Below are 106,725 nucleotides of genomic sequence, written 5' to 3'. Positions count from 1 at the left end.
CGTACCGCCGAGCACGGCGTGGAAGGTGCTCATCGGCGTCCAGTCACGGAAGAGCCATACCGACAGCGGACCGCCGATCGCACCGATCAGCACCGCCACCACCGCGGGCTTCGCGATCCGCAGATGCAACGCGCGCGCTCCCTGAGGCGGGGCCGTGCGCTTCTGATACGCCCGCCGCAAGCCGAGGCCGATGCGCAGTGCAGCGACGCATCCGCCCAGCGCGATCACCATCCAGGCCGGATGGAGGTAGGCGCCCCAACGCGCCGCGATCTCGCTGGCAGCCGGGTCCGTCACTCCACCCGATGGATGGCGCTCTCGGGCAACCGTCCGAGCAGCGAGTCGAGCGCGCGCTGCACGTAGCCGGCGTCGCGGGACTCGAGGGTGAGCATGACGCGGAAGCTCTCTTCCTGGATGCGCGGATAGGAGCCGAGATGGAGTTCGGGAAACTCCTTCAACAGATCGTGGAGATCCTCGGCGATCTCGCTCTCCATCTGGCGCACGTACACGCGCTTCAACACGAAGGGGACACCGCGGAAACGACTGCGCGCCGACTCGAACTTCTTGCGGAGAAGCTCGGGAATCCCCGGGAAGATGTAGACGTTGTCGACGACCACCAGCGGGAACCACAAGTCGCCCGAGTCGAGCAGGTTCGCGCCGGCCGGGATCTGCGCCATCTTGAGCTGACTGGCGTTCGGCTTCTCGCCCATCGCGCGTTCGATGCGTGCCGCGATCGAATCGCTGTGCTCCACCTTGCGACCGAAGGCCGCGGCCACTCCCTCGATGGTGAGATCGTCGTGGGTCGGGCCGATGCCGCCCGAGGTGAACACGAAGTCGTACGCGTCGGAGAGCTCCTTCACGTACTTCGCGATCACGTCGATCTCGTCGGGGATCGTGATGATGCGTTCGACGTCGACGCCCAGCGCCCGCAACTCGCGGCACAGATACGGTGAGTTGGTATCGACGACCTTCCCGGAGAGGATCTCGTTGCCGATGACGAGGATTCCGGCGGTGGGCATGGGCCGGAGTATACGGGTTCCGACGGGCCCGGTGGCAGCGAAGGCCGCGCGCGTTTTGCACGCCCCCCACCCTCGCCCTACGCTGCGGCGATGGATTTCGAGGTTTCCTTCCCGAAGCTGGGCCGCGCGATCCGGGTGCCGTCGGGCACACGGCTCTCCGAAGCGGTGCGCGAAGCGGGCCTGCCCCTCGCCCGTGCCTGCGGACAGGAAGGCCTCTGCGGTCGCTGCGGTGTCGAGATCCTGGCGGGCGGTGAATCGCTGCCGCAGGCCGATGCGGCCGAAGAGCGCACGCGGGAACGCAACCGCATCGACCCGAACCTACGGCTCGCCTGTCGTCTGCGCGTCGCGGGCGATCTGCGGATCTCGGCGCCCTATTGGTAGGCACCAGACGACGGGTTGTCGCCCGACGGGCCGAACTCGGCCCGGCGGCAGGGCCCGACCGCGAAGCGAGGACGCTCGGGTGAAGGCGATCCTGCTGGTCGATCACGGCAGCCGACGAGAAGAGGCGAACCGCGCGCTCGAGCGGGTCGCCGAGGCGGTCCGCGACGCGCGCCCGGGCGTGATCGTCGAGGCGGCGCACATGGAGATCGCCCAGCCTGACGTCCTCGCCGGCGTGGCCCGCTGCGTGGAAGCCGGCGCCTCCGAGGTGGTCGTGTTCCCCTATTTCCTCGGACCGGGTCGCCACACCCAGCGCGACATGCCCGAGCTGGCCGACGCCGCGCGCCGGGCGCACCCGAACGTGGCGATCCGCCTGGCCGAACCCTTCGGTTTCGACCCCCGTCTGGTCTCGCTACTGCTCGATCGAGTGGACGCCACCGACGAATGAGCCGCGACGCCGCGTCGCGCACGGGCACCGTCGGGATGTCCGTGTTCTGGTTCTTCGCGCTGGGCAGCCTGGGACTCTTCTTTCCGTTCTTCAGCCTCTACCTGCGCGAGAACCTCGCCCTCTCGGGTTGGCAGGTGGGCATGGTGCTCGCGGCCCCGCCGCTGGTCGCGATCGCGGCCCAACCCTTCTTCGGCATGCTGGCCGACCGCTCGGGGAACCGCGTGGGCATGCTGGCCCTGCTCGCGATCGGGACGGGGTTGGGTCACACCGCCCTGGCCTTCGGCGAGGGCTTCGCGGGTGTTCTGCTGCTGACGACCCTGCTCGCGTTCTTCTCGACGCCGCTGATTCCTACCGCGATGTCGGTGACCTTCGCGCTCACCCAGGATCTCCACAAGCACGCCTTCGGTCTGTGTCGCACGGCGGGGACCATCGGCTTCGGCCTGCTCGTCGTCGGTTTCCCCTATCTCTTGGATGCCATCGAAGCGAGCCGTGGGCTCGCGCCCGTCGCGGACGGTCCATCGGAGCCCGCGCTGCGCGTCATGTTTCCGGCGGCTGCGATCGCCGTCGTCATCGCGGGCCTCGTGGCGCTGACGCTGCCCCGCAAGGAGGCGCTCGCGGTGCGCGCCGAGAAGCACGAGTGGCGCTCCCTGCTGCGCCACTGGCCTTTCTTGCGCGTGCTGGCGTTCGGCTTTCTCGCCTATCTCTTCATGCAGGGACCCATGGGGATCTTCCCGCTCTTCGTGCGCGCCCACGGCGGCAGCCTCGACACGGTCAGCACGCTGTGGGTGTGGATGCTCGTGCTCGAGGTGCCGCTGATCCTCTACTCGGGCGTGACCCTCGAACGGCTCGGCGCGCGCGGCGTGTTGGCCGTGGGCGTCGGCGCGGCAGCGGTGCGCTGGCTCGTGTGCGGCTTCGCACCCGAGTCGTGGTGGGTGACGCCGGTGCAGGCGCTGCACGGTGTGACGGTCGCGGGGATCGTGATCGGCGCGCCGCTCTACGTGGAAGCCGTCGTCCCCGATGCGCTGCGCTCGACCGGTCAGAACCTGCTGGCGCTGGTCGGCGTCAGCGTCGGTGGCCTGCTCTCGAATCTCGGCGCCGGCGCGCTGCTCGATTGGGCGGGCACCGACCTTCCCTACCAGATCAGCGGCGTCGGGCTGCTCTTGCTGTTGGCGCTGTTGCCCTGGCTGCTACCGCCGCCCAGTCGGATTGCGCCGGAGGGTATCGAGCCGGGTTGAACCGGAGGAGGTCGAGCCAGAGTCGGGGCTGGGCGGCGCGAGGCCCTAGCCCTCACTCCGCCACAGCTCGTAGAGGTAGACGACGGTCGCCACCAACGCGTGGTCGATCTTTCCCGCGCGGATCTGGGCCCGCAGCTCCTCCCAGGGCAGGAGTTCTACGTGAGTCTCTTCGGTGCTTTCGTTGCGCACCTCGGCGACGCGGCGCGCATCCTTCGCCAGGAATCCGTGGAGCCGGTTGTCGAAGAGCGCCGGGTTCGGGTTGATGTGACCCAACGGAATCAGTGCGTCGGGCTGGTAGCCGGTCTCCTCGAGGAGCTCCCGGGCAGCCGCCTCGGCGGGCGCCTCACCCGGGTCGACCATGCCGCCGGGCGTCTCGAGGGTGATCGTGCCCGAGCCGTGACGATACTGGCGCACCAGCACGACTTCGCCCTCGGGCGTCATGGGCAGGACATTCACCCAGTCGGTGCTCTGGATGCCGAAGAAGTGGTGATCGTCACCGGTGCGCGGCGAGCGCGTGTCCATCCGCGTCACCGAGAAGACGCGACACTCCTGGATCGTTTCGACACGGTGCACTCGCCACGGCTTGGGTCCGCTCATGGCGGCGAAGCCTAGCGCGCCGCCCAGCTCGGGAGCGTCGCCAGCTTCCCGATCCCGCGCAGTCGCAGCTGCGAGACGAGCACGATGCAGGCGATGCACATGCCGAAGATCGCGAAGGTTCCCCGAACACCGAGCCCCACGGTCACCGCCGCGATGCCGAGGGTGACGAGGGCCAGTCCGATCGCCTCCCCGCTCTCGAGCATCCCGAACAGAAACCCGCGCTCGGCGTTGGTGGCGACCCGTTGCACGAGCGACATCCCGACCACCCAGGCGTAGCCGTTCGCGACGCCGCAGAGGAAGAGCAAGAACAGAGTGGTCCATACGTCGTAGCTGGCGCCGATGCCGAAGAACGCGGCGGCCGAAACCAGCGTCGCCACGCCGTGACGCCGCACCAGGTCCGAACGCGTACCGACCGTGCGCGCGAGCAAGGCACCCGCCACGCCGCCGCAGCCCAGCATCGCCACGAGGTAGCCCGCCACCTGCCCGGTCACGCCGAGCATCTCGGCGCCGATGGCCGGTGCCAGCAGCTCGACCGCGCCGAACAAAAGGGTGGGCAGCGCGAGACAGGTCACGAGGAGCCAGCGGTCGGGTGTGAGTGCGAGGGGCGAAGGGGCGGGCGTGATGCCAGCGTCCGAGTGATCGGGCACGTGCGCTGCGCGGGTCGTCCAGGCGGCGACGGCCAGCAGGACCGACGCCACGTAGAGCACGGCCGCCGGCCCGGCCGCGCCGAGTACGAGCGCGGCGAGGAGGGGCCCCGCGAGATCGCCGACCCCTTCGAAGAGGACGATCATCGCGTTGGCCCTCGATAGCTGCGGAGCCGGTCCCGACACGACCGGCAGCAGCGTGGACACGATCGGGCGCGTCGCCGAGAGGGAAGCGCACAGGAGCGCGGCCCCGGCATAGGGCCAGAGCCCGTCTCCAAAGCCCGCCAACACGGCGCCGACGCCTGCGGCCAGCCCGGCCTGGAGGCCCAGCGCTCGGCGCAGGACGGGCCCGGACCGACTCGCGAGCGCCCCGAACGCGGGCGCGAGCACGGCGCTGGGCGCCAGCAGCAGGATCGCGAGCGCGCTGGCTTCGGCCACCCCGCCGCGCTCGTACGCGTACACGAGCAGCGCAATCCAGATCGCACCTTCTGCGATCGAGAAGGCCGCGAACGCTCCCGTCAGGCGCGCGCGGTCCTGCGACCGCTGGGCGGGGACGCTCCGGAACGGGTCTCGCGCGCGCGACTCCATGGGCCAAAGGATCGGCGTTCGATCCGGGGACCCCGATGAAGCGCTTCACACCCGCGCAGTTTTCGAACCGCTGGGAGCGCTAGCGGCGCACCACCGGCGGCCGCAGCCGCAGCGCCTCGGCGATCTGCACCGCGTTGGTGGCCGCGCCCTTGCGCAGGTTGTCCGACACCTGCCAGAGCCAGAGGCGATCGCTCTCGAGGTCCTTGCGCACACGACCCACCAGCACCTCGTCGCGGCCCACGACGTCGGCGGGCGTCGGGAAGACGCGCGCGTCCGGGTCGTCGACCACCTCGACACCCGGGAACTCGGCGAGCGCGGCCCGCGCGGCTTCCGGCGCCAGCACGTGCTCGGTCTCCACGAGCACGGACGCGGCGTGGCCCACCGGCACCGGCACGCGCACGCAGGTCATGGTCACCGAGAGATCGGGCTCGGACAGGATCTTGCGGGTCTCGAAGAGGAGCTTCACCTCCTCGGTGGAGAAGGCGTCGTCGCGGAAGTTCTCGCAGAGCGGCACGACGTTGTTCGCGATCGGGGCCGCGAAGATGCTCGCCTCGGGCGTACCGCCGCCCGCCAGGGCGGCCTGCTGGGCCTCGAGCTCGTCGATGCCGTCGCGACCCGCACCCGACACGGCCTGCAGGGTGGTCACGACGACTTCCTTCAGGCCGGCAGCGCGACGCAGGGGTTCGAGGGCCATCACGAAGCCGATCGTGGTGCAGTTGGGGCACGAGACGATGCCCTGGTGCCCGTCGAGGGCATCGGCGTTGATCTCGGGCACCACCAGGGGAACCGTCGGATCCATCCGCCAGGTGCTCGACTTGTCGATGGCGATGGCCCCCCGCTTCGCCGCTTCGGGCGCGAGGGTCTTCGAGAGGCCGCCAGTGGCGGCGAAGAAGACCAGGTCCGCGCCTTCGAAGGCTTCGGGCTTCGCCTCGGCCACCTCCACCTGCTCGCCGCGGAAGGCCACCTTCGAGCCGGCCGAGCGACCGCTGGCCAGCGGGCGCAGCTCGCCGATCGGGAAGTCGCGCTTGGCGAGGATGTCGAGGAGCACTTCGCCGACGGCACCCGTGGCGCCGACGACGGCCACGGTGAGGTCTCGGTTGCGCAGGTCGGGGAAGGGAACGGACATGGTGGACTCCTGGGGTGGTTCTCGGCAGGTCGAGGGCCGGGCCGAAGCCCGATCCCGTGGGATGGTGGTGATCTGGAGGTTCGAAGGGTTGGGGTGATGGGGGGTCGGGTTTCTCGACCTCCCCTGAACGCTCGTACGCCCTGCCCCCCAAAAACCGAACGCCCCTCCGGGCGGGGCCGGAAGGGCGTTCGTGAGAACTCGTGGCTTCCGGCCAGGGCTAGACGGGGGTCTCCGTCGTCGTCTGCGGCTTCGTCGCAGTCTTCGTGGTGATCGTCGGAGCGGTGGCGCGGAAACGCATCGCGCGCAGTGTCGATCGACGGCGCGGCACTGTCAAGTGGCGCCCGGATCGCGCGCCCGGGCCGCGACGAAGCGCGAGCGATCGACTAGCATCCGCCGCGCGTGGTCGCCTTCGGCCCACGGCCCCGACCCCGCCGTCCTCCACCACCCCCCGCTTCGAGGTGCGCCATCGCCGCGCCGGTCGGACAGAGCCCCTCCGCACGCTCCGGGGGGCATCTGTACATGGTGCTCGTGGCGGTGGGCGTGGGCCTCACCGGCGCGCTCGGCGCCGTCGTCTTCCGTTTCCTGATCCGCTTCGTACAGGCCCTCTTCTTCGAGGGCAGCGACGGCATCACCGCCCTGTTCGAAGAGGGCGTCCTCGCAGAAGCCCAGGACCCGCTGGAAGTCGCGCGTCGGCTGCCCTGGTACTGGAGCGTCGCGCTACCCGCGATCGGCGGCTTGATCGTCGGGCCGCTGATCTACTTCTTCGCGCGAGAGGCGAAGGGCCACGGCGTGCCCGAGGTGATGGCCGCGGTGGCGCTGCGCGGCGGGATCATGCGGCCGCGGGTCGTCGGAGTGAAGGCGCTCGCATCGGCGATCTCGATCGGTTCCGGCGGCTCGGTGGGACGCGAAGGTCCGATCGTGCAGATCGGCTCGGCGCTGGGCTCTTCGATTGGGCAGCTCTTGAAGCTGCCGCCCGCTCAGCTGCGCACGATCGTCGGCTGCGGCGCGGCCGCCGGCGTGTCGGCCACCTTCAACGCGCCCATCGCGGGCGCGCTCTTCGCCGCCGAAGTGGTGGTCGGCAACTTCGCGGTTGCCCAGCTCTCGCCGATCGTGATCTCGTCGGTGGTCGCGACGGTCGTCTCGCGCTTCTTCCTGGGGAACCACCCCGCGTTCCCGGTGCCTTCCTACGAGCTCGTGAGTCCCTTCGAGCTGGTCCCCTACATGGGCGCCGGCTTCGTTGCGGGCTTCGTAGCGCTGGGCTTCATGTTCACGCTCTACCGCACCGAGGACGTCTTCGAGAAGGTGCCCGTCCCCGAGTGGGCACGCGCGATGGTCGGCGGCGCGCTGGTCGGGACGATCGGCATCTTCTTCCCGAACATCTTCGGCGTCGGCTACAGCACGATCGGTGCCGCGCTCACGAGCGAACTGCCGGCGCTGCTGCTCGGCACGCTCATCGTCATCAAGATCCTGGCCACCTCGATCACGATCGGGTCGGGCGGCTCGGGCGGTGTGTTCGCGCCCTCTCTCTTCCTGGGTGCGATGACCGGCGGCTTCCTGGGCACCTTCGTGCATCAGTGGTTCCCGGACGCCACCGCATCGTCGGGGGCCTATGCGCTCGTGACGATGGGCGCCGTGGTGGCCGCGACCACCCACGCGCCGATCACGGCGATCATCATGATCTTCGAGCTCACCCAGACCATCACGATCATTCCGCCGCTGATGGCGGCGTGCGTGGTGAGCACCCTGGTGACCACCTACCTGCACCGCGACTCGATCTACACCATGAAGCTCCGGCGGCGCGGGATCGATCTCTTCGAAGAGGAGCCAAGCAATGTCTTGCGCAGTCTCTTCGTCCATCAGGTGATGGACCGCAGCCCCGAGGTGATTCGGGCAGACGCGGGCTTCGAAGAGGTGATCGATCGCGTGCTCGGCAGCGAGCACACCGACTTCTTCGTGGTCGACCGCATGGAGCGCCTGGTGGGCACCTTCCACCTGCGCGACTTCACGCGCATGCTCACCGAGCAGGAGGCGCTGCGTCCGATCGTCGTCGCGGGAGACCTCGCCGACCCGAGCCCGCCGACGGTGACGGACGCCGACGACCTCCACCTGGTGATGCAGGTCTTCAGCGGCACTCACGCCGAAGAGGTAGCCGTGGTGGGCGTGCACGAGAGCGCGACGGTGATCGGCAGCGTGCACAAGCGCGACGTGATGCAGGCCTACAACGAAGAGGTGCTACGGCGCGACCTCGCCGGCAGCGTGTCGGACCAGATGCTCGTGGCGAGCAAGGGGCAGCAGGTGGCGCTCGGCGGCGGCTACGTCGTCCAGGAGATCCTGGCGCCGCCGCGCTTCTTCGGGCGTTCGATCCGCGACGCCGACATCGCGGCCACGACCGGCGTGCACATCGTGCTCCAGCGCAAGCGCAACACCGACGATGGCCGACCGCCGATCCGCGTCCCGGTGGCCGATGACATCATTCACGAGGGCGACCGCCTGGTCGTCTCGGGCACCAAGAACGCCGTCGAGTCCCTCGACCTGTTCTAGCGTCGCCGCGCGAGCTTCGAGCGTGGCGACGCCGGGCAGCGCCCAGCTGGGGCGGCTTCCCTCCGCGAAATGGCTCGCCGCGAGCCTCCGGGCGTTCCCACCCCTCTCCCCGATCGACGTTCCGTGTCGTCGGTGGCCCCCTCGTCTCGGGCTGCGCTGAGTTTCGCTTCGGGAACCGCCCCAGCCGCGCGCCCGCCGCCAACGCGCCCGCGGCGGAGCCGCGGAACCGCACGGCACGAGCGGCGGACGTGTCCCCGCGCGGAAGTCACGCGCAGCCCGAGGCGAAGTCGTGGACGACGCGATGGAGCGTCGGGCCGGGGAGCGAGGAATGGCGCCGAGCGCGCAGCGAGCCATGACGCGCGGGGACACGTCCGCCGCGAAGCCACGAAACGAACCGAACACCCTCCGAAGACGGCAGTCGCTCTTGTGTGGGGGGTTTGGGGGTTGGGAGAGGCGCCGTGCCTCGTGCATACTCGGAAGTGAGGCGGGGAACCGGAGACGAGGGTGGACACCGACGACGCGGACGCGATCCGCTTCTACTTTAGTTTTCGCAGCCCCTACGCCTGGCTCGCCGCCGAACGCATCGAGGAAGAACTCGGCGACCTCGGCGTCGCGCTCGACTGCATCCCAGTCTTCCCGACGCCGGAGCAGTTCCCGAACGACCCGTCGCTCCTGCCGCAGAAGGTCGCCTACCTCGCGCAGGACGTACGCCGCATCGCGCGCAAGGAAGGGCTGACCGTCACCTTCCCCTCGCAGGGCGACTGTGACTGGTTGCCCAGCCACGCAGCTGCCCTCGGCGCCCTGCGTGCCGGGAAGGGGCTGGAGCTGGTTCGGCAGCTGTTCCGACAGCGCTTCCAACAGGGCCTCGACCTCGGCGAGGACAAGGTGCTCGCCGACGCGTCGCGCCGGGCGCGCTGCGACCCGGAAGCCACGCTGGCGTGGGCGCACGACCCGGACCTGCGCCGGGAGGTGGGCGATGGCTGGGCGCGGGGCGTCGAGCGCGACGGCATCTTCGGGGTGCCTTCCTTCGTCGTCGGCCGCAAGCTCTATTGGGGCCAGGACCGCATGGCGTTCGTCCGCCAGGCGGCGCGGCGCAAAGGCCCGTAGCCCGGTCGGTCCGCCCCTGGCCCGCAACCGCCCGGTCCGCGTTGCGCATCGCTTGCGTCCGGGCGAGGCGTCGCGGGCGGCTTCCGCGAAGACGCGGCCGGGTGGTAGTCTGGTCGATCCTTGCGGAGGCTCTCATGCGGATTCGGGAATCGAGGCTGCGGGCGCTGGCGTGGCTCGCCTGTGCGGCGCTCTGGGCGCTACCGGCGACGACGCACGCGCAGATCGCGGGGTGTGTCCCTGACCTGAGCGGGGCCGTCTACGTTCAGGTCAACACGAACATGGGCCTGATGACGCTCGAGCTGTATCCGAACACCGCGCCCAACACCGTCCAGAACTTCTTGAACTACATGAACGACGGCGACTACGACAACGTCGTCTTCCACCGCAGCGTGCCCGGGTTCGTGATCCAGACCGGTGGCTTCCGCGACGTCGGCCCCATCTACGCTGGCATTCCTACCGACCCGCCGATCGCCAACGAACCCTGCCTCTCGAACACGCGCGGCACGATCGCCATGGCGCGGCTGGGCGGACAGCCCGACAGCGCCACGAGCCAGTGGTTCGTGAACCTGGTCGACAACCTGTTCCTCGACTCGACCGACGGCGTGGGCTTCACCGCCTTCGGGCGCGTGATCGATGCGAGCCTGCCCGTAGCCGATGCGATCGCGGCCCTGCCGATCTTCGACGCGATCCTGACGCTGCAGCTGCCAGTGAACCAGGTCTTCAGCGACTTCCCGTTGATGAGCCTGCCCGTGGATCCGCCGGGCGGCTACGGCTGCGTGCGCGAGACACCGCTCTTCGGCCTCACGAACGACACGTTCACCGCCTTCATCGAGGACACGACGCGGTCCCTGCCCGGCTCCTTCGTGCCCATCCTCCTGGACCCGATCTGCACGGGAGCCGGTGCGACGGGGCCGCCAACTGTCCCGTGCGACCCTGCAAACGGTCGGTTGGTCGCTCAGCTCGGAATCGTCGGCCCCCCGCCGATCAACATGTCGTGCGATGCCGTCGCCGAAGCCGAAGACTCCTGGGCGGCGCGGCGCGCGGGCACCCAGACTCAGATGCAGGACGACGACGTCGAGATCATCTCGCTGCCCGAGCCTGGCCGCGCGTGGCTGCTGCTCGCGGGCGGCGTGCTCGTGTTCGCGATGGCGCGGCGGCGGCGCTAGCCGGACCGAGCGACCACCGCCGAGCGAGGGGCGCTAGGGCAGCTTCGTATCCAGCCGGATCACGACGCCCGTTGCACCGGTGTCGACCGGGCCGTCTACGCCACTGCCCATCAGGTCGCCGGGCTCCCGGCTGGTGGCGTTGCCGTCCGCGTCGAGGCGCGCGGTCAAGGTGATCGGCCCGACGAAGGGCATCTGCTGGATCATCTTGTCTTCCGGCCCGAGCTGGAACGAGACCGGGAAGCTCGGGCGCGGGATGCGCTTCACCGCGAGCGGCGGGCCTCCCCCACCGCGGCGCGCAATGATGAAGAGGATGGCACGCGGGTTCGCGTCATCCGCGACCTCCGGAGCGAGCACGACGCTGCCTTCGATGGGCGGGCCATCGGAGCCGCGCGAGGCGCCGGCATCTGCCACGGCTTCGGGGAGTGCGGGGGACGGCCCCCCCTCGCTCGGCGCCGGCGGCAGGCCGGGCGCCTGCTGCTGGGCCCGATCGGCACCTTCGGGGAAGATCTTGGAGAGGTCGGGCTCGACCGTCGGCTCGTCGGGATCGAAGGGCTCGAGGTTGCGGTCGCAGGCGAGGGCCAGGACGGCGATGGCGCACGCGGCGGCCCAGCGCATCGCGCCTCGACGCCTGGCGGCCTCTCCCGGTCTCACCCTCAGCACGTCGGCAACGTAGCGAACGCGCGGAGAAGATCCGTTTGTTGCACCCGAGCCCCGATGTTAGGGTGAGGACTCGACGGAGCCTGGGGGTGGCGAACAGCCGACGCGAAACGGCTGCGCCTGAGAGCACACCCTTCGAACCTGACCTCGTTCACACGAGCGTAGGGAACGGCTTCCCGGACGCGGCCACGCGCCCTCGGACTCCGCAGCACGCCGCCGACGTACGCAGCTGGGCACCTCCGTGCACAGCGCCAGGAGTCCGCCATGAGCGATCCGACCCAGTCTTCGCGCTACACGCTCCCCAAGCTCGGGGGAAACCCCTCGAGCGAAGCGCAGGGGACCACGCCGGGGAGCTTCGCCAACCCCGCGGAAGTGGGCGGCACACTCGCGTTCAGCTCGCCGGACACCCCGGGCATGCCGCCGCCGTCGCAGCGCACCGCGTGGGATTTCATGCCGCCCGACTGGACGCAGGATTCGGACGGTCGCTGGCACGCGCCGGAAGGCTTCGTGCCGATCACCCAGCTCGAGCACGCGCGGCTCGGCACGATCACGGCCGAGATGGAACGCGTCGCCGAGCGCGAGCCTCACCTCAGCGCCGAGCAGGTGCGCGACGAAGTCGCCGCCGGCCGCATGGTGATCCCCGCCAACAAGGTGCATCTCGCCCACGAGCTCGACCCGATGGCGATCGGGCGTGCGAGCCAGACGAAGATCAACGCAAACATGGGCGCGTCGCCGATCTCGAGCGGCACCGCCGACGAGGTGGAAAAGCTGCGCTGGGCCGAGCGCTGGGGCGCCGACACGGTGATGGACCTCTCCACCGGCGGCGACCTCGACGCCACGCGCGAGGCGATCGTCAAGCACAGCACCGTTCCGATCGGCACGGTCCCGATCTATTCCATGATCCTCGGCAAGAAGATCGAGGACCTCGACGCCGAGACCGTGCTCGCCACCCTCGAGCACCAGGCTCGCCAGGGCGTCGACTACTTCACGATCCACGCAGGCGTGCTCCGCGAGCACCTGCCCTTCGTGAAGGAACGCCTGATCGGCATCGTCAGCCGCGGCGGCTCGCTGCTGGCGAAGTGGATGCTCCACCACGGCCAGCAGAACCTGATGTACTCGATCTGGGACGACATCTGCGAAGTCGTGCGGCGCTGGGACGTGACCTTCTCGATCGGCGACGGCCTGCGCCCGGGCGGCCTGGCCGACGCCACCGACCGCGCCCAACTCGCCGAGCTCGAGACGCTGGGCGAGCTCACCGAGCGCGCCTGGCGCCACGGCTGCCAGGTAATGATCGAGGGCCCGGGCCACGTGCCCTTCGATCAGATCGAGTTCAACATGAAGCTGCAGCGCCGGCTGTGCCACGGCGCGCCGTTCTACGTGTTGGGGCCCCTCGTCACCGACATCTTCCCGGGCTACGACCACATCACGAGCTGCATCGGCGCGACGTCGGCGGCCTACCACGGTGCGTCGATGCTCTGCTACGTGACGCCGAAGGAGCACCTCGGACTCCCGAAGAAGGACGACGTGAAGCAGGGCTCGATCGCCTACAAGATCGCGGCCCACGCGGCGGACGTGGCGCTCGGCATCCCGGGCACCCGCGACCGCGACGACGAGCTCACCAAGGCCCGGGCCGCACTCAACTGGGAGAAGCACTTCGAACTCTCCTTCGACCCGGACACGGCACGCGCTTACCACGACGAAGACCTCGACGTGGACACCGACTTCTGCGCGATGTGCGGCCACGACTGGTGCTCGGTGCGGATCAGCAAGGAGATCACCGAGTTCGTGTCGGGGAAGGACGAGAGCTACGCCTGGGAGCTGCCGAAGGTGTCGAGCGCGCTCTCGGACGAGCAGCGCGAGATCCTCGAGAAGCGCGGCGTGCTCTCGCCCGAAGAGCTCCACCGCCTGGCCGGAAAGACCCGGCGCGCGATGGGTGCGGGCCGCGGCGAGCAGGCCGCCTGCCACAGCGAGCAAAGCTCCACCGCGGACGCGCGCTCACTCCAGGGTGAGAAGCTCGACCCGCTGACGCTGGAGCCGCTGGCACCGGAAGCCTGAGTGGCGGTGGGCCGGCCCCGCGTGGCGCGCTGGGGCGATCGATCTCGAAGCCCCAATGCAGTTCGCCCCGGACCCACTCTCGTGGGCCGGGGCGAAGCGTCCGAACCTCACCCCCCCCTGGTTTGGCTCGAACACTTCACTCTTCGTCGCGGGGTTGCCGGGCCTTGAGGTTTTTTTGCGGGTTCTATGCACTTTCGCGGAGCGGCAGAAAGTGCTGAAAGAATCGAGCATTCTCGAGCACTTACGTGGCCTCGGCCTGCCCCTGGGCCCCTCCGCGCGGCTCTCGTCGGCGGGCGACGGCAACATCAACTGGGTGCGCCGGGTCGAGGACGGCGGGCGCTCCTGGGTGGTGAAGCAGGCCGGCCCCACCCTGGCGAAGTTCCCCGAGTACGAGGCCGACCCGGGCCGACTGCTCCACGAGGCGCGCTACTTCGAAGCCGCCGCCGCGCGCGACCCGGATGGGGTCTGTCCCCAGGTGATCCAGCTGGATGCGGCGAACCACCTGCTGGTGCTCGAAGACCTGGGCGACGCGCTGCGCTTCGATGTCGCGCTCGCCGAAGGGCACGACCTACGACCGGCGGTCGAGCGCATCGCGACCTTCCTCGGTCGGGTGCACGCGGGCAGCTTCGAACACGCGGAGCTCGCCGCGTTTCCGGATGGGGAGGCCGGCGAAGGGGTGCTCGGACTGCACCTGGCCCACATCTTCACCCTGCCCTTCGAGCCCAACGACTTCCCGCTCTCGGACGCGCTGAGCGAAGCTGCCCAGGCGTTGCAGGCGGATGCCGCCTTCGGCGCGCGGCTCGCCGAGGTGTTCGCGGCGTGCCGACGACGCGGACCGGTGCTGGTGCACGGCGATGTGCAGCCGACGAACGTCCTGATTCCTGAATCCGGTGCGCGCCTGCTCGACCCCGAGATGGCACACGCCGGTGCGGCCGCCTTCGATCTCGGCCTCTTCTTCGCGCACCTCGCAATCGACGGCATCGCGCGCAACGACCTCGCCGGTGCCGCTGCCATCATCGACGCGGGCTGGCAGGCGTACCGCGCCGCCGGTGGCGACGCGGTGGGCTGTCGCTTCGCCGACGTGGCGGCCGTCGCCGGCGTCGAAACCCTGCGCCGCACCCTCGGCGCCGCGCGGGTGCCCGCGGTGGAAGCCGACCCGGTCGGGCTCGCGTGCGTGCGGGCGGGACGCGCCTGGGTGATGTCGCCGCCCGACGCGCCGAGCGGCCTGGTCGCACTGGCGCGCTAGCCGAGGCGCTCGTCGCGAACGCCCTCATTGCTGTGAGACCCCGCGTCCCCCAGACTCGCGGCGTGAGCGACGTCCAATCCCTCGCCGGTTCTTCCCGCCCCCCTGGCGCCGTCGCCGCCCGCACCGGGCTCTGGCTCGCACTCTCCGCGTGGGTGGGGTCGTGGTTGTGCTTCGCCCTGGTGGTGGCGCCGCTGGCGTTCCGGGTGCTGCCCTCCGCGGAAGTGGCGGGCAGCCTGGTGAGCCCCTCATTGGCCCTGCTCCACGTGTCGGGGGCGGTGGCCGCGGTGATCGTGGCGGCCCTCGGCGCCGGCCTCGGCCGGGGCAAGGTGGCGATCGGCCTGCCCCTCGTGTTGGCGGCCCTCACGCTGGCGAGCGAGTACGGGGTGACCCCCCAGCTGGCCGACCTGCGCAACGCGGCCTTCGGGCCCGACGGCAACGTCGAGGCGGCCGCGGCCTACCGCCGCCTGCACGGGATCTCGATGTCCCTCTTCTCGGTGGTGCTGCTCGGGGCGCTCTTCCTGGTGGGCTGGCATGCCCGGTTGGACACGCCGAAAGACAGCGGGCCAGACACGCCGAACCACGCCGGGTCGGGCCCCCCCCAGGAAGCCAGATAGGGCCCCCGGCGGGCGCTTCGGCAGCGTCATCGGCTCGGATCGAGAACGCCCCAAAGCCCCGAAACCTCGTAGGAATCAGCGAAATTCCTTGGCCCCTCCCTGTGCCCTGGTGTATCCTTTGCCGACACCGATCGAAAAAGCCTTTTAATTTCAATGCCTTAGCGCTTTGACGATCGCCACGAGCCACGCTTCGCAGGGCTCGTTCCGGGCCATCTGGGGTTCTGAGAACCGGAACGCCTCGGGCACCACTACCCGGGGGAACGCGCGAAGCGGCAGGCATCCGCCGAGGGCGATCGAACCGAAGCGCGGGGGACGACGTCGGATTCCCCCAGGGCGCGCCCACCATCCATTCACATCTTCGAGGGTTTCGAGTCTCTGCTTGGCACATTCGGGCTGCTTTCCTCGAGCTACGGCCGGACCCACGTCCGCGCCGTGTCGCGCGAGGTGCCAGCGGCATCGAAGCGCAGCAGTGAACCCGCGGCCCGCTAGTTCGCTCGGATCCACCCCGAGGACGAGGTACTCCACTCCATGGCAGTGACGATCAAGCTCGCAGTCGAGTTCGCGGTGTCCGGCACCGCGCTCGAAGACGCGATGGCCGAATACGATGAGCTGAGCGTGGAGGGCCTCATTCGCGAGATCCTCGACAAGGCGGTGGCGTGCGACGAAGTGACGGCGAAGGTCGAAGAGGGCCCGAACACCCTCGAGGAATACGACCAGCTCACGTCCTAGGGAGACCCGAGCCCGAGCCCGTTACGACCCAGCCCGATCCCCGCGTCACGCGAAGAGCGTGAGCTGACGCGGGCCTTGGGGCTTGGCCTCGCCCGTCTTGTCACCGCGCTGGGGCGGCTTCGGTGAAGCCCCCACTTTCGGGCGCCGCTTCGGCGTGGCGGGTTTCGCGGGAGGCTGCGGCTCCGCGACCGCGCGCGGCCCGCGACGCGAAGGGGCCGGCGCTTCGGCGCGACCGCGCGGACCGGGCTTGTAAATGCCCTGGTCGCGCGCGAAGTCGAGCAGCTCGAAGTAGAAGGCCTTGAAGCGCGGGCCGTGATTGAAATGACGCAGGTGCGCGAGCTCGTGGCAGAGTGTGTTCACGAGGCTCGAGTACTTGAGCGGGTTGCCGGTCTTCGCATGACGCAGCCGGATCTTGATCGTGCCGTCCGAGTAGCAGATGCCGTAGTGACCGTTGACGCCCGCACGCTCGGCCGTGATCGACGCGTAGCGGAGCCCGAAGCGCCCGGCGATGACGGACGCATCGGCATTCAGGCGGTCGATCAGCTGACGGGCCGTGACGCGGTCCATGCGTGCCCGGGAGTCTTCCTTGGCACCGCGAACGCGTCAACGCAGCTGGCGGAGTGCGTCAGCAGACTCCGTGCAGGCCCCGCAGGAGCCGCCGTACCGGCGGCAACGTCCGCCGAGCGGGGCAGGCGCGAGCTGTTAAGGTGGCAGTCGTGTCTGATGCCGATGCCACCGAAGCGCTGCCGATCTTCCCGCTCTCCAACGTCGTTCTGTTTCCGCGGGTGAAGACGCCGCTCCACCTGTTCGAGCCGCGCTATCGGCAGCTGGCGCGTGACGTCATCGAGGGGAATCGACGCTTCGCGATGATGGTGGTACGCCCCGAACACGTCGACGACATGCCGGGCAACCCGCCGATCTTCCCGGTCGGCTGCGTCGGGACCGTCACCGAACACCAGCGCCTGCCCGACGGCCGCTACAACCTCGTGCTCGAGGGAGACCATCGTGTCCGTGTGGTGGGGGAGACACCCCCCGACGATCAGCGCTTGTACCGTCTGGCCGACGTACGCCGACTCGAAGACCCCTACCCCGACGACGCACGCGAGCGCGTCTCGCACCTGCGCGAGGCGATCCTGCTCGACATCCAGTTCGTCGTGGCGCAGAGCCAGCCCGGGCGTTCCTTCGACGCGAGTCAGTTTCAGGGCGTCGACGACGAGACGTTCGTGAACGTGTTCGCGAACGCGTTTGCGTTTCCCGCCGAGGAGAAACAGGGCCTGCTCGAGGCCGACAGCATCCCCGACCGCTTCGCGCGGTTGGCGAGTGCGCTCTCGATGCAGCGTTTCGAAGTCGAACGCGGGTCCAAAGGCGGGCGATCGACGTTGCATTGAGCGCCGTGCACGCGCTTGCATGCAAGCGGACGAAGGCGCTCGAACACGCGTCTGAAAAATCGACCTTTCGAAAGGAAATCGCCTGAAAAGCGCGATTTCGAAAGATCGAGAGACGCCCGAAACCCTACTAGGGGGCGTCTTCACAACTCGCGATGTTTTCTCGAAGTGCGCTTTATGTGCGCGAAAAGATGGGCGCTTCGCGAAACCGAAATGCAGTTCACCGTCGGAGTGAGCCCGCGTTTGAACGTTGCGTTCGTGTGTCGTGCGAATGCCATCGAAGTGACGGTTGGTCGTTGCTTTGAAGCGCACTTAGTGGTCTACTCCGCACCCCGCCGTCTCATGTTGATGGGGATTCGGCGGAAAATCAGTTCTTCCTCCAGTAGATCGAGCCATTGCAGACCTCCCCCCCGAGGCTCTGGACCGGTGTGGTGCGCCGGCTCGGAGCGGACATGGATCCGTCCCTGCTCACGTGGATCGAGCCCTTGTTGGCTCGCTTCGACGACGATTGCCTGACGCTGGGCTGCCCGACGGGCTTTCACCGCGATCGTGTGCGCGATCGCTTCCTCGAAGCGATCGAAGCCGCCGCCGCCGAGGAAGCCGGCCGCAAGATCGTGGTGAATCTCCTGGTATCGACCCCAGTCCCGGAAGAACCGCCGGAATTCCGGGTGCAGGATGTGCCCGTGCCGCCCCCGGCACTGGGGCCGCGGAGCCCCAGGGCGGGGGAAATGCGCGACGACACCGCCGTGCACGACGAGGCCTCCCACGACGAAGACCCGCGCACCGAGAGCCTCGACGCGCCGACGCAGCGTCGCACCCACAAGGTGCCGCCGGAGCGTGAGCGACAGGGCGCGCGCGCCCGGATGAGCGGAGCGCCCGGCGAGCTGGGCGATGCCTCGGGAAACCACGCCACCTCACCGAGCGCGGGAGAGGCGGCCCCGGCACCAGCAGGGGGAACGAAGCGGTCGCACACACAGCCGGAGCGACCGCCGGCGCCTTCCCGGCCCCCGACCACTGCGCCTGCGCGCCCCGCACCTTCGAACGCAGGGCGCGGCCCGCGCGAAACCCGACGCCGCGCCGAACAGCGAGTGCTGCCCTACCGCTTCGACAACTTCATCGTCGGTGGCTGCAACGCGCTCGCGCGCGAGGCCTGCCTGGCGGTTGCCCAGGGAACCCAGAGCGGCCTGAACCCGCTGGTGCTCGCGGCGCCGTCGGGGCTGGGGAAGACCCACCTCGCCCGCGCGATGTTCGCCGAGGCCCGCCGGCAGGGAGAGACCCGGGCGATCTATGCGTCGGCCGAGGCCTTCACCACCGAGTTCACGACGTCCCTGCGGGCGAAGCGCGTCGAGCAGTTCAAGCGCCGCTACCGGATGGGCTGCAAGCTGCTGGTGCTCGAGGACATGCAGTTCCTCGATGCCCGCAAGAAGGCCACCCAGCTCGAGATCTTCCACACCGTCAGCCACCTGCTCGACGTGGGCGCCCAGGTGGTACTCACCGCCGACCGCCAGCCCTGCGACATCGAGGGCCTCGACCCGCGCCTGCGCTCGACGCTCACCCAGGGCGTGGTGGCCGAGCTCCACGCGCCCGACGCCCAGGTGCGCCGCGACATCCTGCGCGCGAAGGCCGCAGACGGTGGCGTGCGGCTGCCCGAGGAGTGCCGCGAGCTGATCGTCGAGAGCGTGCGCGGTAACGTGCGCGACCTCGAGGGCGTGCTGATTCAGCTGGTGGCGACGGCGTCGCTCTTGAAGCGGCCGATCGACACCGAACTGACGCTGGTGGCGCTGCGCAAGCTGGCCCTCGCTCCCGACACCCCCGCCCGGCTCGAGCCCGGCGACGTGATCGACGCCGTGGCAGCCTACTTCCAGAAGCGCCCCGACGAGCTGGCCGGGCGGTCAGGCCGCCACGAGTTCCTGATCCCGCGCCAGCTCGCCATGTACCTCTGCCGCAAGTACACCGACGCCACGCTCACCGAGATCGCGAAGATCTTCGGCCGCGACCACTCCTCGGCCTCGAACGCCGTCCGCAAGGTGGAGCGCCAGATGCTCGAGCGCGCGCCCATGCGGTACAAGGTCGAAGCGCTCTCGCGACGCCTGGACGCACTGGTGAAGGGGCGAGGGTAGGGCGCGGCCGATCGGCGCTCCCAGCCCCGGCCGTCCTTGCTTGTGGCATGATGGGGCGGCAGCGAAGCCAGCAACGGGAAGGGCACACCGGCTTCGCTGCGAGGTGACCTATGCCCTCTCGCTGGCTCCCTTCCCTTCTAGTTGCAGCCCTCGCGATCGCCGCGGGAACGCCCGCGGCTGGTGCACCGTTTTCCGTAGGCAACGTTCTGGTGTCGAGTCAGACACCTGGATCGTCCTCGCGAACCATCACGGAGTACCGACCGGACGGGACGCTCGTTCAGTCTTTCGTTCCCCCGGCCCCTCCCGAGTCCTCGGACTTGTTCTCCCCGAGACACTTCGTCGCCCAGGGTGACGGCCTCCTGCATGTCTACAATGGTGTCTTCGACCCCTACTTGTCGACCTACGACTCAGCGACGGGGGCCTGGTCCCACGAAACCGCGGATGATTGGTCCACCGTCAACGTCGGGAACTACGGGGGCTTGGCGCGGAACGGTGACACCGTCTTCGTAACCGACGTCGCCACGGCCCGGAATCCCGGTTCTGGAGTGATCGCGTTCGACCTCGGCACGGGCTCGACAACGACCCTCGCCCCGGGTGTCGCGGCCGGTGACTTGACTCTCGGTTCGGATGGGCTCCTTTGGGTGCTGCGTTCGGGGGGTACGGATATCGAAACCGCAGTGGCGTTCGATCCGATCACCTTCGAGAGTCGTGGATCCGTCTCGCTCGGTGCCGCCGGAACCGACTCGAGATCGATCGCGGTCGATGCGAACGGCGACTTCTTCATCGCTTCCTGGAGTGGCGACCTCGTTCACCTTTCTGCGACGGGCGCGTTCATCAAGAGCCTAGACCTCGGAAACAGCCTCTACGACGTAGCCCTGGCTTCCGACGGAAGCATCGTGGTCGGAAGTCGAACGGATGGTTCCTGGATCACCGACCGAGACTTTTCGACGCCGCTGCGTCTCGAAGGGGATCGCTGGAACTCCTTCGTTGCGTTCGTCGTCCCCGAGCCGAGCACGGGACTGCTCGTACTCCTCGGTACCGCCCTCGTAGCGGGCCGCCGCCGACGCGTTCGGTCGAACGCCTGATCCGTTCGGCCGCCGAGAGATGACGATAGAAGGGCAGATCGCGGAACGTGACTTCGTGCGGGCGGCCTTCGTGCACATTCGCCCGAGTCCCTTCTTCGCGGTGATCGGTGCCCTGCTCGGCTTGCTTGGTCTTGTTCTCGCTTGCTTGGCGTTGTTCGAGAGCGATCTCCAACGCGTGTCGCTGGGCGTCTTCATCCTGGCGTGCCTGCTGTACCTCGGATTCTATTTCGCCGTCTGGTACCCCTACGCGGCACGGAGGACCTTCCGTCAGTACAAGGCCCTCTCGCTTCCGTTCACGGCGGAGGTCACCTCCGATGGCTTCCGAGTCGAGACCGAACTCGGACAAGGGCTTCTCCCTTGGGACCACATCCGAAGGTGGCGAGAGAGCAAGGCGCTCTTCTTGCTCTATCCGACGGACGGCCTCTACCACGTCGTTCCCAAGTCCCTGCTGTTGGGTGGTCTCGATGACGAATTCAGGGGGCTGCTGAAACAGAAGATCGGATCGCCGACCTAGTGCAGCGTTGCGCTGCCGGCTTCCACCCAGCAACGAGGTCCAGAGCCCTGGTAGGTGGTCGCTGCGAATCATGGCGGGGCCATACCCCGGCGTCGGCTGAGTACGGCTGAACTCCCGATCCGTTGGACCGCACCCTGAACCAATGTGCAGCGGCAGTGTCCAATGCAACACTGCCCGCCGGCATTCTGCCGGGGGAACAAGGAGGCACCCGAGTGCGTGCTGCCCAGCCCCGCTCCTACATTCGTCATGTCGCACTGGCTCTCGTCGCTTTCGGCGCGGTTCTAGGACTGGCCAGCGCGCCATTCGTCCTATCCGCAAGCCTGGTGGACGTAGTCGGTGCCGGTCTCGGCGCGATCACTGGCGCCGTCCTACTGGGTACCGGCATCGTGACGTTGACCATCGTCTCGGTGTCACACGGGGCGAGTCGAGACGCTGCGCGGCGGTAGCGCTGGCCCCTTGGTGTTCAGAACGGCGGCCGGGGACCCGCGCGGTCTAAAGGCGGCTTCTGGCATACTGGGCAGGTGCGCTCGGCCCAAGGCGGCAAGTCGCCCCGGCAGCTGAACGCCTGATCCGTTAGGCAGCGACTTGCGTGTATTGCGACGATTCGTCGTAGCGATCCTTCTCGCGTCGGCAACGGCGATCGCCGCGTGCGAGGTCATGCTCTACGGACCCTATCGACGCGAGAAGGAAGAACTCCGAGCTGAGATCGAAGCTATCTCCGGTATAGAAGTGGTGGACTTCTGGGATTCCAACGAAGAAGACGATCTCTCAGTCGAAGTCTACGTTGAATTGTCTGCTGGGGGACACCGCATCGAGTTTATGGATCTCTACCCGGAATCCCTATCATGCGAGGCGCCGCTCGAACTCTGGGTGTTCGACGGCCGGTTCCCGCGTTGCACCGATACGGGGAGACTCTACTACCCCGAATATTTTCTCTCGATCGACCTATGTGCAAGTGTGGGACCTTTTGATTTCTCGCTGGGCGATCTCTCAAACCTCCCAGCTATTGCACCTCGACTCGCTAGGACCCTCGACGCGTGGCCGGCTGACCGTGACAACGCTGCAGTGATCCACCGCAATGGGCAAGAGTGGCGTTGCATTCTCGAAGATCCGATTGTGCGATCAGGAGCCTGAGGTAGCCGTTCGCGGCCAGGGGCCAGAGGCCGGCGGCCTAACAAGGCGTTGCAGCTGACCGGGGAGCAACGCGGTCCGAATTCGCCTCTGGCATACTGGGCCAATGCGCTCAGCCCAAGGCGGCAAGTCGCCCCGGCAGCTGAACGCCTGATCCGTTAGGCCGCAGGCGTGCGAACATGATTCTGCTCGTCCTCCTACTTGTCGCACTCGGTTGCGCCGAGCCAACCCAGGATCTGGTTCCAGGTCACTATGAGATTGGAACGGTCCTTCGGGGTGAGGAGAGGTATCTGGCCTCCGGTGAACTCGTCCTGCTGCCACATGCCTTCTCGAGAACCCGTACCGCTCGGCAGATTCACGGGCGATACGACTACGACAAAGACCTACCGGAATCCTTCAACGCGTGCTTGCTCTTCGAGTTCAAAGGGAGGATCGCCCTTTGGTTCATGGAATGGGCTCCGAACGCAACCCTTCCGAGCGATATGTACTTCGCGAATGGCCTCGTGCTAACGATCGACCATCCTTTCGGAGTTCACTGGCGAGGCTCCATCGCTTCCCTTGAGCGCGAAGAACCCGTCATGGACGTTTCCGGCCGATGGGTTGGTGAAGCAGGCTGGGCCAACTGCGAAGCACTCCTTGCCCGGTACAACGCCGCCCGAAGCCCCAACGCGCCAGCGGCCCAGCAAGGCGTTGCAGCTGGCACCCAGCAGCGAGGTCCAAATCCCGGATAGACTCTGGCCTCAAACCACGGCGAATCAGCAACCCCGGCGGTCGCTGGGTGCAGCTGAACGCCTGATCCGTTAGGCAGCAAGATGCGATTGACCCCGGGAGCTATCGCCCTGTCCCTTGCACTGTCCGCCTCAGCTGGAGGCTGGATCAGCGACCCGGTTCTCTTGGTCGCGCCAGAACCGGGACCCGGCTGGCAGCATTCGTACCCGGAGTTTTCGGACCAGTCGTGCACGATCGCTGAGGAATGCGCCAGCCTGGCAAACGGCGAGTCGGTGTTCAGCGTCGTTTTCCGCATCTCCGATGCGGGAAGCGTGCACGACCCCACCGTGGAAGAGTCCTGTGGGCGCGTCGAGGACCCCGCTCCCTTGTTTCGGGCTGTTCGTAGGTGGCGGTTCAACCCAGCAACCCAGGACGGCGCGCCAATTGAGACTCCGGCTGCGTGCGTGGTTCTCCGACACGTCGATGCTGGTCCTCAGCACGACTCTGGCAACGAGGTTCACGCTCCCGACCCAACAACGCGTTCCAGCTGATCCTCAGCAACGAGGTCGAGTTCCTGGGTAGACTGTGGCCTCAACCATGGCACCTCAGCCCGCCCGGCGTCGGCTGGGTGCAGCTGAACGCCTGATCCGTCAGGTGGCCAATCGTGAGTATTCCTCGAGATGTAGATGGCGCGTTCATGGCGGGAACGCGCACCGAGCGCGTCCACATCGTGCTCAATGACTCGGTTCGAGTCACAACCGGTGCCCACAAGGGCCGCGCTGGATCTGTCGTTTCCTTGTTCTCGCTCGACCCAGTCACCTTTCTGGTTGAGCCGGGGACGGCGCCGTGGGGCGATTTCCAAGTCGCCCAAGCTGATCTTGAGATTGTTGAGTAGCGATGCCTGCCGCCCTCACCGCCTAACAAGGCGTTGCAGCTGACCGGGTAGCAACGCGGTTCAAACCTGGCTCTGGCATACTCGGGAGGTGCGCTCAGCCCACGGCCGCAAGTCGCCCCGGAAGCTGAGCGGCTGATCCGGCGGACTGCGAGATTGACCTTCCACGCAGTGTTGTGCGTTGCCGTCCTCACGGGAGCGTGTGTTCACGGGCTACCTACCGCAACTTCTCCCGACGAATTGCAGGAGAACACGGCCGGACACATCGCGTGTCAGCGCGAACGGATCCTTCGAGTGCCCGGCCGGGAACACCTGCTTTCTCAAGTCGACCGCCCATCCGAGGCTCCGGCCGAGCTTCGCAAGCCGATCCTCGACCTCGCCGATTCTTGGGCCCACGAATCCGGCTTCTTACCTTGTCGCGAGTACCAGATGGCCGCCGCGCTCCTGCACGACTCACCGGGTTACACCTATGTGAGCATCGGCCCAGAATCCTGCGAGGCCCTCGACTTGGGTTGGGTCCCACCGTCGGCCTTCCTGGTGGTATCGCACGAGCCTCTTGAGATCGTCGAGGCACAGATTGGTCACTCGGGCTGCGCCTATCGCCGCAATCTACCCGAGGCAAACTAGCTCGCAGCCCAACAAGGCGTTGCAGCTGGCCGGGGAGCCGCGCGCCCCATTTCCGGCTTCTGGCATACTCGAGTGGTGCGCTCAGCCCACCGCGGCAAGTCGCCCCGGCCGCTGTACGCCTGATCGTTGGGCTGCGAGAGTCTGTGACTGATCCGAGGAAGCGTCGGCGAGAGGCTACCGCGGTCACGGCGGGCGCCGTCGGTGTCACCACGGCCTTCGACTATGTCTTCCCCGGGTTCCGGGTGTGGCCCATAGCGGTTCCCGTCGCGGTCGCACTCCTCGCTTGGGCGATCCGCAAGCCAACCGCACTAGGATCATCTCGTTCCTCTTCGTGCTTTCTTGGATCCTTGTGCTTCCCGCAATCCCGTGGCACGACTACAAGGGCTTCTATATCCAGTGGGCTCGAATCGAGCCAAGCACTTCTCTTGTTGCCGTGCGCGAGCAGATGGCGTCCTATCACCTGCAATACGACAGGTCGCGCGACGGCTCCGTCAGTCCAGAAGCACTCGCCTTCACCTTCCATCCTTCGCTGAGTCGATCGGCAGACTGGTGCCGGGTTTACGGCGACCATGTGGTGACGCGAGTGGAGTTTCTAGCCGACTGAACGCGCTCGCAGCCCAACAAGGCGTTGCAGCTGACCGGAAAACAACGCGCCCCGAATCTGGCTCTGGCATACTCGGCCGATGCGCTCAGCCTGGGGCGGCAAGTCGCCCCAGCAGCTGAACGCCTGATCCGCTGGGCAGCATGAAGCGCATCGTTCACGACGCGTCTACACGGTAGACGGCACTCGCCATGTCCACACGATCCGATCGCAAGAGGCGGAAGGCTGCCACCAACCTCGCGAAGCGGCAGCGTCTCAGAGGCAGGCAGACGGCAGGCCAACCTCGGCCGCCGCTGTCGAAACGACTCGAACGAGCACAGCTGGCCGCGACGCTAGTGGGACTCGGTGCCGCCGCGACGTTCTTCAGGTGTTCAATAGCGGGGCCACCCCCGTGGAGTCGGCCCACCGAAGTAGCAGCTGGCACGATCACAGAGAGTAGATACACCGCTCCCAGGACCTCATACCGAAGCAGCTTGCCAGGATCGTACGAGCTCAGGTTGAGCGGCCTCGACGACCCGCTGGTTCTCTACGACTGCTCCTTCCGGTGCTTTCAACGCTTGGAAGAGCAACTCCGCGTCGGCGAGCGAGCGGAAGTGACCTTCTCCAGCGATCTTCTCAGCGCGAACATCTGGCGTATCCAGAATGATCAAGGCGAAGTACTCGGAATCGCCGAGGTAGAGTCTAGAATGCGAAGACGCTTCAAGTGGGTGGCCGCGGCTTTCGGTTTCACGGTCGCGTCCGCGATCGGCTACTAGGCAATCGAGAAGGTGCGATGGCGGGGGCACGATCCGCGTAGCTGGCGAGCCTAGGCTAGGGACACCAGCCATCTCACAAGCAACGAGCTCGAGGCGATCCAGCGAGTGACGCCTCAGCGCATGCACCGGCAGCCTAACTCGCTGCTGCAGCTGCCGCCTATAACGCCAGCCAACCGTCGGCACTCGGGCCTATGCTGTTGGTGAACAGGCAGCTCCGCTCCATCGCATACCCGGCCGCAGCCGAGCAGCCAGGCGGTCAGCCCACCCCGGCAGCCAAACGCCTGATACGCCAGGCCTCAGCTCAAGCCAATCGCCCCATCCTCCGATTTCAGGAGACAATGGCGGACCTGCAGCTGGTGCTCGGCGTGTTTGCAGCGCTGCTTGGAGCCTGCGCGTTTACGGGCGAGCTGCGGGTCTGGTGGCGCCTCCGGTTTCGCTCTCCCCGCTATCTGTTGGTGGCGGTGGGCGCCACGGCTCTGGTAGGCGCCGCGCTAGCGACCCTCGAATCATTCGACGAGGCTCGCCCTGGCGCAATCGCGGTGTTCCTCTTTGGACTTCCCGTCCTGGCAGTCTCCGGGTTCCTACTCTACGGGGGCCCGTCGGAGTACGTACGGCTTACCCCTCTTCTCCAGTATCCGAACGGCATCCGAGCCGGCTCGTCGCTTCGCCTCAGATCTGCGTTGCCGCTGCATGACCACGATGGACGGCCCACCGGCCAAGTCCTAGCAGCGGGCGAAATCTGGCAGACGCTCCCTGGCTCGATTCTCGAGCCTGATGTGGTGTGGCTCAAGCAACCCGACGGAGAGCTGCACACCTGGGATTCCGTTTCGTTGCTCGACTACTTCGAGCTCACTGACGCTGCCGCGGCCTAGCAAGGCTTTCCAGCTGACCGGGGAACCGCGCGGCCCGTTTTCAGCTTCTGGCATACTTGGGCCAGTGCGCTCAGCCCCCGGTTGGCAGGTCGCCCCGGCAGCTGAACGCCTGATCCGTTGGGCGGTGAACAGTGGTTGCACCCCGTACCGCATTCCTCGGTGTCGTGACTGCGGTTCTTGGCTTTTCATGCGCCCCGCATGGCGACCGCGGTTTCCAAAGGGTTGAAGACCCAGAGTCTGGTTTCCGCATCAATCTTCCGAGTGGCTGGAAACGCGTTCCCGTCGACAACATCGGCCTCTACCAGGTGCCAGAGCGTCCCCAGTACAACTTCTTGATTTCACGCGAGGAGATCGAGCAAGAACCCGATGCGCCTGCTGTTGGACAAACGGCGCAGCTGATCTTGCGCTCTCTTCGCGGTGCACGTGCGCAACGCACCGTTGCCAGTAGTCCCACTCGCGGCGTCTGGTACTACGAGACCGCCTTGACCGAGCGGGGCCGGTCGAAGGACGACCGGCACTGGATGCTCCTGGAGAGTCGCGGCCGCACCTTGCACTACGGAGTCTTCACACTGTCAGTACTCGCGGAGGAGGCGGATGCAACAGAGACTGCCGCGCTCGTCGCGATTCTCGAGCCAGAGATCGCAGCGGCCGATTTCTAGTCGCCGTAGCTCGCCGCCCAACGAGGCCTTGGACCTGACAAGCAGCAATGAGGCCCGCCTCCCGGGGAGACTGTGGCATCAACCAAGGCGTTTCGGCCCGACAAGTCGGGGTACAGCTGAACGCCTGATCCGTTGGGCAGCAGCTTGAACCACCTCGGTACAGTCGCGCTCCTTGCGTGTTTCGCAAGCTGCGCTCCAACATCGAGCCAGGCGCCTGTGATTTTGATCAGCGCAGGATCCTCCATAGGACCCGAATGCAGTCCAGTCGGAGAGCTCTCGCACACGATCACGCCGCCGCAGGATATCTCTGAAGGCGACCCCAGAATCGAGCGATTGCGATTGGAGCTCATCGATTCGCTGATGCGGCAGGCGAGGGAGGTCGGCGCTGACACCGTGAAGATGTCCGAGATGCAGGTCTTCACCACCCACTGCTGCACAACGCATTTCGCCACTGCCTACCGGTGCAAGTGATTCAATCAACGTCCAACGGCAACCAGACCGGCTCCGTCGCCAGGTGAGATCCCCCTTCCGCCCTGGCGAAGCGGTGACGCCGATCAGATCCGACTCTGGCATACTGGGCCATGCGCTCGGCACACGACGGCAGTGCCCTGGCAGCTGAGCGCCTGATCCGTTCGGCCGTGGAGCGGCGATGCATCGCGACGAGTTGATCGCTCACCTTCTGGGTGAAGCGCATCCGGAGCATGCCAGGCCCGGCGACGCCGAGTTCTGGCCGATCGCGGAGTCCAATCTCATCCGGCTCGGGTGGCCGGATGAAAGGATCGACGCCGTTCGAGCCCTACGAGGCGGTCGAACCCGATCGGTTGTCCTGAGGGTCGTCGTTCCCGCGCTCTCTCTCGCGCTCCTAGCGGTCTACAGCGAGAACCTCATCCCGATCGAGGTGGCCAGCGCGTCAGTTCGTGCCGTTTGTGGCCTGCTCTTCGGCTTGATGCTTGCCGTGCCCAGGGAACAGGAACGCTGGAGGGCAGCCATTGCACTGAAGGATTCCGCGGCCCAGAAGAGCGTCGCAGCCAACACGGCGTAGCCAGGACCCTTGGTGGGTAGACTGCGGCCTCAACCAAGGGCGACTCAGGCCACCCTGCAGCGGCTGGATGCAGGTGAATGCGTGACCCGTTGGACAGCCAGAGGTACAGCGGTGCTCCGCGAACTTCTCGCGCTTGCGCTCGTGTCATGTTGCGTCAGCTGCTCGGAAGCGGTTCCGCTCGATCGAGGCCTGACTCCGCAGAACCCGATCCGGTTGGGGCAGGAGTCGTCCTATGACTACCTCAGACGATTGGTCGGGCCCTGTGGCAACCCGATCGATTGGGAGCCTGTCGAGTCCCACCGTCTTCGTGGGTCCCAGGTGCTCGAGGAATTCAGGATCTCCGGGCCCGATTTCGATGAGGTGTTCTCGCTCTTCCTGATGAACGAGCTCGGGCGCGAACCCAGGCCCCCGCCCCCTTTGCAGCTCCTACCCGTTCGACAGGGAAGCTTCCCGTTGGCCGAGGTACCCGTTTCGGAGTCGTGCGAATGCTCGTATCGAGTCCCTGAGGGTCGTTCGATCTCTTCATTCGGCGAATGCCGTCTTCAGCACTATGTCGATCGGTGCCAGCCCGGTGACAGCTGCCTTCTCCGCTGCTGGGCGAATGGGTGGGGCAAAGACGTGAGCGGCGGGTGCTGGCACGTCTGTTTCTCGAACGAGGTACTCGAGTATCCCAAGACCCCAGAAGGCGCTGAGCGTTGCTCCGACGCTGCGGAGTCCCTCTAGCTGCCTGGTGCCCAACCGGGCTTTGCAGCTGACCGGGAGCAACGCGGTCCGAACCCGGCTCTGACATACTGAGCCACGGCTCTCAGCCCATTTCGGCAGATTGCCCGGGAAGCCGAACGTCTGATCGATTGGGCTGCGTGAATCAAGGAGAATGCGGGGTGGTATCCCTAGCGCGAGTCCTGCTCTTGGCTGCCATCGCCGCCGGCGCTGCGAGCTGCTCTTGGATTCATCTCGATCCGGTCACGGATGAAGTGTTCACCGTGACGCCCGTGTCCGACCCCGAGCGCACGGTGACGTTCCTGGAGCCCATGGTTTGGTCCAATGCGCCCAAACATCGGTCGACCAAAGGAGTCCGCCTGCTCGACGGCACCTATGTCCTCGAAGCCGAAGATCACGAGTTCCTCTACTTCAGGTCCCCGGCGGTGGTCGAGATGCGCGATCTCGAAGAGGGCGTACCGGTCGATGGGCGCGACCTGGTGGGTGGTCTGGCGCTCTCGAAGAACCGCTTCGCCCTGGTTTCGGCTGTCGCGTATGTGTCCATCAACGAGCATCGAAAGAAGCATGTGATGAAGATGGGCCGAGGATTCACTCGACTCGAAGGACGGATCTGGGAGAAGAGCTTCTAGACGCCTGCTCATCCCAGCAAGGCGTCTCAGCTGCCAGCCAGCAGCGATGTCCGGATCCTGGTTAGACTGTGCCATGAGAACTTGCCCGGCATGCGGAAGGGATGGTGTGGGCGTCGCGCAACGCCTTGCCCTTCCCCTCTCCGGTCGACTGCGCTGCTCCGAGTGTTCGTGCCGGCTCCGCCATTTCAAGCGCGGGATCTACTCCGAGCTGATCAGCTGGGCCTCGCATCTGTTGCTTTGGGGCGGCGTCATCGCTGGCATTCTGCTCGCCAATCCGTATGTGTTCGCTCTTGGCGCCGTGCTCGGCATTGCCGCCGAGGTGCTGGTCCCGCTCGAGCTCGACCCCCGTGATGCGCCTAGCGTCAGACGAGCCGAACGATTCAAGGCGTGAGCCACGCAGCCTGACAAGGCGTCGAGTTGACCGGGTAGCAACGCGGTCGAGATCTGGCTCTGGCATACTGGGTCAGGGCGCTCAACCTACGGCGGCAAGTCGCCCCGGCAGCTGAGCACCTGATCCGTTGGGCCTCAGGGCCCACCTCACACCAGACGTTCCAACGGGAACGAGATGCGCGGCGTCAGGCCGCGAGGAGATGTTCGGACGCAGCACATTCTATTTTCGACCGTATCAGAGACCGATCTTCTACCAGAGCCTCGCCTTTCACATCACGGAAGCGATCCGCTCGACAATCCACGCCGAAGATCTAGATAACGCTTCGAGACTCGAGGCAATCCGGGCGCTCAACGAGATCCAGGCCAGAATCACCATGCGTCTCCACGGATACAACGTCGGGGGCAACTCGTGGTCGGATCGTCGAACGGAGCGGGAGGTCGAGTATTGGGCAGAGGGCATGCCTCACGTGCAAGCCTTGATGAGGCGGGCGGCGAACCGCGCCTTCAAGGACACCGTATGGGCCTTCGATCCGAGGGCATGACGCCAGCAGCCTAGCTGGGCGTTTCAGCTGACCGGGGAGCCACTCGCTTCAACTTGGGCTCTGGCATACTGGGCCAGTTCACTCAGGCAACGAGAGGTCCAGATCCTGTGGAGACGTGGCACCCAAACGCGGCGCCTCAGCCAACCCAGCGTTGACTGGGTTTCCGTTGGTCCACTAGGCCACCGAAGCTCGCTCCATGCCATCCGTCCCCGCTTCGAACTGCCACGATCTCGACGCGCTCCGTCTTGCAATCGCGTCCGGTGCCCAGGCGAGATTCGTCTTCTTCTGGAGCCACCGGGCTCCGAGCAGCGGGGGCATCTCAGCCGCTTGCCTCAGCCAATGGTACGAAGCGCCGTTTCGTCTCGGAGGCCAGACCTACCCCACCGCCGAGCACTTCATGATGGCGGAGAAGGCGCGCCTGTTCTCCGATCATCAGGCAGAGCGAAGAGTGATGGAGGCGCGCGAACCAGGTGCGGCCAGAGCGGTCGGTCGCGAGGTGCGGGGTTTCGTGGAAGAGGTCTGGGTTCAGCACCGTTTCGACATCGCGGTCCTCGGAAACCGAGCGAAGTTCGAGCAGGGCAAGTCGTTAGCGAGCTTTCTGAGAGGCACCACCAAGCGAGTGCTCGCCGAGGCGAGCCCGGTCGATCGAATCTGGGGCATTGGTCTCGAGGCAGGTGACCCGCGCGCGGTCGATCCCAACGCATGGCAGGGGCTCAACTTGCTCGGCTTCGCTCTCATGAAGGTCCGAGACGAAATGTCCGCTGCCTAGCGAGGCGTTCAAGCACGGCCGCCGGCAAGCCGATCGATCGGCCATGGGGAATCGCAGCCCAGCGACCCAGCCGGCCGAGAAGCGCTTCTATTGGAGCCTGCCCGCCCTGGCGGGCTTGTCCGTGGTCTCCGGCCTCATCGCGGCGGTCGCATTCTGGCTTGGTCTCGACCAAGAACAAGCCGCAAAGTACCGCCTCGAGGCGATGCTGTTTCCCTTCCTCGTAGCTGTGCCGCTCTTCCTGATACTCAGTCTCGGGCGGCACCTGAAGCCCGTGATCGTCACGGAAACGGGTCTCCGTTGGAGCACCGACGGTCCCTGGCACGAAGTCGGTTGGCAGGCCATCCGGTCCGCGACTCGCTTCAACCTCCTGGGTTTGCGGTACGCCCGGCTCAGTTCCTCGGACCACCGGAGTACTCTGTTCCTGCCCCTCTTCCTTTCAGGCTCCTCTGAATTCTCGTTGCACGTTGCGCAAGTCGCGGGTCACGACCACTGCCTCTCTCGACTTCTCGCTGGGCAGACGGCCCGGCGGAGCGTTGATCCTCAGCCAGCCGATACTCGAACCCACGTGCCGAAGGCGCACCGAACAACAAGTAGAAGCGAGGGAGACCGACCGGAGATGCCAGGGGCGTATCAGTTGCTCGCTCTGCCGGTCTTCTTCGGGGGACTCACCGCGATGACTGAGTCGCTCGTTGACGCGCTCGATAACACGCTGGGAGGCTTGCGCCTGTTCTGGGTCGGTGCTGCCCTGGGCATCACCTCGCTCGTCCTCCTGAACCTCGCCCTCTCTTCGTCCAGTTCTGTGCACGGTGCGCGGTGGCGCGTTCCCGTGCCAGCCGCCTTCCTGTTCCTCGTCGGAAGCGCTCTGGCCGGAGCCGCCCTGCTGTCTTCCATCAACACCAACGGGCCCCAGGGCCCGATCGTCACGCACCAGGTTCCTGCCATCAGCAAGCAAGCCTTCGGCGCCGGAAACACGACGTACTACGTCTTCGTGGACTGGCATGGTCGCAGTGAGCGACTGAAGGTGCAGATGCTCGACTTTCGATGCATACGCGAGGGATCGACGCTCGAGCTCGATCTATCCCCGGGCGCGCTGGGTTTCCCGTATCCGCCCGCACTCATCGACGGCCGCCGTTTCACAACGAGTTGCTGAGCGGCCGACCACGTCTCGCTGGCCCTCGGGTCCAACAAGGCGTTGAAGCCAACCAGTGGGCCGCGCAGTCCAAGGTCGGCCTCTGGCATACTAGCGCCGTGGCTTCAGCAAACGGCGGCGAGGTTGCTCGGCAGCTGAGTCCCGGATCCGTTGGGCGGCAGGTCGGTGATCAAGAAGTTCAAGAGCTTCAAGAAGGGATTCGCGTTCGCCGGGCTTGCGCTGATCGCGTTGATTCTTGGCGCTGGGCTGTCGCGGATCGAGGGGGCATGGCGCCCAGGGTCGCCCAAGTCCGAATACAGCGCGCTCGAGCGAAAGGTACTGGCCGAGGTTCGGCGGTGCCCTGGGGTGACCGACGCGCGATTCGAACCAGCGTCCGGCACACCTACGCCTGAACTCTGGGTGCGTGTTGTAGGACCGGGCAGTGCCAGCATCCTACGCTTCCCGAAGAACCCGACGCACGAGGAAACCCTCGTGAGCCTCGCAGCGATCGGGTGTACCCCGCGATAGCGCCTGCCGCCTAGCAAGACGTTCCAGATGACCGAGAACGATTCGGTCAGGCTCCCGCTCTGGCATACTCAACCGTGCGCTCAGCCCACGGCGGCAAAGGTGCCCCGGCAGCTGAACGCCTGTTCCGCCGAGCCGCTGATGAACCGAATCGACGCCACCAGGTTCCTATTGTCAGGAAGCATCGGCTTGGCGATGGCAGCCGGTGCGATTTCGGCATTCGCAAGCGTCACTCGGCTCGACGCGGTGCCGGCCGTTTCATTCGACGAGTTCTGGTGCCGCAAAGCGCCGCCGAGCATGGAACGCACGGGCGTATCGCTGTTCGACCACGAAGCTCGAGCGCTGAGGTGCTGCACGCCGAGGGGTGAGATTGAGTCTTCTCGATGGCACGAGCCCGATGACGCACTCTTGGATGCGACGCAGCACGCACGAGCGCGTGGCGCCAACGCAGCGGTCCTCAACCACCGCTTCTCATGCGGGCGGGACACCTCTGCGACATTCATCAGCGTTGTCGGGAAAGCCTACTCGTGTCCGTAGCCCTCGATCTGTGACCCAACAAGGAGTCGCAGCGAACCCCCAGCAGCGAGGTCTCAATTCTGGGCACACGCTGGCCTCGAACTGCGGTGGCTCTCGGATCACAATCGCGGTCTGCCCGCGGTGAGAGTACCTAGGCGGTGGAGCGCTTCACCGTGACAGGCGTGGGCTGCGTCCTGACCCCACGCGAGTACTACCGGAAGACGATTCATTTCGCGGGTCTTGCAGCGGTCGCTGCACCGCCCCTTCTCGCGTTCTTGGCGATCCTGGCAAACGCGGCGGCCGGCTCCAACTTCCCGTGGATCTCCGCGAGACTCATCATCGGGGGAGTCGCCGGCTCGATTTTCTTCGGCCTACCAGCGTGGGGTTGTGCGCTGCTCTTCCTCGCTGTTTCCCGCAAGTGGTCAGGCCGAGCCCATTTCTGGGCGCTCCTCTTGTCGCCTGCACTCGTCAGTGCGGCGCTCTGCCTCAGCCTGATGGGACTCATGTCGAGCCCGCCCAACGAGTTCCCGGCTGCCTCCGAGCTTCCCTACGTACTCGGGCGGTTCAGCCTGATTGTGCTCATTCCTGGCTACCTGTTCGTCGGTGCAGCCTTCGCGTTGTTCTGGTTCCTACGCACCCGTGGGATGATCCCCGAGGAGGGTGCCGAGACCTGAGTTGCTCCGCACTCAGCGCGGTAGAGCGTTGTAGCTGGCCGGGGTCGACGCGGACCGAACCCGACTCTGACATACTGGAGCATTGCGCTCAGGCCGTGGCGTCAATCCGCGCCAGTAGCTGAATGCCTGATGTGCTGGGCCGAAACGCGGAGGCGGGAGGTGTACGTGCGCTTTGCCGTACAGGGAATCGACGCGTACTCGAGTCGAAAGCAGGGACTGCTTGTTGCTTCCAGCCTTCTTCTCGACGAGGGGCGCCTCGAGAAGCACGAGGCCGAGCTCGTCCAACACCTCGTCGACTGGTTCAACGAGCACCTTCGCGTCCCATCCGTCCTCAAGAGCTGGGACACGATTCGAGCGCTGTCCTGGTTCAAGGCCAGTGCCGCGAAGCCCATCGGCCAGATGTGGGAACTCACTCATGTTCTCCGTGCGCATGGCGAGCACGTAGAGTTCTTCAATACCGACGACCCAGGAAACATCATCTACGAGGACAAGTGGCAGGTCGTCGCTACGCCCCGCAAGGGCCAACGGCGCCCCTGGTAGCTGTTGCCGCTCAACGATTCGATCCGAGAACCAATTCATGAGATTCGCAGCTTTCGCGGCGTTCTTTCTCGCCTCCGTAGCAGGAGCAACATCGGTCGCTCCGATCGTTCGACCTCTGACCCCTGAACTCGCGAGGGAACTCGGGATTTCGGTCGCTATCTCAACGCACTCGATGATCTGCGTTGGTTCCCAGAACGTCTCCGTGGCGTTTCCGCCTGAGATCCGCGATAGCAAGGTGAGTTCGGTCATTCTGTCGATGCCCACACCCGAGGGCTCCTCGTTCGAGGCTAGCCTTCTATTCGGCCAGGACTACGAACTCGGAGCGGGAACCGAGTTTCACGGCACCTCGTTCTGTGCCAGCTCGGAGCTGCAAACCAGATTGGAACTGCGCCTTCTCTACGGAGTCGGCGGCCAGATCACGGACATCTATGTCGTATCCCCTCTCGGGCCCACACCGTGATTCGTCTCCAGCGCTGCCCGGCTCGCAGCCCAGCGGGGCACTACAGCTGACCGGGAACAGCGCGATTGCGGTCTCGCTCGGGCATACTCGGAGGGTGCGCTCGATCCACGGCGGCAAGGCGCCGCGGCAACTGAAGACGTAGGCAGGGAACGGTGCTCAAGAGACTCCTCGCCTCATGCCTGATCTCCCTTCTGCTCGTGTTGTGTGTCTCCGTGCTTCTGGCGCGCCTTGCGAATTGGGCCCGCCGTCCCGCCCTCTTCTGCGAGCTCGATGGGCCTGTTCGAATCGAGGCGTTCTTCCGAGAGTCGGTTCGGTCAGCCGGTAGCCGGCCGGACCTCTCAAGAGGCTGGCTTCTAGAGGCTCCGGATCGGGCGCAGAGATGACTCCGTTCGCTGCCGGACGACGCGTGGCAGCTCGCCGGGTGCCTAGCCGGTTGAGCGGGCATCGCTGCATGCGCCCACTCACCCTGTTCCTGCTGCTGTCGGTTCTCCGGCAGTTGAACGCCTAGTTCACCGGGCAGCATGACGCGTTGGTGCATCTTCGCACTCCTGATATCTGCGACTGGCTGCGCAACTCCGTGCCTCCAAAGAGATCTCCCTGTGGTCAACCCAAGCGATGGAGTTGTGGTCGTTTCCGACGACTACGGATTCGTCGCAAACAGGGTGTGCTCGCGCGAACACTGCTGGAGCGAGACCTATCTTGTCCGCCTCAACGCTCTTGTTCACCCGCCAGAGATCTTCGGACAGGTGGAGGTTCCGGAATTGGGCTCTGGTGTTCTCGTGCACTCTGCTTGCTGGGTTCCACCAGATCCGGGCGGGTTCTTCCGGGCCCGGGTCTCTTCCCGGATCGATCCGGGTAGGACCTACGTTGCCAGGTTGACACCCCGAAACCCCGGATCGTACGCGTATTCACGCGAGGATTAGGACGCGCCCTAGAGCACCCTCCGCTACCCAAGAATGCGTCGCATGTAGTCAGGAAAAGCCACTGCTCAAAGCTGGCTCTGTCATACTGGGCCGGCGCGCTCAGCCCTTGGCGGCAAGGTGCCCCAGGAGCTGGACGCCTGATTCGTTAGGCCGCAGCAGGAGGGCCCCTCATGACCGAAGAGAGTGCATCCGAATCCGAGAGCCTGGAATCACCGGCGCTCGACCCGTCTCAGCTCCTCTACCTGCAACAGAAGCTCGAGTCGGAACAGAACCTGGTACTCGGTGCCGTCGGAGGCTTGGCCGCTTCCCTCCTCGGGGCAGCCGCATGGGCTGGCATCACGGTTGCGACTGGATACCAGATTGGTTTCATGGCAATCGGGATCGGGTTCCTGGTTGGTTTCGCGGTTCGAACCCTTGGAAAAGGCGTGACGAGTGTGTTCGGCGTCGTCGGTGCTGCTTTCTCCCTGCTCGGTTGTGCCCTTGGGAACCTACTCGCGGTCACAGCGCTCGTCGCTCAGAATGACGGCGTCGCGTTCTTGGATGCGGTCTCTCAGCTGAATCCGAGCCTGATTCAGGATCTGATGGTGGCCTTCTTCAACCCGATGGACGCTCTCTTCTACGGCATCGCGCTCTACTACGGCTACAAGCTCGCTTTTCGGCAGCTCTCTGAGGGGGAGCTGGAGCAGATGTTGTCGGGTGGCGCGGCGACCTAACTTGGCGATGCGGCTGGCCGGGGAACGATGCGGTCCGAAGGTGATCCCTGGCATCCTGGAACAGCGCGTTCAGTCCACCGCGGCAAGGTGCCCGGCAGCTGAGTGCGTGACCCGTTAGGCGTTGGTGTCTCGTGAAATTTTCAGTTCTCGACGTAGAGATCAACGGTCAGAAGCGAACGGTCGCGGGAGGGCCCGACCTATCCGTCCTGAATGCGATCGTTTCGTTCCCGAGCTGGGATTCGGCTGGCGACGACCCGCGCGTCGAGCTGAGCGTCGGGGGCCTGTGTCAAGAGGAAGAAGCAGACAGCGATCCAGTCCACAAGGACTGGATATCCCAGATCACGCTCCCATACGGATCGTGGGTGACCATTCGGTTTCGCCCCGCGGACCGGGCCGACCCGCCGATCAAGGCGACACCCACGAGCGCAACGATCCGCGCGCAACTCGATCAAGCCCACCGCGGTCCCCACGATTCGCGCTCGCGTTCGGATGCTGGAATCGTGGCCTCACTCAAGGACATCGACGGCACCGTCAGGCTCGTTCTCGATGACGTAACCAACATGTCAGGTGAGTTCGGCGGCCCCTGGGCTCCCAGCATCTTTCTCTCCCAGATGGATCTCGACGCGGAGCTGGTCCGTGCCAACGCGCTTCCAGAGAACACCCTTGCCCGAATCGGAGAACTGGTCTTGGCGCGACTGATCGCGCAAACCCAGGAAGCTCGTGAGTGAGTCGCAGGTAGCACTCGGCTCACGGTTGCAAGGGGCCCCAACAGCTGAACTCCTTGTCGGTTGGGCGGCGGTTTGAGTCGACGCTTCGCAGCCGCACTGGTTCTTCTCGCGAGCTGCCATGGTGTTGGACCAGATGGCTACTCAGGCCCTCTTCGGTCAGGCGTCCCGCACGGATTCGGGAGAATGGAACACGAGTCCGAAGTGTACGAAGGCGAGTTCTGCGGAGGCGTCGCCCATGGCCTGGGCGAGGTCCTGTTCAAGAACGGAACACGGGTCACTGCCCAGTTCTGCGATGGACACCCACACGGTCCAGGAACGATTCGATACCAGGATGGCGCCGAGTTCTCGGGCGAACTTGGGTTCCATGGGCATGGTACGGGCATCGTCTACGGCGATGGCGAGATCCGGTACCCGGACGGGAGGGTTTACGAAGGCGAGCTGAGCGAGTTCGGGCCGGACGGTTGCGGAACGCTTGTTCACCCCTCGGGAGAATCTCGATCTGGGTTTTGGGCAGGTGGAGTCCCGTCTGGATCTGCGCGAACGTCGAATTGGTCGCGAACTAGTCACTATTGGGGGCCGGATTGGCGAGAGTCGGAGTGTACCTGCAAGCACCAGGAACCAATCCATCGTCTCCGAACACGGCGCTGCAGCTGAACGCGTGATCCGGTGGGCCGCATGCAGAGATCAACTTGTCCGGCGATTTTTCTGACCTACGCGGTCTTGGCGTGCGCGCCGAGTCTCGACGGGTATTACGTACTCTGCGTCGCGCCCGGATTCACCTGGTCTGACCTCGCGATCCGCGGCTCACGAGCCCATCTCCGCTATTCCGGAGATATCGGGCCCATGATTTGGGACGCCCAGGGCACTTTCGAAGTTGTCGATGACGAGATCCACTACGTCTTCGACCACGGCTACGCACAGGTGGGTGACGACCGGAAAGATCTCTCTTCAGACGACCCGATCCGGATCTCGCAGAAGCTCGTGGTCGGACGCGGCGCACCGGTTCTCGGCGACCTCCTCGAGGCTGATCATTCTGGATCCCGGGTGGATCTCGCTTCCCCAGGTGTTCCGTGGAGGCGCGTTCCTGGCATTGGGGCCATCCCCCAAGAACCGCCGGAGTGTCGCTAGGCGGGCCGCCTAACAGGGAAGTTCGTCCGGCAAGGAAGCGGCACGGTCCGTACCTCAGTCTGGCACACTAGGCGTTGCGCTCAGCCCACGGCGGCAAGGTGCCCCGGCAGCTGAACGCATGATGCGCTTGGCGGAGAGAGCGGAGACATGGGGTTTCGAGTCCTTTCGGCCGTCCTAGCTCTCGCGCTCGCGATTTCGGCGGCTTCGGCGGATGCGAGCGCGAGCCTCCGAGAGATTGCTGAGGTGTTCGGTGCGTCGGGATCTGGCGCCCAAGAGGTGGTGCAAGCCTTCTTGCCAGGCGAACTCTCGGGTGGACCGCCGTGCTCTCCGCCCGACGCTGATCTGGTCGGAGGCATCAAGCGCCCCACCGACCGGACGTTCGTCTTTCGAGTGGCAACCGCTCCGCTAGGAGCCATGCGAGCCTGCGAGGCCCAGCTATCTCGCTCGGGGTGGGAGCGCCCTGAGCGCGCCAGCGGTCTCCAAGACAAGCACGAGCCGACAACAGTCTGTAAGGGCTCGGACTCGATCACGTACGGGCTCCGGATCGTGAACGAGAGCTCGTACCTCACGGTTTCCACTTCGGCGTCTCATTGGTACTGCAGTCCAGAGAGGGCCTCCTTGTGGCCCTCGAGTGTCGGCCTTCCGATCGCGGTTCCCACGCTGATGCCTCCGCCAGAAGCCGTGTCTCAGGTCAACTCGAGTAGTCACAGCGATGATTCCTATCAGCAGTCGCAGGACGTCTTCGGCGGCGGCTCTCCCGTGCAGCTCGCGGCGCACTACCGGCCCAAGCTCGAGGCGCAGGGATGGAAGTTCGTCGAGCAGTCTCTTCTCGAGCACATCGCGAGCCTGGTTCTGTCGAAGCCGGATCGATCTGGCCGCGCCTGGAATCTGCATCTCGTAGCGATCCAGGTCGGTAGTGGGGTCAAGCTACTGCTGGAGCTCCATCTTCAAGAGTCGCAGTAGTGGACCCGCCACCTAACGGGCGCACCGCAGCCGAACGCTAGTGTCGGAGGTAGTGTGAATGGGTACCCGTACGTCTACGGCGGGTGTGCTGATGCTTGCGCTGAGTGCGGTCGCCGCTACGTCGGTCAGTTGCTCGATCGCGAATCGGTCAGAGCGGATCTTCGTCGATGCGGAGCATTCGCAGATCGCCTCGCCTGATGAGTCTCCGCCTGCGTACGAGATCGATCCCACGCCCGCGCTCATCCTCGATAGCTCGAGGTTGGAGCCGAACACGTGGTTCCCGGACGTAGAGGCCAACTCGATCCACGTAGTCCAGGGATCGTCCTCTTGGCGCTGCGACTGGGTGGCGGGTGCAACCGAGCACACGCTCGGCCCGGAGACGCTCTCACCGATTCGGAATGAAGGCGAGTTCGAGGGTTTCAGCTCTGGAGGGACGTTTGTAGTCCTGGTCGGCCGTGACAACTACCCGCCACCCGACGGCGGGCTGAAGGTCCAGCCCGTGTGGGCGTCCATCATCCAGGTTCGCTGAAGGGGGCACCCTCCCGCTGAGTCAGGCAGGGCCTGGCCGTCCAACGCCTGACAGTATGCGGCTTCTCGAAACTCAATCGCCGGCGTCGAATCGGTAGACGTGTTCGGTTCCTCGAGCCGGGTGCTCCCAGGTTCCCACTTTCGAGAAGCCGAGACTCTTCGCCAGTCCTACCGATGCCTCGTTCTTGGGGCTCATCGATAGGGCAAAGGTCGTGGTCTCGGCCGTGAGGGTCGCCCAGGCCATCAGAGCCTGGCTCGCCTCCCGAGCGAACCCCTGTCGGCGCCACTCAGGATACACCGAGTATCCGAACTCCACTCCGCCCGGCGCGAAGTCTCGCAGCCATTCACCTCCGGGCGGGCCGTGGAAACCAATCACGCCGATCACTCGTTGAGCGGAACTCAGCACCATCACCCGGGTCAGCCAAGGCTCCCACGTAGGGTCGGCCTCCACTTGCTCGAGTCGAATGCGAAGCAGCTCGGGGTCATCGGGCCAATCGCCTGGAAGACTCGCGCCCAGGAGATTCTCTGCTCGTGGCCGATCCCCCGAGAGTGAGGCCCGCAGACATTCGGGGCTCAGCGTGCGTAGCCGGAGACGCCGGGTGGAGATCTCAGCCATCGTCCTCCAGATCGTAGCGGGCGCCCTCTGGCATACTCGGTCGGTGCGCTCAGCCCATGGTGGCAAGGTGCCCCGGGAGCTGAACGCCTCACCGGTAGGCGGCGCAGTCATCGCATGAGCGTTCGAGCCGCACTCGATTTCTGGAACAGCCATCAGGTCGAACTGCGTCCAAGGGCGTCTTCGGCGCAGCTTGCCACACTCGAGCGCCTTCTTGGCTGCCCACTCTCCTCGGATGTTCGGGAGTTCTACGCGGCGGCCAACGGGATGGCCGCGGACACCTGCGACCAACACATGATGCGCTTTTGGTCGATCGGAGAAATCATCGACGAGTTCGGGCAGGATGACCCCGGCATCGCGAATGGCGTTCCGTTCTGCGACGGGATGGCCTGGGCGTGGGTGTTCCGGTTCCAGCGGCATCCGGGCGGCGTCGCTGTCTACAGCGACTTTCACGAGCTGTCGTGGTTTAGCCTCACGGACTTCCTGTCGGAAGTCTCCTGCTGTGCCTCTTCGGAAGCGGCACTCGAGCCGACCCACAGGTTGCGCGCGTTGATCGGGGGCCTCGTCTGGCGTCTCACGGGGCGTTGCAGCTAACAGGTAGAAGCGCTCTCCCAGATCGGCTCTGTCATACTGGGGCGACGCGTTCAGCCCGCCCCGGCAAGTCGCCCCGGAAGCTGAGCGCCTGGTCCTTCGGGTGACGAGAAGATGGTTTTCAGGTCAGCCATTCTCCTCGGGTCTCTCGCGCTGGCCTGCGGTTCCCCTGATCACTCGTCCGACGACGTTCTCTACAGCAAGTCTGTCTCCGAAGCCGAACCGGGTTCGGTACCCCCGGAAACGTGTGAACGCCGCGGCGTTGTCAGCGTCGATGCACGAGAACTCGGCTATCTCGACATCTCCACAGGCACCGCCCTCGAGGTGTTCTACCGCTCCTACTCCGACCAGGCGGAGGCGCTGGGGGCGAATTTCCTCATCGCGCAGGGAGACAAGCCCTCCAGCGCGGCTGCCTTGGCGGGCGAAGCCTACGTGGCAGACGCGTTCTGGTGTCCAGAGTAGTGCTCGGAGCTCGCACGTTGGCACGCTGCTGCGCGGGTCGATGCTACGCAGACCCAGCATGCCATTCCGATCGCAGCAACCCGTAGACGACTTCGTCTACACGCGTACCGTCACGGCTCAGGCGATGCTTGCGCAATCGCCCCTCGTTGCGCATCCCTAGCTTCTCCATTCCGCGAACGGACGCCGCGTTGCGGACATCCGCTCGGGCGAAGACCTTCTCGAGTCCGAGATGATCGAACCCGTACCGGATCGTGGCTTCGCATGCCTCGACTGCCAGGCCCTTGCGCCAGTTGGCCGGCCTGACCAGGCAGGCCAGCTCCCCGACCGGGTTGGGATTCTCGTATCCCAGATGAACCGACCCGACGAGGTCTCCAGTGAGTTCGATCGCGAAGGCGCATTCACGCGTCCAATCGATTCGCATCCCCGCCTCAACGAGCCTCTCCGCATCGGGAAAGTCCGGCGCGAGATATCGGAGCCATTCGGGATCCGAAACATACGCAGCCACTGTCTCGACATCGCGGGGCTGAAACGGCCTGAGCACGAGTCGGGACGTCCGAAGGGTAGGCCCGTGGGACGGGGGCGGGACCATCTGGTAACCGTACCATCGACGCGGTCGCATTGGAGCGCCTCAATAGAGGCTTGCAGCGGAGTCATGGGCGACTCCGCTCCGAATCCGCCTCTGGCATACTGGCGCGACGCGCAGCTCACGGCGGCAGGGTGCACCAGGAGCTGAACGCTCGATCCACAGGGCCTGCGACTTGATCTGCACGAACCTCGACTGCCCTGAACGCGTGCGCTTCGGAACGATTCCCGAATACCAGCCAGGAATCCGCACCTGCCCTCAGTGCGGCGACAATCTCGTCGAGGACGAATCCGCCAAGGATGAACCCGCCTACAACCCGGACGATGGCGCCGCGAACCGACTTCGAGGCCGTAAGGGTTTCGCGAAGCGGTGGTTTCGACGAGCTCCCTTTCTGGACGTCGATACCGCGGGGTGGATCATCGACACGTACTCGTGGTTCCTCACGCACTTCGGCGAAGAGCAAAGCTCGGCCGAGATGGTGCTCATCGAGCCCAGCGAGGAGTTCTTCCCCTTCTCTCTTTCCCGCGATCATGACGACGTCCGTGCGGTCTTCGAGGCGGTTCGAAGCTACGCGGGGATGGACACTTGGCCCTGCTCACTCGAGCCGCAAGGGCAACCGTTGCAGGGAAGAATCACACCGGGCATCGTTGCCGTTTCCGAGAGCCCAGATCCGCTCGGCACATTCTCCGTGCCCGGCAAGTGGGAGGACGGAGCGAAGATCACGTACTCACCGGCGTTGGCCTCGAATCCCGTCCAGCTCGTTGCCACGTTCGCTCACGAACTCGCTCACTACCTTCTCTTGACGGCAGAAGATCCGCCGCCGGGTGGTGAAGCACTCGAGGAGCCGGCCACCGACCTGGGTTCCGTGTTCCTGGGCTTCGGCATCTTCGCATGCAATGCAGCGTTTTCCTTCCGTCAGTACACCGATGGTGATTGGATCGGATGGGAGCACGGTGGAATGGGGTACCTCGGAGAAGAGGAACTCTCATTCGCATTGGCGCTCTTCATCCTGACGCATGACATCGATCCCGGACCGGCAACCAAGCACCTCGACGCGAATCCCCGCGGATTCCTCTCCTATGCGCTGCGGCAGCTCGGACACGCAGAGGACGAGATCGTCCGGCTGAGGAGCCTCGTCGGAGGCTCTTGTGGGTCCCAACAGGCCGCCCCAGCCTGACCAGAAACCGCATTGGTCGAATCTGGCTCTGGCATACTTGGCCAACGCGTTCAGCCCGCGGCGGCAAGGTGCCTCTGCGGCTGAACGCCTCATCCGTCAGGCGGCATGCAGGAACCGGCCGAAGCCACCGTTGATTCCGTTGCCTGGTTCGTCGCGGACACCATCGGTGTCCCTCGCCAAGACATTGGGCCCGGGAGCTCGCTCTCCGATGAACTCGGCGTCGACGGAGATGACGCCATCGAACTCCTCGAGAAGTTCGAGACGCGCTTCACCTGCGACATGGAGACGTTCCCGTTTCATCGGTCCTTCTCCGAAGAAGGTCTACCACCTTCCGCCTTCTGGAACCTGCTTCGTTCGCTCCTTGGCTTGGGCCCGATTCCACCGGGCTGGCCTGATCAGGACCTCACCATCAGACAACTTGCTCGTTGTGTAGAGATCGGTCACTGGGAGCATTCGCCGCATTCCGATTGGCGAGGCTCTACAGCCGAGAGCATGGTCCGGTAGTTGACGACACCCATGTCCTGGTTGCGATCCGAGAACGCGAATGAGCTCGTCCAGACTCTTTCGCTTGGTGGTGCCATCGCCAGTAGCGTCGGGATCGCGCTCAGCGTTTTCGGCCTGTATCGATGCCCTCTTGCCGGGCCCGATGGTGCCCTGATGCCCCTCTGCTCGTACACCATCGGTGGTCTCGCCTTCAGCTTGGCCATCCTCGTCGTCTCGGCGGCGGCGACCCGGGTCGGAGAGAGTCAAGCCCGCCCCGTGGCCGCCTTCTTCCTTGGGCTCGTGGCAAGTCTCTACTGGCTCGGCGCCCTCGAGGTCTATGTCTGGGTGCGGTCCTGGTTGGCCACCTAGCGAGCCGATGCAGCCGACTCGGAGCCACTCGAACGTCATTGTGATGGCACGCGCTCTCGCGACAGCCCTGCTCTTGCAGCTCGCATGCTCAGCAGCGATGCCTGCCTACGATGGCCCACCTCGGAGCGATGCCGAAGTTGGGGTGATTCGAATCATCGGCAAGGGACAGTTCCTCGAGATCGATGGGATCAAACGCGATGGCCGGGCGTTCAAGGTGCTGCCCGGCCGGCGTTCTCTTCGGTTCAAGTTCTGGTTCGACGATTTCATCGGCGATCGGCCGAATCGACGAACTCTTCGGTGCGTCACTGATATTCGGGTCGCAGCGGGTCAGGAGTACGAGATCGTTCGAGGCGCGCTCGGCAAGGAGACGTACGAGAAGGCCGGTCCCTATACCCTGTCATCCCGGGAGTTCGAGATCTGGGTAGCCAACGCGAGATCCGGAGCGCGGATCGACGAATCCGTCGTCTTCTGCGACTGGTCCTAGGAAGCGGGCTCGCCACACGACGGCGCGTTGCAGCTGGCTGGGTGCTCCGTCCAAATCCGACTCTGGCATACTCAGGCAGGCGCGTTCAGCCCACGGTGCAGGTTGCCCGGGTGGCTGAGCGCCCGATCCGCTAGGCGGACTCATGGACTCGCCCGCCGCTCTCCTCGGGTTCGTGTTCTGCCTCTGGGGCTTGGTAGAGATCCGTGACTCCTTCCGAGTTCGCGGCTGGACTCCAGTCAAGGCGCAGGTCGTTCACTGGCATCAAGCGAGCCCGTTCGGCTCGCAAGTCTCACGGCCCACTCGTCACGAAACACTCGTGGTTCGGCCGGATGGTTCGGAAACGGTCATCGTCTCCGATCCAGCGAATGACCCCGAGATCTCCTACTTCGCCGAGATGGTCTACTTCGTTGAAGGCACCGCGTTCGCGGCGGATCTCACGTTCCCGGAGCCGGTTGGCGACTCCTACGAGATCCTCGTCAACCCCGAGAACCCGTCCCAGTACGATCTGCCTCCGGACCTCGTGCCACCGATCGTACATCTGGCATTCGGCCTCGCAGCGTTCGCCATCTAGCATTCCTCTCGGCTGGCGCGGCGTAAGCACGCGCCGCCTAACAGAATGTTCCCGCGTACCAGGAGCGGCACGGTCCAACTCCGGCTCTGGCATACTTGGGTGGTGCGCTCAGCCCTCGGGGGCAGGTCGCCCTCGCCGCTGAGCGCCTCATCCGTTGGGCGGCGGCATGACACTCAGGGTTCGAACGATAGTTCCCTTGCTCGGCTTGCTCCTCGGCACCCCGGCCATCGCGGAATGCCAGAGCTTGCTTGTCTCAACCTACGATCACAACGCGCGTGGCGAGCGAGTGTTGGCGGACGAGAACTGTCTACCTTGGGGCCCGACGCTCCCGTACGTCGACGTCCCCAACCTCAACCTTCCGCCACAAACCCCGGATCCGGCCCCGCTTCGTTCACGGTTTCAGTTTCATCCGGAGTATCTTCCCGCCTTGGACGCGATGCCCGGGCTGCCTTTCCCCTACCGTTGGTGGCAGGAGCAGTAGGCAGACTCCTACGCAGCAACGCGATACTGGATCAGCGCGCTCAGCCCACGGCGGCAGATCGCCCGGCAGCTGAGCGACTGATCCATAGGCAGCAGCCTTGCCCGCCACTTCACCTTCCGACGCACCGCAAGTGCCCTCTTGGGCGTGGCTCTTGCCAGGCGCCTACACGCTCCACATCGCCGACGAGTTCTTCGTCGGAGTCGGCTTCTACCGCTGGGTGGGCGAGTTCGTTCCGCTCGGCGCCGCATCGTTCCTTGGCGTCAACATCATGATCGTCTCACTCATAGTGATCGCAGTTGCCCTGGGTACCCGCGTTCACTCTTGTCGGTTCCTCCTCGTTGCGGTCCTAACGCAGTTCACCATCCACGGGCTGCTGGTTCACCCTCCATTCTCGATATGGCGCGGCGAGTGGAGCCCCGGGCTCGTCTCGGGGCTGGGTCTGCTCCTACCGCTCGCCGCGCTCGGCGGTGCGTGGGCAATCCGAAACCTGCCTGGGAGTCGCTTGGCCGGGGGCGTCGCGGCGGGTGTCTTGCTCTTCGCCAGCCAAGATCTCTGGCGGGTGCTGTTCAATTGGGTGTTCGCGCCTTCGGCCTGACACCGTTCGCAGCGGACCGGCGAGCGAGGCGACCGAATCTGGCTCTGGCATACTCGGGAGGTGCGCTCAGCCCACGGCGGCAAGGTGCTCCGGCGGCTGGGCGTCTGATCCTGCAGGCCGCACCCCTATGCCGTACGACCACACCCGGCTCCGGTTTCGAGAGGTCCTGCAGAAGCGCAGGAAGGTCCCGGCCTGCAACCCCGACGAGGACCAGCTCGAGGCGATCGCGGAACACGGCAACTGGAAGCTGTCCTTCCGCGACGTCTTCTCCCTCGATTTCCTCCCGATCTGGGCGGCATGGTTCGGGATCGCGCTCGGCGCGTTCGCTGGGGCCGCGGGTCTCCTCTGGTTCCTCGAAGAAGGTCTCGCCAGCGCGCCGGACTACATGGCGTTCGTCTGCTGCGTGGTCTTTGGCGCAGCCTTCCTCGGCTACTTCGGCCGGTGGTTGGGCGAGCAGTTCGTGGCGCGCAGAGACCGCGCTACCGAGTGAGGCGTTTCAACCGAACTCCTGACCTGTTTGGTGTCCACCGAGCGTGACGATCCACGAGGACCTCTTCGACGCCGTGGGCCATTCCGACGTCGGCCGCGTCCGCGAGCTCCTCGCTGCTGGAGCCGATCCCAACTGGCTAAGCCCGATATTCGGTCGGCGCCCGCTTCACCAGGTCGCCGAGCACGACCGACCCGAGATGGTTTCGCTCCTCCTCGAGCATGGTGCCGACATCGACGCCGAAGCCGATGACGGTCTCACGCCGATCGCGCACGCCGTGGACTCCGCGATCGACGGCGCCCACCAGACTGAGGAGCCGATCGATCTAGCGGTGGTACGCGCGTTCCTCGATGCCGGCGCAGACCCCGTCCGTGGAGGCTCGAGCTCGGCCCTCCAGATCGCGCGCGACTACCGGCACGAGGCGGTCGAGGCGCTTCACCCTGAGAAGGGTGTGCGAGCCGTTCGGCGAGCTGCCGCAGTCCAGCAGTGGGCTCTGGCATACTGGACCGACGAGCTCAACCAATGCGAACCCGTCGCGGCAGCCGAACACCTGATCCGTTGGGCTGCATGCAACCGGAGATGCAGAATGCTGTCGGACAAGCACCGCCACTTCCTTCTCGTCGAGCAAGGCGTTGTCCCCACCGTCTTCAATCTGGTGATCAACGGAGTCATCGCCTGGGCTCTGTTCCGAACCGCCAAGTCCGTGCCGCTCTGGGGCGAGTCGAGCATCGGCATCGACCTCATGGCGACGGCCTTCCTCTTGCCGTTTCTCACCTGCGTCATCGTCAGCAAACTTGTCGCTCGACAGGTCCATTCGGGAAAGCTGCCTCCGCTTCCGGCTGCGCACCTCCCGCTGTCCAAGTGGTTCCGCCGTCCGACTTCCGTTCGCGGCTTGTTCCTGGGCGTCGCGAGTATGGTCTTCGCAGCGGCTCCCATCATCTGGGCCCTCGATCTGGGCATGGCACAGCCCTTCTCGGTTCCATCCTTCATCGCGTTCAAAGCGATCTGGGCAGCCTTGCTCGCGCTCGCAGTGACGCCGTTCGTTGGCTGGTGGGCACTGGCGCATGCTTCACGGGAGAACCCGGCCTAGCCGAGTGTCACAGCGGACGGGAGAACCGCGCCGTCGAAGCCGGCCTCGACGGCGAGCCATCCGGTGAATAGGACCCGCCCCGTTCAACGAGGCGAGCAGCCGACCGCTTGATTCGTTCGGCCAGAGAAATGGAGATGATTGGTTGAAGCGCGTTGCCGCGATTCGCGACCTTTCGGATGATCACCATACGGGTCTCGTCCTCGCGCGTCGGTGTCGAACGACCGCTCAGTCTGCGAGCGCAGAACTCATCGAGCAGATGTGGAGCCAGGTCACGGAGACCCTGCAAGGACACCTAGAACCCCACTTCTCGATCGAGGAGCAACACCTCTTGCCAGCCCTGGTCTCGATTGGCGAGCCCGAACTGGCGGCGCGGATCGAGCGAGAACACCAGGAGATCCGTGAACTAGCCGGCTCCAGCGAGCGAAGCAGCGCTGCCCTTTCGAGGTTCGGAGACCTCGTCCGCTCTCATATTCGCTTCGAGGAGCGAGAGGTGTTCGAGCGCGTGCAGCATCGGCTTTCCGAAGACCAGCTGCGAGAGATCGCCGCCGCGTGCGAGAGCATTCCGCGTTCTTCGCTGGGCCCCGAGCCCGGCACGCCCGCGACGAGATCCGGTGTTCCAGCGAGCCGGTAGCAACGAGTCCGAACCCGTCTCTGGCATACTGGCGGCGCGCTCAGCCGATGGTGGCAAGTCGCCCCAGCCGCTGAACGCTGATCCACTAGGCGGCAGGGAGTCGGGACCGCTCGATGGACCTCGTTCTCGCGTTCCTCGGCATCGTGTTACTGATCCTCGTCGCCTTCCTGCTGGCGGCGATCATCGCCGGGGTGGGAATGGCCGAGCTCATGGGGCTCGCCGCGGAGAAGCTCTTCGACCTGCTCGTCCCCAGGCGCAAGACGGGGCTCGGCCCCGAAGGCCTCATTGGAGAGCGCGGGACGGTCATCGAGATGCCGGGCCCCAGCTCCACGGACGGTGAGGCCCGAGGAAGCGTCCGCTTGGGCGGAGAGATCTGGAAAGCGCGTTGCAGCTCCGACGCACAGATGACGCCTGGCGACCCCGTGCGGGTCGTCGCGGTAGAGGGCTTGCTCCTCGTGGTTGAGCGCGCTCCGTAGGGATTCACGGCTGTTGCGCAGCGGGGTATTGCAGGTGACGGGATGCAACACCCTCCCACTCCGGCTGTCATACTCGGGTGGCGCTCGGCCCACGGCGGCACGGTGCCCCGGAAGCTGAGTGCCTGACCTGTCGGGCAGTGGCATCGCTTGTCAACCGAAGACGTCAACACCGCGATCGACCGCCTGCTGGCGCCGAGCCCCTGGGTCACACGAGACCATCGTGCGACCGTCGAGGCCGAGTTCTCCAGCGCGACCATCGAGCGGGTGAACGATCTGATGGCTTTCGCCTGCTCACCCTCGGAGATCTGGACGCGTGCGAGTTCGCTGACGGAGGCCGCCGCGCAGGTCGAGCCTCTGATCCGCGACGCCCATCCCGACCTGACCGATCGGTCCGTCGAACTCCTCCTCGACTACGCGTGCTTCTCCTGGAAGTAGACGGCTGACCATGGAGTAGCGCGGTCCGAATCTGCCTCTGGCATACTGCGCCGCCCAGCCTACGGTGCCACCAGCTGAACACCGGGCCCACGAGGCCGTTACCGGAGCCCGAACGATCTCGCTCTTCGAACTCAACACCGTCATCGTCTCGATCCTGATCGCCTTTGCGCTTTCCGAGATCCTCTCGTCCTGGGGCCGCCTCGTCGAATCTCGCAATCGCGTTCGGAGGCCCTCGCTGTACCTGGGTGCGACGGGCTGGCTCTTCTTCAGCCTGATCATCCACTGGTTCAACGTCTCTGCGTACCGAGACCTCGAGTTCGAGCGCAACTACGAGAGCCTCCTCTTCTTCTTGCCATCGATCTTCGCGGCCGCTACCGCGTTCATTCTCACACCCACCCTGTCCAGCGAAGGCGAGATCGATCTCGAGAAGCACTACTTCTCGGTGTCTCCCTGGGCGTTCAGGACGGCAGCGACCTACACCGCGCTTGGAGGCTTGTCCCACCTCCTCGTGCGCGAGCAGCAGACGACGCCGTCTCTCGTCTCCCTGGCGCTGACTTCGGTGCTGATTCTGCTGAGCTTCTCCGAGCGCACCAGGCTCCACCAGGTGGCTCTCTCCTTCCTGGGCGTCATGCTGCTCGTCAACGTGGTGTTCGGCAGCCGATAGCCGCACGCGGCCAGGCTCTGCAGCCGGGCTTGACCTCTGCCCCCTGGGCCGCTCAAAATGGCGGTGCGGGCCAGGGAGCGATCCATGCCCGCCAGAACCCACCGCCAGCAGGTGGCCGACTCGGACGTCGATCTCACGCCGATGCTCGACGTCGTGTTCATCATGTTGATCTTCTTCATCGTGACGGCTTCGTTCGTGAAGGAGTACGGACTCGATCTCGGCAACCCAGCGCACCGACCCCAGAGCGTGTCGGAGAGCTCGGCGATTCTCGTTGCGATCACCGAGTCCAACCTCGTCACCGTGGCAGGCCGCCAGACCGAAGCGAGTTCGGTCCGGGCGCTTCTCGAGTCTCAGCTGGCCGAGGCGCCCGAGGCTCCGGTGGTGGTTCGGGCACACCCCGATTCCTCCAACGGGGTGCTCGCCACGGTGATCGACAAAGCGCGGCTGGCCGGCGCCAAGAGCGTCTCCCTTGCCCATTGAGGCGTGGGCGGCAGACCCCATCGAGAAACACACGGGTAGGAGGAGAACATCCGTGGAACTGCAAACAGAGTCGATCCATATCCTGTTCTGGTGGTTCGCGACCACGGCCTCGCTGACGGCGCTCTTCTGCGTTTCCCAGAAGCGCAAAGCGGCCCGAAGGCGATTCGCGCTGTCGGCCCTCGTGCTCGTCCCGATCCTCGGGCCCTTCTTTCTCGGCGTGCATCGGGTCTTCAGCAGCCGACGTCTCGGGCGGAGACCGATCGCCCGGCTCACCCTCTCCAGCTGCGCGTCGTTCGGATCCGTGTTCCTCCTACTTCTGCTTTCCTCGTGCTGGTGGGAGTCGGTCGTCCGCAACCCGCCGGTCGCGGAAGGCTCTTGCATGATCGGTCCGCCTCGCCCTCCGGTCGCGCGAGCCTCGGATCGAGTTCCCGAGGTCGTCCGTTGGCAGCGCCGGTCTCCCAGCCGCCCCTTCGTCGCACAGCCTCCCTCGGTCCTCGCGCATCTCAGCCTCCACGGACGGCAAACGGCGCACTAGATGCGGCGCTTCGGTGGCCGCAACACGTTCATGGCAACCGATCTCGCTTTGGGCGCCGCACTCGTTTGGCTTCTGGGTTGCTCCCTGGACGCGCCTGCGCCGGCCGGCACAGCCAATGATCCGGTCGACGACGCGGAACTCGAGGTGCTGCGCCAGCATGATGGCTTCAACCCGGAGTTCTACGGGCAACGAAGGAGCGAGCTCCGCTCTGGCCCTTGGCGACCCTACGAGCTCGGAACGGAACGACGATAGGCCGGTGCCGATCAAGACGTTGGCGTTGGTCGGTAACGACGTCGTCTCAATCGGGTTCTGGCATACTCCGCCGGCCCCAGCCCCTCGCGAAATGGTGGCCCGGGTGCGCACGCCCCGCCCCGTTCCGCAGCGAGGATTCCAATGATTCGTCCGGTGACGAATGGCGATACATCCACGGTCATGTCGATCGCGGAAACGAGCGGGCTCTTCGACGCGGACGAGCTGGAGGAGGTGCGCCAGACCCTCGCGGCGTACCTCGCGGGAAGTCTGGGCGACGATCACAGGTGGGTGGTCCACGACGCTGGAGATCCCACGGGCGTTGCTTATTTCGCGCCGGAAGCCTTCGGCGTCGGCGTCTGGAACCTCTACATGCTGGCGGTGCTTCCCGACCAGCGCGGCACGGGCCACGGAGCAGCGCTCGTGGAGCACGTCGAGGCTGCGACCGCGGCGGCGGGTGCCCGGATCCTACTGATCGAGACGTCGGGAACCCCGCCGTTCGAGCGAACACGCACGTTCTACGATTCGCTTGGCTACACCGCCGAGGCTCGAATCCGCGACTACTACGCTCCGGGAGACGACAAGGTCATCTACTGGAAGTCGCTCGCTGCCTAGCCAGGCTTCGCAGGCGACCGCTAGCGACGCGCCTCCCATGCGGCTCTGGCATACTGAGCCCGCGCGCTCAGCCGATGGCGGCACGATGCCCGAGTCGCTGATCGCTAACCGCGAGGTGGTGAGGGGTGACGGTGAACTGGCGAATCTTCGTGATCGGGCTGCTGTTCTTCGCATGTGTCGATTCATCCGAAGGTCCGAGGGTCGACGGCAAGCACTCGAGTGCGATGGGCTTTGCGATCGCGGTACCCGAGTCCTGGCTGATCCTCGATGGCAAGCAGGTCAGCGAGAACCCGGATCTCTTCGCGGGAGCCTTTGCTGGGGACGACTTGCAGGCCGTCGATCAGAACGTGCTCTCGGCGGTCCGCGCTCAGATCGAGGCCGGGGCCGTCGAGTTCTACTACCCCGACTACGATGACGGGTTCGGATTCCGCGACAACGTCAGCGTGCAGAAATCGGCGAGTCGTGTCCCACAGAACGAGAGCCAGCTCGCCGAGATCTGCCTGCACTTGTCGACCGAACTCGGCAAGATGTTCGGAAGGCCCGTCGAGGTCTCGGCATGCGAACTCCGCCCCCTGGCAGATGCACAGGCCCTGTACATCCAGGCCGACGGGGCCGTTCCGAGTACCAAGATGATGCAGTATCACATCCAGAAGTCCCGCAGCGTCACGCTCATCGTCACCGGCACCTCCTCGATGGCTTCTCTGGATCGGCTGGACCGCGAACTCGGTGAGCTGGTGCAATCGATCGAGTTCTAGTCGACCCGATTCGCTCATCGCGCGAGAGCACTCGTGGCCCACGAGACCCGAACATCGCTCTACTGAATCGCTTCGAGCCGGCCGATTTCGCCGGAACGTCGGGCGTCTTTCGCGAAGACGTAGTCTGGCACTTCTTCAACCCGCGCCTTCCGGACATCCAGGGGGACTACGTCGGCTTGGCCGGCGTTCGCTCCTTCGGGACAGGGTCTCGCTCTACACGATCGCCGTATAGGAGTCGGAATCGAGTTTCCGCGCCGCCGTCTCCTCCGATTGGTGGGCCAAGTACGTGCAGCGCTTTGGCCTCGGAGATGGCGAGCTCGATTTCGTGGCGTCTCCCGGTCTGTGCAAGGTCGTGAGAGGCGGGGGACCGTTCGCCGCCTCTGCGAACCGATAGAACTCGCGGCGACCTCGGCCGCCTCTACTCGATCAGCCTGCACTGCGACCCGGACCCGCGCGCCTTCTACGAACCCCTCGGTTTCCATCGCCTCGGCGGAATGGCCGTTCGCGACTACGCGTTGCAGGCGCGCGCGCGGACTAGCCGGAGCTTGCCGCCCGCCGCTCCGCTTGCGGCTTCTGGCATACTGGAGACGTGGACTCGCGCCGACGCGGCTTGATCCGGCGGCCGGCGCATCAAGGGAGCGTTGCCGTGGCAGATGATCTCTGGAGAGCATTCGATCTCGCGAGTGAGATCGCGGAACGCGAGAAGTCAGACCGCCCGTATCACGAGTTCCTCCGGGTGCCGAACCTCAGCTGCGGCATCTACTTCCTCCCCGCCGGCGCCAGCGACCTTCAGGCACCCCATGACGAGGATGAGGTCTACTACGTAGTCAAGGGACGCGGCCGCGCGCGGGTGGACGGTGTGGATCGCGCCGTCACGCCGGGCACGATTCTCTATGTGAAGGCCAGCTCGGAGCACTCGTTCTTCGAGATCTCCGAAGACATCACGCTGCTGGTGTTCTTTGCGTCCGGCGGACCGTCCGGCCAGTAGGGCGTGGAGATGCGAGACGTCGGGATCGTCGCCGGATCGTCCATCGTTTTCGTCGTGTTGTTGTGGGCAATCTACGGTTTGGGGACGGCCGTCCTCCCGCATGGAGTTCACGGCGAAGGAGCCGTTCAGGTCGTGGCACTCTCGTGCGCGAGCGCCGCATCGATCCGGACATGGTGGTACCTGATCGGTGGGAGCAGCCCCGCACCCGGGCCCAAGCTCGACCGATGAGGCGCTGGCTGGCTCCGCTGGTCCTCTCCTGGGTGCTGCTCTCCTACGTCGCCCTGCCCTTCGTCGTAGAGACTGCTCGTCAGGAACCCGCTTCCGGCGCCGTGCTCATCGCGGCCTGGTTCGCGTGTTCCGTTCTTGGTCTGGTGACCATCCGGGGGGTCTCGCGGTGGCTGCTCGCACGCCAACGACGCCGACTCACCGCTGTGTGAAGGTCGTTGCGGCCGACCGGTAAGGCGCGCGTTTCGTTGCCAGCGTCTGGCATACTGAAGAAGTGCGCTCGGCCCCCGGTGGCACGCTGCCCACGGCAGCCGAGCAGCAGATCCATTGGGCGAACGCATGCGAAAGCCGATGGCCCCCGTCTTCTCCTTCCTGATGGCGCTTCTTCTGTCGCTCCCCGCGATGGCAGCCTGCGTCACCGTCGAGAGCGGCCATGTCGTGCGTCGAAACGCGGGGACCTTCGAGTTCATGCGCAGCGGCTCTCCGTACCGAGGGTGGCTGCGGGGCGAACCCGAGTTCCCCGGGCCCGTGGTCCTGCGCTTCAAGGATCGCTCGGAAAAGGTTCGGCTCCAGCGAACGAGGACGACGTGCTGCTGCACCCGGCGTTTCTCGGAGCTTCCCCGGAAGTTCCGCCCGGCACCGCCCCCGACTCGGTGGCAGGAAGGCTTCTGATGACAGCAGACAGCGGAGCGCCGGATCCGTCGAGCAGCAGGAGCAGACCTCGTGTCCGCTCCTGAGCAGCTGGACCGGCGTTCGCTGGCGGCGAAGGTGGGACTCTGGAGTGTTGCGTTGTCGGATGCCGCTGCGGTCCCTGCCGGACTCGTCTACGCGGCGTACCTCCAATCGCTCGACCCGAACGCCGTGGTCGAAGAGCTGGAGTTCGTCCCATCGGAGATGGCATACGCGGTCATCGGGCTGGCGCAGTTGGTCGCACTCATCGTGGCAGCGATCTTCTTCATCCGCTGGTTCTACCTCGTTCACGGGAACCTGAGCTCGTTGTCCGACGAGCCCCCCACCCACCACACGCGTTGGACGATCTGGGGCTTCATCATCCCGTTTCTGAACCTGATTCGTCCGCATCAACTGATGCGAGAGGTCTGGAGCATCACGAGCAACGCCTGGGAGCGGGAACCGTCACGGGTGGTGGGTGTCGCTCGTCCCGTCGATCGCGTGAACCTCTGGTGGGGCTTCTTCCTCGGTACGAGCCTCCTCGGAAACGCGGTGGCTCGGGCGGGCGTGCGGGCATCGTCTGCGCAGGAAACGGTATACGCGACCTGGGCCACCGTGGCCGTCGACGCCGTCGACCTCGCGGCAGCCCTCGTCGCCGTATCACTCGTCCGCAGCGTCACCGAGCTCCAGAGCCCACTCCTTGGCCACGCGCCTCGAGGACCTGTCGCCTAGCAGGCGGCGGCGAAGCAGGAAACACCGTGAGTGAACGAGACGTTCGGATCGCCGAGTTCTCCTCGCGAGCCGAGGCCGAGATCGCCCGCGCGAGGCTCGAGTCTTGGGGAATCGAAGCCCGTGTCTCGACGGACGACGTGGGTGGAGCGTATCCGCAGCTCCAAGCCGACGGGGTTTATCTCTCCGTTTCCGGAGATGATGCGGAACGCGCGAGCGAGATCCTGTCGCAACCCGAGGAGGCGCCCGAAGACGCCCCGGGCGATACGAGCGCTGCGCAGGAGCGAGTTCGTGACTTGAATAGGCCACGGCCGCGCCTCCTCCGATCCTTCTGGGTCGAAGCGCTCGTCTTGCTGCTGTTGGGCGGAGCGCTGGGATTCGCCATCGGCGCGTCCCGGACCTTCGAAGCGAACCACCACGCGGGCGTCCGCACCGACACTCTCGAGCTGGATCGGAATCAGGATGGTCAGGTCGATCAGTGGCACGTCTACCAGGGCACGGAGCCCGTGTACTCGCGCACGGATCGAAACTTCGACGGGAAGCCGGATCGATGGGACTTCTATCGGGGTGGCTCGGTCACGCGGAGCGAAATCGACGACGATTTCGACGGCGACGCCGATGGATGGATGTCGTTCCAGGCCGGCAACCTATCAGAGGCTTCATTCGACGCGGACCACAACGGGGCGCGGGATCTCACCACGACCTTCGAGTTCGGAGTCCCAGTGTCCTCGCGTTTTCATCCGAACGAGGGACCCTTGGAGCGCGAGGAGGTCTACATCGAGGGCGTGCTGCGCGAGGTATACGCAGTCGATGCGAACGGGGAGCGCACCCTCATCCGTTCCTATGACGAGGTGGGGCGCGAGATCTCCGGCCAGAGGTGAATCGACCGTTGGCGTCCGAGCAGGGTGGTCTGAACTCGATCAGGAAGACCCCGACCGTGCGGCCACTCACTCGCGCTTCGTTCCAGCGGGCCGGAAGAAGCGCTGCCCCAGTCTGGCTCTGGCATACTGGACCGGCGCGCCGCCAACACTGGACGGTGATCCAGCAGTCCAACGCCTGATCCGTCGGCCCGACGCGCAGAGTGAAGGAGATGATGTGGATCTCGGCGAACACTATCCGTGCCTGAACGTCCGCGACCTCGAGGCGTCGATCGAGTTCTATCTGAAGCTCGACTTCGAGATCGTCGCGGATCACCGCAAAGAGGGATGGGCCGTGCTGCAGCACAACCGCACCGCCCTCTCTCTCTACCAGGGACACATCGAGCGGAACCTGATCAACTTTCGCGGCGGGAACATCGAGGAGATCGCGCAGGAGCTCGAAGCCCGCGGGCTTGCGCTGATCAAGCCGGCCCAGGTCCATCCGGACGGCTCTTGGTTCGCAGAGGTCGCGGACCCCGATGGAAATCGCATCTTCTTCAACACGTCCCCGGACGAACGTGAGCAGTACACGCGCACGGGGAAGCTGATCGACTGACGCCCCGCGTCGGCGCCCGCCCCTGGGCTAGTTTTTTGTCGAATCGTGCAGCTGACGGACAAGGAACACTGTGCGTTTCTCGCTCTTGCATACTGAGCATGTATGGAAAGCCCGCGGCGGCGAGCCGCCCGGTGGCTGGACGCCTGATCCGCAAGGCGGCGGCTGGAGGATCCTCCGACGTGAACTGGGATGCAGTCGGCGCGCTGGCCGAGTCGATTGGAGCGATCGGTGTTGTCGCTTCCCTGATCTATCTCGCGGCTCAGATCCGTCAGAACACCCGATCGCTCGAAGCGAATACCTTCCACTCTCTTCACCATGCGTCCATCGAACGGCTCTTGGTTCTCGCGCAGAACGACGAACTCGCCGATCGCTTCGTGGCGGGCCTGGTCGATCCGGACTCGCTTTCTGGAGCGCGAAGGTTCCAGTTCGACGTGTGGATGCGTGCAAACCTCAAGGGCTACGAAGACTACTTCTACCAGTCGCAGCAGAGCATGCTCGATCCCGAGAGCTGGGAAGCCCACTCTCGGACGATCCAGGCGAGCGTCTCGCCGCCCGGATTCGCTCGATGGTGGGAACAGAATCGGCACCTCTTCAGGGAAGACTTCGCGAGGTATATCGACTCGCTTCAGCCCGGCTCTGCGCCGACCGGTGACTAGGGCGTGCAAGGCGACACTGATCCGACCGTCCTCGTGACCACAGAGACCAAGTGAAACCGAACGCGACCTCTCCGATCCACGGAAACGCTGCCCTGGCGGCGCGAGACACCCGGGGCTGGCTCCTCGGGCATTTCATGCCCGGCGAGAACAACCCACTGCGGACCGGGGACGTAGAGGTGAAGTGGTATACGCACGCCGAGGGCGAGGTGCGCGATGCGTGGGCACCTCCCACGGGCGTCAGCACCCTCAACATCCTGATTCGCGGCCACTTCGTGCTGCGGTTTCCCGACGAGGAGGTCCCCTTGCGAAGCGAAGGCGACTTCGTCTTCTTCGGGCCCGACATTGCCCACTCGTTCCGGTCGGTCGAGGAGTCCCTCGTACTGACGGTGCGATGGCCTTCGCGGCCCGCGTCCTAGCGAGCGGTCAGGCCGCGGGGCCCTGGCATTCGAACACGTAGAACCCGAAGCCCAGCGTGGAACGCCCTTCCTCGTAGTAGCGCGCGTTCCATGCGCGCCAGTGCTCTCGGTCGCGACGCGCATCCGTGTTGTCCGGATCGCCTTGGAAACAGGCTTCGGCCGTCTCGAGGAACGCATTCTCGAAGCGATCCCATTCCTCGAGTGAGCTCGTTTCTTGATGGACCAGGCGAAACCCGCGTCGCTCGCCTGCCTGGCCATTCTCGTCGTGGGTACGGAGGTCGGACCGACTGAAGCCGGTGCCACGCAGGTAGCTCTCCGCCGGATCCTGCTTCCAATACCCCTCGCCAATGAGAAGCCTGCCGCCCGGCTTCACGTACGCTCGTAGTGCTTCGAGCGTCTTCTCCAGAGCCGCCCCGGGCGGGCCGAACGCATGCGTCGCCCCGATGCAGATCGCCGCGTCGAAGCCACCGCCGACGTCGACCTCTTCGATCTTCCGGGCGTGCCACTCGATACGATCGTCAAGGGCACGCGATCGCTCGCGCGCCAGCGCGATCTCGTCCGGCTTGGGATCCACGCCGAAGCCGCGACACCCGGCCGACTCGACGAGCATCGAGAGTGCTTCGCCTCGGCCACATCCAACGTCGAGCACGCGACTGGCAGACGTCAGCCCGAGTCTCGAGAGCAAGCCTTCCAAACGCGCGCGAGAAGCCGGCGCATTGAAGGGGATCTTGGTGACGAGCACGCGAGGAAGCTAGCGCGGGCGGTAGACAGTCCGCTCTGATCTACCGGGGTGCGCTCGCACGCCACTCGTAGTGGACGTCGGGCTCCCGCTCCGGCTCGGGGCTCACACCGAACTTCACCGCGATGAACCCGCTCTTCTCGTAGAAGCGTCGTGCCCGCTCGTTTCGCTGGTGTGTGTACAGGTGGAGGCGGCCCGAGCTCTGGCCTTTCGCCTTCTCGAGCAGTGCCGTGCCAATGCCCTCTCGCTGTCGGCCGGGCGCGATGTGCAGCTGGTCGACCTCATCGCCATCGAAGGCGATCACCCCCACGACGCGCTCCTCATCGAGGGCCACCCAGACCTGGTTGCGTTCGCAGATCACGTCTCGAAAGAAGGAGACGTTCTGCTCGTCCGAGTAGCCCATGCGATCCTCGAGCCAGGGTTCAGCGTCCCAGCGGGATCGCACCCACACGTCGACGGCCTCGAGCAATTGGCTCGCGCGCATCTCCACGATCTCGACAGGCATCGCCGACAGATTCTGCCATGCGCGACCCTGGGCTCACAGGCATACTCGAAGCTGCGCTCGGCGCGCCGTCAAACTTCCCTGGCGGCCGAGCGCCCGCATCGGACAGGGGGTCAGAGCATGCGTTGGCTTCTCGTGGTAGCCGTGGCTCTCGGCTGTGCGTCGCCCCCTCCCCCCGCACCGCTCGAGTACCGCACGGTCGCCCAACCGGTGGACGTTGAGTCGCTGTCCGCCGTAGAAGCGCTCGGCTACCGGCTCTACCTCCGCGACATCGTGGCCAGCCGAAGCACCGACGCGGCGTTGGCGTCCGTTGATCTGCGCTCGACCGGAGCCCTCGGCTGGATCGTCGTCCAGACGGGGGATCAATATGTCACGCGTTTCATCGATGGATCCTCTCGCTCGGTCGTCGACGTGTTCACGGACCCGTTCAGCAACACCTACCCGCGTGTCACGCGCAGGTATCCCCCGGAGCCACTCGGCGAGCGAGAAACCGCCATGTGGCGTGCTCGCCAACTGGCATCGAGCCAGGAATTCCGGGCGTGCTCCGACCGCTACAACACGGTCGTCGTCCCCGCGTCTTCGGAACCGGGCTCGGACTGGTTCGTCTACCTGCTGGCGGCCACCGTCGAACCGAACTTGATCATGCTCGGCGGGCACCACCGCTATCGCGTAGACCCTCTGGGAACCCGAATCATCGAGCGCTTCCCCATGACGAAATCGTGCATGACCGCCCGATACGACGAAACCATGGCCATGATGAGCATGTCTCACATCGTCAGCGGTGCTCCGATCGAGAGCCACGTCTACCTCAGTCTCATTCACGACATCCCCCTCAGCGTGATCGTGATGCAGACCGAGGAGCTGTTCCGGATCGAAGATGGGCGAGTCCATCAGACTCCGTTCAAGCCCCCCGATAGATAGGCAGGCTCGGCGATGAACCATCGGCCGAAAACCAACGCGGCTCGAATCCTGCTTTCGGCATACTGTCCGGGTTCCCCGCCGACTGATCGGGGTGGTCGATCCACGTTCCGCCCGCACGCCATGGCACCGCAAGCGCATCGAGCACGAGCCAACGGCGTGGTAGGACGAGCAGTTCCCGGTGTCGTCGGACAGCCGCGAGGAGGAGCCCGATGATCGAGACACCCTTCACGCGGCTGCTCGGGGTAACGGCGCCTGTGCAGCTCGCGTCGATGCCCGGCATATCGACGCCCGAGCTGGTGTCCGCGGTCGCGGATGCAGGGGCCCTTGGCATGCTCCCCGCCCCCTTCATGACACCCGGCGCGCTCGAGCAGGTGCTGGAGGAGCTGGGAGCGAAGACCGCGGGCACCTTCGGCGTGAACTTCCTGATGCCCTTCCTGGATCGCGACTGCGTGGCGGTCGCTGCGCAGAAGTCGAAGCTCGTCGAGTTCTTCTACGGCGACCCGGACCCCGACATCGTCGAACAGGCGCACGCCTTCGGGGCCCTCGTGAGCTGGCAGGTGGGATCACTCGCGGAAGCCGTGGCGGCCGAAAGCGCTGGGTGTGATCTCGTGGTGGCCCAGGGGACCGAGGGCGGCGGGCACGTCCGGGGGCGCACGAGCCTCTTCCCGCTGCTCTCCGAAGTCCTGGGAGCCCTTCGGGTTCCGGTGATTGCCGCGGGCGGCATCGCCACTGCGCGAGACCTCGCCGCCGTCCTGGTCTGTGGAGCGGCCGGCGCGCGCGTGGGGACACGCTTCGTTGCTGCAGCAGAGTCTGGAGCCCACCCCTCTTACGTGAAGGCGCTGATCGACGCGCATGCCGCCGATACCTGTCTCACCGAAGCCTTCTCGGTGATGTGGCCCAACGCACCGCACCGCGTGCTCCGGAGTTCGATCACTGCGGCAGAGGCGCTGTCCGAGGACATCATCGGGGAGGTGCAGTTGAGCGACCAGACCCTTCCGGTCCAGCGCCTGTCCGTCATCTGCCCCTCCAAGGAAACCACGGGCCACATCGAGGCGATGGCGCTCTATGCGGGCGAGTCGGTGACCAACGTCCGCAGCGTGGAGCCCGCGGCGTCGATCGTCTCGGATCTCGTATCCGGCGCCACCGCTGCGCTGGCGCGCGCATCCGGCGGTGGCAACCGCAACTGAGTGCCTGATCCGGTAGGCGGCAGAGTGTCTCGATCGGCAAAGCTGATACTCGGAATCGCGCTCGTCCCCGGCTTGCTCTTCGCTCTCCTCGTCCTCGGCTTTCTCACGTGGGGTTATGCGCAGTTCCCGGCGAACACGAGCCCTCCCGACCCGTCCAGCGTCCCGGAGATCGTTCTCGATGGGTTCGAGCGGCATCTGGATGCCGGCCGAGATTGGTACGCGGCGCGACTCTTCCTCTACCGAGACGAGCGCGCGCTCTCGAACTCAGCTCACAACGTCGCCGGCACCACCGCACATCTCTGGATCAGAGCGTTCTGGTCACCCGCGGAGCGAGTCGCAGAAGTGGCGCATCGGGGATACTTCGGCCACGACTTCGTGGGCGTGGAGAGTGCGGCTCGAGGCTACTTCGGACGGCCCGCTGAGATGCTCTCGCCGGAGGAGGTTGCGGCCTTGGTGCTCCTCACCCGATCGCCAATCAGCCCCTGGTGTCGCAGGGAGACGTTCGACAAGCTCGCGTCACGATCGCCGGGGTTCGCCCGATGGAGTTCGTCGCAGATGTTGCGGAAACTCCTTCCCGCGCCAGAGGGCGCCTGCAAGCCCGCCCGAACTCGGTAGCCCTCGGAAGCAGGCCCCGATGCGACCGCGTGGGCCGGATTCGCTGGACCGCGCCTACTCGATCCGCACATCGCCCGCACCCGCGGACACCGTGACCGCCGAGATCCGCGGAGCCCCCTCGGAAACGACGAGGAAGTCGCAGTCTTCCCCGAGGTGATGGGAGAGGGCTTTCGTATCACCCGAAAGCGCTACGGAAGCGACCCCCGAGAAATCCGGGTTGCGGGCGGCTTCGGCTTGGGGCCACGGATCCGTGCCCTCGCTCCACTCGATCAGGAAGGGAAGCGAAGGTGGGTTCGAGAGCGGATTGCCTAGGAGACGAAACTCCGAGAGCACTCCCTCTGAACTGACGGACGAAATCGGCGTCGGCGAGAGACCTAGACGGGCTGCGTGCACATCGAGCTCGTCCGTTCCGATGGCGGTCCCCAGCCAGCGCTCTCCTCCGGCCAAGGCCTTCAGCACCGCCTGACCGAAAGGGTGATGCGCCGCCTTCGCATGCTCCTGGATTCCCATGAGCTCGATTCCGGTGCCTCCGAGCACGAAGAGTCGACTCGCCACGCCGGAGTCGGCGAAGACTTCCCAACGTGTCGCCACCAGACCGTAGTGCTCATGCAACCACGCCTCGGTCGACGCGAAGTCGCTCACGATCCGTACCACGTGATCGAGCCAGAGCATCCCGACCTCCTGGAGGCATTCTTGCGTAGGAGGTCGCAGGGCAACAAGCCGCATCCGGGCCGCAACCGCCAGGTCGGGGCGATCGATCGTGTACCCTGCGCACTCCCACACTCGAGCCCGGCGAACCCCTCATCGGGGCTGGCCGCCGAGTTCGAATCACAGGCGGCGACACCGATCCCGCGATGAGGTGAAACGAAGACTCCTGACCGTTTCCGAGACCAAGAAGGCCCGCATCGGCGGCACGCTGGCCTTTCCGACGCCAACCCTGAAAGACATCAAAGGCCCTTGTCTCGTCAGCGTCGAGCTGAGACGACCCGACGGGACGCGACTCCCAGCCAGGCTGGAGCTTCGGCACTACCGCTACTCGCTGGTCTACTCCGCGCGGCTACACGACCTGATTCCCGAAGCCGTGCCGACGGGCACCGAGATCTGGCTCTGCGTGGAGTCCGAACCATCCTTGAGACTTCATTAGGCCGTCGATGCGCGCCTCCGCGTTCGAAGGGAGTCGTGAACGCCCTCCCTGGCGACCCACGTCTCGCACGGGTCGTCAATCGCCCAGCACGTAGCGGTAGCCGTTGCTCCGCCAGGGGAGGCCCAGCTCTTCGCAGACGTCTTGCAGGACTTCGGGGCTGAAGAAGTGATAGTAGATGTCGGCCACGCCGCCGTCTTCGATGCGGAAGCGCACCAAGTCGCGCACGACGGCCCCGTCGTGATGTTCGTACCAGATGAGCATGACGGGCTCACCGTGGATGACCCGCATCTCGGCCCTCGGCGCATCGCGGTTGCCCGCGAGGAGCTTTTCGTTGACCGCATGATCGAGCGGTGAGAATAGGGTGTGGAACAGGCTGCCCGACTCCTCGTCGAGCATGGCGTCGCGGCTGAACTCGGCGGCCATACCGGAGATGCCGGCGCTGGCGTTGTCGAGCACGAGGCGCGTCAGCCGCTCGACGTCCCGCGCGTTGAAAGCATCACAGAACGCGTCGAGCACTTCGGGGATCACCGGGCGCATCTCCTTCGGGACCGGGTCTGCAAGTTTCGCCCGGCCACGATTCAACGCCGACTTGATGGCACCCGGAGTGGTGCCGAGAATCTCTGCGATCTCGGGGCCGGTGAAGTCGAAGACGTCCTTCAGGAGCACGGCCGCGCGTTCCTGCGGCCCCAGTCCGCCGATCAAGGCCGCTGCCGCATCCCGCGTGCCAGTCGGCACCGGATCGCCCGCGCGCTCCGGCAGCTCTTCCACCAGCGCGTCGCGTTGGCGGCGCTGTCGGTCGATCCAGAGGTTCGAAGCGACGCGAAACAGCCACGCCTTCGGGTTCCTCGGCGACGGGCTGATCCCTCCCAGCGACGAGAAGCCTCGCATCAACGTGTCCTGCACCAGGTCTTCCGCGTCCCACGGGCTTCGCGTCAGGCCGCGGCAGTACCGGTAGAGATCGGGCCGCAACGGTTCGAAGGTCTCGATGAACCGGTGCCAGGCGACGAGCAACGCTCGACTCAGATCGGGAGAAAGGGCCGGAGTATCTTCGCTCATGCAAGAAAGACGGATGGGGTCCCCGAAAGGATACGTCGCCTGGGGGCACGGGTGCGCGGCGCAGAGGTAGGTGCCGAAAACCCGATGACGCAACGCGGCAGACTCGGGCATCCAACCGCCGCGTCGGCACCGCACCCGGTGGCTGCAGATGCCAACCAGGGCTGCACTTCGGGCGCGCCTAACGTCGTTCCCTCTCGATAGATCGGCACGATGCTTGCGGTTCGATCGGCGCATGGTCCTCTACAACTCACCCGCTGCGGTAGGCCTGCTCGTGGCGGTGTTGCTCTTCGTTTCCATGGGCGTGACCTCGGGGCACTTCCGTCTCTTCATCCTTGCGAGAGCCGACCACTCGCCCCTGGGCGATGCGATTCGCCGTGAAGCCCTTCGCTCTCTTCTCACCATCTTCGCCGTCGTGCTGTTCTGGGTGCTGCTCGCCACCGCTGCGTATCGCGAGGCATTCCTGACGGCCCCTTCCTTCTGGCTGCCCGAGCAGTCGGTCGAGTGGTCGCCCGGCCGCTGAGTGTGCGTCCCCGATCCGTGGACCCGCGGCGTCCGCGGAACGCGACGTTCGCCAAGACGAAGCAGACGGGTTCCGCTCTGGCATACTGAAACGGTGCGTTTGGCCTATGGCGACAGGTCGCTCCGACGGCCGAGCGCCTCCCGTGCCAGGCAGCGCCGCGATGCGACTCGCGATCCTGAGCGGATGGACCCACCCGTCCCCTGACACGGGAGTGCAGCTGACCGCCAAGCTCTAGGAGCTCGAAAGGCGCCTCCGAACCGGCGCGTATCCTCAGGCATACTGGGGCCGTGACTTCGGGGCCCGAAGACATTCGTCGCCCGAGGCGAGGTCGTGTGCGGGCGATCGTTCTTTCGATCGCCATCATCCTCGTGTCCGGGCCATCCCTCGCGGTGTTCGGCGTGAATCCCGGAGATTCGTGCGATGCCGTGATCACGGTGGAAGCGAAGCGGGGATCGGCGTTCGTCGGGAGCTTCCCTGGGCCGGATGAGGGTGCGAGCCCGCAGCTCGTCTTCGAGGGGCTGCTCTTCGGAGCGGCTGCCCTGCACTACTACACCTGTGAAGCCGGTTCGATCAGGAGCCAGATGGTGACGTTCGACAGGCAGGCAAGAGAAGCCGCGCGGGTCACTTTTCAGACGGTCGAGCGAGAGCTCACAGCCGACCTCGGGCCGCCGAACAAGGACCTTGGAGAGGCGGAGCGCTTGCAGACCAGCGAACTCTTCGACGAGCGCGTGGAGCGCTTTCTGATCTGGGATCTCTCGGGTCGACTGGTGACCCTCAGTTGGATCGGGAGCGACGCCCCCGGTTGGGAGGTCCTCGTCACGGGCCCGTAGCGCAGGTCTGCCATACTGCCCCGTCGTTGCTTCCGCAGTCGTCGCCCATCGGGAGTGAAGCCGTTTGTCCCAGTTCGAGTACGTCACCGTTCTCACGTCGTTCGTCGTTGCGGTGGGCGTCTCCGACCTGCTCTCGGGCTGGGGGCGCCTCTACCTCCACCGGGCGAGCGTCGCGATGTTTCCGCTTCAGCTCGCGGCCTCGGCACTCTTGCTGCTCGCGCTGCTGCAGAGCATCTGGGGCTACTGGGGGTTCCGAGACGTGGCTTGGAACTTCGGCGGGTTCCTCCTCGCGCTCTCCCCACTACTCCCGGTCGTGGCCGCCGCGCATCTGATCACGCCACCCGCGACGGGGTCTTCGGGCCAGCCTGCAGACCCGGAGACCCACTACCACTCGGTGTTCCGCGCGATCTTCACGCTGCTGGCCACGTGGGTCGCGTTGGGGGTCGTCGCCGAGCTCTTCCTCGCGGGCCCCGATCTCCATTTCGGGCAGCTCGTGCGCGGCCTCGCGATCGTGCTCTTGCTCGCTCTGCGGTTGACCAGCAACACGTCCGTGCATTGGGCCGGTCTGGTCCTTCTCGCGCTCCTCCAGGTCGCGTTCATCGGGACCGTCACCCCCGCGCTGGAGTAGCGGCAGCCGGAGCCGCGACGCGCAGCTCTGGCATACTGCATGTGCGGCAGCAGGCCGCTCCGAGCGAAGGAGCGCCGAATCCAAGAGGGAACACGCGTGAGCGAAGAGGCGTCGGGACGCAAGGTCGTGATCGCCGGGGGCACGGGCTTCCTCGGGCTCAGCCTCGCCCACCACCTCGAGGCACTCGGTTACTCGGTCGTGCTGCTCTCTCGTACGGCGCCGCCGTCGACGGTGAGCTTTCCGCACGCCACGTGGGACGGTCGTTCGGTGGGCGCTTGGGCCGACACGCTGGAAGGCGCCACCGCGGTGGTGAACCTCGCAGGCCGGACGGTCGACTGCGTGAAGACGCCCGATCACTGCGACGAGATCCTGCGCTCGCGCGTCGAAGCGACGGCCGTGCTCGGGAAAGCGCTGCGCGAGCGCGGCGAGACGCCGCCGGTCTGGGTCCAGATGTCCACGGCCCACATCTACGGCGACCCGCCAGAAGCGGTCTGCGACGAAGGCTCGGCCTTTGGTTTCGGGCTCGCCCCGACGGTGGGGCGAGCCTGGGAAGAAGAGTTCGCGCGTGCCGTGCCGTCCGAGACCCGCTCGGTGGTGCTGCGCACGAGCTTCGTGCTGGGCCGAAGCGCGGGCGCGCTTCCGCGGCTGGCCACCCTCGCGCGGTTTGGACTCGGCGGAAAGGTCGGACACGGCCGCCAGGGCTTCAGCTGGATCCACGAGCGCGACATGAACCGACTCTTCCAGCGCGCCATCGAAGACGCGGAGATGCGAGGCGCCTACATCGCCACGGCCCCCGAGCCCGTGGGCAACGCGGAGTTCATGCACGAGCTGCGTCGCGCGGTCGGCATGCCCTTCGGTCTTCCCACCGCGGCTTGGCAAGTGCGCCTCGCCGCACCCCTCGTGATGAAGACCGACCCGGAGCTCGCGCTCTATGGTCGTTTCTGTGTGTCGAAGCGCTTGCAGGAGGAAGGCTTCGCCTTCGAGTTCCCGAGCCTGCCGGGTGCGCTCGCCGACTTGTTCTCGCGCGCCTCGTAGCAGGGCGTTGTCGCCCGCTCTCATCTCGGCTTCTGGCATACTGGCGAAGCGCGCCCAGGAGGGCATGTCGAGATGCAGATCCACCCGGTCACGGCCGCGCTGGGCGCGGTCGTCGAGAACGTCGACCTCTACGCTCCCATCACCGAGGAGACGCGCTCGAGGCTGCGTAGCGCGTTGCTCGAACACCTCGTGCTCTTCTTCCCCGAGCAACATCTCGACGACGAGCACCAGCTCGCCCTGGCTGCGTGTTTCGGGGAGCCGGAGGTCCACCCGATCCGGGGGGCCCTCGGAGACCCCTCGAAACTCCATGACATCGTCGACGGTCCGGATTCTCCGCCGGATCGCGACGGATGGCATACGGATGTCACCTACATGGAGCAGCCGCCGTCGGCCGCGGTGCTGCGCTGCGAGGTCACGCCCGCGTACGGGGGTGACACCATGTGGGCGAACATGTATCTGGCGTACGAGAAACTGAGCGACCGCATGAAGACCTACCTCGAAGGCTTGCGCGGGTTCCACGCGACGGACGCGTCCTTCCGGGCCTACATCCGAGAGCACCTCCCGGAGGAGGCGTGCGCGAAGATCATGACGGCGGTGGGCAACGGCGTCTCGCACCCGCTCGTCCGCACCCACCCGGAAACGGGGCGCAAGGCCCTCTTCGTGGACCGCTCGTTCATGACCCACATCGAGGGCCTCGGGAAGGACGAGAGCCGTTCGATGCACGAATTCCTCTCGAGCCGCGCGAACGACATCAGCATCCAGTGCCGCTTTCGCTGGTCGAAGGGCGCTGTCGTCGTGTGGGACGAGCGAGCGACGCAACACGCGGGCGTCGCCGACCACGCGGGTTCGGATCGTGTGCTCCGCCGATGCACCATTGCTGGCGAGCGACCGCAGTGATTCAGCGTGCCTGCAGCAGAACCCAGTGGTGCTCACTTGATTGAGGCGCCCGCGCTCTTCGACGCCGCGAGGGGAGCCCGATGATTCTGGTCTTGGGGAGTGTCGTGGTGCAGGAGGGGCAGATGCCCGCAGCGCTCGAGGAATCGCGGGCGCATGTGGCGCGCTCGAGAGCCGAGCCCGGCTGCCTCACCCATGATGTCTATCAGGACCCGGACGACCCGCGGCGACTCGTCTTCGTCGAGCAGTGGTCGGATCGAGCGGCGTTGGCACAACACTTCCAGGTGCCCGCGTCACGGGAGTTCGTGCGCGCCCTCCGCGCGCTGGCCGCCGAGCCGACCTCCATGTCCGTCTTCGAAGCGGAACGCATCTCGATCTGAGACGACACGCGGCCACGTCAAAGGGTCTGGCATACTGGCGCAGCGCAGTGTCCCGGCACCAAAAGGTCCGGTCGGTTGGGCGACAGGCTTCCCTATGGCGGGTGTGTGACATGAAGTGTCCGAAGTGTCGCGCTGAGACCCAAGGCGCCGAGAGGCTCGAACCCAACCTGGTCGCGGATCGCTGCAAGCAGTGCGGTGGCCACTGGATCAGCTCGTTCCAGTACTGGCGATGGCGCGACGCGCTCCGTGATCCGCTGCCCCCAGGCCCTCCGGCTGACGCCGAGCCAGTCCCGACCTCGGAGTCGGAACAAGCGATGCTCTGTCCCGAGTGCAGCCGGATCCTCGCGCGGTTTCGGGTGGCTCGATCCATCCCGTTCTCGCTGGATCGCTGTGGACACTGCGGAGGCATCTGGTTCGACGCCGCCGAGTGGGAGCTGCTGCGAGAGCACGGGTTGCACCGGGACGTGCATCAGGTGTTCACGACGGCATGGCAGCGTGAAATCCGGCGAGAGGAATCGCGCGAGTTCTTCGCCGAGTTCTACAAGGGGAAGTTTGGCGACGCGGCTACACCGAGCTTCGACGCGTGCGGCAATGGCTCGACGAGCACCCGGAGCGCGAAGCGATGCTCCGCTACCTCGCGGATTCCGACCCGTATAGCGCGTAGGCCGGAAGCGATCCCGCCCTCGGGAAGTCCGGCCCTTCCGAGTTGTCGTCTGGCATACTGGCCGCGCCCAGCCCGCTCGAGTGATCACTCGACGGCTGACGACTCACACCGAAGCGTGGCACTCGAACGAGCATGAACCCGATCTACCGACGTCCCCTCGATCTCTTCTTCATCGTCTTCTTCTCGCTGGCCGTTCTCTACGGCTTCCTGTTCAGCCTTCCCGAAGGCCTCGGCGTTCCCGTCTCGCCCGATAGCCCCTGGCCCCCATTGCGTGCGCTCCATGACTGGGCGGTGGCGGAAGAACCGGCCCACCTCGACCCACCGCCGAACCTCATTGCCGCGTGCCTCTTCGATGGGTTCTTCCAGGCGCCCGTGCTGCTCGCGGTGATCGTCGGTCTCATCTGGCTTCGGCCCTGGCTGCGCCCGCTGGGCCTCGTGTATGCGGGGGCGGCCACGACCAACATGTTCTTCTACTTCGCCCAGACCTTCTTGGGCCCCCATCCGCCGCCCAACACGGCCTACTACCTGGTCTTCAACCTGCCCTGGCTGCTCGCGCCGATGGCCCTGGGGCTGCGCGTGTTCCTCGGCAAAGATCTCGAGGCGGCGCCCGCGTAGCGCGGCCTCGCTTCGCGACGCGGGTCTCCGGTATCGGAATGCCCACACCTCGAGTACAGCGAACCGCTCTCTGGCTGGGATTGGCGGTGCTCCCCCTCGACTTCGTGGTGACGTACGCGGTTTCCGTTCATCACGAGGGCTACCGACACGTCTCGCAGTTCATGAGCGAGCTGGGTGTACCGGGAACTCCCTTCGCGACGGTGACGTCGGCGTGGTGGGTCTTCTATGGGTGCGCCCTCGTCGCTGCGAGCTTCGCCCTTGCACTCGAGCTGGGGCGTCGCCCGGTGACCTTCCCACCGACCTGGGCGCTGGGCCTCGTCGGCTTGCTGCTCGGAGTCGGAACCGGCGTGTTCCCCTGCGATCCGGGGTGCGTCGCCGTCTCGCGAGCAGGCCAGCTCCATGAAGTACTCGGCCTCGCCGGAAGCGTCGTGCTTCTGCTCGCGCCGCTATCGAGCGTGCGCTTGCTCGGCCCCCGCGTCTCGGCACTCTTGCTGCTCGTTCTAGCCGGTCTCTTCGGCGCGCAGATCGCCGCGGGCGTCGGTGTCGAGACCTTCGCCCCGCTGAAGGGCGCGATCCAACGGGTGTTCCTGGCGTGGGGCTATGTCTGGGTGGCCAGCGTGTTGATGGTGGCCCTCCTGAACGAGACACCGCGCGACCCAGCGACGGGATCATGAGCTGCGCCAACCGATCGCGGTGTCGCAGAGCCGCCTACGACGCGGGAAAGGAGTAGGATCGGGCATGCCGAAGCGCGACCGTCCCGTCGCCGAACTCACGAATATCGGCCCGACCATCGCCCGCCGGCTGCGCAAGGTGGGGATCGAGACCCGCGGCGATCTCGACCGCGTCGGTCCGGCGAAGGTCTTCCAGCGGGTTTGCGCGGAGTACCCGCGAGAGACGATCTCGGTCTGTTACTACCTGTATTCGCTCGAAGGTGCGCTACGCGATCGCCACTGGGACGCCATCGGGGCAAAGCAGAAAGCGCGGCTTCGGGAAGAAGCCGGTATCGACTGAGCGGCGAGGAGATGCATTCGTGACCGCCCTTCGGATCTTCCTGGTCTTGGCGACCACCTCGATCTACATGCTCACCGTCGTGGCTACGACATCGGAGGGGCCGAACTGGCCCGCGGTCGCGATCGGCGACCTGATGGCGCTCGGCTGGCGGGCCCAGTTCGATCTCGACTTCGTCGTCTATCTGATCTTGTTCGCGGTCTGGGTCGCGTGGCGAGAGGGTGGCACCCCCAGGGGCTACGCCCTCGCCCTCCTCAGTTTTCCGATGGGTGGGATGTTCGGGTTCCCCTACGTCCTGTACGCCACCTTCGCGGCGAAGGGCGACCCGAGATCGGTGCTCCTCGGGAAGCGCGCAACGAACTCGTAGCAGGGACTCGCACCCGACAGGAGCTCGCCATGTGTCGAAACATCAAGACGCTCTTCAACTTCGAGCCTCCGGCGACCGAGGACGAGATCCAGGCGGCGTCACTCCAGTTCGTCCGCAAGCTGAGCGGCTACAACAAGCCTTCTCGCGCGAACGAAGAGGCGTTCGACAAGGCGGTTGCCGGAGTCGCCGTTGTCGCGCGTGACCTGCTCACCTCTCTTTCCACCCAGGCACCGCCTCGCGATCGCGAGGTGGAGGCCGCGAAGGCGCGGGAACGCGCGGCAAAGCGCTTCGGCCGCGATCCCAGCGCCTCCGCGTAGCCTCGGTCACCGCGCTCCGAGTCGAACGAGACCACCGATCGAGATGACGATCCACGGCCTCGAACTGCCGCCGCTCCTCATCGCGTTGGAGTCCGCCGGACGCTGGGTCCACCCGGGCGATGACGCGCTCGCCGCCGCCTTTCCCGAGCTTCGGGGCGACCCGGTCGACTTCCTTTCCTTCGAAGACATGGGGCGCGAGTCCCGTCCACGGGATGCAATCGAGATCCTGCGACTCTGCCGAGGCTCCAACGATGGAAGACGCGACCTCCCGTGGCTCGATACCGAGCAGTCGCTCTTCCTCGCCGTCAATCGTCACCCGGGCGATGACGTCGCCATCGCCCTCGACTACCGAACTTCGCCCTCGGACCCCCGCGTCGTCGTGAGCGGCTGGCCGCCATCCGACCAGGACGGCACCTGCGCGTGGACCGAAAAGTTCGTCTCGTTCGCGGCGTTCGCAGCGGCTCTCGATCTCTAGCGCCGACACCCACGGGTGAATGGACTCTGGCATACTGGCGCGGCGCGCCTGGCTGGCGGCGTCTTCGAAAGCCGCCATCCAACCACATGCCCGACCCGCCGCGGCGACACGTGCGGCGGTCACGGCAAGGAGGGGAACGTGAAGATTCTCAAGATCGGTTTGCCGATCGTCCTCGTGCTCGGCCTCATCACGCTGATCGCCGCCCCGATCGGCCCGGTACCCGGCCTTTTCATCGGGGGTACGCCCGTCGACGCTCCCCAGGAGTGGCGCGACACCTCGGGCATCGACGAGATCCGGCTCAAGGTTCCGGGCTTCCCGCCGCGCGTCGTGATCATCTGGGTGATCGACCACGAAGGCGAGCTGTACGTCGTGGGCGGCAGCGATAGCGGGTGGGTCGAGCGGATCGGAAACGGGGGTCCCGTTGAGTTGCGCCTCGGCGACGACACCTATGCCTTGAACGCGTCGCTGCTCAGCGGGCCCAAATGGCGCCCGGTGCTCGAGGCGTGGGTCGCGAAGTACGAGCCGAACTACCCCGACATCGTCGCGGGCTTCCCCTCGATCGAAGATGCCCCCGGCGCGGTCTCGGTCTTCCACCTGAACCGCAGCTGAAACGGAGCGGCGCGTGACGGAGGCGAAGCCCTGGACCTAGGAGACCTGGCCAACCTCGGCGAGTTCATCGGCGGCGTCGTGGTCGTGGTCTCGCTCGTCTACCTCGCCGTTCAGGTACGTCAGAACACGGAGTCGATCCGCGCGGAGAACTTCGCTCGGGTGCTCGATCGCATCTCGGCCACCCAATCCGCGCTCAGCCGTGACCCGGAGCTGTCGAACCTGCATGCGCGAGGGGTCATCGACGTCGGGTTGCTCACTCCCGAGGAGCGGATCCGATTCACCTGGTGGTTCGTAGAGGCCTTCGGCGCCTTCGAGTTCATCTTCCATCAAGCCGAGTCCGGCGCGCTCTCCGAAGAGATCTGGGCACGCTGGGCTTCGACGATTCGCTGGTGGCTGTCGTACCCCGGAGTGCGCGATTGGTGGCAGGCGAACCCCACCGTGTTCTCTGATTCGTTCACGGCATTCGTCGAGAGCGAACTCCCGAGGGCCGAGCGGGATCCGGCGCGAGACGCCCGTTGGCAGGATTTCCTGACGCGGGCACAGACGCACGGCTAGATGGCCCCGGCCTCCGACCGGGAACCCGAATCGCAGAGCGAGAACCCGTCCTGGCTGGCGGCGCTCCTCAGCGTCATCGCCGGCTACCACCTCCTCGTCTGGTTCGTTCTGCTGATCGTCGTCTCGGGCGCGGCCCTGGTCGCCTACCTGAAGACGAACTGGTTCGAGCACGCGGCGTTCCCCTTGTTGGGGATCGGAGCGGGCCTCGCGTTCCTCTTCGTTTGGGGCTACGCCATCGTTGGCTCGACTCGCCTGATCCGTCGCTTCTACCGCCATCTTCGCGTGGCCTCCCCACTCGCCGTCGTCGGGTGGACCGCGCTACTCGCCTCGCTCTTCTTCGTGCTTCCCCGGGGCTACGTCCTGCAGTGACACTCGCGCGTCCGTGGAAGCGCCCGGCTCTGGCATACTGGGCGTTTCCCGGAGCGATCCGTTCGCGGGTCGCGTGATGCGGAGGTTTCGTGGTGCGGGTTCGGTTGCGAGCGCCGTCCCCTCGTGACGAAGAGGCGTTCCTGGCGGCGGCGCGCCGAAGTCGCGCACTGCATCGCGGCCTCGCACACCCACCCGCCACATCGGCCGCGTTTCGGGCGTTCCTCGAGCGCGCGCGTGACGCGCAGTACGAATGCCGACTCGTCGTCGACCCGCAGTCGGACGCGATCGTCGGAGTGGTCAACCTGAACGAGATCGTGCGGGGCTCCTTCCAGTCGGCGTACCTGGGCTACTACGCGTTCGCGCCCTTCGAGGGCATGGGCTTCATGCGTGCTGGGGTGGCCGCTGCGATCACGCGCGCCTTCCGGGAGCTGCGGCTGCACCGGCTCGAAGCGAACATCCAGCCCCAGAATCATCGCTCGATCCGCCTGGTTCGGCGCCTCGGCTTTCGCAAGGAAGGCCTTTCGCCGAAGTACGTGAAGGTGGGAGGCCGCTGGCGAGATCACGAGCGTTGGGCGTTGCTCCGCGACGAGTGGTCAGCGAGGCGTAGCACCAGCTGAAGCCGTAGTCAGGCTTCTGGCATACTGAGGGCCCACCGGACCCGACGCGCCCGAGGGAATGCCCGCACATGACCCGACGTACGCTTTCGCTCTGGCTCTTCTCCTGGACGATCGTCGCGCTGGGGATCGGCCCTTGCGGACCGATCGCCGGCGGTGCGCTTCGCGGACCGGAGCACACGGACACCGTATCCGACTGGAGCTTCGCCAACGCGGTACCGCGGTGTGCCGTGGAGGTTGCGGGACCCCACTCGGTCACGGTGAACTGCATGTCTTGGCAACAGCGTCTGTTCGTGAGCTGCTCCGTGTGTGAGGGGAAGCGCTGGTCGGGGCTGGCGCTCGAGCAGTCGAGTGGACGCATCCAGATCGGGGAGGCGATCTACCCGGTGGAGCTTCGGCGCGTGACCTCCGCCGACGAGCTCGATGCCGTTTGGCGCGCACGCGCGAAGAAGCTCGAGAACGACGACCCCGACCCTCGGCCCGAGGGTTGGTGGACGTTCGAGTTGACCTCGCGAGAGACCGGCCCCGCTGCCTAGCCGCGGCCGGGTAACCCAGGAGTCGTGAGATGGCCGATCGACCTGCCTCCGAGTCCGTAGAAGCGCAGTTCTTCCGCACGCTCAACCGCTTCGTCGAACCGCTCGTCCGGGCGGGCCTCGGATCTCCCCGGCTCGCGCCCGGTGGGTTGGTGGTTCTGGAGACGCGCGGACGCAAGTCGGGGCGTCGCTACCGCACGCCGCTCGTGGCCAGCCGCTTCGGGAGCTACGTGCTGGTCGGTACCTACCGTGGCAACCGCTCTCAGTGGGTGCTGAACCTGGCGGCCGAGCCGCGCACGCGCTTCTGGCTGGCTGGGAAACCGCGACCGGCGCGTGCTTTCGTCATCCACGACGGGAAGCGGTTCCGGACGCCGCGCTCGCTGCCGGCACCGATCCAAGCAGTCGCGCGAGTTCTCTCTTCCTACACCCGCTTGGGCTGGGCGTTCGCGATCCTGTCGCCGCGGAAGTAGAGCGGCGGAGTTCCCCGCTGCTTCCGCTCCAGCATTGGCGCTCCGGTTGGCTGAACGCCGAACACGAGGCTCCCTCCATGGCTCTCGTCATCGAGTTTCGGTCGACGGCCTTCGACGTCTCGCGGGAACCCGAGAATCCGGTCAATCCGATCTTCGGCCACTCGTTGCTGACCTGGCTGGGCCCGCAACTCGCTACGACTGGAATCGAGGTGCCCGCGCCGGACTACGAGGACTGGGGTTGGTACGTCGACGTCTCCGCGTTCGGCGCGTCGTACCTCGTCGGAGCTTCGGCCGAAGTCGAGGAATCGGCTTCCGCGGAGCCGGTCGCATGGGTCGTCCAGATCGAGAAGCAGCGATCGTTGTGGGAGCGGATCCGTGGCCACAATCAGCTCGCAACCGACGACCCACTCTGCGTACGTGTGCTCGAGTTGCTTCGATCGGAGGCGTCGACCAAAGACCTCGAGGCCTACCCGGCCACATGAACGCGTCTCATCGAGAGGAGTTCCCTTGCGCCGCACCACCGTCGCCATCGGCGTCTTGAGCTCGCTGCTCGTCATCTCGAACGGCTTCTGGCTCTTCCTGACGATCGACAACGCGCTCACCATGACCTACCGCGATGTGCAGTGCGCCGATGAGAATCGGGCCCTGCATCAGCTCCTCGCCGTCGTTCCCGTGGCCGCCCGCCCGGAACACGATCGCGCGTCGGTGCTCGAAGCGGCCCTCGGAGCCGGCGACCCGGACCGGGTGTTCGAGAAGGATGGCCATGTCTGGGTCGATGCGATCGGCCTGCGGTTCGACGCAAGGGATCGGCTGGCCGAGGTTCGGACCTCGTGGAGCTTCGAATAGCGTAGGATGAACGGGCCCGGTCGGACCCACACGGAGGAGCACGCCATGCAGCCCAGAGGCATGAACCACTTCGGTCTGATGACCCACGACATCGACACGACGATCGAGTTCTACCAGAAGGTGCTGGGCTTCGAGCCGATCGCGTACTACCTCCGCGAGGTGGGCGAAGGCCACCTGCGGCAGGTCTTCTTCGACCTCGGCAACAGTCAGAGCCTCGAGTTCGCTCAGAGCCACGGCATCGCAGACATCGCCGACACGTTCGATGCGGGCATCAACGCGGGCCTGGGAGTTCGGACCGGGGTCGGTATGATCCATTTCGCCTTCGACGTCGACTCCCTCGAAGAGCTGGAAGCGCGGAAGTCGAAGCTAGAGGCCGCGGGCGTCGATGTGATCGGACCTCTCGACCTCGACTGGTTGCACTCGATCTACTTCCGCGACCCGAACGGCGTGCAGCTCGAGTTCTCCTACACCGTGAAGAGCGTTCCGGGTGAGTCGTACCTCGAGCCGGTGAATACGGAGAAGTGGCGCGAGCTCAAGGCCGAGGCGGCGAGCCGCGCCAGCTAGCCCGCGCGTCGCCCCGCCCGAGCCGCTTGGAGCTTCCCCGTGAAACCGATCGAAAGCCCGGAAGTCGCCGCCGCGTTCGGCGCGTACCCGCCCAGGATCCGGCGGAAGCTCCTCGCCCTGCGGAAGCTCATCTTCGACACCGCGGCGAAGACGGAAGGCGTGGGCGCGCTCGACGAGACGCTGAAGTGGGGCGAACCCGCCTACCTCCCGAAGAAGGCCCGAGTCGGAACCACGATTCGCGTGCACTGGAACGAGTCGGCGCCGCGCGAGTACGCGATGTGTTTCCACTGCCAGACCGATCTCGTCCAGCGCTTCCGGGACTGGTTTCCCGGTGAGTTCCAGTTCGATGGAAATCGCCGGCTCGTCTTCGACGAGGGGGACGCCGTGCCCCGCCAGGCGCTGGCCGTCTGCGTCGCAGCCGCGCTCACCTACCACCGAGACAAGCGCCGCGCGTCCTAGCGTCGGCCGGAGGTCGACCTTGGAACCCGGACCGCTCACTCCGTTTCAGCTCCACGGCATGCAGCCGGTGCTCGCCGTGCCCGACGTGCACGAGACGGTGGCCTTCTATCGCGACAAGCTCGACTTCCACATCGACTTCGTCGAGGGGGACCCGCCCGTGCACGCGCGCGTCTGTGCGGATCCCAGCTACTCGGCTCCCACCGTCCATATCCGCTTCGAGCCGCTACCGGCGGGTGCCGAGGTGAACCCCTCTCTCTCGCTGTGGTTGTACGTGGGTGTGAACCTCGACGACCTGTTCGAGCGCTACCGCGACCGTGGCGTCCAGGTGCTGGAGGAGCCGAGCGATCGCCCCTGGGGCCTCCGCCAGTTCTCGATTCGCGACTGCAACGGGTACGAGGCCACCTTCTGCGCAGAGATCCCCGGCGGCCCCTAGACTCCCTGATGCGAGAGCTCGCCACACGATCTCAGTACCGGTGCGAGTCTCCGAAGCGCGTTCGGATGTAGTCGTCGTACGCCTGACGCACCTCCAGTCGGTATGCGTCGTGCGACAACTCCCCCTCCCAGCGGAGCTCGCAAAGCGTCTTGAGACGCTTCGACAAGAGCGCGGCTTCTTCGCTCACGTCGATCGCCGGGGCCTCCGCGAACGCCCCGCCCGCGCGGACCTGATCGGTGATCGCCACCTCGGCCGATGCCTCTGCCAGCACCTGCCTGTACTCGGAGCAGCGAGGCTCCAGGTGGGCACAGCCGAGCAGAGCGAAGGCCCCCAGGAGGCCGACGGGTTGTCTCGAGGGCACGACTGCTGACATCCCTTCTGTGCTGGGGTCCGCGGGCCTCCCTGTGCGCCTCTGGTTGTGACCCCGCCCACACTCGAGAGGTTCACTGCGCTCCGCGGAATCCGAGGCCTCTTCTCCCCCCGAACGCGGCTCTGGCATACTGGGACGCGCACAACCGTTCGCCCGAACGGCGGACCCCCAGGCGCTGCGAGGAGTTCGGAATGCAGTTCAAGCTCAACGTCGTGCGGATCTTCGTTTCGAACTGGGAACGCGCGATCGAGTTCTACACTGAGACCCTGGGGATACCCGCCGCCTTCCGAGACGACGATCTCGGCTGGGCACAGCTCGCCACCGGCGAAACCCAGCTCGCGCTCGAGCGGCTCGACCCGGGCGACCCCGAGGCCGCAGGCCTCGTCGGGCGCTTCGCGGGCGTCTCGCTGGAGGTGCCGGACATCGCCGCCACCCACCGGACGCTCGCCGAACGCGGCGTCGAGTTCGCCGCCCCACCCGAAAAGCAGCCTTGGGGTGGCGTGCTCGCTCATCTGCGCGACCCCGACGGCAACGTGATCACTCTATTGGGAGCCGCCGGCTAGCCACGAGTGGCAGGGCCGTCCGCGAGCGTTCTGTTCCCCCAACCCGTCGAGGCTCTTCGCCTGTCGGTGGTCGAAACGTTTCGGTCCGTCTCGTCCAGCGAAAGCGGAGATGACTTCTGGATCTCCGACACGACGGGCATCGGGGGGCGCTACCAAGGTGAGGGACGCCCGTTCTTCTTCGAGCTGCACGCCCTGCCCTTCTACGATCTCGAGGCGGACGAACTCGAGGGCGTCGCCGCAGCTTTCGGACGAGGGTTCCAGACGGCCGTGACCGTCGCCGCGATGTGCAACGACGTGGACGACCATCGGGTCCTGGCCGAGCTGTGTCTCCACCTCGCGACGGGCGCAACTGGCGTGGTGGACTACGGCGGCCTCCTGCCCCGGCTTCCTTCCGACCCAAGTACGCTCGCCGGTCGCTGCGTGGCCCTCGACTCGTGCCACTACTCGGACACCGAGTTCCTCGAGGCGTGGATGTCGCACCCTGACTTCCGCCTGGTCAAGTAGCCGGCCGTGCGCGAGACGAACCCCTTGCGGCGCGACGGCCCTGGCATACTGGGCGCGACTTCGAGAGAAACATGAGGTGTGGCTGATGCGATGGTTCCTCGGCTTTTCGGCGTTGCTCTGGTCGGGCTACGGACTCTTCTGCTTCTTCGATCCCGCATACCTATCGGGCGCCGCGGGTGTGGCGGCCGACTCGGCCACGGGCACGACCGAGATTCGCGCGATGTACGGCGGGCTCCAGGCCGCCTTGGGAGCGCTGACGGGTGCCGCCTTCCTGCGAGACGACCTGCGACGTCCTGCCCTGTTCGCCATCGCCTTCCTCTGCAGTGGACTCTTCGTCGCGCGCCTGTCGGGTGCAGCACTCGATTCCGGCTGGTCGGCCTACACCGGACAGGCGCTCGGGTTCGAGCTGGTCTCCGCAGGCTTGGCGCTCTGGCTGCTCAAGCGCCAGGGAGCGCAGGCGGCTGCCTGACGGCGCTGGTCCGTCGCGACGCCCATCCCCGTGGGCTCTGGCATACTGTGCGCCGCGATCGACGCAGAGTACGTCGACCCGAAAACGACACGCACGCGTGAGGATGGTCTTGAAGCCTCGAAACCGGAGCGCCGTACTGCTGTGTGGACTCTTCGCTGCGGGGTGCGGCGGCGTCATCGCGATGGGAGCGGTGACCGACGTCGGAGACCAATATCGGGCAGGCGAGTGTGCGCGCGTGTTGGAACTGGTGGACGAATACCTCCCGTTTCTGACCGACCACCCCACGGAGCTCGCCGAAGTCTACCTCTACAAGGGAAAGTGTTTGTCGCGCATGGAACGCACCGAGGAAGCGAAGGCCGCCTTCTCCTACGTCAGCGAACAACACCCCGACACACCGTTCGCCTACGAAGCCCGCGCGATGCTTCGACAGTTCGAGCCCGACGCTCCGTGAGCCGTGGGGCGCTCCTGGCGCGGGGCGTTCTGGCAACATCGGTCGGCACTTCGACCGGAGCGCCGACTCGTTCGCACGACCTGGACGGTCGCGAGGAGGCCACACGATGCCCGACATGATCGTGCGACTCTACGATCTGCCCAGCCTGGAAGCGGCGCACGCCGATGCAACAGCGGCGGGCTTCCAGGTCCGGCGCGCGCTGGCACCCGAGAAGCCCCAGGTGGTCGACTGGGCATGGGCGAACTTCGGGTTCTGGGCTCCCGAGGTCGAGGTGGTGTTCCAACGGCTACCCATCTCCTGTTTCCTGGCAGTTCGTGACGAGAAGATCCTCGGGTTCTCTGCCTACGATGCGGTGTGTCCCAACTTCTTTGGACCTACCGGCGTAGTGCCCGAGCTTCGAGGACAGGGCATCGGTCGTGTCCTGCTCCTGGCCGCGCTGCATGCACAACGCGCGCAAGGCTACGCCTATGCGATCATCGGGGGCGTCGGGCCCGCGGACTACTACGCGAAGGTCGTCGGGGCGCAGATGATCGACCATTCCACGCCCGGCATCTTCAACGCGCTTCCGTTCAAGGCGCCGGGAGCCTGATCGTTGCCGCGCCGAGTTCACCACGACCACTGCGGAACACGCCGATGAGCGAACGACAGCTCGAGAAGCCGATGCGCATCCGCCTTTCGGAATCCCGGCGCGAAGACCTCGTCGACCGGCTCCAGGGCTTCTTTCGCGGCGAATTCGACCGGGAGATCAGTGAGTTTCAGTCCGGCCTCTTGATCGACTTCTTCGTCAAGAACCTGGGCGCCCACGTCTACAACCAGGCGATTCAAGATGCGCGGGGCGCACTCCAAGAGAAGCTCGACGACCTCGAAGGGGAGTTCTACGAGCCGGTCGACGAATAGGCACCCACGACGCGACCGCCATGACTCCGCGCAGCGAGCCAGGAGGGCGAATCCATGATCCAAGCGATCTCCGTCACCACAGCCGCCGTGGGCACACTTGGAGTGGCAGGGCTGCTGTGGTCGATCCTGCGACCGGAGCTCGCGATCTGGCCGCTGCCCGAAGGTGCGGGCCCCGCACTTCGAACACGCCGAGCGTTGAACCGCGCACTCGGAATCTCGTCCAGCGTCTTGCTGCTCGCGATCGTCGGCGTGGCCTGCGCCACGCTTCAACCCATGTCGGGCTGGCAGCGGTCGGTGGGCCTCGTGCTGTTCTTCGGCGGTGGCCTCTTCGCCCTCGCGGGCTACTTCGCGCTCGGCACGGCGGGTTCCCACGGCGCCCAGGTGCCCCTCGTGGCTTCGGGGATCTACCGCTACTCCCGAAACCCCCAGTACCTGGGCACCCTGTTCGTATTGGCGGGAGCGGTCGTGGCTTCCGGGTCGGCGTGGACGGCCATCGCCGCCGCGCCGATGGGGGCCTGGTTCGCGTTGGCGCCCTTCGCCGAGGAGAACTGGTTGCGCTCGACCCTCGGAGGTCCGTTCGACGCCTACTTGCGTCAGACGCCCCGCTACCTCGGCTGGCCGCGAGCGAAACGCTCGGCTTGAGCAAACCCACCCCCTTCCCGCACAGGAGCCTCCCATGTCGGAAGACCGAGCCCTCGCCGCCCTGCTGCTCCACGGCGGGATCGTGTTCTTCATCGGGATGCTCGTCGGCGTTCCCTATGGAGTGCTCCGCGCACGGGGAACCCCCGCCGAAGACCTCGACGACTGGCGGATCTCCCACGCTCAAAACCTGCAGAATGGCTTCCTGCTGCTCTTCGCAGGTCTGTGCGCGCCGCATCTGTCGCTCGGAACCACGGCAACCGCATGGATGGTCGCCAGCCTGGTCGTCGCGGCCTACACCGACATGCTGGCGTGGCTGATACGCCCGCTCACGGGCCATTCCGGGCTGCTTCCCAACCCCCCGCTCACGAACCTCACCGCCTTTGCCTGTTTCAACGTCACGATCGTCGGCCAGTTCGTGGGCATGGCGATCTTCGTCTGGGGGGCGGCCGCGGCCTGGCTCGCTTCGAGTGCAAGTTGAGTCGAGCGTCGACGTGACAGATCTCGTGCGGGGGACCGCTCGACCGATCGCGCCATCGATCGAGTCGAGCCCTGCCCGCCGCTGGAGGCGCGATGACGCTGAACCTCTCGCTACGCCCCGTCAGATCGGGGGACACCTCGGCGCTGCTCGGGTTGCTCTCTCTTCCGCCGGTGTACGAGTTTCTCTGCGATGGCGCACCGCCCCCGCGCGAAGCCGCCGAAGCCTGGGTGGTCGAAGCGCTCGCCGCCGAGCCACCCCTCGGGCTCTGGTTGCTCGAAGACGAAGCGGCGTCACTGCTCGGGTGCGTACGCCTTTCGGAACCCGAGGATGCTGCCGCTTCGGCGGAGCTCACCTACGTCCTGCACCCATCCCAGTGGGGAAAGGGAGTCGCCACCGCGATGAGCCGCACGGTCCTGACAAGGGCGTTCGGGGAAGCCTCGTGCAGCTCGGTACTGGCCGGAACGGACGTCCCGAACAGCCGCTCGGTGGCGGTGATGCAGCGGCTGGGGATGGAGCGCTTCCGCGATGTGGTCTACCCGGCCGGCGCGGGTGTCGAGTATCGCATCTCCCGGCCGGCCTTCCGGACCCTCTCCGCTGAACCGACCCTGCCCGTGCGCGCCTAGCGCCAGCCCGCGCGGCGCCCCGTCTGCCATACTCGGGCGGTTCGCTTCGTGCCTCGTGGACCAGGCCCCGAGACACCGCGCAGATTCACCCCCGCCGAGTCGTGCTCCATGCAACCGCCGCCTCCGATCGAACCCGAAGGCCTCCTCGACGGCTTGAAGTGGCGCGCGATCGTCCTGGGGGCATTGCTCGACAACGCGATCACACTCGCGGTGTTGCTTCCGCTCACGCTCTACATGCTCGCCACCGAAGCGATCGGCGCACTCGACGACAACCCTGAGGAAGTGATCGAAGGCGCTCTGCTAGCCCCCGAGTACCTCGTCTGGTCGCTGGTCCTGGGGCTCGCGACGACGGTGTTCGCCGCGTATTGGGCGGCCCGGAGAGCCGGCGTCGCGCATGTGCGTCACGGCGGTTTCACCGCGGCCCTCTCGCTGGTGATCTCGCTCGTCTACTTCTTGATCCCGGGCGCGATGGAAGAACCGCTCGCGCCGCACTGGTACACCGCGATCTCGACGGCGGGAATGATACCGGCAGGCATGCTCGGCGGCTGGGCCGCGACTCTCCAGCCCGCCCGAACCGGCGAGGCGAGACCCGCCAACCTCTTGAAGCGCGTCGTCATCGGAGCGGGCGTTTTCGGCGTCGTGACGATGGCCCTCATCGCGGTCGGCGTCTTCAGCCTGTTCGTGATTGGCCATCGCGCCCTGGAACGCTATGAAGCCACGCTCGAAGAAGGCGCCGCGTATGGACACTCCAGAACCGACGCCGTCTGCTTGGAGCAGGCCGCGCGGGAAGCGGAGGGCACGGTCGACAGTTGGGAACTCCCGCGTGAGGCCACCTGGCTCGAGGGTTGCCTCGGTACGGCGAGCGCCACCGAAGCCTTCTGCCTCGAGGTGCCGAAGGCCAACGATCCCAGCGTCGACGACTGGATCGATGCGATGTGCGAGCGGGGGGACTTCCCAGAGCTCACCTGCTTCTCGGTGTACACGACCGTTTCCGAACATTGCTCGGGCTGGCTCGACGCCCCCGAGGCCGCGGACTCGATCGGCACGTGAACGAGCCGGCCGTCCATTTTTCGACCGTCTTCATGGCGTTCTTCGCGATCTTGAACCCGATCGCGAACGTGCCCCTGTTTCTGGGCTTGACCGAGGGGGTCGACCCCGCGACCCGTCGCCGCATCGCGCTGCGCGCAGTGTTGCTGGCGTTCGGCATCGTGGCGGTGTTCACGGTGCTCGGTCGTCAGATCTTCGATCTCTTCGGCATCACCTTGCCCGCGTTTCGCATCGCGGGCGGCATCCTGGTCGGGCTCGTGGGCTACCACCTGCTGCAGGGGCAGGAGTCGAGCGTGCACACCCCTTCCGCCGACGACAATGCCCGGAGCCGCGACTCGGCGCTCGGTATCGCGATCACACCGCTCGCGTTGCCTATCCTCGCCGGCCCGGGGACGATCGCAACGGCCATGAACTTTGCCGCGGGTTCGACCCTGCCGGAGGTGACCCGCGTACTCGCCGCGCTCGGCAGCGTGTGCGGGCTCACGCTCCTCGCCTTCTGGGCCGGGGACACGCTCGTGCGGTTCCTCGGCCAGAACGCGATCAAGGTGGTCAGCCGCCTGATGGGTTTGATCCTGGCCGTGATCGGCGTCCAGATGCTGATCGTCGGAATCCGCGGGGCTGTCGCCGCCTCTTGAGGCGCGCATCGCGGCGTTTTTCGTGAAGGCACCTGTCGGCACCTCTCTCCTGGTCATCGGAACCCTGCACACGCTGTTCGCGTTCGTGCCCTTCGGGACACTCCTCGGCGAGATCGTCGCCGACGGTGTGTTCCAGGCGGCGGAGGGCGCCGAGCGGGGCCAAGCGTTCTGGTTCTTGATCGCCGGCCCGCTCTTCATGCTCTTCGGCGTGAGCACCCGGCGTCTCGAAGAGGCGGAGCTGGCGTTGCCGCGGTCGCTGGGGTGGGGGCTCCTCGCGGTCGCGGTCCTCGGTGTGGTGGTGAAACCCGTCTCGGGCTTCTGGCTGCTCTTGCTGCCCGGAGTCCTCGCCGTTCGCGGCATGCCAGAAGAAGCGTGAGACGCCGCACACGAAACCGGAGCCAACCGATGAGCCAGCCGTACCTCCGTCACGCCGAGCGCAGCGCCGCGTTCCGGGACGCTGGCGGCAACACCTGGTACATCTCCCGGTTCACGGGTTGAAGCCCGCCCCTCGTCGGGGGCAGCCAGGGAAGAGAACCATGCGCATCGAAGCACACTTGAAGGAGCTGGGGATCACGCTCCCCACCGCAAGCAATCCCGCAGCGAACTACACGAACTGCGTGCGCACGGGAAACCTGCTCTTCGTCTCCGGGAAGGGGCCGCTCCCCGAAGAGGGATCGCCGCCGAAAGGGAAGCTCGGGGCGGAGTTCACGACGGAACAAGGCTACGCCTTCGCGCGATCGACGGGTCTCGACATCCTCGCCGCCGTCAAGCTGGAGCTCGGTGATCTCGACCGGGTCGAGCGCGTGGTCCGCCTGCAGGGCTTCGTCAATGCCACCGCCGACTACGAGCAACACCCCCAGGTCTTGAACGGCTGCTCGGACCTCATGGTCGAGGTCTTCGGCGACCGCGGAGTGCACGCGCGCTCGGTGCTGGGCGCGATCTCGCTCCGCGCGAATCTCCCCGTTGTCATCGAGTCCCAGTTCGAGGTGCGGTAGCGCTCGGACGGCCGAAGCCGCGCGTGGGCTAGGCTATCTCGGGAACACGGCCGACCCGCCTGTCTGCTGAGCGACCGTGTCCGGGTAGGTAAGCGATGCCTCGACTCCTGTTCCCCCTCCTGCTCCTCGCGTTCGGCTGCGCGTACCTGCCGGCCGAGAGCGCGGAGCCGGCGACCTGCGAAGGCGAGCACGACGCCGAACTCGACGCCGAGTGCTACCCGGCCAGCCGGGAACTCCTGGGCCCCTTCGACGGTCCGACGTGAGGGACTAGCGGCATGCGGATCGACGCCGAGGGAGGCTGTGTGTGTGGCGCGGTTCGGTACCGCTTCGCGGGCGAACCGATCGCGTACTACCAGTGCCACTGTCGCGACTGCCAACGACAGACCGGTTCCGCTTTCGGCCTCTCGATGATCGTGCGCCGGGAGGACGTGACGTCTCTCGCCACGGCGCCCGACGCGTTCGGAATCGACATGGAGGACGGCCGCAAGCTCCGCGGCCGCTACTGCCGAGCGTGCACCGCGCGCTTGTGGGGCGAGCCCGTCCAGGTTCCTCAGGTGCTGGTCCTGCGGCCGGGCACCTTCGACGAGCCGGTGCCCGAGGCACCCTTCGGCGACATCTGGACCCGCCGCGCGCACCCTTGGACGGCGCGCACCGCAGGGCCCCAGTTCGAAGGGCAACCCGAAGACCCGCTGGCGATGGTGCATGCGTGGCAAGGGCGGCCGCGGCGCTAGCCGACGCGTCGGCGTCGCAGCTTGGGCATACTCGGGCGCCATGGCCCGCTACGACACGATCGGACAGGGCTACGCGCAGGCGCGACGCTCGGATCCCCGCCTCGCAGCGCGCATCCTCGCCGCCCTCGGCGACTGTCGGAGCGTGGTGAACGTCGGCGCGGGGACGGGCTCCTACGAACCTGTCGACCGGTCCGTCTTGGCCGTCGAACCATCGCCCGTGATGATTCGCCAGCGCGCTCCCAGCGCGGCGCCCGTCGTGCAGGCCGCGGCGAGCCATCTGCCGTTCCGCGACGCGGCTTTCGACGGATCCCTCGCGATCCTCACCCTCCACCACTGGACCGACCTCGATCGGGGGCTCCAGGAGCTGTCCCGGGCGGCCCGAAAGCGCACGGTGATTCTGACCTACGACAACGACGCCGAGGGATTCTGGCTCACCGAGTACTTCCCACAGATTCGCGCTCTCGACGCAGTCTCGATGCCCTCGATCGAGCGGATCCGGAAACAGCTGGGACGCGCGGAGGTGTTCGACGTTCCCGTTCCCGTTGATTGCACCGACGGATTCCTCGGCGCCTACTGGTGCCGACCGGAGGCCTACCTGCGCCCCGAGGTACGGGCCGGGATCTCGGTGTTTGCGAGCCTCGACGAGCCGGAGGCGGGTCTCGCGCGACTCCGCGACGACCTGGCGTCCGGAGCCTGGGAGCAGCAGTACGGCTGGGTGCGTGGCCGAAGCGAACTCGACGTCGGCTACCGTCTGCTGGTGGCCTGAAGCGCGCGAGGCGTCGGGCGCAGGGATCGAAGGAAGGGGCCGTGCTCGAACGCGTTTCGTTCTGGTTGGCCTGGGCGCTGTTCCTCGGCAACGTCGCGGTCAAGGCCGCGAAGGTTCCCGCAGAGGGAACCGGCGAAGCCGTCGTCGTGATTCTCACCTCCTTCTGGCCGGTCGTTGCGGTCAGCGCGTTGCTCGTTGCACTGCTGTGGCTGGTACCCGTCGCCCGGACCGCTCTCACCGTGATTCTGGTCGTGGCGAGCGTCTTGACGGTCGACCTGTTGATCACCCTCGATGCGTACCGAGGAGCCGATTCCTGAGCGCCCGCCCCCACCCGAGGAGTCCATGTTCGAGACCTACGCCAGTTCGATCGCCGCCCTCGGCGCCGTCGCCGGCCTGCTCCTGCTGCAGGTCCTGGTGGCCGACGTCGTCGGCATCCTGCGGAGGCACACGCCCGGTACAGCAGTCGAGGGAAATCACAGCGAACTCTTGTTTCGCGTGTCGCGCACCGTCGCGAACGCGAACGAGAGCATCGCCGTCTTCGTGTGCGCGTGGCTCTTCTGCGTCCTGGGAGGCGCCTCGCCCGAGCTCACCGCCTGGGCCGCGTGGGCGTACCTCGCGTTCCGGTGTCTGTACGCCGTCTGCTACTACGCGAACTGGCAGCTGCTGCGGTCGGTGTGCTTCGGTCTCTCGGTGCTCGCGCTCGCGGCGCTGGTAGGCGTGGGCGTATTCGCCTAGCCGAACGCAGCTGGGGTGCTTCAGGGCGCAGGCATTCTGCTGCGACCGCGTCGCGCGGGCCGTGCGGAGCGCGACGCACCGATGGCACGCGCCTTGCGGACAAGCGGCTCGTGGCGGCAACCGAACAGGACCGGCTGGAGGCCGAGGTCGCGAAGCTCCGGCTCGAAGCCGAGAAGCTGGAGATCGAAGTGCGGCGCCTGCGCCAGCCCGCGTGGCGCCGCGCCGCGCTCTGGCGCTCGCTCCTCGCGAGTCTCGCGGTGGGGGCCGCGGTGTACGCCGCGATGCAACGCGCGCTCTAGCGCGGGTTCAGGCGCGCGCGTCGAGCCACCCCACGCGCCGGGCCCACGCCAGGATCTCGGCCTGGCGATCTGCGTAGGGCTTCGGAGCGCGACCGCCTTCCTGGCGAACCTGCTCGCGTACCTCACGAACGCTCTCGGCGAGCGGCGGCAGCCCCACCTCCCGACGCCGCGCATCGACCTCGTCGGGGTTCTCGATCTCCCAGGGGCTCATCTCTCCCGCCGCGTCCCAATCGATCTGCGTTCCGTAGCGCTGGGGTCGCCGCTCGTTGAAGCGAATGCGATCGAAGAGGACCGCGTGAAGCCTCGCAGGCGCCTCCCCTTCCTGGACGGCTGCCTCGAGGAGCGCGCGGCAACGGCGCTGGAATTCCGGCTCGCCGATCGCATGGACGGCCACGATCCACGCCGCTTCGACGCCGTCTTCGCCCACGTGACTGGGCAGGGGCCAGCCCTCGTCGTCGAGGAGGGCGTCGAGCGTCTGGGCGTTCTCGCGATGCACGGCCTCCATCTCCGGGTGGTAGGTCTCGTAGAGCTCGCCGCGATCGACGAGCTCTTGACGCTTCTCGGTATCGCGCGTGATCAGTGCCAACAGCTTCGCGCGAAGCTCCGGGTTCGAAGGGTGCACCGCCGCGATCCGGGGTCAGTCGCGCCGCAGCGACGGGCGCTCGCGCTCGATCCCGGGCCGCAGCTCGGTGAGCACGTCGTCGAGCGCCGCGAGGGCGAACGCGACGTCGGCGTCGCCCATCGGGGTCGAGACCGCGTACATCAGCCGGCTCGCGCTCATCACTCCGCGCTGCAGCATCGACAGATGCAACCAGGTGCCGACTTCGCCCGCGCCGATCATCGCGTGCAGGCTGTCTCGCGAATCCTGCAGGGGTGTGTCCGAGAAGTGCAGGTTCGAGAGCGATCCCATCCCGACGGCCTGTCCGCGAATGCCGTGGCGTGCGAAGGCGTCGTTCGCGCCCTGTCGGAACGCCTCTCCGAGCTGGTTGATGCGATCGATCTCTGCCGCATCGAGCGGTCGCATCGCCGCGAAGCCGGCTGCCATCGACAGCGGGTTCCCGCTGAAGGTGCTGGAGTGCATTACCGGCGGCGATTCGTCCGGGTGGAAGACCTGCATCAGATCGGCGCGCCCACCGACGGCTCCGATCGGAAGTCCGCCCCCGATGATCTTCCCCATGGCAGTCAGGTCCGGCGTGATGCCGTGGTGTGCCTGCGCCCCGCCCAGATGGACACGCAGGGTGATGACCTCGTCGAAGATCAGAATCACCCCATGCTGAGCGGTCTCCTCCCGCAGGGCCCGCAGAAAATCGGCCGAAGCGGGAATCATGCCCAGCGACCCGAGCACGGGTTCGACGATCACCGCCGCCAACTCGTGGGCATGCTCGCGGATCAGCGAGCGGGCATGCTCGGGACGGTTGTACGGACACACGACGGTGTCCCGGAGCACGCTTTCCGGCACGCTCTTGTCGACGGGCACGGCGTGGGGCGCTTCGATCGGTCCGCACTGGCCGGGGAGCGGCACCATGCTCACCTCGGCCATCTCGTAGCTGCCGTGGTAGCCCCCCTCCATCTTCATGACCTTCTGGCGCCCGGTGACCGCCCGCGCGCAGCGCAGCGCCATCTGCGTGGCTTCGGTCCCCGAGCTGGTGAAACGCAGCTGTTCGACGCTCGGGACGCGCTCCCGGATGAGGGCACCGAGCGACACCTGGGAGGTCGTCGGTGCGGCGTAGGCCGAACCGAGCTCGGCTTGTGACTTCAGCGCGTCCACCACCCGCGGATCCGCGTGGCCGTGGATCAAGGACGTGAAGTTGTTCATGAAGTCCAGGATTTGATGGCCATCGGCGTCGTAGAGGTGCTGCCCCGCCGCGCGTTCGACGAAGACCGGATAGGGCGCGAAGTGCGCGCTTGCCCGGGTGTCCCCACCCGGGAAGACCGCGCGGGCCTCGGCGATCAACTGGCCCGAGATCCGGGCCCAATCCTGGTACTTCGCGTAGATCGCGTCCCCGAACTCGCTCATCGCGACGGTCTCCTCGCTGGCTCCGGGTTCATCATCGCCCGAATCGCGTTCGGAAACCAAGGGCAACGCCGCTGCTACCTTGGCGGCATGGTCAAACTCAGCTTCGCGCTCCGACGGCTCCCGCATCTCACCCACGCCGAGTTCTCGACCTACTGGTTCGAGACCCACGGCCCCCTGGTTCAGAGTCACGCCAAGGCGCTCCGCATCCATCGCTACGTGCAGACCCACGGACTCGAGCACCCGATCAACGAGGGCTTCCGTGCGGGCCGGGGTGGCCCCGAGCCCTACGACGGTGTGGCCGAACTCTGGTGGACCAGCCTCGACGATCTCGGTGCCGCGACACAAACGCCGGAAGGACAGGCGGCCGGCCAGGCGCTGCTCGAAGACGAGAAACGCTTCATCGACCTCGCCAACTCGCCCCTCTGGATCGGCGAAGAGCGCCTGCTCGTGGATGGCGGTGAACCCAGCGGCGGTTGAGCGCCGTGGTGCGCCCATGACGGGAGCGGCGGGCGAACGCACGGGCCGCTGCGCCTGTGGCTCGGTGCGGTACACGCTCACCGCGGAGCCGCAGGAGGTCGTGCTCTGCCACTGCGAAGACTGCCGACACGCGACGGGCGCGACGGCGGTGACCTGGTTGCTGCTGCCGCTCGGCGCGTTGGTCTTCCGCAAGGGAACGCCGGCCTCGCGCGAGTCCTCGCCCGACGTCACCCGCGTCTTCTGCCGCGGATGTGGCACCCAGCTGGCTTTCCGCGACGCGCGCGACACCTCCATCGCGGTCACGCTTGGTAGCCTCGACGACCCGTCGGGCTTCGCCCCGACACAGCAACGGTACGAAGCCCAGAAGCTATCCTGACCCGACCGTTCTTCACCTCTCCCCAGCAGCGAGGACCGACGCGTGCGACTCGAGGGTTCGTGCCACTGCCGGGCCGTGCGGTTCCGACTGGACTCGCCGCACCCCTACCCGTTCAACCTCTGCTACTGCTCGATCTGTCGCAAGACCGCGGGGAGCGGCGGGTATGCGATCAACTTGAGCGGCGACTACGCGACCCTCGAGGTCGAGGGTCGCGAGCAGCTGCGTGTCTACCAGGCGATGATTCAGCGCGAAGGCGATCATGCTCCCGAGCAGAGCCCGGGACAGCGACACTTCTGCGGCAACTGCGGGAGCCCCCTCTGGCTGTGGGACCCGCGCTGGCCCGAACTGGTCCACCCGCTCGCCTCGGCCATCGACACTCCCCTGCCGGTTCCGCCCGAGCGCACACACCTGCTCCTTGGTTCGAAGGCCGACTGGGTCGTGGTCCGCGCCGATTCCGGCGACCAGGAATTCGACGGCTACCCGAAAGAGTCGATTGCCGCGTGGCACGAACGCCTGGGACTCGTTCAGACGTGACTCGGCCGGCGGCGCTGGTGTGGCTCGCGATCGCACTCGGGTGCGCATCCCCGGCTCCGCCGAGCCGCGTCGTCGAACCGGGCTTCGTCGACGTCGCCTACGACATCGCGCCGAGCGGCGCGACCCGGAACGTGCGTGTCGTCCGTTCGGAGCCAGCGGGCGTGCACGACGCGATGGCACTCCGGATCGTGCGGCGGTGGCGATTCACGCCGCAACTCCGCGAGCGCCGGGCCGTCTGGGTCCACGACCAACAGGTCACACTCGACTTCGACGAGCGCGGCCAGAGACTCGGCTCCCATGGACGTCTTCGCTGAGCTGAAGCGGCGCGTGGCGCGCCACCCTGCGCTGCGCGTCGACGCACGCGAGGACGCCATCGAGGTCTTTCCCGAGGGCGATTCCACGTTTCCCGTGGCCCTCCTTCGCGAAGGCAACCGCTTCCTCGTGCACTTCGCGGGCTGGTACGAGCGCTTCGACTCGGCGCGCGAAGCCCTCGATTGTGTGTCGTACGGCCTGTTCGGCGCGTGCAGACTCCGCGTCTGGTACCGCGGCGAGACCGCCCATCGCTGGGCGCTCGAAGAGGAGCGGCAGGGCGATTGGAGGGAACACAGCCGCCAGAGTCTGCGCTGGTTCCCCTTCTGGAAGCCCGTTCACGTCCGGGTTCTCGAGAACCGACTGCGACCCGGCGACTCCTAGCCGGTCGAGTCGGGTACGCTTCGCACAGCGCTGTCGCCGGAGCCTCCCATGCCGATCGAGTTCTGGTTCGAGTTTGCGAGCACCTACTCCTACCCAGCCTCGCAACGCGTCGAAGCGTTGGCCCGGGAGCGTGGTGTCGATGTCGTGTGGCGGGCGTTCCTGCTCGGACCGATCTTCCACACGCAGGGCTGGAACGACTCCCCGTTCAATCTCTATCCGGTGAAGGGGCGCTACATGTGGCGCGACATGGAGCGGATCTGCGCGGCGCAGGGCGTCGACTTTCGAAAGCCGTCCGAGTTCCCGCGCAACGGCCTGACCGCCGCCCGTGTCACCTGCCACCACGCGGAGGAGCCCTGGGTGCCCGAGTTCGTTCGACGCGTCTACCACGCGAACTTCGCGGACGACCGGAACATCGCATCGCCCGAAGTGTTGACCGACTGCCTGAACGCAGCGGGTGCCGACGCCGAGACCGTCCTCGCCGCGGCCGTGAGCCCGGACTCGAAGCAGGCGCTGCGCACACAGAGCGAAGAGGCAGCGGAGCGCGGCCTCTTCGGCGCGCCGTCGTTCCTCGTGGGCGACGAGCTCTTCTGGGGCAACGATCGCCTCGAAGCCGCCTTGAATTGGGCGACGCAGGCGTGAGCGATCCGGCCCAGCCGAAAACCGGCGTCTGCCCGCTCTGCAGCCAGCCGAACGCGTGCGCGCTGGCCCGCGCCGAGGCCGGAGACGCTGCGCCTTGCTGGTGCGCGGCGCGCTCCTTCCCTCCCGACCTGCTCGCCCAGGCCGCGCCCACCGCGTGTATCTGTGCAGCGTGCCTCGACGCTCATGAGACGTCCGGCGAGGCGGATGCATCTCCGGCATACTCGAGCGGCGCGCCCAAAGGGGACGGAAGCGACTCCTAGGAGCCTGCTTCCCTTCCACGGAGCTTCGATGCAACAGCTCGCGCCGGACCTCTTCACTGCGGAGGCCCCGCTCCGTTTCGGTGGACTCGAAGTCGGCTGCCGCATGACGGTGGCGCGTCTGCCCGACGAGAGCCTCTGGGTCCACTCGCCGATCCCGCTCGACGACGCCCTGTGCCGCGAAGTAGAAGCTCTCGGGCCCGTGCGCGCCCTGTTGGCGCCGAACCGCCTGCATCATCTCTACGTCGGTGACTGGCAAGCCGCCTTCCCCGACGCCACGCTTCATGTGGCTCCGGGCCTCGAAACGAAGCGGCCCGACCTGAAGATCACCGCGGTTCTCGGCGACGTGGCGCCTGCAGAATGGGGCGACGCACTGGACCAGGTGTTCTTCGCGGGATACCCGTTCGCGAACGAGGTCGTCTTCTTCCACGCACCGAGCGCGACGCTCATCGCCACCGACATCGCCTTCTACGTGCGCGATCGTCACCCGTGGCTGACGCGGTGGGCCTTCCGGTTGCTCGGCTCCTTCGACCAGCTCGCGCCGTCTCTGATCGAGCGGGTGATGATCCGAGACCGCCTCGCGTTCCGTCGTTCCCTCGATCGCGTGCTGGCCTGGCCCTTCGAACGCGTCGTGGTGTCCCACGGCGACGTCCTCGAATCCGGGGGACGCGAGGCCCTGCGCAGCGGCTACGCCTGGCTTCCGGCCTGATCGCAGACCAGCGGCCTGCGGGCGTTCGTCACTCGCCCGGATTGCGCCCGAAGTGAGGTACGGCCTCGGGCAGGGTGAACCAGCGCTGGCGGCTGTCCGTCCACACGTGAAGGATGGGCGCACACTCCGACGGATCGTCCAGGGTGCCCGCCTTGACGTTGCGCGTCGTCGGGTTCCGCTCCAGATCGTGGTACAGACGCGTCCCGCAGATGCCGCAGAACGCTCCGGCCACCTCGAGCCCGCTTTCTCCCACGCGCGAGTACACCTGCACGTCGCCCTGGTCGAGATGAAACCCGTCGCGCGCGACGATCAGGCTCATCCCGAAGGCACTGCCCGATTGGCGCTGACACTCGCGGCAGTGGCACGCGGTGACGGCCTTCGGAGGGCCTTCGATGCGATAACGAACCGCGCCGCATTGACAGCCACCGGTCATGGCATGGCTCCCTCCTCTCCGGCGAGGGTACCGCGGATGCCCGACGCTCTCCGGTTTCCGTGATAGCCTTCGCACCTTCATCCCAACGATTTCCCGGACGAGTCGTGCCATGGCTCTCGATAGGAAGAGCGCCTGCGAGAAGTGCGACGGTGCCCTGCCGATGCGCGCCGAGGCGTGCCTCTGCGGCTTCGACTGCACCTTCTGCTCGGATGGCACGACCCTCATGGTCGCGCGCTGCCAGAGCTGCGGCGGTGAGCGGGTCCGTCGTCCGAAGCGAGAGCGTTAGCGCCGCACGAGCCCGTTCCGGCCGCGGCGCCCCCTGCGTCGTGGGGCGTCTTCGGTTCGGACGAACCCAAGGAGTGTCCCATGGCCTCGCGACCGATCGTCGCACCGTACGCCCCCGACGACCACGAAGGGGTCGTCGCGCTCTGGCGCGCGGTGTTTCCCGATGCCCCCGCGCGCAACGACCCGGTGCTCGACATCCGTCGCAAGCTCGACGTGCAACCCGAGCTCTTCCTGGTAGCGCGGGTGGGAAGGGGCGTCGTCGGCACGACGATGGCCGGCTTCGACGGACACCGCGGCTGGCTACATCTCGTGGCCGTCGATCCAGAACGGAGACGCGAAGGGATCGGCGCCGGGCTCTTGCGCGAGGCGGAACGGCGACTCGCCGCACTGGGCTGCCCGAAACTCAACCTGCAGGTGCGCGCGTCGAGCCCCGAGGTCGTCCGCTTCTACGAACGCCTCGGCTACGCGGTCGAGCCGCGCATCAGTATGGGGAAGGTCCTCGCAGCGGGCGAAGCGATCGAAGATCCGCGCTTGCCGAACACGTCGCCGTGATGGCGTTCACCGCAGCGCGATTCAGCGGTCCCAGCCCGAGCGCGCGGCGGCGTGAACGCGCGCCGGGTGCCCGCCTTCCCAACCAGCGCTTCGCTCTGGCATACTGCAGAGAGGGATGCGCTCGGCCATCGCGGCAAGGCGCTCCGGGGGCCGATCGCCCGTCCACGGGATCCGCTCCATGCAATTGGTCCTTTCCGCCCTCGTCTCGTGCTCGCTCGTCTTGAGCGCCCTCGGGTTCTGCGGGCATTGGTGGCACAACCTGGGTCCGCCTCCCGGGGCTCCGATCGAGCCTGACGGCGGTTGGCACCTCCGGGCGCCGTTCCGACAGGCCGCGCTTCCGCCGCCAGGGGCGCCGGAGTTCCCCGAGGCGCCGGGCGGCTCCCTCGATCAGGCCTACCGGGACGCCTGTCAGCGCTATCTGGCCAGCGAGCGTGTCGCCCAGCACCCGGGTGGCACCTCGAGGCTCCACGGCGAGCTCGCCGCCGAACTCAGCAGGATGGAGCACTTCCACTGGCAGTACCGGTGCGCCTTCAACGAAGACTGGTGCGCGCGACGTCAGGATCAGTTGCAGTTGGCGGTCGCGTGCCTGGCTGCGTCGCTCGGTCTGCTGTAGGCGGCGTCACATCGGAGACGCGCGCCCCTCTGGCATACTGGGGCCACGTGCCGAGTGCCTTCGCCCATGCTGCCATCGGCGGCGCACTGTCGACCTGGGGGCCGCGCGGCGGACCCCGCTGGCTGCCTTGGTGCCTGCCCGCGCTCTCCGCCGCGCCCGACCTCGATGTCATCGGTTTCTGGTGGGGCATCCCCTACGGCCACCCTTTGGGTCACCGGGGCTTGACCCATTCCCTCCCGTTCGCGGCCGCGGTGGCAGGCGCGATCTACGCACTCCTGCGTGGGCGGCCGTTCGCGGGTCGCATCGCCGTTCTCTGCGGCTTGGCCGTCGCGTCCCACGGCCTGCTCGATACGTTCACCAACGCCGGGCTGGGCGTCGGCTTGTGGATTCCCTTCGACGCTGCGCGCCACTTCGCCGAGTGGCGTCCGATCTCGACCTCACCGCTGTCGGTCCGGGCGTTCTTCTCGACGACCGGGCTGGCCATCGTCACGAACGAAGCCTTCTGGGTCGGGTTGCCCGCAACCGCGATCGCCGTCGCCGGAGTCTCGTTTCGCCGACGCGCCCGACGCGATGGCTCCGCGTGAGCGACCGCCAGCCGCGCATCCGCGCGAGCGCTCCGATGAGCGACGATCTCCCTGACCTCATCGCGCTCTTCGCGGACCCGCGCGTGGGAGCCACCCTCGGTGGCCAGCGCTCGCCAGACGAGAGCGAAGCCGTGCTCCGGCGCTGGCGAACCCAGTGGAAGGATCGGGGCTTCGGCCCGTGGGTGTTTCGCGAGACCGTCTCCGCATCTGGGTCTGGATCTGGAAGCTTCGTCGGATACGCGGGCCTCGCGCCTGCCGACGCGGTCGAGCCCGGAAGCGTCGAGCTCCTCTACGCCGTGCGCCCCGCGCTGTGGCGGCAGGGCTACGCCTCCGAGATGGGACACTGGGTGCTGCACGTCGCGCCCCGACCGCCGGGGTGCGAGACCGTCGTTGCCTACACGCTCCCCAGCAACGCGGGCTCGCGTCGGGTCCTCGAGAAGCTCGCGTTCGCGTCCGCGGGAACCATCACCCACACCGGGCTTCCCCACCTGCTGTTCCGAGAAGAGGTATCGCGTTGAGCGCCGACGCCTCGCCTCGCGCGCGAGCCCGGCGTTCGCTCGACGGTCTCTCGATCGGCGATGCCTTCGGTGAGACCTTCGCTGCGACCCTTGCGGGGGCGCAGACGTCGCCCGCCCGCAGGCTGCCACCCGGACCGTGGCGAACGACCGACGACACGGTGATGGCCCTCTCGATCGTCGAGAACCTCGAGACCCACGAGAGCATCGAGCCCGACGCCCTCGCACAGGCGTTCGCGGCGCGCTTCGTCGCCGATCCGAACCGCGGCTACGGACGCGGAGCGCAGCGTCTGCTTCGGCAGCTCGCCGAGGGCGGCGACTGGCGCGACCTCGCGCGTGCGGCCTTCCGCGGGGAGGGCTCGCTCGGCAACGGAGCCGCCATGCGCGCCGCACCGATCGGCGCCTACTATGCGGGCGACCCCGAACGTGCGGCGCAGGAAGCCGCGCTTTCGGCGCGCGTGACTCACGCCCACCCCGATGGCGTGGCAGGCGCCCAGGCGGTGGCCGTCGCTGGCGCGCTGGTTCATGCGTCGATGGTTCCGGGGGAGCGACTCGCGGCCGTGGCCCAGGCGCTTGCGCCGAGCCCGGTCCGGGATGCCCTCGAGCAGGCCGCGACGCTGTCCGAGTGCGCGCCTTCGGAAGCGGCCGCGCGGCTCGGCAACGGAGCGCGCGTCACGGCCCTCGACACCGTGCCCTTCGCCCTGTGGCAGGCGGCGCACGCGCCCGACTTCGAACGCGCGCTCTGGTCCACTGCGGAGGCCGGCGGAGACACCGACACCACCTGCGCGATCGTGGGCGGCCTGGTGGCGTTGCGCTCCGACGCTGCGGTTGCGCTCGACGCGTGGCGCCAGCACCGCGAACCGCTCGATCTCGTAGGCTGAAGCTCCAGCCCGACGTCGAGCGCGGTACCCCAGCCCGGCGATGCCCCTGATACGCGGCGCAAGGACACGTTACGGTTTCACTGCGATTGGAACCGACTCCCCGTGTGATCACTCCGGAGATCCCATGTCCTCGCCGCCCGACTCCGCTTCCGACGAACGTCCCGCCGACGCGGTGGGAGCCGAGCCGAACGATCCGGAGGAACGCGCCCTCGCCGACCGCCTCGTGAACTACGCGGACGCGGTGGTAGCCCTCGCCGTCGTCGGAGCTTCGGGTGTGGGCGTGGCAATCGCCGATCCGGACATCCGCGAGTCCTTCACCAGCGCGGCGTTCTTCATCGCAGCAGGCAATCTGGTCGCTGCGGCCCTCTACTCGGCGCTGATCCAACTCTGCGTCGTTGGGAGCTCGACCTGCGCGAGGGGCTACCGCCAGCGCCGAAGGCTCGGCGCTACGCCAGTCGCCTCCACGTCGCTCGCCTCGCCCTCGTCTGGATCGCAGCCCTTCAGGTGATCGGGATGATGTGGCTGATCCGGCCCTGATCCCCGAGTCTTCCTCGATGCATTTCTCCGACCTCACCCCGCTCCTCGATCCCGCGCGCCTTCCCTACACGAGCGGCATCGAGCGTCTGCCCGACGGCGTGCTGCACGTGGCCGTCCTCACCCGCATGCCCGGCGTCACACCCGCCATGTTCGAGTGGTGGTTCGCGCGCTACTTGCAAACCACCGAGCACTACCGTCGCTGGCATCCGCGCGACCACCTCTGGATGGACTGGGAAGACAAGAGTCCCGAAAGCCACATCGGCGCGAAGCATCTCGTGCACGAATTGATCGGCGGCAAACTCCAGAAGTTGCGCATCGCCTTCGAAGCGCCCGAGGAGTTCTTCGGGGACGCACTGGCAGCCCACCCGGAAGCCGTCGCGGTATGTGCGCGCCCGGGGCTCCTCGGTCACCCGATCGAACTCGGTCGCCTCGTACATCTGGCGCTTCCCACGAGCTGGGGCTGCGAACTCCACAGCCGCTTCTGGTTGGGGATGGTCCACGGCACCGGTCGCATGGGTTCCGTCGTCGATCGCATCGCGAACCGTTCCTGGCTGCGCAAGATCGCCGCGAGCGACCAGGCGGGGCGCGCGCTCCAGGTGCATTGCCACGAAGAGATGACGACGCTCGCGGGCTTCCTCCCGGAACTCTTCGCTGCAGAGACCGGCCCCTCGGGCGTCTAGCTGCACATCCGCGCCAGCAATTCGTCTCGCCGTAGCAGAGCGGCCGAGGTGAATTCCGGTTGTGGAACCGGGAGCGACGGGGAATCCTCCCGGTCGTGAACGAACCCGAGGCGGAATCCGCCGCACCCGAACCCCGCAAGGCATCCCCGTGGTCGCGCTTGGGGGGTGGCTTGATCATGCTGTCCTTCTTGTTGTGGGTTCCCCTGCCCGCGATTCCCTTCCTGTCGATGGCGACCACCGACAAAGCGCTGTTGGGCGGCGGGCTCGCCGTCTCTGCCGAAGTGGCTTTCTGGGGCGGCGCGTTGCTCGCCGGCCCCGAGGCCGCCCGACGCGCGCGCTCGTGGTGGCGACGACGCGAGAAGGGCTCGGGTTCGCCGAGCATCGAGACCTAGCCACGAACCACCGATGCGCGCCCGCGCACCCACGGAGAAGGAAGACATGGCCCAGCACAAGCGCCGCGCCAAGCGCGACGTGGAAAAGGACTATCCGTCGAAGCAGTTCGTCGCGAAGCTGCGGCGCCTCGCGGACTGCATCGAAGACGGGAAACGCTTCCGCATCCAGATCGCGGGGGAGCGGATCTCGGTGCCGCCCGACGCCACGATCAACCTCGAGCACGAGCGCGGGTCCGGGGAAGAAGAGGTCGAGTTCCAGCTGAAGTGGTCCCTCGACGACTGAGGCTGCCCGCGCGATGTCCCCGCCGACACGGCGGGTCGCGATAGACTCCCGCCGACGCTGCAGGCCACGCAGCGGAACGCGGGGGATGCGATGCGACGATTCTGGCTCTGGCTCGGCGTCTGCGGACTGGCCACGGGAGCGGTGTGCGTGGAGTTGGCCTCCGCCGATGCCGAACCCGCCGGCCACGACTGCGTCGAACCCGAGCGCCCGGCGGACATGCGCGATCGCGAGGCAGTCGCGGCCTTCGTGGAAGCTGCGAATGCCTACGGAAGCTGTCTCGAGGACTACATCGACGCCGAACGCCTGGCCGCCCGCCGCCATACGCAGGCGGCCGACGCGGCGATCGATACCTGGAACGCCTTCGCCGCCACGCTCTAGCCGGCGACAGGCAGGGAGCCCGCGCTAGGCCTGGAGACGCCGCTGCAGCGTCTCGATCGCCTCCCGCGCGCTGCGTTTCGACACGGGTGCCTCGGCGACGAGCACCGACCCGTGGAACGTTCCCGGGTACGAATGCAGCTCGACCGAGACGCCTGCTTCGAGCAGCGCCTGTGCATAGCGGATGCCCTCGTCGCGCAGCGGGTCGAACTCCATCGTCGAGACGTAGGCCGGCGGGAGGCCGCGCAGATCCGTCGCCCGAGACGGCGCCGCATAGGGCGATGGGGTCCCCGCGTGGTCCGGGCCCAGATAGTGGCGCCAGCTCCACACCGCGTTCGGGCGATTCCACATCGGCGTGTCCTCGAAGGCGCGCATCGACGGTGTATCGAGTCGATCGTCGAGTTCGGGGATCTCGAGGAGCTGAAAGCACAGGGCCGGCCCCCCGCGGTCGCGGGCCATCAGCGCCGTGCCCGCGGCGAGCCCGCCGCCCGCGCTCTGACCGGCGATCGCGATGCGTGCTGGATCGACGCCCAGTTCGGAGGCGTTCTCGGACATCCAGGACAGGGCCGCGTAGCAGTCCTCGATGCCGGCCGGGAAGGGATGCTCCGGCGCGAGTCGATACTCGACCGATACGATGACGGCGTCGAGGACGGAAGCGACCAGCTGGCACCACGGGTCCATCATCTCGATGCTGCCCATCAGAAAGCCACCGCCATGGATCTCGAACACGCCGGGGCGCAGCCCGTCCGCCGGTGCCTTGGGCCGATAGATGCGGACCGGCACCGGCGGATCGCCGTCGCAACCGGGAACCGTGCGGTCCTCGAGGGTCACGTCGTCACGATCGGGAGGCTTCGGCAAGGCCGCCCGCGCGGCGCGGATCTCGCGGATCGAGTCGAGACTCGAGAGGTCGCTGACCGTGGGCAAGAGGTCGAGAGCGGGCACCAGGTCGGGGTCGTACGCGTAGCGGCTCATGCGGGCAGAGTAGCCGCGCGGGTTCGCCGTCCGGGGAGAATTCAGGCCCGGGCGGAAGAAGAACGCGCCGTGGCTCGAGGGGCACGCGGCCGCTTCTGGTAGCGTGGGGTTTCGGAGGTCTCCATGTTCGAACGTCTCGTCGCCATCGCCTTCACCGTCACCGCCCTCGCCTGCGCGACCGGGAGCGGCACCGACGGCAACCGCTGCTTCGTCACGGCCGAGCACCAGGATCGGTTGGGCGCGCTCCTCGACGGGGCGAAGCTGATCCCGGTGTTCGCCGACGGTCAGATCTACGGCCAGCAGCTGGTGCGGCTGGAGCCGGGCAGCCACTTCGCGAACCTCGGCTTCCAGTCGGGAGACACGATCGTGTCGGTGAACGGCGACCCGGTGAAGAGCACCGAGGGGTCGACCTATCTCCTGTGTGTACTCGGAGGCGCCACCGCCGCCCAACTCGGCGTCGAGCGCGGCGGTGCCCCGCTCGAGCTGACCTTCCAGCCCGCGAGCTGAGCGGGTTCGAGCCGACCGTCCACGAGCTCATGGGTACGCGCGTCGGCGGGCCGGCCTGCTGCCGCTAGGGTCGAGGCGTGCAACACATCGGAGCCCTCCTCGTCTTCCTCGCGCTCGTCTTCGCCGCAGGGGGGTTCGGCGCGCAGTTCACGCCAGGCGAGTGGTACGCCGCGCTGCGGAAGCCGCCCGGGACCCCTCCGAACGCGGTGTTCGGACCGGTGTGGACAGTCTTGTACCTCGCGATCGCCGTCGCGGCGTGGTGGATCTGGCGGGTTCGCCACGAACGTGAGGCCGCGCGTCCCGCGCTGGCACTCTGGGGAACGCAGCTCGCCCTGAATGCCCTTTGGTCCTACCTCTTCTTCGGGCTCCACTGGATGGGTGTCGCGCTCCTCGAGATCGCGGTGCTCGGGGTGCTGGTCGCGTGGACCGCGCGGCGCTTCCATGCGCTCGTCCCGAGCGCGGGTCTGCTGCTCCTCCCCTACCTCGCCTGGGTCGGATACGCGTCGTATCTGAACGCAGGTCTTTGGTGGCTCAACCGCTAGCGACTGGGTCTGCGCGCGGTGCGACACGCTTCGCCGTCGATCTGGTAGCGTCCGCGGGATGAGGAAGACGCCCGTCCACCAACTCCTGCTCGTCGTTCTGGCCGCGGTCAGCGCGGCGGGTCTCGGTGCCTGTGGCAGCGAGACGCCGTCCGGGGAGACCACGGGCTCTGGCTCTGGGGCGTCCGGTTGGCCCGTGCTTCCCAGCAGCGGCTTCATCGTTGGCCGCGCTGCCAGCATGGCCGACGTCGAGTCGGGAGACGCGGTGTTCGTCGCCCAGGTCGGAGAGAGCATCATCGGCGTTCCCCTCGATCTGCAGATTCCCCAGTACGCCTACCTCACCGACGCCGGCGGCTCGGACCGCATCCGGGTGATCATCGTCCAGGCAGAGAACGCAGGCGGCACGGACATGATCGGGTACCTCCAGATCGACGATGGCAGCCAGGGCGTCGGGACGCTGGCCGAGTTCGAGCTGCTCGGGATCATTCCGCCCGAGTGAGCTCCCCGCGACTCCCGGCGCGCTGATCGGAGCGGCGTGGCCCCATCCGCGGGCGTCGCATTGGACCTGGGAGAACGCGCCGCTTCGCACCAGCCTTGCGGCATGGAAACCGTCGCCCGAATCGGCTTCGCCCTCGCCGGTCTGATCAACGCCCTGCCCGTCGTCGGGGTCAGTGGCGTCTCGCGCCTGGAAGGCCTCTACGGCATCCCCTTCGAAGGCTCCGACCTCGAGATCCTGATGCGACACCGGGCGGTGATGCTCGGGATCGTCGGCGGGCTCCTGCTCGCGGCGGCGCGTTGGCCGTCGTTGCGCCCTCCGGCCGCAGTCGCCGGTTTCGCCAGCATGCTCTCCTATCTCTTCCTCGTCGCATGGGTGGGAGAGCCCAACCCGGAACTCGCCCGCGTGGCCGGTGTCGACGTATTCGCGGTCGCGGCTCTCGGCCTGGCCTTTTGGGCGCATGTCCGCTCGGATCGACAGCGCTAGCGACTGTCTGCGGCCTTCCCCTTCGTGGTACGGTGCCGCGATGCGCCAACCCGTTTCCTGCGTCCGGTCCGCGTCATGCTGATGGATCACCTGCCCACCCTCGCCAACCTCGCCGAGGTGTTGGGAGCCGTCACGATCCTGGGCGGTGCGATCTTCGCGATCATCCAGATCCGCGAAGTGCGGGCCCAGCGCCGCGAGACGGTGACCATCGAGCTTTCGCGCGCCTTTCAGTCGCCCGCCCTCATCGAAGCCATCGAGCGCATCCGCGACCTACCCGATCACGTGAGCGCGGAAGACCTGCGCGCGCGCGGCCCCGAGTACGAGCGGCTCGCCATCATGATCACGACCCACTACGAGACCATCGGCTTCATGGTGTTTCGCCGTGTCGCGTCCTATGAGATCGTGCGAGAACTCACGGGCGGGTTGGCGGTCGTGATGTTCCGCAAACTGGACCGCTGGTTGGACACGGTCCGGGCCGAGCAGAATCAGTCCTCCTGGGGCGAGTGGTACCACTGGCTCGCCGAGCAGCTGATGAAGGACGGCGAGCACAAGGAGGCCAATCCGGCCTACGAGCGGTACGCCGACTGGCGTCCGAGCGGGCCGTGAGCCTCGGTGCGCGCATCGCCGCGGGCCTTTGGCTCGGTGTGCTCGGCGCCGTTTTCTTCTTCGTCGGTGAGTTCTTCCTCGCCGACGAGACCCTTCTGATCGACCCGAGCCGCGATCCCGACGCCTTCGTGGCCATGGTCACCAGCCGCGACTTCGCCTTCTTCGCCGGGCGCGGCCTGGTCGGCATCGCACTCGAGGTGGTGGGCGCCTTTGCGCTCTATCTCTACCTCGCACCCACCCGCAGCGAGGCCTGGGCGTTCTGGGGCTTCCTCCTCGCCACCCTCGGCGATCTGTTCGGGGCCGGGAGCTTCGCCCTGCTGTACGTGGCGCTGCCCGGGATCGGCGCCGTCGCCCAGACCGAAGGCCCGGCCATGCTCGGCGCCGTTCAGGGCGGGGAGTTCCTGTTCGTTCTCAACGGTGTCCTCACGCTCCTCGGGCTCGTGTGTTTCGCGGTCGCGATTGCGCGTTCGGATCGCCTGCCCACCGCGTCGGGCCTCTGCGTGCTGCTCGGCTTCCTGCTCGTCCCCGTGCCCGTCTTCGCGATCCAGTTGCTCGCGAACGCGCTGTGGGGCGTCGGTGCCGTCTGGATGGCGTGGGTGGCGACGCGCAACCGGGGGGCCACGCCGTCGGCGGCGGCCATCTGATAGGCTGGCTCGGTGCGCGTCCCCGCGCGAGGAGCCCGTATGTCCGAGACCGCCATCCCCACGCTTCCGTCCGGCCTCGTCGCCGTGGTGAAGCGGGCCTGCCCCACCTGCGAGACCGTCGCCCCGGTGTTGCGCGAGCTCGCCGAGCAGACCGCGCTCACCGTCTACACCCAGGACGACCTCGGCTTCCCGGAAGGTGTGTCGCCCGTCGACGACACAGGCCTCGGCGTTTCCTACCACCATCAGATCGAAACCGTGCCGACGCTGATCCGCGTCGAGAACGGAGCCGAGGTCGATCGGGCCATCGGCTGGCACCGCGGCGACTGGGAGAAGCTCACTGGCATCGGCGGGCTCGGAGAAGGCTTGCCCGAGTGGCGCCCGGGCTGTGGCTCCCGCAGCGTTGATCCGGACGTCGCGCCGGACCTGGCGGTGCGCTTCGAGGGACACAAGCTGGCGTCGCGCCGCATCGAGCTCGCCAGCATGGAAGACGAGTTCGAGGCCGCCTACGCCCGCGGCTGGAGCGACGGACTGCCGGTGGTACCGCCCACCGAGAAGCGGGTGCTGGCCATGCTCGCGGGCACCACCCGGCCCGCAGACGAAGTGGTCGCGACGGTACCGCCGAACCTCGTGCCGGTGACCGTCGAGAAGGTCGCCATCAACGCGGTGATGGCCGGCTGCCTGCCCGAGTACCTGCCGGTGGTGATCGCCGCCGTCGAGGCCGTCTGCACGGACGAGTTCAACATCCACGGTGTGCTCGCCACCACCATGCCCGTCGGACCGGTCGTGGTGGTGAACGGACCGATCCGACGCCGGATCGGGATGAACAGCGACAAGAACGTCTTTGGTCAGGGCAACCGCGCGAATTCCACGATCGGGCGCGCGCTACAACTCGTGATCCGCAACGTGGGCGGAGGTCGCCCCGGCGAGGTCGACCGCGCTGCCCACGGCAACCCGGGGAAGCTCGGCTTCTGCTTTGCGGAAGACGAAGAAGGGTCGCCGTGGACCCCGCTGTCGACGGACTTCGGCGCCGACGAAGGCACCGACACGGTCACGCTCTACACGGGCGAAGGACCGCGCTGCATCGTGGACCAGCTCTCGCGCGAACCCGAATCCCTGGCGCGCACCCTCGCCGTCAACCTGCGCTCGCTCCACCACCCGAAGCTCGTGCTCGCCTTCGACTGCCTGCTCGCGATCGGACCGGAGCACTCGCGGATCTTCCGGGAAGCGGGCTGGAGCAAGCAGGACTTGCTCGGTCGTTTGAACGAGCTGCTCCTGATCCCCGGCGCCGAGCTCGTGCAAGGCGCCGGCGGTATCGCCGAGGGCCTGCCCGAGAGCGTCGCCGACAAGACCCTGCCGAAGTTTCGCCCCGGAGGGCTGCTGATCGTGCACTGCGGTGGCGGCGCCGGACTCTTCTCTGCCATGATTGGTGGCTGGGCCTCGGGCGCCGTCGGAAGCGTGCCCGTGATGCGGGAGATTCGATCATGACCCGACTCGTCCTCGACCCCACCCACGAGCAGGAAGCCGCCCACCGCGAGCGCCTGCCGCGGCTCGACAGCCTTTCGGGTCGCAAAGTGGGTCTGCTGGACATCTCGAAGGCGCGGGGAAACCTCTTCCTCGATCGCATCGAAGAGCGCCTGCGCGAGCACGGCGCCGACGTCGCCCGCTACTCGAAGCCCACCTTCACGAAGCCCGCCCCGCCCGACCTGCGCCAGGAGATCGCGGTGCAATGCGACGCGGTCGTCGAGGCGCTGGCCGATTGAGGCAGCTGCACGTCGTGCAGTGTGCACGACACGGTGGATCTCGAGGCCCGCGGTGTACCGAGTGTCTTCATCGCCACGACCGAGTTCGTGGACGCAGCGGAAGTGCAGGCAAAGGCGCTGGGTGCCGACCCGGCGGCGGTGTTCGTCGAGCATCCGATCCAGGACCGCACCGACGCCGAGATGAGCCAGATCGCCGACAAGGCGGTGGAGGCGATTCTCGAGAACCTGGTCGCGTCGGCCTGAACCGACTGCGGGGTCCGCGGAGAGTGGAACGATTCGGACGCCGGCGCGGGTGGGCGATCACCTTTGCAGCCGCCGTGATCCTCGCGGCGCTGCCGGCGAACGCCGGTTGGCGCGTCTTCGCGTCACAGGCGGGCCGCTTCGAGGTCGAGTTTCCCGAGCATCCGAAGCTCCGGGAACGCGAGCGGGGTACGCCCCTCGGCGCCGTCCGCGAGACGAAGCACATCGTCGACCTCGCCGACGAAACCCACGTCGCCATCGAAGTCCACGACATGCCCTGGCTCGCCACGCGCCTGGTGCCGAGCCGATCCATCCTCGATCAGGTGCGCTCGGGCATCCTCGAGGACAGCAGCGCCGTCGAGCTCCAGAGCCAGGAGTCGGTGCACCAGGGCGAGCCGGCGATCGACTTCACCTTCCGGCTGCCGAACCTGCGCGTCGAGCGCGCCCTCGCGATCCTGGTCGACAGCCGTCTCTACGTCTTGACCGGTCGCGCGGCGGACGCGCCGCCGGACGACCACCCCACCATCCTGCGCTTCTTCGACTCGTTCCGTTTCTGGCGAGAAGGCGAAACGCCGGATGGAGAGGCCCCGGGCGCGGGGGCCCCCCCCGGGGGCGCGCCGGGGGGGGTGGGAATCCGCCACCCCAAGCCCCACGCCGGGAAACAAACCGGCCGCCCCCCGCGACCCCCCCCC

General features: G+C 66.7%; 151 protein-coding genes, 1 pseudogene and 1 riboswitch (1 of these 153 only partly in view). Of the genes and pseudogenes, 131 read left to right on the top strand and 21 right to left on the bottom strand.

Annotated features, from left to right (window positions below):
- Nucleotides 1-294, bottom strand: partial view of a DUF4079 family protein gene (locus tag AAF430_18625; protein MEM7412250.1) — the 5' portion only. 150 nt of this gene lie to the left of the window's left edge; only the first 294 of its 444 coding nucleotides appear in the window; it begins with the start codon at nt 292-294; the stop codon falls past the left edge of the window.
- Nucleotides 291-1,016 carry a molybdopterin-binding protein gene (locus AAF430_18620; protein ID MEM7412249.1) on the bottom strand — a complete coding sequence of 242 codons (726 nt, stop codon included), beginning with the start codon at nt 1,014-1,016 and terminating at the stop codon, nt 291-293. Before AAF430_18620 ends, AAF430_18625 begins: the two co-directional genes overlap by 4 nt.
- Before the next feature lie 90 nt (nt 1,017-1,106).
- Between AAF430_18620 and AAF430_18615 the strand changes: the two genes are divergently transcribed.
- From AAF430_18615 to AAF430_18605, 3 genes are all read left to right on the top strand, one after another.
- Complete coding sequence (locus AAF430_18615; protein MEM7412248.1) at nt 1,107-1,397, top strand: 2Fe-2S iron-sulfur cluster-binding protein; 291 nt, start codon at nt 1,107-1,109, stop codon at nt 1,395-1,397.
- A gap of 79 nt (nt 1,398-1,476) precedes the next feature.
- Nucleotides 1,477-1,842: a CbiX/SirB N-terminal domain-containing protein gene (locus AAF430_18610; GenBank protein MEM7412247.1), complete on the top strand. Its 366-nt coding sequence runs from the start codon at nt 1,477-1,479 to the stop codon at nt 1,840-1,842.
- Nucleotides 1,839-3,077, top strand: a complete 1,239-nt coding sequence (locus tag AAF430_18605) for an MFS transporter (GenBank protein ID MEM7412246.1) — start codon at nt 1,839-1,841, stop codon at nt 3,075-3,077. The genes AAF430_18610 and AAF430_18605 overlap by 4 nt, the downstream gene beginning before the upstream one ends.
- 45 nt (nt 3,078-3,122) lie before the next feature.
- On the opposite strand, the gene AAF430_18600 is transcribed toward AAF430_18605, so the two are convergent.
- The 3 genes from AAF430_18600 to AAF430_18590 all read right to left on the bottom strand — a co-directional run bounded on the left by AAF430_18600 (nt 3,123) and on the right by AAF430_18590 (nt 6,032).
- Nucleotides 3,123-3,674 (bottom strand): NUDIX hydrolase, encoded by a 552-nt coding sequence (locus AAF430_18600; protein MEM7412245.1) that lies wholly within the window; start codon nt 3,672-3,674, stop codon nt 3,123-3,125.
- A gap of 11 nt (nt 3,675-3,685) precedes the next feature.
- Nucleotides 3,686-4,906 (bottom strand): MFS transporter, encoded by a 1,221-nt coding sequence (locus tag AAF430_18595; protein ID MEM7412244.1) that lies wholly within the window; start codon nt 4,904-4,906, stop codon nt 3,686-3,688.
- 79 nt (nt 4,907-4,985) lie between these two features.
- Complete coding sequence (locus AAF430_18590) at nt 4,986-6,032, bottom strand: aspartate-semialdehyde dehydrogenase (GenBank protein MEM7412243.1); 1,047 nt, start codon at nt 6,030-6,032, stop codon at nt 4,986-4,988.
- A 528-nt stretch (nt 6,033-6,560) separates the two neighbouring features.
- Here AAF430_18590 and AAF430_18585 point away from each other — a divergent pair.
- The 3 genes from AAF430_18585 to AAF430_18575 all read left to right on the top strand — a co-directional run bounded on the left by AAF430_18585 (nt 6,561) and on the right by AAF430_18575 (nt 10,846).
- The gene (locus AAF430_18585; GenBank protein ID MEM7412242.1) at nt 6,561-8,573 is read left to right on the top strand and encodes a chloride channel protein; all 2,013 of its coding nucleotides are present in this window, start codon (nt 6,561-6,563) and stop codon (nt 8,571-8,573) included.
- Between the two features lie 504 nt (nt 8,574-9,077).
- Complete coding sequence (locus AAF430_18580) at nt 9,078-9,680, top strand: DsbA family protein (protein ID MEM7412241.1); 603 nt, start codon at nt 9,078-9,080, stop codon at nt 9,678-9,680.
- Nucleotides 9,681-9,814: 134 nt separating this feature from the next.
- On the top strand, nt 9,815-10,846 hold the full coding sequence (locus AAF430_18575) for a peptidylprolyl isomerase (protein MEM7412240.1): 1,032 nt from the start codon (nt 9,815-9,817) through the stop codon (nt 10,844-10,846).
- A 33-nt stretch (nt 10,847-10,879) separates the two neighbouring features.
- Here AAF430_18575 and AAF430_18570 read toward each other — a convergent pair whose 3' ends face one another.
- Complete coding sequence (locus tag AAF430_18570) at nt 10,880-11,461, bottom strand: hypothetical protein (GenBank protein MEM7412239.1); 582 nt, start codon at nt 11,459-11,461, stop codon at nt 10,880-10,882.
- Between the two features lie 117 nt (nt 11,462-11,578).
- Nucleotides 11,579-11,689, top strand: a riboswitch (TPP riboswitch).
- A 78-nt stretch (nt 11,690-11,767) separates the two neighbouring features.
- Here AAF430_18570 and thiC point away from each other — a divergent pair.
- From thiC to AAF430_18550, 4 genes are all read left to right on the top strand, one after another.
- Complete coding sequence (gene thiC / locus AAF430_18565; protein MEM7412238.1) at nt 11,768-13,558, top strand: phosphomethylpyrimidine synthase ThiC; 1,791 nt, start codon at nt 11,768-11,770, stop codon at nt 13,556-13,558.
- Nucleotides 13,559-13,769: 211 nt separating this feature from the next.
- A complete protein-coding gene (locus tag AAF430_18560; GenBank protein MEM7412237.1) occupies nt 13,770-14,804 on the top strand; it encodes a hypothetical protein in 1,035 nt (344 codons plus the stop codon).
- A 62-nt stretch (nt 14,805-14,866) separates the two neighbouring features.
- Nucleotides 14,867-15,418, top strand: a complete 552-nt coding sequence (locus AAF430_18555) for a DUF4149 domain-containing protein (GenBank protein ID MEM7412236.1) — start codon at nt 14,867-14,869, stop codon at nt 15,416-15,418.
- A 528-nt stretch (nt 15,419-15,946) separates the two neighbouring features.
- Nucleotides 15,947-16,147: a hypothetical protein gene (locus AAF430_18550; GenBank protein ID MEM7412235.1), complete on the top strand. Its 201-nt coding sequence runs from the start codon at nt 15,947-15,949 to the stop codon at nt 16,145-16,147.
- A 45-nt stretch (nt 16,148-16,192) separates the two neighbouring features.
- Here AAF430_18550 and AAF430_18545 read toward each other — a convergent pair.
- Nucleotides 16,193-16,729 (bottom strand): annotated as a pseudogene (locus AAF430_18545) (Wss1p-related putative metallopeptidase).
- Nucleotides 16,730-16,863: 134 nt separating this feature from the next.
- On the opposite strand from AAF430_18545, the gene AAF430_18540 reads away from it, so the two are divergent.
- The 16 genes from AAF430_18540 (at nt 16,864) to AAF430_18465 (ending at nt 33,245) form a co-directional block, all read left to right on the top strand.
- A complete protein-coding gene (locus AAF430_18540; GenBank protein ID MEM7412234.1) occupies nt 16,864-17,535 on the top strand; it encodes an LON peptidase substrate-binding domain-containing protein in 672 nt (223 codons plus the stop codon).
- A gap of 425 nt (nt 17,536-17,960) precedes the next feature.
- Entirely contained in the window at nt 17,961-19,652 is a 1,692-nt protein-coding gene (locus AAF430_18535; GenBank protein MEM7412233.1) for a DnaA/Hda family protein, read from the top strand.
- 317 nt (nt 19,653-19,969) lie between these two features.
- The gene (locus AAF430_18530) at nt 19,970-20,737 is read left to right on the top strand and encodes a PEP-CTERM sorting domain-containing protein (protein ID MEM7412232.1); all 768 of its coding nucleotides are present in this window, start codon (nt 19,970-19,972) and stop codon (nt 20,735-20,737) included.
- Nucleotides 20,738-20,756: 19 nt separating this feature from the next.
- Nucleotides 20,757-21,251, top strand: coding sequence for a YcxB family protein (locus AAF430_18525; GenBank protein MEM7412231.1), 495 nt, complete (start codon nt 20,757-20,759; stop codon nt 21,249-21,251).
- Between the two features lie 594 nt (nt 21,252-21,845).
- Entirely contained in the window at nt 21,846-22,385 is a 540-nt protein-coding gene (locus AAF430_18520; GenBank protein MEM7412230.1) for a hypothetical protein, read from the top strand.
- Between the two features lie 1,837 nt (nt 22,386-24,222).
- Nucleotides 24,223-24,609, top strand: a complete 387-nt coding sequence (locus AAF430_18515) for a hypothetical protein (GenBank protein ID MEM7412229.1) — start codon at nt 24,223-24,225, stop codon at nt 24,607-24,609.
- 283 nt (nt 24,610-24,892) lie between these two features.
- Nucleotides 24,893-25,213, top strand: coding sequence for a hypothetical protein (locus AAF430_18510; protein MEM7412228.1), 321 nt, complete (start codon nt 24,893-24,895; stop codon nt 25,211-25,213).
- A 494-nt stretch (nt 25,214-25,707) separates the two neighbouring features.
- Nucleotides 25,708-25,965, top strand: coding sequence for a hypothetical protein (locus tag AAF430_18505; GenBank protein ID MEM7412227.1), 258 nt, complete (start codon nt 25,708-25,710; stop codon nt 25,963-25,965).
- Nucleotides 25,966-26,303: 338 nt separating this feature from the next.
- Complete coding sequence (locus AAF430_18500) at nt 26,304-26,837, top strand: hypothetical protein (GenBank protein MEM7412226.1); 534 nt, start codon at nt 26,304-26,306, stop codon at nt 26,835-26,837.
- 164 nt (nt 26,838-27,001) lie between these two features.
- Nucleotides 27,002-27,496, top strand: coding sequence for a hypothetical protein (locus tag AAF430_18495; protein MEM7412225.1), 495 nt, complete (start codon nt 27,002-27,004; stop codon nt 27,494-27,496).
- 649 nt (nt 27,497-28,145) lie between these two features.
- The gene (locus AAF430_18490) at nt 28,146-28,538 is read left to right on the top strand and encodes a hypothetical protein (protein ID MEM7412224.1); all 393 of its coding nucleotides are present in this window, start codon (nt 28,146-28,148) and stop codon (nt 28,536-28,538) included.
- A 908-nt stretch (nt 28,539-29,446) separates the two neighbouring features.
- A complete protein-coding gene (locus AAF430_18485) occupies nt 29,447-29,887 on the top strand; it encodes a hypothetical protein (protein MEM7412223.1) in 441 nt (146 codons plus the stop codon).
- Nucleotides 29,888-29,993: 106 nt separating this feature from the next.
- A complete protein-coding gene (locus AAF430_18480) occupies nt 29,994-30,278 on the top strand; it encodes a hypothetical protein (protein MEM7412222.1) in 285 nt (94 codons plus the stop codon).
- A 737-nt stretch (nt 30,279-31,015) separates the two neighbouring features.
- Nucleotides 31,016-31,588 carry an NADAR family protein gene (locus AAF430_18475; GenBank protein MEM7412221.1) on the top strand — a complete coding sequence of 191 codons (573 nt, stop codon included), beginning with the start codon at nt 31,016-31,018 and terminating at the stop codon, nt 31,586-31,588.
- Nucleotides 31,589-31,631: 43 nt separating this feature from the next.
- Complete coding sequence (locus AAF430_18470) at nt 31,632-32,738, top strand: hypothetical protein (GenBank protein ID MEM7412220.1); 1,107 nt, start codon at nt 31,632-31,634, stop codon at nt 32,736-32,738.
- Between the two features lie 165 nt (nt 32,739-32,903).
- Complete coding sequence (locus AAF430_18465) at nt 32,904-33,245, top strand: hypothetical protein (GenBank protein ID MEM7412219.1); 342 nt, start codon at nt 32,904-32,906, stop codon at nt 33,243-33,245.
- Nucleotides 33,246-33,325: 80 nt separating this feature from the next.
- Here AAF430_18465 and AAF430_18460 read toward each other — a convergent pair whose 3' ends face one another.
- Entirely contained in the window at nt 33,326-33,550 is a 225-nt protein-coding gene (locus AAF430_18460; protein ID MEM7412218.1) for a hypothetical protein, read from the bottom strand.
- A 366-nt stretch (nt 33,551-33,916) separates the two neighbouring features.
- Here AAF430_18460 and AAF430_18455 point away from each other — a divergent pair, with 366 nt between their 5' ends.
- From AAF430_18455 to AAF430_18440, 4 genes are all read left to right on the top strand, one after another.
- Nucleotides 33,917-34,432, top strand: a complete 516-nt coding sequence (locus AAF430_18455; GenBank protein MEM7412217.1) for a hypothetical protein — start codon at nt 33,917-33,919, stop codon at nt 34,430-34,432.
- A gap of 159 nt (nt 34,433-34,591) precedes the next feature.
- Nucleotides 34,592-34,972, top strand: coding sequence for a hypothetical protein (locus AAF430_18450; protein MEM7412216.1), 381 nt, complete (start codon nt 34,592-34,594; stop codon nt 34,970-34,972).
- 1,553 nt (nt 34,973-36,525) lie between these two features.
- Nucleotides 36,526-37,068 carry a hypothetical protein gene (locus tag AAF430_18445; GenBank protein MEM7412215.1) on the top strand — a complete coding sequence of 181 codons (543 nt, stop codon included), beginning with the start codon at nt 36,526-36,528 and terminating at the stop codon, nt 37,066-37,068.
- 500 nt (nt 37,069-37,568) lie between these two features.
- Nucleotides 37,569-37,796, top strand: coding sequence for a hypothetical protein (locus AAF430_18440; GenBank protein ID MEM7412214.1), 228 nt, complete (start codon nt 37,569-37,571; stop codon nt 37,794-37,796).
- A gap of 156 nt (nt 37,797-37,952) precedes the next feature.
- Here the strand turns inward: AAF430_18440 and AAF430_18435 are convergent, their stop codons facing one another.
- Nucleotides 37,953-38,162, bottom strand: a complete 210-nt coding sequence (locus AAF430_18435) for a hypothetical protein (GenBank protein MEM7412213.1) — start codon at nt 38,160-38,162, stop codon at nt 37,953-37,955.
- 477 nt (nt 38,163-38,639) lie between these two features.
- On the opposite strand from AAF430_18435, the gene AAF430_18430 reads away from it, so the two are divergent.
- The 3 genes from AAF430_18430 (at nt 38,640) to AAF430_18420 (ending at nt 40,416) form a co-directional block, all read left to right on the top strand.
- Nucleotides 38,640-38,924, top strand: coding sequence for a hypothetical protein (locus tag AAF430_18430; GenBank protein MEM7412212.1), 285 nt, complete (start codon nt 38,640-38,642; stop codon nt 38,922-38,924).
- A 681-nt stretch (nt 38,925-39,605) separates the two neighbouring features.
- On the top strand, nt 39,606-39,887 hold the full coding sequence (locus tag AAF430_18425; GenBank protein MEM7412211.1) for a hypothetical protein: 282 nt from the start codon (nt 39,606-39,608) through the stop codon (nt 39,885-39,887).
- A gap of 58 nt (nt 39,888-39,945) precedes the next feature.
- Nucleotides 39,946-40,416, top strand: coding sequence for a hypothetical protein (locus tag AAF430_18420; protein ID MEM7412210.1), 471 nt, complete (start codon nt 39,946-39,948; stop codon nt 40,414-40,416).
- A gap of 72 nt (nt 40,417-40,488) precedes the next feature.
- Here the strand turns inward: AAF430_18420 and AAF430_18415 are convergent, their stop codons facing one another.
- Complete coding sequence (locus AAF430_18415) at nt 40,489-41,031, bottom strand: GNAT family protein (GenBank protein ID MEM7412209.1); 543 nt, start codon at nt 41,029-41,031, stop codon at nt 40,489-40,491.
- Between the two features lie 114 nt (nt 41,032-41,145).
- On the opposite strand from AAF430_18415, the gene AAF430_18410 reads away from it, so the two are divergent.
- Both AAF430_18410 and AAF430_18405 read left to right on the top strand, forming a co-directional pair.
- Nucleotides 41,146-41,622 carry an SMI1/KNR4 family protein gene (locus AAF430_18410; GenBank protein ID MEM7412208.1) on the top strand — a complete coding sequence of 159 codons (477 nt, stop codon included), beginning with the start codon at nt 41,146-41,148 and terminating at the stop codon, nt 41,620-41,622.
- A gap of 111 nt (nt 41,623-41,733) precedes the next feature.
- Nucleotides 41,734-42,081: a hypothetical protein gene (locus tag AAF430_18405; GenBank protein ID MEM7412207.1), complete on the top strand. Its 348-nt coding sequence runs from the start codon at nt 41,734-41,736 to the stop codon at nt 42,079-42,081.
- 43 nt (nt 42,082-42,124) lie between these two features.
- On the opposite strand, the gene AAF430_18400 is transcribed toward AAF430_18405, so the two are convergent.
- Entirely contained in the window at nt 42,125-42,670 is a 546-nt protein-coding gene (locus AAF430_18400; protein MEM7412206.1) for a GNAT family protein, read from the bottom strand.
- A 202-nt stretch (nt 42,671-42,872) separates the two neighbouring features.
- Here AAF430_18400 and AAF430_18395 point away from each other — a divergent pair, with 202 nt between their 5' ends.
- A complete protein-coding gene (locus tag AAF430_18395) occupies nt 42,873-43,841 on the top strand; it encodes a hypothetical protein (protein ID MEM7412205.1) in 969 nt (322 codons plus the stop codon).
- Between the two features lie 96 nt (nt 43,842-43,937).
- Here AAF430_18395 and AAF430_18390 read toward each other — a convergent pair whose 3' ends face one another.
- Complete coding sequence (locus tag AAF430_18390) at nt 43,938-44,141, bottom strand: hypothetical protein (GenBank protein MEM7412204.1); 204 nt, start codon at nt 44,139-44,141, stop codon at nt 43,938-43,940.
- Nucleotides 44,142-44,498: 357 nt separating this feature from the next.
- On the opposite strand from AAF430_18390, the gene AAF430_18385 reads away from it, so the two are divergent.
- From AAF430_18385 to AAF430_18285, 21 genes are all read left to right on the top strand, one after another.
- Nucleotides 44,499-44,693 (top strand): hypothetical protein, encoded by a 195-nt coding sequence (locus tag AAF430_18385; protein ID MEM7412203.1) that lies wholly within the window; start codon nt 44,499-44,501, stop codon nt 44,691-44,693.
- A 97-nt stretch (nt 44,694-44,790) separates the two neighbouring features.
- A complete protein-coding gene (locus AAF430_18380; protein ID MEM7412202.1) occupies nt 44,791-45,177 on the top strand; it encodes a hypothetical protein in 387 nt (128 codons plus the stop codon).
- A gap of 142 nt (nt 45,178-45,319) precedes the next feature.
- The gene (locus AAF430_18375) at nt 45,320-45,748 is read left to right on the top strand and encodes a hypothetical protein (protein ID MEM7412201.1); all 429 of its coding nucleotides are present in this window, start codon (nt 45,320-45,322) and stop codon (nt 45,746-45,748) included.
- A gap of 611 nt (nt 45,749-46,359) precedes the next feature.
- On the top strand, nt 46,360-46,824 hold the full coding sequence (locus tag AAF430_18370) for an HXXEE domain-containing protein (protein ID MEM7412200.1): 465 nt from the start codon (nt 46,360-46,362) through the stop codon (nt 46,822-46,824).
- Nucleotides 46,825-46,951: 127 nt separating this feature from the next.
- Nucleotides 46,952-47,314: a hypothetical protein gene (locus AAF430_18365; GenBank protein ID MEM7412199.1), complete on the top strand. Its 363-nt coding sequence runs from the start codon at nt 46,952-46,954 to the stop codon at nt 47,312-47,314.
- A 43-nt stretch (nt 47,315-47,357) separates the two neighbouring features.
- Complete coding sequence (locus tag AAF430_18360; protein MEM7412198.1) at nt 47,358-48,401, top strand: ankyrin repeat domain-containing protein; 1,044 nt, start codon at nt 47,358-47,360, stop codon at nt 48,399-48,401.
- Between the two features lie 744 nt (nt 48,402-49,145).
- Nucleotides 49,146-49,508 (top strand): NfeD family protein, encoded by a 363-nt coding sequence (locus AAF430_18355; GenBank protein MEM7412197.1) that lies wholly within the window; start codon nt 49,146-49,148, stop codon nt 49,506-49,508.
- Nucleotides 49,509-49,655: 147 nt separating this feature from the next.
- A complete protein-coding gene (locus AAF430_18350; protein ID MEM7412196.1) occupies nt 49,656-49,943 on the top strand; it encodes a hypothetical protein in 288 nt (95 codons plus the stop codon).
- Nucleotides 49,944-50,007: 64 nt separating this feature from the next.
- Nucleotides 50,008-50,607: a hypothetical protein gene (locus tag AAF430_18345; GenBank protein MEM7412195.1), complete on the top strand. Its 600-nt coding sequence runs from the start codon at nt 50,008-50,010 to the stop codon at nt 50,605-50,607.
- A gap of 84 nt (nt 50,608-50,691) precedes the next feature.
- A complete protein-coding gene (locus AAF430_18340) occupies nt 50,692-51,087 on the top strand; it encodes a biopolymer transporter ExbD (GenBank protein MEM7412194.1) in 396 nt (131 codons plus the stop codon).
- Nucleotides 51,088-51,139: 52 nt separating this feature from the next.
- Nucleotides 51,140-51,622, top strand: a complete 483-nt coding sequence (locus tag AAF430_18335; GenBank protein MEM7412193.1) for a hypothetical protein — start codon at nt 51,140-51,142, stop codon at nt 51,620-51,622.
- 432 nt (nt 51,623-52,054) lie between these two features.
- Complete coding sequence (locus AAF430_18330) at nt 52,055-52,486, top strand: GNAT family N-acetyltransferase (GenBank protein ID MEM7412192.1); 432 nt, start codon at nt 52,055-52,057, stop codon at nt 52,484-52,486.
- A gap of 131 nt (nt 52,487-52,617) precedes the next feature.
- A complete protein-coding gene (locus tag AAF430_18325; protein ID MEM7412191.1) occupies nt 52,618-53,241 on the top strand; it encodes a hypothetical protein in 624 nt (207 codons plus the stop codon).
- Between the two features lie 646 nt (nt 53,242-53,887).
- Nucleotides 53,888-54,229: a cupin domain-containing protein gene (locus tag AAF430_18320; GenBank protein MEM7412190.1), complete on the top strand. Its 342-nt coding sequence runs from the start codon at nt 53,888-53,890 to the stop codon at nt 54,227-54,229.
- Nucleotides 54,230-54,453: 224 nt separating this feature from the next.
- The gene (locus tag AAF430_18315; GenBank protein MEM7412189.1) at nt 54,454-54,666 is read left to right on the top strand and encodes a hypothetical protein; all 213 of its coding nucleotides are present in this window, start codon (nt 54,454-54,456) and stop codon (nt 54,664-54,666) included.
- Between the two features lie 127 nt (nt 54,667-54,793).
- A complete protein-coding gene (locus AAF430_18310; protein ID MEM7412188.1) occupies nt 54,794-55,126 on the top strand; it encodes a hypothetical protein in 333 nt (110 codons plus the stop codon).
- A 51-nt stretch (nt 55,127-55,177) separates the two neighbouring features.
- The gene (locus AAF430_18305) at nt 55,178-55,855 is read left to right on the top strand and encodes a DUF4328 domain-containing protein (GenBank protein ID MEM7412187.1); all 678 of its coding nucleotides are present in this window, start codon (nt 55,178-55,180) and stop codon (nt 55,853-55,855) included.
- A 26-nt stretch (nt 55,856-55,881) separates the two neighbouring features.
- Complete coding sequence (locus tag AAF430_18300; GenBank protein ID MEM7412186.1) at nt 55,882-56,733, top strand: DUF2007 domain-containing protein; 852 nt, start codon at nt 55,882-55,884, stop codon at nt 56,731-56,733.
- 214 nt (nt 56,734-56,947) lie between these two features.
- Nucleotides 56,948-57,325, top strand: a complete 378-nt coding sequence (locus tag AAF430_18295) for a VOC family protein (GenBank protein MEM7412185.1) — start codon at nt 56,948-56,950, stop codon at nt 57,323-57,325.
- Nucleotides 57,326-57,360: 35 nt separating this feature from the next.
- Nucleotides 57,361-57,981, top strand: coding sequence for a hypothetical protein (locus AAF430_18290; protein ID MEM7412184.1), 621 nt, complete (start codon nt 57,361-57,363; stop codon nt 57,979-57,981).
- Between the two features lie 50 nt (nt 57,982-58,031).
- Nucleotides 58,032-58,397, top strand: a complete 366-nt coding sequence (locus AAF430_18285) for a signal peptidase I (protein ID MEM7412183.1) — start codon at nt 58,032-58,034, stop codon at nt 58,395-58,397.
- A 7-nt stretch (nt 58,398-58,404) separates the two neighbouring features.
- Here AAF430_18285 and AAF430_18280 read toward each other — a convergent pair whose 3' ends face one another.
- Nucleotides 58,405-59,139, bottom strand: coding sequence for a class I SAM-dependent methyltransferase (locus tag AAF430_18280; protein ID MEM7412182.1), 735 nt, complete (start codon nt 59,137-59,139; stop codon nt 58,405-58,407).
- Between the two features lie 40 nt (nt 59,140-59,179).
- The gene (locus tag AAF430_18275) at nt 59,180-59,641 is read right to left on the bottom strand and encodes a GNAT family N-acetyltransferase (GenBank protein MEM7412181.1); all 462 of its coding nucleotides are present in this window, start codon (nt 59,639-59,641) and stop codon (nt 59,180-59,182) included.
- A gap of 117 nt (nt 59,642-59,758) precedes the next feature.
- Here AAF430_18275 and AAF430_18270 point away from each other — a divergent pair, with 117 nt between their 5' ends.
- From AAF430_18270 to AAF430_18260, 3 genes are all read left to right on the top strand, one after another.
- The gene (locus AAF430_18270) at nt 59,759-60,559 is read left to right on the top strand and encodes a hypothetical protein (protein ID MEM7412180.1); all 801 of its coding nucleotides are present in this window, start codon (nt 59,759-59,761) and stop codon (nt 60,557-60,559) included.
- Between the two features lie 209 nt (nt 60,560-60,768).
- Nucleotides 60,769-61,746 (top strand): nitronate monooxygenase, encoded by a 978-nt coding sequence (locus tag AAF430_18265; GenBank protein MEM7412179.1) that lies wholly within the window; start codon nt 60,769-60,771, stop codon nt 61,744-61,746.
- A 24-nt stretch (nt 61,747-61,770) separates the two neighbouring features.
- A complete protein-coding gene (locus AAF430_18260) occupies nt 61,771-62,361 on the top strand; it encodes a transglycosylase domain-containing protein (protein ID MEM7412178.1) in 591 nt (196 codons plus the stop codon).
- A gap of 54 nt (nt 62,362-62,415) precedes the next feature.
- On the opposite strand, the gene AAF430_18255 is transcribed toward AAF430_18260, so the two are convergent.
- Nucleotides 62,416-63,033, bottom strand: a complete 618-nt coding sequence (locus tag AAF430_18255) for a VOC family protein (GenBank protein MEM7412177.1) — start codon at nt 63,031-63,033, stop codon at nt 62,416-62,418.
- 187 nt (nt 63,034-63,220) lie between these two features.
- Between AAF430_18255 and AAF430_18250 the strand changes: the two genes are divergently transcribed.
- Entirely contained in the window at nt 63,221-63,505 is a 285-nt protein-coding gene (locus tag AAF430_18250; protein MEM7412176.1) for a hypothetical protein, read from the top strand.
- Between the two features lie 75 nt (nt 63,506-63,580).
- On the opposite strand, the gene AAF430_18245 is transcribed toward AAF430_18250, so the two are convergent.
- The gene (locus AAF430_18245; protein ID MEM7412175.1) at nt 63,581-64,561 is read right to left on the bottom strand and encodes an RNA polymerase sigma factor; all 981 of its coding nucleotides are present in this window, start codon (nt 64,559-64,561) and stop codon (nt 63,581-63,583) included.
- Nucleotides 64,562-64,775: 214 nt separating this feature from the next.
- On the opposite strand from AAF430_18245, the gene AAF430_18240 reads away from it, so the two are divergent.
- The 23 genes from AAF430_18240 (at nt 64,776) to AAF430_18130 (ending at nt 77,746) form a co-directional block, all read left to right on the top strand.
- The gene (locus AAF430_18240) at nt 64,776-65,081 is read left to right on the top strand and encodes a hypothetical protein (protein MEM7412174.1); all 306 of its coding nucleotides are present in this window, start codon (nt 64,776-64,778) and stop codon (nt 65,079-65,081) included.
- 332 nt (nt 65,082-65,413) lie between these two features.
- Nucleotides 65,414-65,911 carry a hypothetical protein gene (locus AAF430_18235; protein ID MEM7412173.1) on the top strand — a complete coding sequence of 166 codons (498 nt, stop codon included), beginning with the start codon at nt 65,414-65,416 and terminating at the stop codon, nt 65,909-65,911.
- Nucleotides 65,912-65,975: 64 nt separating this feature from the next.
- Entirely contained in the window at nt 65,976-66,539 is a 564-nt protein-coding gene (locus tag AAF430_18230; protein MEM7412172.1) for a hypothetical protein, read from the top strand.
- A gap of 96 nt (nt 66,540-66,635) precedes the next feature.
- On the top strand, nt 66,636-67,574 hold the full coding sequence (locus tag AAF430_18225) for a TIGR01777 family oxidoreductase (protein ID MEM7412171.1): 939 nt from the start codon (nt 66,636-66,638) through the stop codon (nt 67,572-67,574).
- Between the two features lie 72 nt (nt 67,575-67,646).
- The gene (locus AAF430_18220; protein MEM7412170.1) at nt 67,647-68,471 is read left to right on the top strand and encodes a TauD/TfdA family dioxygenase; all 825 of its coding nucleotides are present in this window, start codon (nt 67,647-67,649) and stop codon (nt 68,469-68,471) included.
- Between the two features lie 80 nt (nt 68,472-68,551).
- Nucleotides 68,552-68,848, top strand: coding sequence for a putative quinol monooxygenase (locus tag AAF430_18215; GenBank protein ID MEM7412169.1), 297 nt, complete (start codon nt 68,552-68,554; stop codon nt 68,846-68,848).
- Between the two features lie 796 nt (nt 68,849-69,644).
- Nucleotides 69,645-70,127, top strand: coding sequence for a hypothetical protein (locus AAF430_18210; GenBank protein ID MEM7412168.1), 483 nt, complete (start codon nt 69,645-69,647; stop codon nt 70,125-70,127).
- A gap of 38 nt (nt 70,128-70,165) precedes the next feature.
- On the top strand, nt 70,166-70,801 hold the full coding sequence (locus tag AAF430_18205) for a DUF998 domain-containing protein (protein ID MEM7412167.1): 636 nt from the start codon (nt 70,166-70,168) through the stop codon (nt 70,799-70,801).
- A 64-nt stretch (nt 70,802-70,865) separates the two neighbouring features.
- Nucleotides 70,866-71,138, top strand: coding sequence for a TfoX/Sxy family DNA transformation protein (locus AAF430_18200; protein ID MEM7412166.1), 273 nt, complete (start codon nt 70,866-70,868; stop codon nt 71,136-71,138).
- Nucleotides 71,139-71,157: 19 nt separating this feature from the next.
- A complete protein-coding gene (locus AAF430_18195) occupies nt 71,158-71,502 on the top strand; it encodes a hypothetical protein (protein ID MEM7412165.1) in 345 nt (114 codons plus the stop codon).
- Between the two features lie 29 nt (nt 71,503-71,531).
- Complete coding sequence (locus tag AAF430_18190) at nt 71,532-71,819, top strand: DUF2277 domain-containing protein (protein ID MEM7412164.1); 288 nt, start codon at nt 71,532-71,534, stop codon at nt 71,817-71,819.
- Nucleotides 71,820-71,862: 43 nt separating this feature from the next.
- Nucleotides 71,863-72,294 carry a hypothetical protein gene (locus AAF430_18185; protein MEM7412163.1) on the top strand — a complete coding sequence of 144 codons (432 nt, stop codon included), beginning with the start codon at nt 71,863-71,865 and terminating at the stop codon, nt 72,292-72,294.
- 138 nt (nt 72,295-72,432) lie between these two features.
- Nucleotides 72,433-72,903, top strand: coding sequence for a hypothetical protein (locus AAF430_18180; protein ID MEM7412162.1), 471 nt, complete (start codon nt 72,433-72,435; stop codon nt 72,901-72,903).
- A gap of 78 nt (nt 72,904-72,981) precedes the next feature.
- Nucleotides 72,982-73,458, top strand: a complete 477-nt coding sequence (locus AAF430_18175) for a hypothetical protein (GenBank protein MEM7412161.1) — start codon at nt 72,982-72,984, stop codon at nt 73,456-73,458.
- A complete protein-coding gene (locus tag AAF430_18170) occupies nt 73,459-73,827 on the top strand; it encodes a hypothetical protein (GenBank protein ID MEM7412160.1) in 369 nt (122 codons plus the stop codon).
- An 89-nt stretch (nt 73,828-73,916) separates the two neighbouring features.
- Nucleotides 73,917-74,444 (top strand): GNAT family N-acetyltransferase, encoded by a 528-nt coding sequence (locus AAF430_18165; GenBank protein MEM7412159.1) that lies wholly within the window; start codon nt 73,917-73,919, stop codon nt 74,442-74,444.
- A gap of 68 nt (nt 74,445-74,512) precedes the next feature.
- Nucleotides 74,513-74,977 (top strand): hypothetical protein, encoded by a 465-nt coding sequence (locus AAF430_18160; protein ID MEM7412158.1) that lies wholly within the window; start codon nt 74,513-74,515, stop codon nt 74,975-74,977.
- A gap of 29 nt (nt 74,978-75,006) precedes the next feature.
- Complete coding sequence (locus AAF430_18155) at nt 75,007-75,444, top strand: nitroreductase family deazaflavin-dependent oxidoreductase (protein MEM7412157.1); 438 nt, start codon at nt 75,007-75,009, stop codon at nt 75,442-75,444.
- 77 nt (nt 75,445-75,521) lie between these two features.
- Nucleotides 75,522-75,926, top strand: a complete 405-nt coding sequence (locus tag AAF430_18150) for a hypothetical protein (GenBank protein MEM7412156.1) — start codon at nt 75,522-75,524, stop codon at nt 75,924-75,926.
- Between the two features lie 25 nt (nt 75,927-75,951).
- Nucleotides 75,952-76,290 carry a hypothetical protein gene (locus tag AAF430_18145; protein ID MEM7412155.1) on the top strand — a complete coding sequence of 113 codons (339 nt, stop codon included), beginning with the start codon at nt 75,952-75,954 and terminating at the stop codon, nt 76,288-76,290.
- A 45-nt stretch (nt 76,291-76,335) separates the two neighbouring features.
- Complete coding sequence (locus AAF430_18140) at nt 76,336-76,854, top strand: VOC family protein (GenBank protein ID MEM7412154.1); 519 nt, start codon at nt 76,336-76,338, stop codon at nt 76,852-76,854.
- Nucleotides 76,855-76,893: 39 nt separating this feature from the next.
- Nucleotides 76,894-77,313, top strand: a complete 420-nt coding sequence (locus tag AAF430_18135; GenBank protein ID MEM7412153.1) for a DUF1801 domain-containing protein — start codon at nt 76,894-76,896, stop codon at nt 77,311-77,313.
- Between the two features lie 19 nt (nt 77,314-77,332).
- Nucleotides 77,333-77,746, top strand: a complete 414-nt coding sequence (locus tag AAF430_18130; protein ID MEM7412152.1) for a VOC family protein — start codon at nt 77,333-77,335, stop codon at nt 77,744-77,746.
- Nucleotides 77,747-77,777: 31 nt separating this feature from the next.
- On the opposite strand, the gene AAF430_18125 is transcribed toward AAF430_18130, so the two are convergent.
- Entirely contained in the window at nt 77,778-78,107 is a 330-nt protein-coding gene (locus tag AAF430_18125) for a hypothetical protein (GenBank protein ID MEM7412151.1), read from the bottom strand.
- 200 nt (nt 78,108-78,307) lie between these two features.
- On the opposite strand from AAF430_18125, the gene AAF430_18120 reads away from it, so the two are divergent.
- The 19 genes from AAF430_18120 to AAF430_18030 all read left to right on the top strand — a co-directional run bounded on the left by AAF430_18120 (nt 78,308) and on the right by AAF430_18030 (nt 87,951).
- Entirely contained in the window at nt 78,308-78,679 is a 372-nt protein-coding gene (locus tag AAF430_18120) for a VOC family protein (GenBank protein MEM7412150.1), read from the top strand.
- Nucleotides 78,680-78,685: 6 nt separating this feature from the next.
- Nucleotides 78,686-79,183, top strand: a complete 498-nt coding sequence (locus AAF430_18115; GenBank protein MEM7412149.1) for a DUF6368 family protein — start codon at nt 78,686-78,688, stop codon at nt 79,181-79,183.
- An 85-nt stretch (nt 79,184-79,268) separates the two neighbouring features.
- Nucleotides 79,269-79,652 carry a DUF4345 domain-containing protein gene (locus tag AAF430_18110; GenBank protein MEM7412148.1) on the top strand — a complete coding sequence of 128 codons (384 nt, stop codon included), beginning with the start codon at nt 79,269-79,271 and terminating at the stop codon, nt 79,650-79,652.
- Nucleotides 79,653-79,761: 109 nt separating this feature from the next.
- The gene (locus AAF430_18105) at nt 79,762-80,103 is read left to right on the top strand and encodes a hypothetical protein (protein ID MEM7412147.1); all 342 of its coding nucleotides are present in this window, start codon (nt 79,762-79,764) and stop codon (nt 80,101-80,103) included.
- A gap of 106 nt (nt 80,104-80,209) precedes the next feature.
- Nucleotides 80,210-80,692, top strand: coding sequence for a GNAT family N-acetyltransferase (locus tag AAF430_18100; protein ID MEM7412146.1), 483 nt, complete (start codon nt 80,210-80,212; stop codon nt 80,690-80,692).
- Nucleotides 80,693-80,736: 44 nt separating this feature from the next.
- Nucleotides 80,737-81,000, top strand: a complete 264-nt coding sequence (locus tag AAF430_18095) for a DUF2164 domain-containing protein (protein ID MEM7412145.1) — start codon at nt 80,737-80,739, stop codon at nt 80,998-81,000.
- A gap of 54 nt (nt 81,001-81,054) precedes the next feature.
- Nucleotides 81,055-81,642: an isoprenylcysteine carboxylmethyltransferase family protein gene (locus AAF430_18090; GenBank protein MEM7412144.1), complete on the top strand. Its 588-nt coding sequence runs from the start codon at nt 81,055-81,057 to the stop codon at nt 81,640-81,642.
- A gap of 34 nt (nt 81,643-81,676) precedes the next feature.
- Nucleotides 81,677-82,120, top strand: a complete 444-nt coding sequence (locus tag AAF430_18085; GenBank protein ID MEM7412143.1) for a hypothetical protein — start codon at nt 81,677-81,679, stop codon at nt 82,118-82,120.
- A gap of 92 nt (nt 82,121-82,212) precedes the next feature.
- Entirely contained in the window at nt 82,213-82,743 is a 531-nt protein-coding gene (locus tag AAF430_18080; protein ID MEM7412142.1) for a GNAT family N-acetyltransferase, read from the top strand.
- A 108-nt stretch (nt 82,744-82,851) separates the two neighbouring features.
- Nucleotides 82,852-83,793 carry a hypothetical protein gene (locus AAF430_18075; GenBank protein MEM7412141.1) on the top strand — a complete coding sequence of 314 codons (942 nt, stop codon included), beginning with the start codon at nt 82,852-82,854 and terminating at the stop codon, nt 83,791-83,793.
- Entirely contained in the window at nt 83,790-84,425 is a 636-nt protein-coding gene (locus AAF430_18070; GenBank protein MEM7412140.1) for a MarC family protein, read from the top strand. The genes AAF430_18075 and AAF430_18070 overlap by 4 nt, the downstream gene beginning before the upstream one ends.
- 22 nt (nt 84,426-84,447) lie before the next feature.
- The gene (locus AAF430_18065) at nt 84,448-84,801 is read left to right on the top strand and encodes a DUF6463 family protein (protein ID MEM7412139.1); all 354 of its coding nucleotides are present in this window, start codon (nt 84,448-84,450) and stop codon (nt 84,799-84,801) included.
- A gap of 160 nt (nt 84,802-84,961) precedes the next feature.
- On the top strand, nt 84,962-85,420 hold the full coding sequence (locus AAF430_18060; protein ID MEM7412138.1) for a RidA family protein: 459 nt from the start codon (nt 84,962-84,964) through the stop codon (nt 85,418-85,420).
- Between the two features lie 95 nt (nt 85,421-85,515).
- Entirely contained in the window at nt 85,516-85,683 is a 168-nt protein-coding gene (locus AAF430_18055) for a hypothetical protein (GenBank protein MEM7412137.1), read from the top strand.
- A gap of 12 nt (nt 85,684-85,695) precedes the next feature.
- On the top strand, nt 85,696-86,151 hold the full coding sequence (locus tag AAF430_18050; protein ID MEM7412136.1) for a GFA family protein: 456 nt from the start codon (nt 85,696-85,698) through the stop codon (nt 86,149-86,151).
- Between the two features lie 40 nt (nt 86,152-86,191).
- Nucleotides 86,192-86,917 (top strand): class I SAM-dependent methyltransferase, encoded by a 726-nt coding sequence (locus tag AAF430_18045; GenBank protein ID MEM7412135.1) that lies wholly within the window; start codon nt 86,192-86,194, stop codon nt 86,915-86,917.
- 41 nt (nt 86,918-86,958) lie between these two features.
- A complete protein-coding gene (locus AAF430_18040) occupies nt 86,959-87,234 on the top strand; it encodes a hypothetical protein (protein MEM7412134.1) in 276 nt (91 codons plus the stop codon).
- A 25-nt stretch (nt 87,235-87,259) separates the two neighbouring features.
- Entirely contained in the window at nt 87,260-87,652 is a 393-nt protein-coding gene (locus AAF430_18035; GenBank protein ID MEM7412133.1) for an MAPEG family protein, read from the top strand.
- Between the two features lie 110 nt (nt 87,653-87,762).
- Nucleotides 87,763-87,951, top strand: coding sequence for a hypothetical protein (locus tag AAF430_18030; protein MEM7412132.1), 189 nt, complete (start codon nt 87,763-87,765; stop codon nt 87,949-87,951).
- A 7-nt stretch (nt 87,952-87,958) separates the two neighbouring features.
- Here AAF430_18030 and AAF430_18025 read toward each other — a convergent pair whose 3' ends face one another.
- Both AAF430_18025 and AAF430_18020 read right to left on the bottom strand, forming a co-directional pair.
- Complete coding sequence (locus AAF430_18025) at nt 87,959-88,573, bottom strand: DUF6624 domain-containing protein (protein MEM7412131.1); 615 nt, start codon at nt 88,571-88,573, stop codon at nt 87,959-87,961.
- A gap of 15 nt (nt 88,574-88,588) precedes the next feature.
- Complete coding sequence (locus AAF430_18020; protein MEM7412130.1) at nt 88,589-89,968, bottom strand: aspartate aminotransferase family protein; 1,380 nt, start codon at nt 89,966-89,968, stop codon at nt 88,589-88,591.
- A gap of 87 nt (nt 89,969-90,055) precedes the next feature.
- Between AAF430_18020 and AAF430_18015 the strand changes: the two genes are divergently transcribed.
- From AAF430_18015 to AAF430_17980, 8 genes are read left to right on the top strand one after another with little or no spacing between them, the layout of a single operon-like run.
- Nucleotides 90,056-90,445, top strand: a complete 390-nt coding sequence (locus AAF430_18015) for an EthD domain-containing protein (GenBank protein MEM7412129.1) — start codon at nt 90,056-90,058, stop codon at nt 90,443-90,445.
- Nucleotides 90,446-90,461: 16 nt separating this feature from the next.
- Complete coding sequence (locus tag AAF430_18010; GenBank protein ID MEM7412128.1) at nt 90,462-90,821, top strand: GFA family protein; 360 nt, start codon at nt 90,462-90,464, stop codon at nt 90,819-90,821.
- A gap of 42 nt (nt 90,822-90,863) precedes the next feature.
- A complete protein-coding gene (locus AAF430_18005) occupies nt 90,864-91,355 on the top strand; it encodes a GFA family protein (protein ID MEM7412127.1) in 492 nt (163 codons plus the stop codon).
- Nucleotides 91,352-91,669, top strand: coding sequence for a TonB family protein (locus tag AAF430_18000; protein ID MEM7412126.1), 318 nt, complete (start codon nt 91,352-91,354; stop codon nt 91,667-91,669). Before AAF430_18005 ends, AAF430_18000 begins: the two co-directional genes overlap by 4 nt.
- Nucleotides 91,653-92,048 (top strand): hypothetical protein, encoded by a 396-nt coding sequence (locus AAF430_17995; protein ID MEM7412125.1) that lies wholly within the window; start codon nt 91,653-91,655, stop codon nt 92,046-92,048. The genes AAF430_18000 and AAF430_17995 overlap by 17 nt, the downstream gene beginning before the upstream one ends.
- Nucleotides 92,049-92,096: 48 nt before the next feature.
- Nucleotides 92,097-92,687: a 2-hydroxychromene-2-carboxylate isomerase gene (locus tag AAF430_17990; protein MEM7412124.1), complete on the top strand. Its 591-nt coding sequence runs from the start codon at nt 92,097-92,099 to the stop codon at nt 92,685-92,687.
- Nucleotides 92,684-92,947: a cysteine-rich CWC family protein gene (locus AAF430_17985; GenBank protein ID MEM7412123.1), complete on the top strand. Its 264-nt coding sequence runs from the start codon at nt 92,684-92,686 to the stop codon at nt 92,945-92,947. Before AAF430_17990 ends, AAF430_17985 begins: the two co-directional genes overlap by 4 nt.
- A gap of 28 nt (nt 92,948-92,975) precedes the next feature.
- A complete protein-coding gene (locus AAF430_17980) occupies nt 92,976-93,653 on the top strand; it encodes a DUF4336 domain-containing protein (protein ID MEM7412122.1) in 678 nt (225 codons plus the stop codon).
- A gap of 28 nt (nt 93,654-93,681) precedes the next feature.
- On the opposite strand, the gene AAF430_17975 is transcribed toward AAF430_17980, so the two are convergent.
- Nucleotides 93,682-94,086 carry a GFA family protein gene (locus AAF430_17975; GenBank protein ID MEM7412121.1) on the bottom strand — a complete coding sequence of 135 codons (405 nt, stop codon included), beginning with the start codon at nt 94,084-94,086 and terminating at the stop codon, nt 93,682-93,684.
- Between the two features lie 109 nt (nt 94,087-94,195).
- On the opposite strand from AAF430_17975, the gene AAF430_17970 reads away from it, so the two are divergent.
- From AAF430_17970 to AAF430_17920, 11 genes are all read left to right on the top strand, one after another.
- Nucleotides 94,196-94,372 carry a DUF1272 domain-containing protein gene (locus AAF430_17970; GenBank protein MEM7412120.1) on the top strand — a complete coding sequence of 59 codons (177 nt, stop codon included), beginning with the start codon at nt 94,196-94,198 and terminating at the stop codon, nt 94,370-94,372.
- An 80-nt stretch (nt 94,373-94,452) separates the two neighbouring features.
- Nucleotides 94,453-94,923, top strand: a complete 471-nt coding sequence (locus AAF430_17965; GenBank protein MEM7412119.1) for a GNAT family acetyltransferase — start codon at nt 94,453-94,455, stop codon at nt 94,921-94,923.
- A gap of 178 nt (nt 94,924-95,101) precedes the next feature.
- Nucleotides 95,102-95,536, top strand: a complete 435-nt coding sequence (locus AAF430_17960; protein MEM7412118.1) for a hypothetical protein — start codon at nt 95,102-95,104, stop codon at nt 95,534-95,536.
- A gap of 47 nt (nt 95,537-95,583) precedes the next feature.
- Entirely contained in the window at nt 95,584-96,120 is a 537-nt protein-coding gene (locus tag AAF430_17955; protein ID MEM7412117.1) for a metal-dependent hydrolase, read from the top strand.
- A gap of 35 nt (nt 96,121-96,155) precedes the next feature.
- Nucleotides 96,156-96,638 carry a GNAT family N-acetyltransferase gene (locus AAF430_17950; GenBank protein ID MEM7412116.1) on the top strand — a complete coding sequence of 161 codons (483 nt, stop codon included), beginning with the start codon at nt 96,156-96,158 and terminating at the stop codon, nt 96,636-96,638.
- Nucleotides 96,635-97,516 carry an ADP-ribosylglycohydrolase family protein gene (locus AAF430_17945; protein MEM7412115.1) on the top strand — a complete coding sequence of 294 codons (882 nt, stop codon included), beginning with the start codon at nt 96,635-96,637 and terminating at the stop codon, nt 97,514-97,516. The genes AAF430_17950 and AAF430_17945 overlap by 4 nt, the downstream gene beginning before the upstream one ends.
- 124 nt (nt 97,517-97,640) lie before the next feature.
- The gene (locus AAF430_17940) at nt 97,641-98,024 is read left to right on the top strand and encodes a hypothetical protein (GenBank protein MEM7412114.1); all 384 of its coding nucleotides are present in this window, start codon (nt 97,641-97,643) and stop codon (nt 98,022-98,024) included.
- Nucleotides 98,025-98,070: 46 nt separating this feature from the next.
- Nucleotides 98,071-98,733 (top strand): hypothetical protein, encoded by a 663-nt coding sequence (locus AAF430_17935; protein MEM7412113.1) that lies wholly within the window; start codon nt 98,071-98,073, stop codon nt 98,731-98,733.
- A 95-nt stretch (nt 98,734-98,828) separates the two neighbouring features.
- Nucleotides 98,829-99,125 (top strand): transporter suffix domain-containing protein, encoded by a 297-nt coding sequence (locus AAF430_17930; GenBank protein MEM7412112.1) that lies wholly within the window; start codon nt 98,829-98,831, stop codon nt 99,123-99,125.
- Between the two features lie 46 nt (nt 99,126-99,171).
- The gene (locus AAF430_17925) at nt 99,172-99,408 is read left to right on the top strand and encodes an amphi-Trp domain-containing protein (protein ID MEM7412111.1); all 237 of its coding nucleotides are present in this window, start codon (nt 99,172-99,174) and stop codon (nt 99,406-99,408) included.
- A 90-nt stretch (nt 99,409-99,498) separates the two neighbouring features.
- Nucleotides 99,499-99,786: a hypothetical protein gene (locus tag AAF430_17920; GenBank protein ID MEM7412110.1), complete on the top strand. Its 288-nt coding sequence runs from the start codon at nt 99,499-99,501 to the stop codon at nt 99,784-99,786.
- A gap of 24 nt (nt 99,787-99,810) precedes the next feature.
- Here AAF430_17920 and AAF430_17915 read toward each other — a convergent pair whose 3' ends face one another.
- Complete coding sequence (locus AAF430_17915) at nt 99,811-100,755, bottom strand: alpha/beta hydrolase (GenBank protein MEM7412109.1); 945 nt, start codon at nt 100,753-100,755, stop codon at nt 99,811-99,813.
- Between the two features lie 123 nt (nt 100,756-100,878).
- Here AAF430_17915 and AAF430_17910 point away from each other — a divergent pair, with 123 nt between their 5' ends.
- The 9 genes from AAF430_17910 to AAF430_17870 form a co-directional block, all read left to right on the top strand.
- Entirely contained in the window at nt 100,879-101,262 is a 384-nt protein-coding gene (locus AAF430_17910; protein ID MEM7412108.1) for a hypothetical protein, read from the top strand.
- 77 nt (nt 101,263-101,339) lie between these two features.
- Entirely contained in the window at nt 101,340-101,804 is a 465-nt protein-coding gene (locus tag AAF430_17905; GenBank protein MEM7412107.1) for a TspO/MBR family protein, read from the top strand.
- 58 nt (nt 101,805-101,862) lie between these two features.
- The gene (locus tag AAF430_17900; GenBank protein MEM7412106.1) at nt 101,863-102,300 is read left to right on the top strand and encodes a hypothetical protein; all 438 of its coding nucleotides are present in this window, start codon (nt 101,863-101,865) and stop codon (nt 102,298-102,300) included.
- Nucleotides 102,301-102,402: 102 nt separating this feature from the next.
- On the top strand, nt 102,403-102,783 hold the full coding sequence (locus AAF430_17895; GenBank protein MEM7412105.1) for a phosphopantetheine adenylyltransferase: 381 nt from the start codon (nt 102,403-102,405) through the stop codon (nt 102,781-102,783).
- Nucleotides 102,784-102,858: 75 nt separating this feature from the next.
- Nucleotides 102,859-103,389, top strand: coding sequence for a hypothetical protein (locus AAF430_17890; GenBank protein ID MEM7412104.1), 531 nt, complete (start codon nt 102,859-102,861; stop codon nt 103,387-103,389).
- A complete protein-coding gene (locus AAF430_17885) occupies nt 103,386-104,033 on the top strand; it encodes a hypothetical protein (protein MEM7412103.1) in 648 nt (215 codons plus the stop codon). The genes AAF430_17890 and AAF430_17885 overlap by 4 nt, the downstream gene beginning before the upstream one ends.
- A gap of 39 nt (nt 104,034-104,072) precedes the next feature.
- Nucleotides 104,073-105,518, top strand: coding sequence for a thioredoxin family protein (locus AAF430_17880; protein MEM7412102.1), 1,446 nt, complete (start codon nt 104,073-104,075; stop codon nt 105,516-105,518).
- Nucleotides 105,515-106,036, top strand: coding sequence for a UGSC family (seleno)protein (locus tag AAF430_17875; GenBank protein ID MEM7412101.1), 522 nt, complete (start codon nt 105,515-105,517; stop codon nt 106,034-106,036). The genes AAF430_17880 and AAF430_17875 overlap by 4 nt, the downstream gene beginning before the upstream one ends.
- A gap of 23 nt (nt 106,037-106,059) precedes the next feature.
- Nucleotides 106,060-106,725: hypothetical protein (locus tag AAF430_17870; protein MEM7412100.1), on the top strand; the 666-nt coding region annotated here is incomplete at its 3' end.

Source organism: Myxococcota bacterium (genome assembly GCA_039030075.1).
Classification (GTDB): Bacteria; Myxococcota_A; UBA9160; order UBA9160; family SMWR01; genus JAHEJV01.
Note: the sequence above shows the minus strand (reverse complement) of the source record. Positions and strands in the feature narration are given on the sequence as shown.

What these genes read in the sequence shown, in the direction of transcription:
- AAF430_18620 (MEM7412249.1), bottom strand. Translation starts at nt 1,016, where the DNA reads ATGCCCACCGCCGGAATCCTCGTCATCGGCAACGAGATCCTCTCCGGG.
- AAF430_18615 (MEM7412248.1), top strand. Translation starts at nt 1,107, where the DNA reads ATGGATTTCGAGGTTTCCTTCCCGAAGCTGGGCCGCGCGATCCGGGTG.
- AAF430_18605 (MEM7412246.1), top strand. Translation starts at nt 1,839, where the DNA reads ATGAGCCGCGACGCCGCGTCGCGCACGGGCACCGTCGGGATGTCCGTG.
- AAF430_18600 (MEM7412245.1), bottom strand. Translation starts at nt 3,674, where the DNA reads ATGAGCGGACCCAAGCCGTGGCGAGTGCACCGTGTCGAAACGATCCAG.
- AAF430_18595 (MEM7412244.1), bottom strand. Translation starts at nt 4,906, where the DNA reads ATGGAGTCGCGCGCGCGAGACCCGTTCCGGAGCGTCCCCGCCCAGCGG.
- AAF430_18590 (MEM7412243.1), bottom strand. Translation starts at nt 6,032, where the DNA reads ATGTCCGTTCCCTTCCCCGACCTGCGCAACCGAGACCTCACCGTGGCC.
- AAF430_18575 (MEM7412240.1), top strand. Translation starts at nt 9,815, where the DNA reads ATGCGGATTCGGGAATCGAGGCTGCGGGCGCTGGCGTGGCTCGCCTGT.
- AAF430_18570 (MEM7412239.1), bottom strand. Translation starts at nt 11,461, where the DNA reads ATGCGCTGGGCCGCCGCGTGCGCCATCGCCGTCCTGGCCCTCGCCTGC.
- thiC (MEM7412238.1), top strand. Translation starts at nt 11,768, where the DNA reads ATGAGCGATCCGACCCAGTCTTCGCGCTACACGCTCCCCAAGCTCGGG.
- AAF430_18550 (MEM7412235.1), top strand. Translation starts at nt 15,947, where the DNA reads ATGGCAGTGACGATCAAGCTCGCAGTCGAGTTCGCGGTGTCCGGCACC.
- AAF430_18525 (MEM7412231.1), top strand. Translation starts at nt 20,757, where the DNA reads ATGACGATAGAAGGGCAGATCGCGGAACGTGACTTCGTGCGGGCGGCC.
- AAF430_18500 (MEM7412226.1), top strand. Translation starts at nt 26,304, where the DNA reads ATGGCGGACCTGCAGCTGGTGCTCGGCGTGTTTGCAGCGCTGCTTGGA.
- AAF430_18490 (MEM7412224.1), top strand. Translation starts at nt 28,146, where the DNA reads ATGCATCGCGACGAGTTGATCGCTCACCTTCTGGGTGAAGCGCATCCG.
- AAF430_18475 (MEM7412221.1), top strand. Translation starts at nt 31,016, where the DNA reads ATGCCATCCGTCCCCGCTTCGAACTGCCACGATCTCGACGCGCTCCGT.
- AAF430_18470 (MEM7412220.1), top strand. Translation starts at nt 31,632, where the DNA reads ATGGGGAATCGCAGCCCAGCGACCCAGCCGGCCGAGAAGCGCTTCTAT.
- AAF430_18445 (MEM7412215.1), top strand. Translation starts at nt 36,526, where the DNA reads ATGACCGAAGAGAGTGCATCCGAATCCGAGAGCCTGGAATCACCGGCG.
- AAF430_18435 (MEM7412213.1), bottom strand. Translation starts at nt 38,162, where the DNA reads ATGGAACCCAAGTTCGCCCGAGAACTCGGCGCCATCCTGGTATCGAAT.
- AAF430_18430 (MEM7412212.1), top strand. Translation starts at nt 38,640, where the DNA reads ATGATTTGGGACGCCCAGGGCACTTTCGAAGTTGTCGATGACGAGATC.
- AAF430_18420 (MEM7412210.1), top strand. Translation starts at nt 39,946, where the DNA reads ATGGGTACCCGTACGTCTACGGCGGGTGTGCTGATGCTTGCGCTGAGT.
- AAF430_18415 (MEM7412209.1), bottom strand. Translation starts at nt 41,031, where the DNA reads ATGGCTGAGATCTCCACCCGGCGTCTCCGGCTACGCACGCTGAGCCCC.
- AAF430_18410 (MEM7412208.1), top strand. Translation starts at nt 41,146, where the DNA reads ATGAGCGTTCGAGCCGCACTCGATTTCTGGAACAGCCATCAGGTCGAA.
- AAF430_18405 (MEM7412207.1), top strand. Translation starts at nt 41,734, where the DNA reads ATGGTTTTCAGGTCAGCCATTCTCCTCGGGTCTCTCGCGCTGGCCTGC.
- AAF430_18400 (MEM7412206.1), bottom strand. Translation starts at nt 42,670, where the DNA reads ATGGTCCCGCCCCCGTCCCACGGGCCTACCCTTCGGACGTCCCGACTC.
- AAF430_18390 (MEM7412204.1), bottom strand. Translation starts at nt 44,141, where the DNA reads ATGAAACGGGAACGTCTCCATGTCGCAGGTGAAGCGCGTCTCGAACTT.
- AAF430_18385 (MEM7412203.1), top strand. Translation starts at nt 44,499, where the DNA reads ATGCCCCTCTGCTCGTACACCATCGGTGGTCTCGCCTTCAGCTTGGCC.
- AAF430_18380 (MEM7412202.1), top strand. Translation starts at nt 44,791, where the DNA reads ATGCCTGCCTACGATGGCCCACCTCGGAGCGATGCCGAAGTTGGGGTG.
- AAF430_18375 (MEM7412201.1), top strand. Translation starts at nt 45,320, where the DNA reads ATGGACTCGCCCGCCGCTCTCCTCGGGTTCGTGTTCTGCCTCTGGGGC.
- AAF430_18365 (MEM7412199.1), top strand. Translation starts at nt 46,952, where the DNA reads ATGCCGTACGACCACACCCGGCTCCGGTTTCGAGAGGTCCTGCAGAAG.
- AAF430_18355 (MEM7412197.1), top strand. Translation starts at nt 49,146, where the DNA reads ATGGACCTCGTTCTCGCGTTCCTCGGCATCGTGTTACTGATCCTCGTC.
- AAF430_18340 (MEM7412194.1), top strand. Translation starts at nt 50,692, where the DNA reads ATGCCCGCCAGAACCCACCGCCAGCAGGTGGCCGACTCGGACGTCGAT.
- AAF430_18330 (MEM7412192.1), top strand. Translation starts at nt 52,055, where the DNA reads ATGTCGATCGCGGAAACGAGCGGGCTCTTCGACGCGGACGAGCTGGAG.
- AAF430_18315 (MEM7412189.1), top strand. Translation starts at nt 54,454, where the DNA reads ATGAGGCGCTGGCTGGCTCCGCTGGTCCTCTCCTGGGTGCTGCTCTCC.
- AAF430_18310 (MEM7412188.1), top strand. Translation starts at nt 54,794, where the DNA reads ATGCGAAAGCCGATGGCCCCCGTCTTCTCCTTCCTGATGGCGCTTCTT.
- AAF430_18275 (MEM7412181.1), bottom strand. Translation starts at nt 59,641, where the DNA reads ATGCCTGTCGAGATCGTGGAGATGCGCGCGAGCCAATTGCTCGAGGCC.
- AAF430_18270 (MEM7412180.1), top strand. Translation starts at nt 59,759, where the DNA reads ATGCGTTGGCTTCTCGTGGTAGCCGTGGCTCTCGGCTGTGCGTCGCCC.
- AAF430_18265 (MEM7412179.1), top strand. Translation starts at nt 60,769, where the DNA reads ATGATCGAGACACCCTTCACGCGGCTGCTCGGGGTAACGGCGCCTGTG.
- AAF430_18255 (MEM7412177.1), bottom strand. Translation starts at nt 63,033, where the DNA reads ATGCTCTGGCTCGATCACGTGGTACGGATCGTGAGCGACTTCGCGTCG.
- AAF430_18245 (MEM7412175.1), bottom strand. Translation starts at nt 64,561, where the DNA reads ATGAGCGAAGATACTCCGGCCCTTTCTCCCGATCTGAGTCGAGCGTTG.
- AAF430_18220 (MEM7412170.1), top strand. Translation starts at nt 67,647, where the DNA reads ATGCAGATCCACCCGGTCACGGCCGCGCTGGGCGCGGTCGTCGAGAAC.
- AAF430_18215 (MEM7412169.1), top strand. Translation starts at nt 68,552, where the DNA reads ATGATTCTGGTCTTGGGGAGTGTCGTGGTGCAGGAGGGGCAGATGCCC.
- AAF430_18210 (MEM7412168.1), top strand. Translation starts at nt 69,645, where the DNA reads ATGAACCCGATCTACCGACGTCCCCTCGATCTCTTCTTCATCGTCTTC.
- AAF430_18205 (MEM7412167.1), top strand. Translation starts at nt 70,166, where the DNA reads ATGCCCACACCTCGAGTACAGCGAACCGCTCTCTGGCTGGGATTGGCG.
- AAF430_18200 (MEM7412166.1), top strand. Translation starts at nt 70,866, where the DNA reads ATGCCGAAGCGCGACCGTCCCGTCGCCGAACTCACGAATATCGGCCCG.
- AAF430_18190 (MEM7412164.1), top strand. Translation starts at nt 71,532, where the DNA reads ATGTGTCGAAACATCAAGACGCTCTTCAACTTCGAGCCTCCGGCGACC.
- AAF430_18185 (MEM7412163.1), top strand. Translation starts at nt 71,863, where the DNA reads ATGACGATCCACGGCCTCGAACTGCCGCCGCTCCTCATCGCGTTGGAG.
- AAF430_18170 (MEM7412160.1), top strand. Translation starts at nt 73,459, where the DNA reads ATGGCCCCGGCCTCCGACCGGGAACCCGAATCGCAGAGCGAGAACCCG.
- AAF430_18160 (MEM7412158.1), top strand. Translation starts at nt 74,513, where the DNA reads ATGACCCGACGTACGCTTTCGCTCTGGCTCTTCTCCTGGACGATCGTC.
- AAF430_18155 (MEM7412157.1), top strand. Translation starts at nt 75,007, where the DNA reads ATGGCCGATCGACCTGCCTCCGAGTCCGTAGAAGCGCAGTTCTTCCGC.
- AAF430_18150 (MEM7412156.1), top strand. Translation starts at nt 75,522, where the DNA reads ATGGCTCTCGTCATCGAGTTTCGGTCGACGGCCTTCGACGTCTCGCGG.
- AAF430_18140 (MEM7412154.1), top strand. Translation starts at nt 76,336, where the DNA reads ATGCAGCCCAGAGGCATGAACCACTTCGGTCTGATGACCCACGACATC.
- AAF430_18120 (MEM7412150.1), top strand. Translation starts at nt 78,308, where the DNA reads ATGCAGTTCAAGCTCAACGTCGTGCGGATCTTCGTTTCGAACTGGGAA.
- AAF430_18110 (MEM7412148.1), top strand. Translation starts at nt 79,269, where the DNA reads ATGCGATGGTTCCTCGGCTTTTCGGCGTTGCTCTGGTCGGGCTACGGA.
- AAF430_18100 (MEM7412146.1), top strand. Translation starts at nt 80,210, where the DNA reads ATGCCCGACATGATCGTGCGACTCTACGATCTGCCCAGCCTGGAAGCG.
- AAF430_18095 (MEM7412145.1), top strand. Translation starts at nt 80,737, where the DNA reads ATGAGCGAACGACAGCTCGAGAAGCCGATGCGCATCCGCCTTTCGGAA.
- AAF430_18090 (MEM7412144.1), top strand. Translation starts at nt 81,055, where the DNA reads ATGATCCAAGCGATCTCCGTCACCACAGCCGCCGTGGGCACACTTGGA.
- AAF430_18085 (MEM7412143.1), top strand. Translation starts at nt 81,677, where the DNA reads ATGTCGGAAGACCGAGCCCTCGCCGCCCTGCTGCTCCACGGCGGGATC.
- AAF430_18080 (MEM7412142.1), top strand. Translation starts at nt 82,213, where the DNA reads ATGACGCTGAACCTCTCGCTACGCCCCGTCAGATCGGGGGACACCTCG.
- AAF430_18075 (MEM7412141.1), top strand. Translation starts at nt 82,852, where the DNA reads ATGCAACCGCCGCCTCCGATCGAACCCGAAGGCCTCCTCGACGGCTTG.
- AAF430_18060 (MEM7412138.1), top strand. Translation starts at nt 84,962, where the DNA reads ATGCGCATCGAAGCACACTTGAAGGAGCTGGGGATCACGCTCCCCACC.
- AAF430_18055 (MEM7412137.1), top strand. Translation starts at nt 85,516, where the DNA reads ATGCCTCGACTCCTGTTCCCCCTCCTGCTCCTCGCGTTCGGCTGCGCG.
- AAF430_18050 (MEM7412136.1), top strand. Translation starts at nt 85,696, where the DNA reads ATGCGGATCGACGCCGAGGGAGGCTGTGTGTGTGGCGCGGTTCGGTAC.
- AAF430_18045 (MEM7412135.1), top strand. Translation starts at nt 86,192, where the DNA reads ATGGCCCGCTACGACACGATCGGACAGGGCTACGCGCAGGCGCGACGC.
- AAF430_18035 (MEM7412133.1), top strand. Translation starts at nt 87,260, where the DNA reads ATGTTCGAGACCTACGCCAGTTCGATCGCCGCCCTCGGCGCCGTCGCC.
- AAF430_18020 (MEM7412130.1), bottom strand. Translation starts at nt 89,968, where the DNA reads ATGAGCGAGTTCGGGGACGCGATCTACGCGAAGTACCAGGATTGGGCC.
- AAF430_18015 (MEM7412129.1), top strand. Translation starts at nt 90,056, where the DNA reads ATGGTCAAACTCAGCTTCGCGCTCCGACGGCTCCCGCATCTCACCCAC.
- AAF430_18010 (MEM7412128.1), top strand. Translation starts at nt 90,462, where the DNA reads ATGACGGGAGCGGCGGGCGAACGCACGGGCCGCTGCGCCTGTGGCTCG.
- AAF430_17995 (MEM7412125.1), top strand. Translation starts at nt 91,653, where the DNA reads ATGGACGTCTTCGCTGAGCTGAAGCGGCGCGTGGCGCGCCACCCTGCG.
- AAF430_17990 (MEM7412124.1), top strand. Translation starts at nt 92,097, where the DNA reads ATGCCGATCGAGTTCTGGTTCGAGTTTGCGAGCACCTACTCCTACCCA.
- AAF430_17980 (MEM7412122.1), top strand. Translation starts at nt 92,976, where the DNA reads ATGCAACAGCTCGCGCCGGACCTCTTCACTGCGGAGGCCCCGCTCCGT.
- AAF430_17975 (MEM7412121.1), bottom strand. Translation starts at nt 94,086, where the DNA reads ATGACCGGTGGCTGTCAATGCGGCGCGGTTCGTTATCGCATCGAAGGC.
- AAF430_17970 (MEM7412120.1), top strand. Translation starts at nt 94,196, where the DNA reads ATGGCTCTCGATAGGAAGAGCGCCTGCGAGAAGTGCGACGGTGCCCTG.
- AAF430_17965 (MEM7412119.1), top strand. Translation starts at nt 94,453, where the DNA reads ATGGCCTCGCGACCGATCGTCGCACCGTACGCCCCCGACGACCACGAA.
- AAF430_17960 (MEM7412118.1), top strand. Translation starts at nt 95,102, where the DNA reads ATGCAATTGGTCCTTTCCGCCCTCGTCTCGTGCTCGCTCGTCTTGAGC.
- AAF430_17950 (MEM7412116.1), top strand. Translation starts at nt 96,156, where the DNA reads ATGAGCGACGATCTCCCTGACCTCATCGCGCTCTTCGCGGACCCGCGC.
- AAF430_17940 (MEM7412114.1), top strand. Translation starts at nt 97,641, where the DNA reads ATGTCCTCGCCGCCCGACTCCGCTTCCGACGAACGTCCCGCCGACGCG.
- AAF430_17935 (MEM7412113.1), top strand. Translation starts at nt 98,071, where the DNA reads ATGCATTTCTCCGACCTCACCCCGCTCCTCGATCCCGCGCGCCTTCCC.
- AAF430_17925 (MEM7412111.1), top strand. Translation starts at nt 99,172, where the DNA reads ATGGCCCAGCACAAGCGCCGCGCCAAGCGCGACGTGGAAAAGGACTAT.
- AAF430_17920 (MEM7412110.1), top strand. Translation starts at nt 99,499, where the DNA reads ATGCGACGATTCTGGCTCTGGCTCGGCGTCTGCGGACTGGCCACGGGA.
- AAF430_17915 (MEM7412109.1), bottom strand. Translation starts at nt 100,755, where the DNA reads ATGAGCCGCTACGCGTACGACCCCGACCTGGTGCCCGCTCTCGACCTC.
- AAF430_17910 (MEM7412108.1), top strand. Translation starts at nt 100,879, where the DNA reads ATGTTCGAACGTCTCGTCGCCATCGCCTTCACCGTCACCGCCCTCGCC.
- AAF430_17900 (MEM7412106.1), top strand. Translation starts at nt 101,863, where the DNA reads ATGAGGAAGACGCCCGTCCACCAACTCCTGCTCGTCGTTCTGGCCGCG.
- AAF430_17895 (MEM7412105.1), top strand. Translation starts at nt 102,403, where the DNA reads ATGGAAACCGTCGCCCGAATCGGCTTCGCCCTCGCCGGTCTGATCAAC.
- AAF430_17890 (MEM7412104.1), top strand. Translation starts at nt 102,859, where the DNA reads ATGCTGATGGATCACCTGCCCACCCTCGCCAACCTCGCCGAGGTGTTG.
- AAF430_17880 (MEM7412102.1), top strand. Translation starts at nt 104,073, where the DNA reads ATGTCCGAGACCGCCATCCCCACGCTTCCGTCCGGCCTCGTCGCCGTG.